Source organism: Psychrobacter sp. NG27, assembly GCF_016106655.1.
Taxonomy (GTDB): domain Bacteria; phylum Pseudomonadota; class Gammaproteobacteria; order Pseudomonadales; family Moraxellaceae; genus Psychrobacter.
Genome location: NZ_JADGIN010000004.1, coordinates 16,829 through 132,171 on the forward strand (window position 1 = coordinate 16,829; position 115,343 = coordinate 132,171).

Annotated in this window: 99 protein-coding genes and 5 tRNA genes (1 of these 104 cut by a window edge); 48 read left to right on the top strand and 56 right to left on the bottom strand. The window is 43.9% G+C overall.

The window, feature by feature from the left end; translation table 11 throughout:
• Together IP485_RS07720 and IP485_RS13980 are read right to left on the bottom strand one after the other, a co-directional pair.
• A partial coding sequence (locus IP485_RS07720; protein WP_198326752.1) for an Ig-like domain-containing protein occupies positions 1 to 1,692 on the bottom strand: 1,692 nt, incomplete at its 3' end.
• Positions 1,693 to 1,958: 266 nt separating this feature from the next.
• Entirely contained in the window at positions 1,959 to 2,150 is a 192-nt protein-coding gene (locus tag IP485_RS13980) for an OmpA family protein (RefSeq protein WP_198326954.1), read from the bottom strand.
• Positions 2,151 to 2,637: 487 nt separating this feature from the next.
• Between IP485_RS13980 and IP485_RS07730 the strand changes: the two genes are divergently transcribed.
• Entirely contained in the window at positions 2,638 to 3,087 is a 450-nt protein-coding gene (locus tag IP485_RS07730; protein ID WP_198326753.1) for an IS3 family transposase, read from the top strand.
• A 505-nt stretch (positions 3,088 to 3,592) separates the two neighbouring features.
• Here the strand turns inward: IP485_RS07730 and IP485_RS07735 are convergent.
• Together IP485_RS07735 and IP485_RS07740 are read right to left on the bottom strand one after the other, a co-directional pair.
• Positions 3,593 to 3,814: a hypothetical protein gene (locus IP485_RS07735; protein ID WP_198326754.1), complete on the bottom strand. Its 222-nt coding sequence runs from the start codon at positions 3,812 to 3,814 to the stop codon at positions 3,593 to 3,595.
• 171 nt (positions 3,815 to 3,985) lie between these two features.
• Complete coding sequence (locus IP485_RS07740) at positions 3,986 to 5,125, bottom strand: alkene reductase (RefSeq protein ID WP_198326755.1); 1,140 nt, start codon at positions 5,123 to 5,125, stop codon at positions 3,986 to 3,988.
• 182 nt (positions 5,126 to 5,307) lie between these two features.
• Here IP485_RS07740 and IP485_RS07745 point away from each other — a divergent pair, with 182 nt between their 5' ends.
• Complete coding sequence (locus IP485_RS07745) at positions 5,308 to 6,183, top strand: LysR family transcriptional regulator (RefSeq protein ID WP_265090938.1); 876 nt, start codon at positions 5,308 to 5,310, stop codon at positions 6,181 to 6,183.
• A 126-nt stretch (positions 6,184 to 6,309) separates the two neighbouring features.
• Here IP485_RS07745 and IP485_RS07750 read toward each other — a convergent pair whose 3' ends face one another.
• The gene (locus tag IP485_RS07750) at positions 6,310 to 7,227 is read right to left on the bottom strand and encodes a DMT family transporter (protein ID WP_227686473.1); all 918 of its coding nucleotides are present in this window, start codon (positions 7,225 to 7,227) and stop codon (positions 6,310 to 6,312) included.
• A gap of 148 nt (positions 7,228 to 7,375) precedes the next feature.
• On the opposite strand from IP485_RS07750, the gene IP485_RS07755 reads away from it, so the two are divergent.
• From IP485_RS07755 to rluF, 3 genes are all read left to right on the top strand, one after another.
• The gene (locus tag IP485_RS07755) at positions 7,376 to 7,831 is read left to right on the top strand and encodes an Lrp/AsnC family transcriptional regulator (RefSeq protein ID WP_194363790.1); all 456 of its coding nucleotides are present in this window, start codon (positions 7,376 to 7,378) and stop codon (positions 7,829 to 7,831) included.
• Positions 7,832 to 7,978: 147 nt separating this feature from the next.
• Entirely contained in the window at positions 7,979 to 8,257 is a 279-nt protein-coding gene (locus tag IP485_RS07760) for a peptidylprolyl isomerase (protein ID WP_198326757.1), read from the top strand.
• 272 nt (positions 8,258 to 8,529) lie between these two features.
• Positions 8,530 to 9,537 carry a 23S rRNA pseudouridine(2604) synthase RluF gene (gene rluF, locus IP485_RS07765; protein ID WP_198326758.1) on the top strand — a complete coding sequence of 336 codons (1,008 nt, stop codon included), beginning with the start codon at positions 8,530 to 8,532 and terminating at the stop codon, positions 9,535 to 9,537.
• 56 nt (positions 9,538 to 9,593) lie between these two features.
• Here rluF and IP485_RS07770 read toward each other — a convergent pair whose 3' ends face one another.
• A complete protein-coding gene (locus IP485_RS07770) occupies positions 9,594 to 10,319 on the bottom strand; it encodes a GntR family transcriptional regulator (protein WP_198326759.1) in 726 nt (241 codons plus the stop codon).
• Between the two features lie 319 nt (positions 10,320 to 10,638).
• On the opposite strand from IP485_RS07770, the gene IP485_RS07775 reads away from it, so the two are divergent.
• From IP485_RS07775 to IP485_RS07800, 6 genes are all read left to right on the top strand, one after another.
• Entirely contained in the window at positions 10,639 to 11,946 is a 1,308-nt protein-coding gene (locus tag IP485_RS07775; protein ID WP_413787023.1) for an SLC13 family permease, read from the top strand.
• Between the two features lie 587 nt (positions 11,947 to 12,533).
• Positions 12,534 to 13,547 carry a Bug family tripartite tricarboxylate transporter substrate binding protein gene (locus IP485_RS07780; protein WP_194363785.1) on the top strand — a complete coding sequence of 338 codons (1,014 nt, stop codon included), beginning with the start codon at positions 12,534 to 12,536 and terminating at the stop codon, positions 13,545 to 13,547.
• A gap of 111 nt (positions 13,548 to 13,658) precedes the next feature.
• Positions 13,659 to 14,114 (top strand): tripartite tricarboxylate transporter TctB family protein, encoded by a 456-nt coding sequence (locus IP485_RS07785; RefSeq protein ID WP_194363784.1) that lies wholly within the window; start codon positions 13,659 to 13,661, stop codon positions 14,112 to 14,114.
• A 5-nt stretch (positions 14,115 to 14,119) separates the two neighbouring features.
• Complete coding sequence (locus IP485_RS07790) at positions 14,120 to 15,625, top strand: tripartite tricarboxylate transporter permease (RefSeq protein WP_198326761.1); 1,506 nt, start codon at positions 14,120 to 14,122, stop codon at positions 15,623 to 15,625.
• 193 nt (positions 15,626 to 15,818) lie between these two features.
• Positions 15,819 to 16,592, top strand: coding sequence for a sulfite exporter TauE/SafE family protein (locus tag IP485_RS07795; RefSeq protein WP_320159127.1), 774 nt, complete (start codon positions 15,819 to 15,821; stop codon positions 16,590 to 16,592).
• Between the two features lie 189 nt (positions 16,593 to 16,781).
• Positions 16,782 to 17,738 (top strand): EamA family transporter, encoded by a 957-nt coding sequence (locus IP485_RS07800; protein WP_198326762.1) that lies wholly within the window; start codon positions 16,782 to 16,784, stop codon positions 17,736 to 17,738.
• A 492-nt stretch (positions 17,739 to 18,230) separates the two neighbouring features.
• On the opposite strand, the gene IP485_RS07805 is transcribed toward IP485_RS07800, so the two are convergent.
• Complete coding sequence (locus tag IP485_RS07805) at positions 18,231 to 19,109, bottom strand: alpha/beta fold hydrolase (protein ID WP_198326763.1); 879 nt, start codon at positions 19,107 to 19,109, stop codon at positions 18,231 to 18,233.
• Positions 19,110 to 19,116: 7 nt separating this feature from the next.
• A complete protein-coding gene (locus IP485_RS07810; protein WP_265090939.1) occupies positions 19,117 to 19,911 on the bottom strand; it encodes a class II aldolase/adducin family protein in 795 nt (264 codons plus the stop codon).
• A gap of 85 nt (positions 19,912 to 19,996) precedes the next feature.
• On the opposite strand from IP485_RS07810, the gene IP485_RS07815 reads away from it, so the two are divergent.
• The 10 genes from IP485_RS07815 to IP485_RS07860 all read left to right on the top strand — a co-directional run bounded on the left by IP485_RS07815 (position 19,997) and on the right by IP485_RS07860 (position 31,247).
• Positions 19,997 to 20,689 carry a Crp/Fnr family transcriptional regulator gene (locus IP485_RS07815; protein WP_198326764.1) on the top strand — a complete coding sequence of 231 codons (693 nt, stop codon included), beginning with the start codon at positions 19,997 to 19,999 and terminating at the stop codon, positions 20,687 to 20,689.
• 176 nt (positions 20,690 to 20,865) lie between these two features.
• Complete coding sequence (locus tag IP485_RS07820; RefSeq protein WP_198326765.1) at positions 20,866 to 22,578, top strand: phosphoethanolamine transferase; 1,713 nt, start codon at positions 20,866 to 20,868, stop codon at positions 22,576 to 22,578.
• 60 nt (positions 22,579 to 22,638) lie between these two features.
• Entirely contained in the window at positions 22,639 to 23,340 is a 702-nt protein-coding gene (locus tag IP485_RS07825; protein ID WP_198326766.1) for a response regulator transcription factor, read from the top strand.
• A gap of 77 nt (positions 23,341 to 23,417) precedes the next feature.
• Positions 23,418 to 24,764: a sensor histidine kinase gene (locus tag IP485_RS07830; RefSeq protein ID WP_198326767.1), complete on the top strand. Its 1,347-nt coding sequence runs from the start codon at positions 23,418 to 23,420 to the stop codon at positions 24,762 to 24,764.
• A gap of 298 nt (positions 24,765 to 25,062) precedes the next feature.
• Positions 25,063 to 25,494 (top strand): diacylglycerol kinase, encoded by a 432-nt coding sequence (locus tag IP485_RS07835; protein ID WP_320159129.1) that lies wholly within the window; start codon positions 25,063 to 25,065, stop codon positions 25,492 to 25,494.
• A gap of 96 nt (positions 25,495 to 25,590) precedes the next feature.
• Positions 25,591 to 26,385 (top strand): PAP2 family lipid A phosphatase, encoded by a 795-nt coding sequence (locus tag IP485_RS07840; protein ID WP_198326768.1) that lies wholly within the window; start codon positions 25,591 to 25,593, stop codon positions 26,383 to 26,385.
• A 133-nt stretch (positions 26,386 to 26,518) separates the two neighbouring features.
• The gene (locus IP485_RS07845) at positions 26,519 to 27,178 is read left to right on the top strand and encodes a YceI family protein (protein ID WP_320159128.1); all 660 of its coding nucleotides are present in this window, start codon (positions 26,519 to 26,521) and stop codon (positions 27,176 to 27,178) included.
• Positions 27,179 to 27,328: 150 nt separating this feature from the next.
• On the top strand, positions 27,329 to 28,684 hold the full coding sequence (locus IP485_RS07850) for a c-type cytochrome (RefSeq protein ID WP_413787025.1): 1,356 nt from the start codon (positions 27,329 to 27,331) through the stop codon (positions 28,682 to 28,684).
• Positions 28,685 to 28,859: 175 nt separating this feature from the next.
• Entirely contained in the window at positions 28,860 to 30,461 is a 1,602-nt protein-coding gene (locus IP485_RS07855) for a flavin monoamine oxidase family protein (protein WP_198326769.1), read from the top strand.
• A gap of 159 nt (positions 30,462 to 30,620) precedes the next feature.
• A complete protein-coding gene (locus IP485_RS07860) occupies positions 30,621 to 31,247 on the top strand; it encodes a c-type cytochrome (protein ID WP_198326961.1) in 627 nt (208 codons plus the stop codon).
• Positions 31,248 to 31,265: 18 nt separating this feature from the next.
• Here IP485_RS07860 and IP485_RS07865 read toward each other — a convergent pair whose 3' ends face one another.
• The 13 genes from IP485_RS07865 to IP485_RS07925 all read right to left on the bottom strand — a co-directional run bounded on the left by IP485_RS07865 (position 31,266) and on the right by IP485_RS07925 (position 45,866).
• Positions 31,266 to 31,673: a PaaI family thioesterase gene (locus tag IP485_RS07865; RefSeq protein ID WP_198326770.1), complete on the bottom strand. Its 408-nt coding sequence runs from the start codon at positions 31,671 to 31,673 to the stop codon at positions 31,266 to 31,268.
• 244 nt (positions 31,674 to 31,917) lie between these two features.
• Complete coding sequence (locus tag IP485_RS07870; RefSeq protein ID WP_197176016.1) at positions 31,918 to 32,460, bottom strand: DUF3124 domain-containing protein; 543 nt, start codon at positions 32,458 to 32,460, stop codon at positions 31,918 to 31,920.
• A 43-nt stretch (positions 32,461 to 32,503) separates the two neighbouring features.
• Positions 32,504 to 33,205, bottom strand: a complete 702-nt coding sequence (locus tag IP485_RS07875; protein ID WP_198326771.1) for a potassium channel family protein — start codon at positions 33,203 to 33,205, stop codon at positions 32,504 to 32,506.
• 127 nt (positions 33,206 to 33,332) lie between these two features.
• Positions 33,333 to 35,093: a TrkH family potassium uptake protein gene (locus IP485_RS07880; protein WP_198326772.1), complete on the bottom strand. Its 1,761-nt coding sequence runs from the start codon at positions 35,091 to 35,093 to the stop codon at positions 33,333 to 33,335.
• Positions 35,094 to 35,293: 200 nt separating this feature from the next.
• Positions 35,294 to 36,238, bottom strand: a complete 945-nt coding sequence (locus IP485_RS07885) for a DMT family transporter (protein WP_198326773.1) — start codon at positions 36,236 to 36,238, stop codon at positions 35,294 to 35,296.
• Positions 36,239 to 36,306: 68 nt separating this feature from the next.
• Positions 36,307 to 37,461, bottom strand: coding sequence for a flavin monoamine oxidase family protein (locus IP485_RS07890; RefSeq protein ID WP_198326774.1), 1,155 nt, complete (start codon positions 37,459 to 37,461; stop codon positions 36,307 to 36,309).
• A gap of 68 nt (positions 37,462 to 37,529) precedes the next feature.
• On the bottom strand, positions 37,530 to 37,952 hold the full coding sequence (locus tag IP485_RS07895) for a tetratricopeptide repeat protein (protein WP_198326775.1): 423 nt from the start codon (positions 37,950 to 37,952) through the stop codon (positions 37,530 to 37,532).
• A 417-nt stretch (positions 37,953 to 38,369) separates the two neighbouring features.
• A complete protein-coding gene (locus IP485_RS07900) occupies positions 38,370 to 38,858 on the bottom strand; it encodes a M48 family metallopeptidase (RefSeq protein ID WP_198326776.1) in 489 nt (162 codons plus the stop codon).
• 195 nt (positions 38,859 to 39,053) lie between these two features.
• Positions 39,054 to 41,099, bottom strand: coding sequence for a choline BCCT transporter BetT (gene betT / locus IP485_RS07905; protein ID WP_198326777.1), 2,046 nt, complete (start codon positions 41,097 to 41,099; stop codon positions 39,054 to 39,056).
• A gap of 367 nt (positions 41,100 to 41,466) precedes the next feature.
• Positions 41,467 to 43,164 (bottom strand): choline dehydrogenase, encoded by a 1,698-nt coding sequence (betA, locus tag IP485_RS07910; RefSeq protein ID WP_198326778.1) that lies wholly within the window; start codon positions 43,162 to 43,164, stop codon positions 41,467 to 41,469.
• Positions 43,165 to 43,283: 119 nt separating this feature from the next.
• The gene (gene betB / locus IP485_RS07915; protein ID WP_198326779.1) at positions 43,284 to 44,786 is read right to left on the bottom strand and encodes a betaine-aldehyde dehydrogenase; all 1,503 of its coding nucleotides are present in this window, start codon (positions 44,784 to 44,786) and stop codon (positions 43,284 to 43,286) included.
• A gap of 131 nt (positions 44,787 to 44,917) precedes the next feature.
• Positions 44,918 to 45,490 carry a TetR/AcrR family transcriptional regulator gene (locus tag IP485_RS07920; RefSeq protein ID WP_198326962.1) on the bottom strand — a complete coding sequence of 191 codons (573 nt, stop codon included), beginning with the start codon at positions 45,488 to 45,490 and terminating at the stop codon, positions 44,918 to 44,920.
• Positions 45,491 to 45,521: 31 nt separating this feature from the next.
• Positions 45,522 to 45,866: a DMT family transporter gene (locus tag IP485_RS07925; protein ID WP_198326780.1), complete on the bottom strand. Its 345-nt coding sequence runs from the start codon at positions 45,864 to 45,866 to the stop codon at positions 45,522 to 45,524.
• Positions 45,867 to 46,415: 549 nt separating this feature from the next.
• On the opposite strand from IP485_RS07925, the gene IP485_RS07930 reads away from it, so the two are divergent.
• The 3 genes from IP485_RS07930 to IP485_RS07940 all read left to right on the top strand — a co-directional run bounded on the left by IP485_RS07930 (position 46,416) and on the right by IP485_RS07940 (position 48,032).
• Positions 46,416 to 46,491: transfer RNA gene (locus IP485_RS07930), tRNA-Asn, on the top strand.
• Between the two features lie 190 nt (positions 46,492 to 46,681).
• On the top strand, positions 46,682 to 47,011 hold the full coding sequence (locus IP485_RS07935; RefSeq protein ID WP_194364911.1) for a CopG family transcriptional regulator: 330 nt from the start codon (positions 46,682 to 46,684) through the stop codon (positions 47,009 to 47,011).
• A gap of 295 nt (positions 47,012 to 47,306) precedes the next feature.
• Positions 47,307 to 48,032, top strand: a complete 726-nt coding sequence (locus tag IP485_RS07940) for a hypothetical protein (protein WP_198326781.1) — start codon at positions 47,307 to 47,309, stop codon at positions 48,030 to 48,032.
• Between the two features lie 91 nt (positions 48,033 to 48,123).
• On the opposite strand, the gene IP485_RS07945 is transcribed toward IP485_RS07940, so the two are convergent.
• From IP485_RS07945 to IP485_RS07965, 5 genes are all read right to left on the bottom strand, one after another.
• Positions 48,124 to 48,214: transfer RNA gene (locus IP485_RS07945), tRNA-Ser, on the bottom strand.
• 83 nt (positions 48,215 to 48,297) lie between these two features.
• Positions 48,298 to 48,388 (bottom strand) — tRNA-Ser (locus IP485_RS07950).
• A gap of 83 nt (positions 48,389 to 48,471) precedes the next feature.
• Positions 48,472 to 48,562: transfer RNA gene (locus IP485_RS07955), tRNA-Ser, on the bottom strand.
• Positions 48,563 to 48,724: 162 nt separating this feature from the next.
• On the bottom strand, positions 48,725 to 49,891 hold the full coding sequence (locus IP485_RS07960) for a type I glyceraldehyde-3-phosphate dehydrogenase (RefSeq protein WP_227686476.1): 1,167 nt from the start codon (positions 49,889 to 49,891) through the stop codon (positions 48,725 to 48,727).
• Between the two features lie 101 nt (positions 49,892 to 49,992).
• The gene (locus tag IP485_RS07965; protein ID WP_198326782.1) at positions 49,993 to 51,936 is read right to left on the bottom strand and encodes an AAA family ATPase; all 1,944 of its coding nucleotides are present in this window, start codon (positions 51,934 to 51,936) and stop codon (positions 49,993 to 49,995) included.
• Between the two features lie 305 nt (positions 51,937 to 52,241).
• Between IP485_RS07965 and IP485_RS07970 the strand changes: the two genes are divergently transcribed.
• The 9 genes from IP485_RS07970 (at position 52,242) to IP485_RS08010 (ending at position 63,671) form a co-directional block, all read left to right on the top strand.
• Entirely contained in the window at positions 52,242 to 53,768 is a 1,527-nt protein-coding gene (locus tag IP485_RS07970) for an aldehyde dehydrogenase family protein (protein WP_198326783.1), read from the top strand.
• Between the two features lie 90 nt (positions 53,769 to 53,858).
• Positions 53,859 to 54,887 (top strand): alcohol dehydrogenase AdhP, encoded by a 1,029-nt coding sequence (adhP, locus tag IP485_RS07975; RefSeq protein WP_198326784.1) that lies wholly within the window; start codon positions 53,859 to 53,861, stop codon positions 54,885 to 54,887.
• Positions 54,888 to 55,068: 181 nt separating this feature from the next.
• The gene (locus IP485_RS07980) at positions 55,069 to 55,395 is read left to right on the top strand and encodes a DUF779 domain-containing protein (protein ID WP_198326785.1); all 327 of its coding nucleotides are present in this window, start codon (positions 55,069 to 55,071) and stop codon (positions 55,393 to 55,395) included.
• A gap of 224 nt (positions 55,396 to 55,619) precedes the next feature.
• A complete protein-coding gene (locus IP485_RS07985; protein ID WP_198326786.1) occupies positions 55,620 to 57,263 on the top strand; it encodes a GMC family oxidoreductase in 1,644 nt (547 codons plus the stop codon).
• A 472-nt stretch (positions 57,264 to 57,735) separates the two neighbouring features.
• Positions 57,736 to 59,376 (top strand): ABC transporter substrate-binding protein, encoded by a 1,641-nt coding sequence (locus tag IP485_RS07990; RefSeq protein ID WP_198326787.1) that lies wholly within the window; start codon positions 57,736 to 57,738, stop codon positions 59,374 to 59,376.
• Between the two features lie 164 nt (positions 59,377 to 59,540).
• Positions 59,541 to 60,557, top strand: coding sequence for an ABC transporter permease (locus tag IP485_RS07995; protein WP_197134655.1), 1,017 nt, complete (start codon positions 59,541 to 59,543; stop codon positions 60,555 to 60,557).
• Positions 60,558 to 60,713: 156 nt separating this feature from the next.
• Positions 60,714 to 61,628 carry an ABC transporter permease gene (locus IP485_RS08000; RefSeq protein WP_194197835.1) on the top strand — a complete coding sequence of 305 codons (915 nt, stop codon included), beginning with the start codon at positions 60,714 to 60,716 and terminating at the stop codon, positions 61,626 to 61,628.
• Position 61,629: 1 nt separating this feature from the next.
• The gene (locus IP485_RS08005; protein ID WP_198326788.1) at positions 61,630 to 62,703 is read left to right on the top strand and encodes an ABC transporter ATP-binding protein; all 1,074 of its coding nucleotides are present in this window, start codon (positions 61,630 to 61,632) and stop codon (positions 62,701 to 62,703) included.
• The gene (locus IP485_RS08010) at positions 62,700 to 63,671 is read left to right on the top strand and encodes a peptide ABC transporter ATP-binding protein (RefSeq protein WP_194364900.1); all 972 of its coding nucleotides are present in this window, start codon (positions 62,700 to 62,702) and stop codon (positions 63,669 to 63,671) included. Before IP485_RS08005 ends, IP485_RS08010 begins: the two co-directional genes overlap by 4 nt.
• Before the next feature lie 12 nt (positions 63,672 to 63,683).
• Here the strand turns inward: IP485_RS08010 and IP485_RS08015 are convergent, their stop codons facing one another.
• From IP485_RS08015 to serS, 4 genes are all read right to left on the bottom strand, one after another.
• Positions 63,684 to 64,748: an NERD domain-containing protein gene (locus IP485_RS08015; protein ID WP_198326789.1), complete on the bottom strand. Its 1,065-nt coding sequence runs from the start codon at positions 64,746 to 64,748 to the stop codon at positions 63,684 to 63,686.
• A gap of 38 nt (positions 64,749 to 64,786) precedes the next feature.
• Positions 64,787 to 65,809: a hypothetical protein gene (locus tag IP485_RS08020; RefSeq protein ID WP_198326790.1), complete on the bottom strand. Its 1,023-nt coding sequence runs from the start codon at positions 65,807 to 65,809 to the stop codon at positions 64,787 to 64,789.
• Between the two features lie 82 nt (positions 65,810 to 65,891).
• Positions 65,892 to 67,889, bottom strand: coding sequence for a transketolase (gene tkt, locus IP485_RS08025; protein ID WP_198326791.1), 1,998 nt, complete (start codon positions 67,887 to 67,889; stop codon positions 65,892 to 65,894).
• Positions 67,890 to 68,140: 251 nt separating this feature from the next.
• Entirely contained in the window at positions 68,141 to 69,427 is a 1,287-nt protein-coding gene (gene serS / locus IP485_RS08030) for a serine--tRNA ligase (RefSeq protein ID WP_198326792.1), read from the bottom strand.
• A 434-nt stretch (positions 69,428 to 69,861) separates the two neighbouring features.
• Here serS and IP485_RS08035 point away from each other — a divergent pair, with 434 nt between their 5' ends.
• Both IP485_RS08035 and IP485_RS08040 read left to right on the top strand, forming a co-directional pair.
• Complete coding sequence (locus tag IP485_RS08035; protein ID WP_197176067.1) at positions 69,862 to 70,521, top strand: YcxB family protein; 660 nt, start codon at positions 69,862 to 69,864, stop codon at positions 70,519 to 70,521.
• Between the two features lie 262 nt (positions 70,522 to 70,783).
• Positions 70,784 to 71,269: a Dps family protein gene (locus IP485_RS08040; RefSeq protein ID WP_198326793.1), complete on the top strand. Its 486-nt coding sequence runs from the start codon at positions 70,784 to 70,786 to the stop codon at positions 71,267 to 71,269.
• A 137-nt stretch (positions 71,270 to 71,406) separates the two neighbouring features.
• Here IP485_RS08040 and IP485_RS08045 read toward each other — a convergent pair whose 3' ends face one another.
• From IP485_RS08045 to IP485_RS08055, 3 genes are all read right to left on the bottom strand, one after another.
• Entirely contained in the window at positions 71,407 to 72,114 is a 708-nt protein-coding gene (locus IP485_RS08045; RefSeq protein ID WP_198326794.1) for a DUF2057 family protein, read from the bottom strand.
• A gap of 111 nt (positions 72,115 to 72,225) precedes the next feature.
• Complete coding sequence (gene hda, locus IP485_RS08050; protein ID WP_194364891.1) at positions 72,226 to 73,029, bottom strand: DnaA regulatory inactivator Hda; 804 nt, start codon at positions 73,027 to 73,029, stop codon at positions 72,226 to 72,228.
• 380 nt (positions 73,030 to 73,409) lie between these two features.
• Complete coding sequence (locus IP485_RS08055; RefSeq protein ID WP_194364890.1) at positions 73,410 to 74,516, bottom strand: AI-2E family transporter; 1,107 nt, start codon at positions 74,514 to 74,516, stop codon at positions 73,410 to 73,412.
• 461 nt (positions 74,517 to 74,977) lie between these two features.
• On the opposite strand from IP485_RS08055, the gene purM reads away from it, so the two are divergent.
• Both purM and purN read left to right on the top strand, forming a co-directional pair.
• Positions 74,978 to 76,027 (top strand): phosphoribosylformylglycinamidine cyclo-ligase, encoded by a 1,050-nt coding sequence (gene purM / locus IP485_RS08060; RefSeq protein WP_198326795.1) that lies wholly within the window; start codon positions 74,978 to 74,980, stop codon positions 76,025 to 76,027.
• Positions 76,027 to 76,737, top strand: coding sequence for a phosphoribosylglycinamide formyltransferase (gene purN, locus IP485_RS08065; protein ID WP_198326796.1), 711 nt, complete (start codon positions 76,027 to 76,029; stop codon positions 76,735 to 76,737). Before purM ends, purN begins: the two co-directional genes overlap by 1 nt.
• Positions 76,738 to 76,899: 162 nt before the next feature.
• Here the strand turns inward: purN and IP485_RS08070 are convergent, their stop codons facing one another.
• Together IP485_RS08070 and IP485_RS08075 are read right to left on the bottom strand one after the other, a co-directional pair.
• A complete protein-coding gene (locus IP485_RS08070; RefSeq protein ID WP_198326797.1) occupies positions 76,900 to 78,273 on the bottom strand; it encodes an NAD-dependent succinate-semialdehyde dehydrogenase in 1,374 nt (457 codons plus the stop codon).
• 452 nt (positions 78,274 to 78,725) lie between these two features.
• Positions 78,726 to 79,715, bottom strand: a complete 990-nt coding sequence (locus IP485_RS08075; protein WP_194364886.1) for a LysR family transcriptional regulator — start codon at positions 79,713 to 79,715, stop codon at positions 78,726 to 78,728.
• Positions 79,716 to 80,409: 694 nt separating this feature from the next.
• Here IP485_RS08075 and IP485_RS08080 point away from each other — a divergent pair.
• Both IP485_RS08080 and IP485_RS08085 read left to right on the top strand, forming a co-directional pair.
• Positions 80,410 to 81,999, top strand: a complete 1,590-nt coding sequence (locus IP485_RS08080; protein WP_198326798.1) for an isocitrate lyase — start codon at positions 80,410 to 80,412, stop codon at positions 81,997 to 81,999.
• A 176-nt stretch (positions 82,000 to 82,175) separates the two neighbouring features.
• On the top strand, positions 82,176 to 83,747 hold the full coding sequence (locus IP485_RS08085; protein ID WP_198326799.1) for a CYTH and CHAD domain-containing protein: 1,572 nt from the start codon (positions 82,176 to 82,178) through the stop codon (positions 83,745 to 83,747).
• 31 nt (positions 83,748 to 83,778) lie between these two features.
• Here IP485_RS08085 and IP485_RS08090 read toward each other — a convergent pair whose 3' ends face one another.
• Entirely contained in the window at positions 83,779 to 84,294 is a 516-nt protein-coding gene (locus IP485_RS08090) for a L,D-transpeptidase (protein WP_198326800.1), read from the bottom strand.
• A gap of 152 nt (positions 84,295 to 84,446) precedes the next feature.
• Here IP485_RS08090 and IP485_RS08095 point away from each other — a divergent pair, with 152 nt between their 5' ends.
• Entirely contained in the window at positions 84,447 to 85,730 is a 1,284-nt protein-coding gene (locus IP485_RS08095) for a hypothetical protein (RefSeq protein ID WP_198326801.1), read from the top strand.
• Positions 85,731 to 85,889: 159 nt separating this feature from the next.
• Here IP485_RS08095 and IP485_RS08100 read toward each other — a convergent pair whose 3' ends face one another.
• Positions 85,890 to 87,128 (bottom strand): argininosuccinate synthase, encoded by a 1,239-nt coding sequence (locus tag IP485_RS08100; protein WP_198326802.1) that lies wholly within the window; start codon positions 87,126 to 87,128, stop codon positions 85,890 to 85,892.
• A gap of 378 nt (positions 87,129 to 87,506) precedes the next feature.
• Between IP485_RS08100 and pyrC the strand changes: the two genes are divergently transcribed.
• The 3 genes from pyrC (at position 87,507) to IP485_RS08115 (ending at position 90,102) form a co-directional block, all read left to right on the top strand.
• Complete coding sequence (gene pyrC / locus IP485_RS08105) at positions 87,507 to 88,577, top strand: dihydroorotase (protein ID WP_198326803.1); 1,071 nt, start codon at positions 87,507 to 87,509, stop codon at positions 88,575 to 88,577.
• Positions 88,578 to 88,832: 255 nt separating this feature from the next.
• Positions 88,833 to 89,495, top strand: a complete 663-nt coding sequence (gene rnt, locus IP485_RS08110; RefSeq protein WP_198326964.1) for a ribonuclease T — start codon at positions 88,833 to 88,835, stop codon at positions 89,493 to 89,495.
• Positions 89,496 to 90,026: 531 nt separating this feature from the next.
• Positions 90,027 to 90,102: transfer RNA gene (locus tag IP485_RS08115), tRNA-Glu, on the top strand.
• Positions 90,103 to 90,359: 257 nt separating this feature from the next.
• Here the strand turns inward: IP485_RS08115 and IP485_RS08120 are convergent.
• From IP485_RS08120 to IP485_RS08170, 11 genes are all read right to left on the bottom strand, one after another.
• A complete protein-coding gene (locus IP485_RS08120) occupies positions 90,360 to 90,926 on the bottom strand; it encodes a BLUF domain-containing protein (RefSeq protein ID WP_194364879.1) in 567 nt (188 codons plus the stop codon).
• A 498-nt stretch (positions 90,927 to 91,424) separates the two neighbouring features.
• Complete coding sequence (gene ispD / locus IP485_RS08125) at positions 91,425 to 92,147, bottom strand: 2-C-methyl-D-erythritol 4-phosphate cytidylyltransferase (RefSeq protein WP_198326804.1); 723 nt, start codon at positions 92,145 to 92,147, stop codon at positions 91,425 to 91,427.
• 121 nt (positions 92,148 to 92,268) lie between these two features.
• Positions 92,269 to 92,577, bottom strand: coding sequence for an FtsB family cell division protein (locus IP485_RS08130; protein ID WP_197176093.1), 309 nt, complete (start codon positions 92,575 to 92,577; stop codon positions 92,269 to 92,271).
• Between the two features lie 156 nt (positions 92,578 to 92,733).
• Positions 92,734 to 94,050, bottom strand: a complete 1,317-nt coding sequence (gene eno, locus IP485_RS08135) for a phosphopyruvate hydratase (protein WP_194364876.1) — start codon at positions 94,048 to 94,050, stop codon at positions 92,734 to 92,736.
• Between the two features lie 336 nt (positions 94,051 to 94,386).
• Positions 94,387 to 96,747 (bottom strand): heavy metal translocating P-type ATPase, encoded by a 2,361-nt coding sequence (locus IP485_RS08140; protein ID WP_198326805.1) that lies wholly within the window; start codon positions 96,745 to 96,747, stop codon positions 94,387 to 94,389.
• A 103-nt stretch (positions 96,748 to 96,850) separates the two neighbouring features.
• The gene (locus IP485_RS08145) at positions 96,851 to 97,075 is read right to left on the bottom strand and encodes a heavy-metal-associated domain-containing protein (protein WP_198326806.1); all 225 of its coding nucleotides are present in this window, start codon (positions 97,073 to 97,075) and stop codon (positions 96,851 to 96,853) included.
• A gap of 57 nt (positions 97,076 to 97,132) precedes the next feature.
• Positions 97,133 to 97,387, bottom strand: coding sequence for a heavy-metal-associated domain-containing protein (locus IP485_RS08150; protein ID WP_198326807.1), 255 nt, complete (start codon positions 97,385 to 97,387; stop codon positions 97,133 to 97,135).
• Between the two features lie 27 nt (positions 97,388 to 97,414).
• A complete protein-coding gene (gene kdsA, locus IP485_RS08155) occupies positions 97,415 to 98,290 on the bottom strand; it encodes a 3-deoxy-8-phosphooctulonate synthase (RefSeq protein ID WP_198326808.1) in 876 nt (291 codons plus the stop codon).
• Between the two features lie 223 nt (positions 98,291 to 98,513).
• A complete protein-coding gene (locus tag IP485_RS08160; protein ID WP_198326809.1) occupies positions 98,514 to 100,148 on the bottom strand; it encodes a CTP synthase in 1,635 nt (544 codons plus the stop codon).
• A gap of 192 nt (positions 100,149 to 100,340) precedes the next feature.
• Positions 100,341 to 101,369 carry a porin gene (locus tag IP485_RS08165; protein WP_198326810.1) on the bottom strand — a complete coding sequence of 343 codons (1,029 nt, stop codon included), beginning with the start codon at positions 101,367 to 101,369 and terminating at the stop codon, positions 100,341 to 100,343.
• 615 nt (positions 101,370 to 101,984) lie between these two features.
• Positions 101,985 to 104,183: a malate synthase G gene (locus IP485_RS08170; protein ID WP_198326811.1), complete on the bottom strand. Its 2,199-nt coding sequence runs from the start codon at positions 104,181 to 104,183 to the stop codon at positions 101,985 to 101,987.
• 617 nt (positions 104,184 to 104,800) lie between these two features.
• Here IP485_RS08170 and IP485_RS08175 point away from each other — a divergent pair.
• Entirely contained in the window at positions 104,801 to 105,487 is a 687-nt protein-coding gene (locus IP485_RS08175) for a tRNA-(ms[2]io[6]A)-hydroxylase (RefSeq protein ID WP_198326812.1), read from the top strand.
• Positions 105,488 to 105,668: 181 nt separating this feature from the next.
• On the opposite strand, the gene IP485_RS08180 is transcribed toward IP485_RS08175, so the two are convergent.
• The 6 genes from IP485_RS08180 to mtgA all read right to left on the bottom strand — a co-directional run bounded on the left by IP485_RS08180 (position 105,669) and on the right by mtgA (position 110,416).
• Positions 105,669 to 105,869, bottom strand: coding sequence for a hypothetical protein (locus IP485_RS08180; RefSeq protein WP_198326813.1), 201 nt, complete (start codon positions 105,867 to 105,869; stop codon positions 105,669 to 105,671).
• A gap of 143 nt (positions 105,870 to 106,012) precedes the next feature.
• Entirely contained in the window at positions 106,013 to 106,306 is a 294-nt protein-coding gene (locus IP485_RS08185) for a hypothetical protein (RefSeq protein ID WP_198326814.1), read from the bottom strand.
• Between the two features lie 305 nt (positions 106,307 to 106,611).
• A complete protein-coding gene (locus IP485_RS08190; RefSeq protein WP_198326815.1) occupies positions 106,612 to 106,860 on the bottom strand; it encodes a hypothetical protein in 249 nt (82 codons plus the stop codon).
• Positions 106,861 to 106,942: 82 nt separating this feature from the next.
• The gene (locus tag IP485_RS08195; RefSeq protein ID WP_198326816.1) at positions 106,943 to 107,113 is read right to left on the bottom strand and encodes a hypothetical protein; all 171 of its coding nucleotides are present in this window, start codon (positions 107,111 to 107,113) and stop codon (positions 106,943 to 106,945) included.
• Between the two features lie 273 nt (positions 107,114 to 107,386).
• The gene (ppk1, locus tag IP485_RS08200; protein WP_227686477.1) at positions 107,387 to 109,636 is read right to left on the bottom strand and encodes a polyphosphate kinase 1; all 2,250 of its coding nucleotides are present in this window, start codon (positions 109,634 to 109,636) and stop codon (positions 107,387 to 107,389) included.
• 93 nt (positions 109,637 to 109,729) lie between these two features.
• Complete coding sequence (mtgA, locus tag IP485_RS08205) at positions 109,730 to 110,416, bottom strand: monofunctional biosynthetic peptidoglycan transglycosylase (protein WP_197176114.1); 687 nt, start codon at positions 110,414 to 110,416, stop codon at positions 109,730 to 109,732.
• Positions 110,417 to 110,733: 317 nt separating this feature from the next.
• Between mtgA and IP485_RS08210 the strand changes: the two genes are divergently transcribed.
• The 4 genes from IP485_RS08210 to IP485_RS08225 all read left to right on the top strand — a co-directional run bounded on the left by IP485_RS08210 (position 110,734) and on the right by IP485_RS08225 (position 114,585).
• Positions 110,734 to 111,048, top strand: a complete 315-nt coding sequence (locus IP485_RS08210; RefSeq protein WP_198326818.1) for a glutaredoxin family protein — start codon at positions 110,734 to 110,736, stop codon at positions 111,046 to 111,048.
• A 158-nt stretch (positions 111,049 to 111,206) separates the two neighbouring features.
• Positions 111,207 to 112,406 (top strand): alpha-hydroxy acid oxidase, encoded by a 1,200-nt coding sequence (locus IP485_RS08215; protein WP_198326819.1) that lies wholly within the window; start codon positions 111,207 to 111,209, stop codon positions 112,404 to 112,406.
• A 146-nt stretch (positions 112,407 to 112,552) separates the two neighbouring features.
• Complete coding sequence (locus tag IP485_RS08220) at positions 112,553 to 113,638, top strand: rhomboid family intramembrane serine protease (protein WP_198326820.1); 1,086 nt, start codon at positions 112,553 to 112,555, stop codon at positions 113,636 to 113,638.
• Between the two features lie 134 nt (positions 113,639 to 113,772).
• On the top strand, positions 113,773 to 114,585 hold the full coding sequence (locus IP485_RS08225; RefSeq protein WP_198326821.1) for a MipA/OmpV family protein: 813 nt from the start codon (positions 113,773 to 113,775) through the stop codon (positions 114,583 to 114,585).
• A 131-nt stretch (positions 114,586 to 114,716) separates the two neighbouring features.
• Here the strand turns inward: IP485_RS08225 and IP485_RS08230 are convergent, their stop codons facing one another.
• Both IP485_RS08230 and IP485_RS08235 read right to left on the bottom strand, forming a co-directional pair.
• On the bottom strand, positions 114,717 to 115,073 hold the full coding sequence (locus tag IP485_RS08230; RefSeq protein WP_198326822.1) for a hypothetical protein: 357 nt from the start codon (positions 115,071 to 115,073) through the stop codon (positions 114,717 to 114,719).
• Positions 115,074 to 115,141: 68 nt separating this feature from the next.
• Positions 115,142 to 115,343: the 3' end of a hypothetical protein gene (locus IP485_RS08235; protein WP_198326823.1), read on the bottom strand. The gene runs 398 nt beyond the window's last position; the window shows 202 of its 600 coding nt (coding positions 399-600); the start codon falls outside the window, past its right edge; it ends in the stop codon at positions 115,142 to 115,144.

Sequence of the window (115,343 nt, forward strand, 5' to 3'; positions counted from 1 at the left end):
GACAGGCTGACCGTCAGCATCCACAAGTGATAAGGTATGAGTCAGTACAGCATCGTCTGCTTCTATTTGGCTGTCATCGCCGGTTAGTTTGACATACACACTATCATTGCTATCAAGTCCACCTTCATTCGCGCTGTCGCCTGCATTGTTGCTGTCGATGGTGGTGGTGACGGTATTGGTCGCCTCGTCACTAAAGTCAACCGCTTCAAATTCGTTGGCGCCAACACTGGTGATGGTGAGGCTGTAGTTTTCGCCATCGTCGGCAAGATAGTCATCTATGGTGTCAACGTTAAGCGCGGCGCTCGATTGTCCCGCGGGTATGGTGACCGTGATGGTTTGGGCATTGTTATATTCGGTGTCTGCGTCTTGGGTGCTGCCATTGTTAAAGGTGACGGTGACATCGGTGTCTTGAGTGACGATGACGGGGTTACCGCTTTCATCCAAAAACTTGACTGTGTATCCAGCTTCTTCACCTTCAATAATATTCTCGTCTCCCATGATAACAACATGAGTGATGTCAACAATAGGAGTTACCGTAATCTTAACTGTGGCTGGCGCTGATATGGCGCCATCGTCGTCAGTGGTGGTGAATTGGATGTTGCTGACTCGTCCGTTGAAGTTTAGCGCAGGAGTGAACATAACACTGGTGATTTGGTCAGCGGTTAATACGGTACCTGGCGTGAGTTCAACCGTTTGTCCATTATCTTCATAGGTAAGTACCCCTTGATTGGCAGGCGGTACTTGCAATACGGTGACACTCACAACCGTGCCATCGATGTCAGCGCCTATGAGCGGCACAGACACCGCGGTATCTTCATCGGTCGTCAGACTTTGATCGTCAGCCGTTGGCGGGGTGTTCACGTCAGTGACGTTGACCGTCACGGTGGCAGGCGCTGAGTCTAGGCCATCATCATCGGTGGCGAAGAATTCGATATCGTCCACCGCACCATTGAAGTTCTCAGTTGGGGTAAAGAGGACGGTGGCCGCTTCAGCAGCACTCAGCGGGGTACCCGCGACGACAGGCACACTGTCCCCTGCCGCATTGGTGTAACTTAGGACGCCTTGGGCAGCATCTGGCAAGGTGGTGAGGGTGATGCCCTCAACCACGCCATCGATGTCACTGGCAATCAGCGGTACAGCGATAACCGTACCTTCTGGGGTGCTGATAGCGCCATCGGTTGCCACAGGGGCATTTTTCACAGGCGCTATGACATTGTCATCCCCTCTTCCACTTAACGCCGCAGCTATACCCGCTAAGCCTAATGCAGCTGCGGCAGGAATCCACCATGGTATAGCAGCGACAGCGACATAATCCTCACCACCTAAAGCCTGTCCCTCAACATCGCCAACTTCTAACTGTGTGACATAATCATAAGTCTCACCAGTATCAGGAATATAATAATAATATTCACCATCTTCAGCGATTCCGATCAAGGCACTATCTGGTTCCTCATAGAATCCTTCTATGATCAAATCACTCTCTTGACCGTCTTTTTCAAACGAGACATGCAAGTCATTTTTTATACGCTTAGTAATGATATGGTTAGGTGCACGACCAATAGCAGTATCATGGAACTCGTAGTTCACTCTATCCATAGCGGTAATAATAGTAGGCGTTCCATCCTTGGTTGCTACTTGTACTTGGCTGATAGTCTGAGTCGCATCGTTAGTTTTTACTATAATCGTATTCATGTTTTCACCTTTTAATTCAATTTAATTCAATATTTAAATATGTTGTCTAAGTTAGCTTATTATCAGGTGGCCTAATTAATCGAAGAAAAACACAATTATCGATTACGTTTTTCTATCGCAGTCACGACTCGACGGTTCAACTGTCACCTTTCTACCGTATCACTACCATTTCTTTGTTTAAACTCTCCATAACCAATGCCGGCAAGACACTCAGTACTGCCTCCAAACTGCGAGATCAAAACTCCTTTGATTGTATCTACTCGACGTTATGACAATACTTGGTTATAGTTCTTGTTACCGCTGCTATCGGCATGTCTCTCGATAATTATTAACGTGTTAGGATATTGCTTCATAAATGCTGCCAATTCAGCTATTTTGGCATGGTATTCTGGACGTAAAATAGATTTATCCGTCTCAAATAATACTTCGAGATCGATGATAACTTTATAACACCTTATATACGACGATTATCACTATCGTTATCTATACCATCAGCAATAGCGTAAGAAGACATTCTAAATAAAGTTATTGGCAAGATGATGGCAATAGTATTTTTCAGTAATATCCTCATAATCTTATCTTATCTTATCTTATCTTATCTTATCTTATCTTATCATTTTATTATTGGTGCTTCATCAGTGGTTAAACCCTCTATAAATCAAAGCTTTAATACTGACACCATTCGTCTTTGCAAACTCATGATTAAGTAAAAATTAATTATATGTTTACTATACTATAGTAAAAGAGTAGGTCTACTCTAGCTGCTCATAACTTGTTTTCGACCTCTCATCAGGTTTAACTGCCACCGACTACATCGGAGATGTAACTTACCTGAGTCAGGTAGCAATGGCAAACAGGTTAGTACTATTACAATACTGCTCTTCGAACTCAACATCTAACATATAATTAATTTCACTATGCAAACGAACTCTATTCACTTTTCTAATGCTTATGGCTTTTGCACGTTTTCCTGCCCCATCAACTTATTATCGCGCTAAAGACTTAAGTGACAACTCAAACAAGCGCTCTTTACGCCAGCAGCATGACGAGTCTTATCTCAGTGAGATTAAACATATTTGGCAGGACAGCAAATATTGTTATGGTGCTCGTAAGGTTTGGCAGCAGATGAAAGCGGATGGCATTCATGTGGCTCGTTGTACGGTAGAGCGGTTAATGACTCAGTATGAGCTGCAAGGGGTTTGGCGTGGTAAAGGGAAAATAACAACTCACAGTCGTGATGACCAAAAGCGCGCATATGACCTATTCAATCGTAACTTTAATGCTCATCGTCCTAATCAGCTGTGGGTTGCGGACTTCACTTATATCAAGACAACGAGTGGCTGGGTGTATACCGCTTTTATTGTTGATGTGTTTGCTCGCGCTATCGTCGGATGAAAAGTATTTAATCGTATGAACACCAATATGGTGATGGCAGCATTAAATCAATGTATAGCAGACAGAAATAAGCCCAAATATGTGATTCATCATAGCGAATGACATCTTTGGGGTTATCATTTTTATGGGCACTACTGGTGATTTATATAATATTGTATTAGTTGAAACGGTCAAGAGACTGTATAAGTCTGAGGTGATTAAATACCTAAAGCAGAGCTGGAATAGTGTAAATGATGTTGAACTAGCAACCTTTGAATGGGCGGTACTTCGAGCACAGCTTTCGTCTTGCAAAGCTAAATCGATAATTAATCAATTTTTAATGTTTTTCAGGTTCCACAAAACTCATCTACATAGCACGATTGATTATGTATCAACTTTTGAACTTGAAAAGCGATATTATGATAATTCAACTCTGTCAGGCATCTCTGCCTGACCTAAGTAAATCAACTTACGATAAAGTCGGGGCTGTTCAGATATCAAAACCTAAAAAAGACGTAAACAACCATTATTTATTTTTTCTCAGCATATCAATCAGCTTGCCTGCTAGCGGGAATGACACCAGCTGTGTCAAGGGCACAAGTATGATGGTTTCGATTAATACCACCACTGGCAGGCTTAAGCCTTGAGTCACAGGTTTCAATAATGTCAATACGATCAGGAGCGTTGGATAAAGTCCGACATACCCTACCAATATACGTATAAGTCTGTCTTTAGTATTCTGATTCATTGCCTACTACCTATTGATAAAATGATAAAAGAAAAATTTTTAAGCGACAAAAACGATAATTGTCGCTTGATGATTGACTGCTTATGAATGTCCAACAAGTCCCAAATTTATAAACAAAAATAAGGCCATTAGTATTAATGGCCTTATCTTGTTCACTGTTTATATGCTTTGCTATTCTTGATAGTAAGGATAATCACTATAGCCCACATCAGTACCACCATACATAGTGGCAGGGTCTGCCTCATTCAATGGCCAGTTATTGGCGATACGCTCTGGCAAATCTGGATTGGCAATAAAAGGGCGACCAAACGCGAATAAATCACCGTAGCCTTTTTCTAAAATATTCACGGCTTTTTGTACCGTATACTTGCCGGCATAAATAATACGACCTGAAAATTCTTCTCTGACCGCTTGATAAAAAGTGTCTGGCAAATCAGGCGCATTGTCCCAATCAGCTTCAGCAATAGACAAGTAAGCAATGCCCGCTTGTTCCAGTACTTTGACCGCTTCGACATACGTATGATGAGGGTCCGACTCTACCAAGCCCAAATACACACGTGTCTCAGTGGTACTGGCAAATAATGGCGCAAAGCGTACGCCCAAACGATCAGCGCCAACCACCTCACTGACAGCAGCGACGATTTCTTTTAAGAAGCGCAAACGATTGATCAACGAACCGCCGTATTGGTCATCACGTGTGTTGCTATGCTCAGAAATAAACTGATTGACCAAATAACCATTGGCACAATGCAACTCTACCCCATCAAAACCCGCCTCTAATGCATTGCGTGCAGCCTGAGCATACATCGTTACCAGCTCACCCACTTCATCGGTACTGAGGGCGCGTGGCTCACTTGGATCGGCCAATGCGCCTGTACCCGGACCTGTTTCAATAAATACTTTTACGTTATCAGCGGTAATATCAGAAGGCCCTACAGGCTGAGCACCATTAGGTTGTAAGCTAATGTGAGACACACGGCCCACGTGCCAAAGCTGAGCAAAAATAATACCGCCTTTGTCATGTACTGCTTGCGTAACTTTTTTCCAGCCTTCCACTTGGGCTGGTGAATGGATACCTGGCGTCCAAGCATAGCCTTGGCCTCTTGGTTCAATCTGCGTACCTTCAGTCACCATAAATCCAGCGGACGCGCGCTGTACATAGTATTCTGCCATTAAGTCATTAGGGATATTGTCAGGTTGCGTACTGCGAGAGCGTGTCAACGGTGGCATCACGATGCGGTTTTTGAGTGTATAAGGCCCAAGTGTTACAGAGGAAAAAAGTGTATTTGTGTTTAGAATGGTTTGTGTCATAAGTGTCTCTTTTAAAGCAGCTGTTGGCTTATTATTAAAGGTATTTGGCCTGTTTTGATGCTTGATAGCTCATTTAGTGGCTACTTAAGCAATGTTAGTCAGCATAACGTTTTGAGGGTACAATTAGAAACAACCACTTATTGTTTAAGATACAACTATTAATGGTATGCATGATGAATGGTATGAATCGGCTCGATATTAAGCAGCTTAGAGTATTACAGGCGCTGCTTGATCTAAAAAACTTGTCGCAAGTCGCACGCAAAATGGGGCTGACCCAACAAGCCATCAGTGAGCAACTGCGTAAGTTACGTGAGGTGTTTGATGATCGCCTGTTTATTCGTCAAGGCAATAGCATGGTAGCAACGCCAAAGGCGCTATCAATGCAGCAGCCCCTTGACCATATATTAAAAGAGTTAGAAGATTTGTTAGAGCCAGAGGTTTTTATGCCGCACACATATAAGGGCATCTTTACGATTAGTGCGACTGACTATGCCACGCAGGCATTATTACCGCAATTGTTTAATATTACACGGCGCGCCGCACCAGATTTGAAATTGATTGTACGTGATTTTGCCTCAGACAATATTAATCAACTGATTGCGGCAGGCGAGCTTGATTTGCTGATTACCTTTCCCGAATTCATCCCTGATAACTTATCGTATGTCACTCTGTTTGAAGAGCAGCATTTATGCGTGACGGGCTGTGAAAATAAACTTCCAACAGAAACATTAACACTGGCACAAGTGGCCGCACACGCGCAGCTAGTCGTGTCACCCTCGCGTGCTAATTTGCGCGGATCTCATGATCAATGGTTTGCAGAAAAAGGTCTAAAAAGAAATATTGTGATGTCAGTTCCTAGCTTTTCAGCCGTACCAGATATTTTGCATACGACCGATATGATTGCATTTTATCCTTCACGGTTATTACCGAACAGTAAGGTTAAAGAACTTGAGGTTGAAGCATTGCCACCTACTTTTAAAGTCATCGCGGCATGGCATCCACGTACTAGCGACAGTGGTATACATCGTTGGTTGATTGAGCAGTTGAGAAACCTATGATAAGTGATGCTAGCTGTCACCCATTTTGACGTTACCTTTAACCTTCCTTAGTTTGATATAAATATATAGCGTTGGCAATCTTACCGCGTTTTTATCTTCATGTTTACAATGAGGATAGATCCTAGTTTATTGCGCTCGATTGGATAAAATGACACCAACTGTGCTTAACACGATGCCGCACATCATTGCGATTGATAAGGACTCATTGAGTATCAACGCTGCGAGTAAAGCGGTTAATCCAGGAGACAGGGAGCCAAGCAGCAAGGTGCGAATGGAACCGAGTTTGTTGACCGCATAAGAAAACCCAATGGTTGAGACGATACCAACGCCAACGCCTTGTATTAAGATGAAAGGTAGCGCATCGTCAAAAGAGACAGCTCCGAGGTTGGTCTCTAAAAGACCCGATAAAATCAGCACTAATGTCATAAAAAACGCGGTGTAAGACAGGACGATAGCAACCGCAACTGGACTCAAACTCGTACTTTTTAGGCCTAAGGTGTAACCTGCCCACACCAAACTTGCAATCAGTAAAAAAGCCATACCCTGTAGCAGACTACTAGGTGTTGGCCCTGCGTTCCCCACCATCATCGTGGCTATGCCAAAGAAAATAATCATGAATGCCAAAAATTTCTTTAGCGAGATTCGCTGACGATAAAAAATAAAGGATAAGAGTGCGGCAAAGAATACGGGCGTCCCTGTCAAAATAGTACCCACGTAAGCTGCTGGAGCAGTGCTCGCGCCAAAAGTGGCGAGCAAGAGAAAGGGAGCACCGCCAAATAAAATAAAAATGACATCAGCCCCTCTCATATTTTTGATTTCCTTCAAACTAGAGAATACCCAAGGCGTTAATAACAGTAATGGCACGCTAAATCGAATAAGCATGACATCTGCCATGCTTAACGACGATGCCCCAACTGCCCTCACAGTCAATGCAAAGCCTGACCAAATCAATATCACAACCATCATCGCCGCATAGCCTTTCATCAGCGGAGACAAGGTAAACAAGGGATTTTTGCGTGATGAGGGCTGAGAGATGGTATTCATATGGATGGCTTATGCTTGTATATAAAGCCTAATTATCAATCAAAAATTGCGCTTTTATCTCTATTTTTTTATTGCAAATTTATGATTATTTGGTGGATAATGCCAAATAAAGAAAGATATTCAGCTGAAAACACCACAAAGGTAATGTATGGATAAAATCGACCGTCATATTTTGGAAGTGCTTCAACAAGAAGGACGCTTATCAACGGCTGAATTGTCCGAGCGTGTGGGGTTGTCACCCTCGCCGTGTGCCAGACGCTTGAAACGTTTAGAAGATGAAGGTTATATAGAGGGCTACCAAGCGAACGTAAACAAAACCAAAGCTGGCATTGCGATGAGTTTTTTTGTGGAAGTCAGTCTGAGCAACCATCAAGAAGGATCGATTACCGCCTTTGAACAAGCGTTATCCGAGATGGATGAGGTAATCAATGGGCATGTAGTTTCGGGCCCTTACGATTATTTATTAGAAGTGGTAAGCCCAGACCTCAATGGTTATGAAGAGTTCACTCGTAAATTACATAAGCTGACCAGCGTTAAAGACATACATACCCATTTATCCGTACGAAAAGTCATACAGAAAACGACGCTGCCCATTTTTATCTGATATTTTTGACGCTTGTCAGCTGTCCTAAATGAGTGAGTCATTACAATAATGGCTGTTGGTAAAGCAATGCCTACAAGTGAGGTGAGCAACCAAGGCAAGTAATGATATAATGCCCCGATAATCAATATTTTATGACAGGTTTACATCATGGCTCGTACCGCTAACGCATTACATATTTTAGTAAAACACAAAGAAGTGGCTGAAGACCTTATCGTCAAGCTTAAAAAAGGTGCTAAGTTCGATGTGCTGGCCAAAAAATATTCAAACTGCCCATCAGGTAAGAAAGGTGGCAGTTTAGGCGAGTTTCAAAAAGGCGACATGGTACCGGCATTTGATAAAGTCTGCTTCAACAGTGAACTCTACACCCCGCATTTAGTGAAAACCAAATTCGGCTGGCATGTGGTCAAAGTGCTTTACAGAACCTAAGCACGCGCGTCGGCGCTATGATTGTAGACCAACGGCAGTACGCCTTCTATGTTTTAAAATACGCCCTAAGCTTTTTGACCCTTTGACATCATAAAGAAGTGATTTCGACGCCATTCTGGTTAATACAACGCTGGATATGTTTGTAGGTTTTCGCGGATCTCTCATCAAAGAATTCCTGAACTTCCTATATAATGTGAGCCATTTCGTTGTTGATAATCCATTCAATTTAGGCTTTTTAAAAAAAAGCTTTTTATCAGGTAAAACGGTGCTTTATGTTTAACGCTTCCACGACTCGTTTAAATAAATACATCAGCGAAAGTGGTATCTGCTCCAGACGAGACGCGGATCGCTTTATTGAACAAGGTAATGTATACATCAATGGCAAGCGTGCTCAAGTAGGCGCGCAAGTGGTCGCTGGAGATGCAGTAAAAGTCAATGGGCAGCTGATTGAGCCACGAGAGGCCGATGATTTTGTTTTTATTGTCTTGAATAAGCCGGTGGGCATTGTGAGCACCACAGAAAGCTCAGAGAAAAACAACATTGTCGATTTTGTGAGGCATTCGGTACGTATTTTCCCGATTGGTCGTTTGGATAAAGACTCTCAAGGGTTAATCTTTTTGACCAATAATGGCGATTTGGTCAATAAGGTGTTACGTGCTGGTAATAACCACGAAAAAGAGTATTTGGTCACGGTCAATAAGCCAATAACAGACAGCTTTATCGAGGGTTTGGCAGGCGGTGTGCCGATGCTTGGCAAGATGACGAAAAAATGCCCCGTGACTAAGGTCGCGCCCAACGTGTTTAATATCACACTAATCCAAGGTTTAAACCGCCAAATTCGCCGTATGTGTGAGCATTTCGGCTATGAAGTCGTCAAGCTTGAGCGTACACGGATTATGAATGTGAGTCTCAAGGGTACGCCCGTTGGAGACTGGCGAGACCTAACCCCAAAAGAGCTGTCCATTTTACTTAAGTCTGTAGAAGACTCTTCCTCGCAAGACAGTCATTCAGGTAAAAAGTCTCGTAATGCACCACGAAAAAAACCTCATAGCAATACCTCAGCAAAAGAGAAATCATCGTCAAAATCAGCGGGTGCAGCCAAAGGCCGTAACCATTACGCCAAGGATGATGCTAGAAAACCCGCTGGTTCTAAAGGTAGAGATGGACGTCCTGCTGGTCGTGGTAAGCCGTCAGGGAGTAGTGGCAAATCTGGAGGCAATGGTAAACCCGCCACCAACGGCAAGCGCCCTGCAAAAGGTCGAGGGTCTAAGCGGTCTTAGCAGCCAGCCAATAACGAGGCTGCTACCATTCGACCAAATCGTTACGGAGCCGTTCACTAAACAATATGAGCCTCATAGCTGAACTTCTCTGCTAACCCATAGGACTCCCGATATTCGATAGGGTCACCTGATAGATTCTTAGCGACGCGGCATACTTTTACGAGGTTTTCTCGCGTAGTATTGCCCAAATAAGGATCGACGTGGTCAGCGATAAAGAATAGCGTCTCTACGGCAGACGAGACAAACTGACCACACTTGGTGTAGTAAAACGGATACAGCAGATTCTCAAAATCTTCAGGCTCTAGATCAATAAAAGCTTGATAGCGACTCTTAGGTAGCCAAATCTTTTCACTGAGTGATACTTTTCCTTCAATGAGGCGCACACGCTCTATATAAATGAGCGGTTTATTCTTACTTATATCTAGTTTTTCGTTAATCTCTTCAATACCCTCTATCACCATCAGCTTTTTCACCACGCCTGTCGGTGTCGCATAGCAAGCGCCTTTGTCACGAAATTTGAAAAATCTTAATAATGAGCTCTCAAAGTTTGGACGCTTTAAAAAAGTACCGCGGCCTTGGTACTTAGTCAACACCCCATCATCGACCAGCTTTTCGACCGCTTTACGAACGGTTCCTACCGATACTTGATACTTATCTGCAAACTCCTGCTCAGTTGGTAAAGGTGTTTTTTCATCCCACTTACTTTCCGTAAGTAGCGTTAGGATATGCCATCGTACTTGCTCGTAACGTGGCAATTTAAAACTTTGTAAATCTTTCAACATTTTTTCACCACTACAGAAAGGTTTTTGTTAATTGTATCCATCTTGCCAAATATTGCTATTGACGTAAAACCACATTATCCCTGATCAACCTGTCTGACTTTTTAAGTAACTTCAATGTATATCAAATTAATATTAAATCATTAGACATTTATGAACAATCTTGTCTAATTGACGTAGCCTTTTTTGCTATCATTCTATTGAGCCAGACGGGCTTGTAGGACAAGCTACAAGCATCTCGTTTACGAAATTACTCGTCACTATTAGCGTAATACGCTTTACTCTGTAAAAACTGCTATGGTTTTTTATAGAATTCATACAGTTGAGATCAGGGGCAGTCATGACTCTTTATATTCTAGCCGCTATAGTCATATGTATCATATTGGGCTATACCACCAAAATCAATATTGGTCTGTTTGCCATTGCCTTCTCATACCTTATCGGTTGTTTTGGTATGGGGCTGAAAACTCATGAGATTATTGAGCTATGGCCTCTCAAAATCTTCTTTGTTATCTTTGCTGTGACGCTCTTTTACAACTTTCCTCTGGCGAACGGTGCTTTAGAAAAGCTATCGAATCATTTAATCTATAGATGTCGTCACTTTCCCGAATTATTGCCGTTGGTTATTTTCTTCGCCGCTACCATCGTTGCAGGCTTAGGGGCTGGGTATTACACGGTCTTAGCCACGATGGCCCCGATGATCCTGCTGTTGTCTAAACGCACTAACTTAAATCTGGTCGTTGCTACTTTATCTGTGAACTATGGTGCATTAGCTGGTGCTAACTTTATCACCTCACAGAGCGGTGTCATCTTTAGAGAGCTGATGCGCGGGGCAGGCGTCGCAAATGATAATACCTTTACTTATGTTTTAGGCGTCTTCGCTGCGACCTTTTTAATACCAGTGATCGTCTTGAGTATCTATTGCTTTTTCAATGCGAAAAATAGCAAAATTGCGATTCAAACGATAGTACCAGAGCCTTTCGATGATAAGCAGAAACAGTCTATTATCCTAATTTTCATAATGATGGCCATTGTGCTCATTATACCTATCTCAAACTTACTCATGCCTAACGTAGAAGCGATTCAGTTTTTGAACGCTCGAGTTGACATTGGTTTTATTGCCATTTTTTTCGCCTTAATTAGTTTATTGTTAAAATTGGGTGACGAAAAAAAGGTGATCGCTTTAATACCTTGGAATACGCTCATTATGATTTGTGGGGTCGGTATGTTGATTGGCCTTGGGGTTGAAATCGGTGTTATCTACGAGCTAACAGAGTGGCTCAGTACCAACGTTCCTATCTGGCTGATACCGATTTTAATCTTCGTTATCAGTGCAATCATGTCTCTCTTTGCTAGTACACTCGGCGTGGTCGCTCCTACTTTGTTCCCTATGGTGCTGCCCCTAGCCGTCGCCTCTGGATTAAGCCCTTTGTTATTATTTACCTGTATTGTGGTAGGAGCGCAAAGCTCATCACTCTCCCCTTTCTCATCAGGAGGTAGCCTCATGTTAGGGGCATCTCAAGTGGTTATCGAAAAAAATAAGCTGTTCAATGCGCTATTATTCAAGGCAGTGCCCTTAGATATTGGTATCGGCATACTAGCCATTTTACTTATCCAGCTGCTATTTTAGCTAGCGTGTGTGCTTATGTTGAGCATGGAAACATACCCTACCCTTCAGAAAACCCCTTCCAAAAGACAGTTTTGGCACCGCTGTCTTTTACCTGACAGATACGACCAAATGTCTTAAATATCTATTGAATCACCCTTTGTATCGTTTTATAGCGCTTAGTCTCATCTTACTAACTGCATCTACTACGTTAGCGCTTTTCCTTATCCGCAATAAATCACCCTAGCATGTTTTTAACATATCCCTCATGGTGAATTATAACCATAAACCATTGTATCTATTAATTTTTATTACCATTACCGCTCTGTATTCGGAAGATTTCTCTGTGTCATTTCTTACTTAAAATTGGGGCAATAAATAGTTTGTCATCAGTCATTGTGATATTACCTTAAAATAAAATTCATGTATACATACATATGTTTCTTGTTATTTTTATAATATTCTGTTACTTTTGCAAAACGCTAAAAACTCTACTTTTATGAAGTTGAGCAACCTCTATTACGATTGCCTGAACTTTGTATCTCATAATTCTAGTCTGACTCATAATTCTATTGAATTTTTTAATCAGCAATACACACAAGGAGTGTCGTGTGAAAAAATTATCCTATCTAGCTCTTGGCCTTTCTGTACTGACCCTTGCCGCATGTAACAAAACCGAAACGACTGCATCTGAAGCCAGTTATGATGCCCCTTCGCGTCCAGAATGTATTGCCCCAGCAAAACCAGGTGGCGGCTTTGATTTGACTTGTAAGCTTGCTCAAGCTGGCCTAAAAGATACTGGCCTTTTGACAGAGCCTATGCGTGTCACTTATATGCCAGGCGGTGTTGGCGCGGTTGCTTACAACAAAATCGTTGCCAATGATCGTGACAATAATGATGCGATTATCGCGTTCTCAACGGGTTCTATCCTCAATTTATCGCAAGGTAAATTCGGTAAATTCACTGAGAAAGACGTGAAATGGTTGGCGGGTGTCGGTACTGACTATGGCGCTATTGCGATCAACGCAGAGTCACCTATCAAAGATTTGGCGGGATTGGTCGCTGCATTAAAATCAGATCCAAAATCTATTAGCTTTGGTGCTGGTGGTAGTGTCGGCGGTCAAGATTGGATGCAAACCGCTATCTTAGCCAAAGCCGTTGGTGTCAATCCGAACGACATGACCTATGTTGCGATGGAAGGTGGCGGTGAAGCAATTACAGCGGTCATGGGTAACCATATTACCGTTGTTAGTGCTGGTATCGCTGAGATTATGCCACAAGCCAATGCGGGTAAATTACGCGTCCTAGCTGTGTTTGCAGATGAGAGACTGGGCGGCACGATGACCGATATCCCAACTGCCAAAGAGCAAGGCTATGATGTCACTTGGCCAGTGGTTCGCGGCTACTATATGGGTCCAGATGTGAGTCCTGCAGCCTATGACTGGTGGAAAGGAACATTTGACAAAATGCTTGCTGATCCAAAATTTGCTGAAATACGTGAGCAGCAAGAATTACTGCCATTCTCTATGACTGGTGAAGAGCTACAAGCGTACGTCTATAAGCGTACTGGTGAGCTACGTGAGTTATCTGCTGAATACGGTCTTGTTGACACTACAGCCAAATAGTCACATTGAAACTTAACAATCTTAATAATTGAATGCTAAATTTTCATTGTATTTTTTAAAGGCTGGCCATTACCTGCCAGCCTTTTAACTTCAGTTTTTAGGAATCATACTATGACAATGGAACGTCTATTTTCTGGGCTCATGGCACTGGTTAGTTTGTTCTTAATATACTTAGCCATTGGCTACGTTGCCCCTATTGCTTATGACCCGATTGGCCCTCGTCCTTATCCTATTTTAATCTTTTCATTGCTGGCATTTGGTGCTCTAGTGGTCGCTTTTCGTCCAGCAAGTTTTACTAAGCCTATTGATTTGGCGCTGACTAAACCTATCATTAGAAACTTGATACTTTGTGCGCTAGCCTTATTGGTCTATGGTCTTATTTTTGAAGTGTTGGGCTTTATTCTTGCCACTATTCTGATGTCTTTTGCGGTAGGTTTACTGTTTGCAGGTAATCCTCTAAAAAGCTTTATCTTTTCAGTGTTAATCAGTATTGGCTTATACGTTTTATTTGACACACTTTTAGACGTCAAATTACCACTTGGATTGTTATCAGGGATAATGGGATAGCCAATATGGATACTTTTGATTTTTTGATGCATGGCTTTGCTATCGCATCTACCCCGCAAAACTTATTGATTGCACTTATCGGTGCTTTTTTGGGCACGATTGTAGGCATGTTGCCCGGTCTAGGTCCGATCAACGGTGTGGCAATTTTACTGCCATTCGCCTTTGCACTTGGACTACCACCAGAGAGCGCGCTCATTTTGTTAGCAGCCGTTTATCTCGGGTGTGAGTATGGTGGTCGTATTTCCGCCATCCTCATCAATGTACCCGGTGATGCTGGTGCTATTATGACCACGTTGGATGGTTATCCACTGGCAAAGCAAGGAAAGGCGGGTATTGCTCTGTCTTTGTCGGCTGTCAGCTCATTCGTTGGTGCGACTATCGCTACTATCGGCGTGGTGCTGTTTGCCCCTTTACTTGCCAAATGGGCAATCTCATTTGGACCCGCTGAATACTTTGTATTGATGGTTTTTGCGATCACCTGTTTAAGTGGATTAGTCGGTGACCAACCTGTTAAAACTGGTATTGCGGCATTAATTGGTCTTGGTCTTGCAACCGTGGGCGTTGATGCGGTTACGGGTATTTATCGATTTACCTTTGATTCCGTGAACCTATCTGACGGTATCCAGTTTACAACTATCGTTATTGGTTTTTTCAGTGTGAGTGAGATTTTAATCTTACTAGAAAAAACAACGACTGGGCATAAGATTATTGCTCAAGGCAAGCGTAGTTTACTAAATTTTAAAGAGTTTACCTTTGCCTTTGGCGCTATGCTCCGTAGTGGTCTGATGGGTTTCGTTGTTGGTATTCTGCCTGGCGCAGGCGCGACTATTGCCAGTGCCATGACTTATGCCAGTGAACGCAAAATCGCTGGTGATACTGGCACCTTTGGTGACGGCGATCTTCGCGGTGTTGCTTCACCAGAGGCAGCAAACAATGCCTCAGCTTGTGGTTCATTTGTACCGATGTTGACTTTGGGTGTACCAGGTTCTGGTACGACAGCGGTCATGATGGGCGCATTGACCTTATATAACATCACACCAGGTCCGCAGTTGTTTACTGAGCAGCCTGATATCGTTTGGGGTCTGATTGCCTCATTATTCATCTGTAACGTTATTTTGTTGGTCATGAATATTCCGTTGGTTGGCCTATTTGCCAAGCTGCTTGATGTGCCAAACTATATATTGATACCAGCCATTGCTGCCGTCAGCTTTGTAGGGGTTTATTCAATCCATAGCACCACATTTGACTTAGTATTTATGGTTGCACTGGGTGTCTTTGGTTATTTCTTACGTAAATTAAACTTCCCGTTATCCGCACTTATCTTAGGTTATGTACTGGGTGAATTAATGGAGTCTAATTTGAGACGCGCTCTGTCCATCTCTCAGGGAGACTTGGGGATCTTATGGAGCAGCCCTATTACTGTCGTTCTATGGTTATTGGCTATCTTAATGGTATTCATGCCCATCATACGTAGCGTATATCGTAAGCGTTATAAAAAGACGGCTATCTAGTTTTAGCCAGTCTGTGCTCTATATGCTGTTTCTACGGTGGTCATACTCTATGTGTGACCACCGTTTTTTTGGATAATGACATCTTCTATTTTCAGCCAATAAAGAGAAACGTTACGCTAGTAAAGCTTTTATTAGTCATCCAAAATGTGTGAAGCCTCCCTACTTGATATCACTCGTAAAATAGGATTTTATAGTGTCCCTCGTTTTAGAGTTATTGCAATCCATTCCGAATTGGCATTTAGCAGGCTTGTTTTTCGCTGGCATGGTCGCTTTTATTATCTCCACCATCTCTGGCGGCGGCGGTGCGATGCTACTGATACCCGTCACCTCTTCGATGATAGGGACAGCGATTGCACCGCCCGTGATCAACGTGGCTACCTTTATGAGTAATGCCTCACGGCTCTATCTATTCTGGCATGATATTGATTGGTCGTTGACCAAATACTATGTACCAAGCGCAATCTTAGGGGCGTGGCTCGCCGCATTGGTGTTTAGCCGTTTGGACGCAGACTGGATTCAGTTATTGGTTGGTGCATTTTTAGTTTCTACTATTTTCCAATACAAGTTTGGCAAAGTAAGTAAAACGTTTGATATGCCAAAAGCAGGCTTTATACCTGTGGGCTTTGCCATCGCTTTTATGAGCACCTTAGTGGGCGGTCTTGGGCCGATACTCAACCCTTTTTATATGAATGCAGGACTAGAAAAAGAGAACCTTATTGCGACCAAAACGGCCAATTCTTTTTTTGTAGGTATTGTACAAATCGTCAGCTACACCTTTTTTGGGATACTCACGCTCAAGATATGGGTGTATGGTCTTGTATTGGGACTGGGCGCCGTGATTGGCAATATCATTGGCAAACGCTTTTTGGCAGGTATCAGTATCAGTCAGTTTAGAATAATGCTGCTCATACTCATGGTTATCAGTGGTCTTATCATGATAATAAGAAACCTACATGTACTGTTCTGATCCATATATCATCAGAGCATCTCATCCATTGGTATATTTAGTGGTCTTAGCATCGCTAAATTTTTAACCTACAAATGTATGTTCTATTAGGGATAAAGCTTATACTATCGTATCATTCTATACAGTGCTCACATCCTCTCAACCAAGTGAGAGTGTTCATCAAAAGTCATCACTTCTCAGGCCAACTATATGACTCCTCTATACACCGTATTGGCTGTACTGGTCACCTTTATTTGGGGCGTGAATTTTACGTTCATTGCATGGGGGTTAGAGAGCTTTCCACCACTGATGCTCACCGCTCTACGTTTTTTCTTTACGGCAGTGCCACTGGTTTTTTTGCTTAAACCGCCCAAGTTTAATCGCACGTTGTTTATCTATGCCATTGGCACTTTTGTCATGCAATATTCTTTTGTATTCACGGCCATGCATTTGGGTGCATCGGCAGGATTAACCGCGCTATTGTTACAAGTTCAGATTTTCATCACGGTATTGCTGGCATTTGTGATGTTGGGTGAATCTGTGAATCGCATGCAACTCATCGGTATGCTGATCGGTGTGCTAGGGCTCGGCGTGATAGCACTGAATCTAGGCGGTGACATGCCATTATCTGGGTTTATTTGTATTTTGATTGCGGCCATCGGTTGGAGCTTTGGCAACATCGCCTCAAAGCAGGCATCCACGCAAGCCGCTGAGAAGATAACGCTGAAAGGCGCAGATGTCTCTACTGTCTCGCCGACTACAGGGAACAATAAGGCCTCTGCACTATCTGCTCTGACACTGGTCGTCTGGGGTGGTCTCATTGCCTGTGTGATTTTGACGTTATCGTCTTTTATATTTGAGACTGATGCATGGCAGATGGCGACATTCACACAGGCCTCTCTCAAGTCTTGGCTATCGCTTGGGTTTATCGCGTACATCTCAACACTGGTTGGCTTTGGACTGTGGGCACATCTATTGAGTCAAAACACGGCTTCCAAAATTATGCCGTTTGCACTGCTAGTGCCAGTATTTGGTATGACAACATCGGTGTTGCTCACAGGAGAAGTGGTGACATGGTGGAAGATGCTAGCAATGATGTTGATACTGTCAGGATTACTACTGGCAAACATAAAAATTAAGCTGAGGAAAAAGCCTTTAGCCGTATGACATCAGCTAATTTTATCCTAAATAAAATGAGGTTTAAAAGCTTTGACAGTTCTGATAGCTCTGTGAAGTAGTCGAACTAAAAATACTCATGTCCGAAACTTGGATGAATAGCTTTTAGTAAATAATCAAGGCTAATCTACTGAAAGGTCATGCGCTTTTTCTGATCAATACTGATAAGTATAAATAGAGAAATACAAAGCTGACAAATTGAAAATGTCGCTAAATGGGTGCTCAATAAAAAGCAGGATATCCATAGATACCCTGCTTTTTTATTAAAATACTTGATAGTTTATAGTCAAAGAAGCCTAAAACAGCTACAAGGCAGCCGACCGCAGATTGTACATATAGTACCTCTAGGAAGGGTAACACCGTAGCGGTTTAGTAGTTCGCTGACTATAGCTGCTACAGTCGGTTCAATATCAGGTGGATACAAGAAAACCGAGTGAAATCACTATAAGTAGTAAACTAAACGAGGCTGACACCATATCCACTCTATAGCGGACTGACTGTGTCTCTAAACTGCAAGTATGCAGCGGTCATCGCATCCGCATCTTCTATTTGCGGATAGTGTCCCAACATTGGCATTTCAGTGACATTAGCATTGGGAATCAGCTTACGATAATGATCCATCATATGCTGACCTGAGATTGGGTCTTTTGCGCCAGCGATCAGCTTGATGGGTATCGTACTATTGATAATAGCCCCTACCCAACGCTCGCGGTATTGCTGACGTTGGGGAATATAATTGATCAGCCGATGCATCACAGCCAGACCATTATTATAGGTCAGTAGCTCCCATAACGCATCGATCACTTCAGGAGTTGGCTGAGTGTTAGGGCCAAATATGCGTTGTAGACTACCCGCAAATTTTCGCTTATTGATGAGTTTTGATACCAAGGGCCCAAGCGGCGACAGTAGCAGTTTTTGTATCAATATCGGTTTGTGGGTTTCAGGGAATAAACCGCCATTTAAGAAACACACGCTGGCAATATTCATATAATTATTACCGTCCACTTGCCTTGCTAATAGCTCTTGCGCCACGGTATCGCCATAATCATGCGCTAGTATGTGATATTCATGAACATCCAACTGATGCAACAGCGCCTCATAAATATCGGCCTGCTCGCGGATTAAGTAGCACGCCTCTTCGGGTTTGTCTGAAAACCCAAACCCTAGCATATCGAGCGTGACCACATAATAGCGCTCAGTGAGCGCCTGCCACATGCCCTCCCAGTCCCAACTGGCACTGGGATAACCATGAATCAATAGCAACACGGGTGCGCTTGGATCTCCACCACGACGCGTAAATATTTGATGGCCATGAATTGATTCGTATTGCCCCTGCTGCTCCCATTCACTCAAGGTAATCATTGTGGACTTACTCCTCAAATGATGGGTCGGTGCGGCGCAATTTCCTAAGTAATGCAGGCCATGCGATATCGCCGTTCGCGCCTCTGGTCACTTCCTCTGAGGCAGCTTGAATGCCTGCCAGTATTTGTGGGTGTATTGGCGTCAGTGCACTGCCACCGCTTTGCGCCTTGATTTGAATCTCGCAAGCTCTTTGCATGATATACATATATAAGAACGCATTGGCAACGGTGTCAGCACAAGTTAGCAGACCATGGTTGCGCAAAATCATAAAGTGCGCATCGCCCAAATCATCAACCAAACGAACTTTTTCTTCTGGGTTTAAGGCGACACCTTCATAGTTATGATAGGCCAAATTAGAGAGCGGAAATAATGACTGCTGCGAGATAGGCAGTAGGCCTTGCTCTTGGGTCGCAACCGCAACACCATCGTTTGTGTGCAAATGGATAACACAATGGGCGTCATGGCGGGCTTCGTGCACAGCACTATGAATGATAAATCCGGCTGGATTGACGTTGTATTCTGAGGGTGCTACTTTTTCGCCCGCTTTATTGACTTTGACCAGACTAGAGGCGGTAATCTCTTCGAATAACATGCCATAAGGATTGATTAAAAACTCATCTTCAGTGCCAGGTACACGGGCAGAGATGTGCGTGAATACCAAGTCATCCCAACCATAAGAGGCAATGATTCGATAGCAAGCAGCAAGATCTACACGCATTTGCCACTCTTGTTCGCTCATATTATGGTGTACACTCGATGTTGAATCTGTTTGTATTGTGGTGTGTTGCATAGCTGTTTGCATAGTGTCATCCTTTACGTTTTTAGATATCCTGAATGAATACTCTACACCATTTTTTACACCCAAATCTGTCAAGAACCTTACACTTATGAATATCAATCATCATTTACATGCAGACCCATGGTTTACTCAGTTACCAGCTGATATACAGTCGCTACTGGCACATGCGGCGATGCTGAAAACATACCAAAAAGGTCAAATGATTCATGCGATTGGCGATAGTAAAGATGCCGCGCTGCACTTTATTTTGGCAGGTACGATTAGAGTATGTAATGTCAGCGCGAGCGGACACGCCATGACATTGACGCACTTATCTGATGGCGAATGGTTTGGCGAGATATCTATTATCGATGACAATCCGCGTACTCACGATGCGTGGACCATCAACGAAGTCACTCTGATCTCTATTCCTAGACATGTGGTTATTCAAACCGCACAGCTACACCCTATCTTGTATAAGCACCTTGCACTCATCACCTGTGCACGCATTCGCAGGGCATTTGAATGGATCGATGATGCGACCTCACTAAATACCTCAGCACGATTGGCCGGTATGCTCATTGGTCTTATTGAGACTTATGGCAAACAGATAGGCGATGACATCAAAATAGATCTGCGTTTATCACAAGAGGAGCTTGGGTTTATGCTTGGCACGACCAGACAAACCATCAATAAAATTATTAAATCGTGGCAACAGCAATCACTCATCGACATGCACTATGGCTTTATTACGATAAAAGACAAATCTCAATTAATGGCGATGATGAATCCTGCATCATAAAAATAACGATAAAATCTGTCATTGCTCGCTCAGCAAAAAATAGCTAAGAAAAACATCCAACACTTCGCACTTCGCACTATTATCAACATCAGCACAGCTACCTTAACATCTTCTTAACAGCCCCCTTGTTATGGTAAGGAATGGCCCCTCCTACCATTCTGTTGAGAAGTATGTGTATGTCAATATCTCAAGTCATCAAGACCAATGTGCTAAAAATCAGAGTGCCCAATGCCAATAAAAAAAGCAGCTATCTGAGCAAGCTCTACGATCGCGAGGTGAATCTCAGTTATCTGCTGATCATCGTTGCCTTATATTTGGTGGCGACTGCCAATATCGGTTTTTTTGAGCAGGTACTCACTGTCTATCCATTTAGTCAAAACACCGGCTTTATATTATCGATTACAGGCTTATTATTTGGAATGATGTGGCTGGTATTACAGATTCTTTGCTATCGCCCGATTGCCAAGCCAGTCTTAATTGTGCTGCTGATCACTGCCGCCATCTGCGGTTATTTTACCGATGCTTATGGGACGGTATTCGATACCAATATGCTGATCAATAGTATGGAGACCGATCAAGCAGAGGCCATGGGGTTATTCGCACCCAGTATGGTCATTCGACTGCTGTTATTGGGCGTATTACCGGCGTTTATTATTAGTAAAATTCATCTAAAGTGCTTTACTTGGCAACGCAGTATCTTACAAAAAACAGCCACGTTGATACTGTCTGTTGCACTGATCGCAGCTTGTCTTTTACCATTTGGTGATCAGTACGCCAGCTTCTTTCGTCAGCATAAAGAGGTACGTTCTTATGCCAACCCGATCACGCCTATTTATTCTATGATTAAGCTTGGTCAAAATTATGTCGATGAGCTGCGTCGTCCTGATACCTTTACGCTGCATGCGACAGATGCAAAGCGAGTCGCCCCTGCTAACAGCATTAATAACAGCGTCAAACCCAAACTCATGGTGTTTGTGGTTGGTGAAACGGCTCGAGCGGATCACTTTGGTTTGAACGGCTATACACGTAACACCACACCGCTACTCGCAAAGCAATCAGACCTCTATAGCTTTAAGGATGCGGTCTCTTGCGGTACCTCTACCGCCTACTCTGTGCCTTGCATGTTCAGTTATGCAAATCGAGAAAGTTATGATATCGATACCGCCGAATACAATGAAAACGTACTCGACACCCTACATAAGCAAGGGGTCAATGTCGTTTGGCGAGACAACAACTCTAGCGCTAAAGGCGTAGCTGACCGTGTCACTTTTGAGGATTACAAATCATCAGACACCAACCCCAACTGTGATGTGGAGTGCCGAGATATCGGTATGCTCGATGGTTTTGACAAACTTGTGACATCAGGCAACTCACAGAAAGAGACACCCAAAGATACGCTTATTTTGTTGCATCAGATGGGCAATCATGGGCCTGCCTACTATCAGCGCTACCCTAAAGCATTTGAAGAATATACACCGGTCTGTATGACTAATGAACTCTCTAAATGTGATGCGCAGTCAGTGATAAATGGCTATGATAATGCCATTCGCTATACCGATTATTTTTTAAATAGCGTGATTGATACTTTAAAACCTTATGAGCAAGATTATGATGTGGTGATGGTATATATTAGTGATCATGGAGAGAGCTTGGGCGAAAACAATATTTACTTGCATGGCCTACCCTATAAGTTTGCCCCAGATACCCAAAAACACGTGCCAGCCGTCATTTGGTCGCCTAAAAGTAATCGTATCGATGCAGATAGCCTCTCTAGTATGGTAAATTCACCCGTGTCGCATGACTTTATCACACCGACATTGCTGACGTTTTTTGGTATCATAACCGATGAAGTTAAAGCAGCACCGACCTTTTTTAAAATGAATAACTAGATCTGTTTTTACATTGCTTTATCGTTTTAGGCAATAGCCATCTTTAAGGTAGTCACCCTCATGTATAAGATACTCGTCATTGAAGACAACCCCGATATCGTGGCCAATATTTATGCTTTTTTTGAGCCCAAGGGTTTTGAGCTGGACAACGCGCACAATGGCTATAGCGGACTCACACTGGCGGCAAGCAATCGTTATGACGTGATATTGCTGGATGTGATGCTACCCGGCATGGATGGCACTAAGCTATGCAAAAAGCTCAGAGAAGAGTTGCATGATAAAACCCCTGTGCTAATGCTCACCGCGCGCGATACGATTTCGGATAAAGTGGCAGGGTTTGATAGTGGCGCTGATGACTATCTGGTCAAACCCTTTTCATTGGTTGAGCTGGAGTGTCGTATTAAGGCGCTGATACGTCGGACCGACGACGAACATTTTATACACAGTATCGCCGTCGGTGCACTGTCGCTAAACAACAGTGAACATACCATTATGCGCGAAGGCACCGCTCTCAAGCTCACACCAACTGGATTTAAAATACTACATGTTTTGATGAGCGCCGCCCCGCGTGTCGTCAGTAAAACTGAAATCGAAGAAAAAGTATGGGGACAGGATATCCCTAGTAGTGATGCGCTACGCACCCATATGCATAGCGTGAGAGCACAGGTCGATAAGCCATTTGAGCAAGCCATGATAATCACTGTGCCGGGTGTTGGTTACCAAGTGATTGATCCAAATAAATCAGAAAGCGCTATAGTATGACTGAAAGGATAGCATCGCATACGACTTGCTATCACTCAACATAACGACCGCCTACTTCTATTAAGTACCTCCATACTATGTTCAATATAGACTCGATAGCCAATAAGTTTCGACTGTCCTACTTCATCTTTGCTTTGTTACTATGCGGCGCTTTTGTCAGCATTTTTTTGTACGCAGAAAGCCGAATAGAGCAGGATTTGGTCAAGGCTCGTCTGTTGCAGCAGCTTGATCTCAGTCAAGAAAAATACGGCGATCAGCCTATTTATACTGCCGATCCAGGCATCAAGATTTACCGCTACGATGCTGCCCCTGCCAATCTACAAGCGCTCGCAACTGATACCGTAAAAGAAACAGCCGTCACTATCCATAAAGGGGACAGTCAAACTCGTACCAACCTTCACCTGTTTGCGTATCAGCAAGGCGATCAAGCATATATTTTGACCTACCTAGAGGACAATGAGATAGTGATGAAAAACTATCCTGTCTTGGCGATATTTGAGCATTTAGAAGACATATTCGCCGATACGCTCAGAGTCGCTGTGGTCTTGAGTTTATTGATTGCGGCGATCTTTTCTCAGTTGTCTGCCAAACAAATCATTAAGCCATTACTGGACTTAAAACAAGCCGTCGAGACCGATCATAAAAACTTAACGGAGCTGACGCACCTGCCTTCTGAGGTTGGTGTGTTGGCGCGAGCCATCGATGAAAAAAACCATAAGCTGGAACAATACCTAAAGCGCGAGCAGCTGTTCACAGGTGATGTCAGTCATGAATTGCGTACACCTTTGACCATCATTATGGGTGCCTCTGAAGTGCTGGCATCACAGTTAGCAGCAGACAGCCATCTAAACGAATTTACCAATCGTATCAGTAATACGGCCAAAGAAACCTCTGAGATTATCACCGCCTTGCTATTGCTATCACGCGCGCCCGAAAAGTTAGACGCACCGCAAACATACATCAATAGCATTGCGGTAGCCGAAGTGCAGCGACTGAATTATTTGCTGCGCTATAAGACCGTCACTTGTCAGGTCATCGCTGAGCAAGAATACAGCGCTTATGTGCGCCCTGAGCTCCTAAAAATGGCATTGGGCAACTTGATAAAAAATGCGTTTCAGTACACCGATGATGGTGAGGTAATCGTGACTATCGATGACCAAAAAATCACAGTAACGGATACAGGACTTGGCATACCTGAGGTGATGATGCCGTTATTGTATGAGCGGTTTGAGCGATTAACGCATGACTATCAAGACGAGGGGACAGGCACAACATTGTCGCCAGAGCATGATATCAATCACAAAGTTGAGGGCTCAGGCCTAGGGCTCAGTATCGTACAGCGCATCATGTCACATATGGGCTGGCAGCTAACGCATCAAGCCAACTCATCAGGTGGCAGCACCTTTAGTATTCATTATAAATAGCCCTTTATTATAAGTAACCACCTCATTTCTATGCATTTGGCGATTATCGTCATTTATCTCACTTGGTTTTGATCTCTTAACGCTTTCTTAATCTCTGTCCTCTTATACTCAAACCATATTGATTTGGTGTGATTGTCGGTTCGATCACCCAAAACCAATGTGGCTTGATATTCACAGACCATTGAGAATGCATATGAATCACATCACTCCTATGACACTGATCAGAAAAAACAAGACAGCTGATCACAGCCCAGAACAGCGCCGTCATATCGAAACTGCTCACGTCGAAACGACTCATATTGAAACTGTTCATGTCAAACAAACAGCTCTTAGTGACGGGCTAGCACCTGATAGTTTTGCCAGTCATGCCAAAGGTAACACTGGTCTTTACCGAATTATAAAAGCTGCCAGTTATTCTTTAGACGGGTTTAGAGCTGCCTACAAATTCGAGGCCGCTTTTAGGCAAGTGGTTTGGCTCAATCTTGTACTGCTGGCTGCGGTCATCGTCATGCCTCTTGCGCTTGGTATAAAGATGATGCTCGTCGTCGCTTCTTTTTTATCCTTGATTGTCGAGCTGCTTAACACCGGTATCGAAGCCTGCGTCGACCATACCTCAACCGCCCAGCACCCTCTCGCAAAGATCGCTAAAGATGTCGGTTCTGCTGCGCAATTTTTGGCATTGGGTCTCTTAACCATCTTATGGTTAATGGCGCTGTCAGTCTTTTTATAATTGCCTGTATTTTTACAGTTATTTGTTTTTTTATAGTAGCGCGCAGCGAATACGTTAGCATTTATCACCACTTAATATACGTTATCAGGTGTCTCAATGACTTTAGAAAAACACTCAGCGACTTGGGACTGGCTAAAATTACTGTGCGTGACTATCATGGCCACATTGGTTTTTGAGCACAGTCAGTTAGACATACGCATCAGCAAGCTTTTTTATACCAATGGTCACTGGCTGTTAGAAAAAGGCGCGCAGCCTTATGCCTTTATTTTTTATGATTTGCCCAAAGCATTGCTGATCTTACTGGCTGTATATTTGATAGTTGTTTTAATCATTAAGTATAGACAACCTTTGCCTGATCTTGCCTCAAAGCAGCGCAAGACAATCGACCCATTTTTGATTCCTTTACTCGTTCGTGAGATTGGCTATCTACTGATTATATTGGCGATTGTCCCAGCAACCATTGCCACGCTCAAAGGTGTTACTCATATCAGCTGCCCAAATGACTTGGTTATGTTCAATGGTGACTTGCCTTATCTCAACCTTTGGCAAAACATAGTGGCAGCAACGCCAGCCAGATGCTTTCCAGCGGCGCATGCCAGCGCAGGGTTCTCGTTATATGGATTGGCGTTTTTACCGACGCTAAGAAAATACCGCTATCAGATATTTACCGCCGTCATGGTCTTAGGATGGACAATGGGACTGTATAAGATGCTGTTTGGTGACCATTTCTTTAGTCATACGTTGGTCTCTATGCTGCTGTCATTAACTATCGCCTGCGCGCTCGCCTCTTTTTTCTTTAGAGACTCGATAATGAAAAAAGCCACAAGCGCCAATACCAACAAAAGACATGCCGACATCAACCTATCTAGCATTGAAACATCCAATACTTAAAACGGGCTTGTTGGTATAGACATAACCGATGACGATGGTTTTACCAAAATAGCACTACTAACTATTTGAAAAATAATGTATAAATAATTAATAATCATTGGGTTATTATTAAGCAAACGCATGGATGGCGCTTGTGAATAAAACGCTCTATATCGGTAGTCTACAAAGGAATGTAGCGATGCGCTTGTTGTCTAATAAGCTCAAAATCTCGTGTGTTTATACCTTGGTGATGATGCCATTACTACTAGTAAGCGTGACCAAGAACAGTCATGCCGCTAGCTACGCCATCAACCCTGCCAGCACTCACATTCGGTTTGCCATCGAACGCCTCAATACCTTTGCCACGACTGGTGGCTTTTATGATATCAAAGGTCAATTGCAATATGACCCGAGCCTAAAGACAGGTGACATCTCACTAATTATACCGATAGACTCGCTCAATACCGGCAATCCTTCTTTTAATAAAAGCCTAACGGGGCCTGATTTTTTTGATGCAAAAACTTTTCCTTTGGCGCAATTTAAATCAACGAAATGGTATTTTAATCAAGACAGAACAAATCCACAGCTAATACGAGTAGATGGTCAGCTGACATTGCATGGTGAGACGCACCCTATTAGCCTGACGGCCACCAAGTTTGACTGCTATCTAAGCGCACGTCTAAAAAAAGACATTTGCGGTGGCAATTTCACCGCGACGATTGATCGTACCAAATGGAATATAAACAAATTTGTCTGGTTTGGATTGACCAAAAACCTGAATTTAAATATTAAAGTCGAAGCCGCCAGACAGTAGCGATTTTAATATCGCAACATTGTTTTTTGATAGTGATCAGTAGCGATTTGTAGAGTGCTCAAAAAGGGAATAGTAATGATTAATCAGCACCATAAGGATATTATGAAGCCACTTTTTGTAGGCATGCCAGCATGGTCATTTTCTTTGGCCATGACATTAACATTGGGGCTTAGCGCAACCTCTACGATAGCAATGGCAGATACGGTCAGTCTTCCAATAAACACTTTGCCCAGTCGAATAAGCCTACCCAATGTCAGTCATGCTAATAGCGCGCTTGCCAACCGCGGCGCGTACGTGGCTCGCAGCGCTGACTGTATGGCTTGTCACCGTGAAGACTACAGCGGCGGTGTGCCGATTGAAACCCCTATTGGCAATATTTACTCGACCAATATCACACCGTCGACACGCTATGGTATTGGCAGCTATACTGAGGCAAGTTTTAAAAAAGCCTTACGCAAAGGCCGCGCCCCAAATCATCAGATATATCCTGCCATGCCCTATCCGTCTTATCATGGCATGACGGATGAAGACATCAGTGCCTTATTCGCCTATTTTCAGACAGTACCTATCGTAGATAAACCACCTGAAAAAACCACGCATCTGCCTTTTCCATTGAATATCAGAAGACTTATGCTGGCATGGAATGTCATCAATGTGCCGTCTACCGAAAACCGCTCAGGCCTGACCCAAACCCAGCAGCGCGGTGAGTATCTGGTCAATAACCTAGAGCACTGTGGCACCTGTCATACTCCGCGTAACTTGACCCAAGGCCTCGATAAAGACCGCTACTTATCAGGTGCGCCTCTCGGCAAATGGTTTGCACCAAATATTACACCTGACAACGACACGGGTATCGGTCTTTGGAGCGAGATGGATATTGTGACCTACCTGCGTACAGGCATGCTTAATAAGCGAGCTTATGCGGGTGGACCGATGGCAGAAGCGGTAGCGCATAGCACGCGCTATCTCACTGATGAAGACTTGAGTGCGATGGCCTCGTATCTAAAAATCGTGCCAGCCATCAAGACTGACGACTATCTAATACCCGTCAATGTGGCTCGCCTACCTCAGCCAGTCAGTAACTCGATTACTTATAATTTGCTAGAGCAAAAAGGCTATTTAGCTAAGGCGAAAGCCAATACGTATCATGTCACTATTAGTCAAAACAGCAGAATGGAAAATAGTCATTCATCAAAATCTTTATATTTAGCTCATTGTGCCAGTTGTCATGGCGTCGATGGTTACGCTCAACCTGATGCCCGCTATGCCTCTATTGTGGGTTTGAGTAGCATCCGCCGCGCAAAACCTGATGCGCTCATTGGTGTAATTGCGTTTGGTGCAAAAGGCGCGTTCAATACCGCCCCAAAAATGCCGGGGTTTTCAAAAGATTTAAGCCATGCGCAAATTGCTAGCATTACCAACTATGTACGAGTAACGTTTGGCGGTCTACCAAGCAGCGACGTCAGCACGGCGGATGTGACACGCGTAACAAAAGAAAAAAGCTAGCTATAGTTGAGTTCAAATAATTTCGATACAAGGAAACCGAGTGCCAGCTATACATTAGTATGGTTAGCTAGGATGACGATGTAGCGGATTTATATGGATTTGACTATACAAGGAATAAGTCATAACCATCGCTTTTTATAATAATGTAAAGACTCAGCACGATAAGGATAATCATATGAATGACCTGCTTGAATCACCCACGCGGCGGCAATTGCTCTCCATGATTGGCAAGACGGCAGGCGCGACCGCGATGTATCAAGCCATGACCACGTTGGGGTTTGCCTCCGAGTCGAGCTTTCAGCAAGAAATGACGCTCAAAGGTGCGCCCTCCGGTGCCAGCATCGTGATTTTGGGTGCAGGATTGAGCGGTCTTACTGCTGCTTACGAGCTACGTAAAGCGGGCTACAAAGTGACTGTACTCGAATATCAAAACCGTGGCGGTGGACGTAGCTGGACACTCAATAGTGGTGACAAATATACAGAACTGGGCGGTGCGACGGTCACTTGCGACTTCAAAGAAGGCAATTACTTTAATGGCGGACCGTGGCGATTGCCCGTGCATCATTACGCGGTCTTTCACTACTGTAAGAAGTTCGATGTGGCATTGCAGCCCTTTATTCAGACCAATGACCGTGCGTATCTGCATCGTACCAACCACTTCGATGGTGCGCCGCAGCGCTTGGGTGAAGTACAGAGCGATATTCGCGGTTATGTGTCAGAGCTACTATCTAAAGCTGTGAACAAAGGCAGTCTCGATAGTACGGTCAATAAAGAAGACAAAGAAAAACTACTCGAAGGTCTCAAAGGCTGGGGCGTCTTGGATACCAACTACCGCTACGTCAAAAGCACTGAAACCGGTAAGCATCGCGGCTATAGCGTATACCCTGGTGGTGGTCTGATGCCGGATGCAAGGCCATCAGCGCCTATACCGATGGACAAGTTATTAGACTCCGGCATATGGTCGGACATCTATACCAACTACACCGTGCACGTGCATCAACCAGCAATGTTTCAGCCGGTTGGCGGTATGGGAAAGATCGGTGATGCTTTCACACGCGTGTGCCGCGATATGATCACATTCAATGCCAAAGTCACCAAAATCAATCAAGACGAGACGGGCGTCACCATTGACTATGTCGATAGCAGCAGCCCTGATAGTGCTGCCAAAACCGTGCGCGCGGACTGGTGCATTTGTACCATTCCTCTGTCGATATTGACGCAAATCGACATCAACGTTTCCGCTCCGATGAAACAAGCGATGGCAGCCGTCCCTTATGAGAGCTCTTATAAAGTGGGTTTGGAATTCAATCGGCGATTTTGGGAAGAAGACGAATGGATATATGGCGGTATCAGCTATACCGACATGCCCATCTCGCAAATCTCCTACCCGTCACAAGATATGTTCACCACAGGCTCAGGCGTGCTACTTGGTGCGTATGGGTTTGGGGAAGCTTCCTATAAATTTAATTCGTTGACACCTAAAGAGCGTATCAGCGCAGCTCTCGCCTACGGCAAACGCATCCATCCGCAATATACCAAAGAGTTCCGCTCTGGCACCTCAGTCGCATGGCACCGTATCCCTTGGTCGCTTGGCTGCTACGGTATCTGGAGCGAGTCCAGTCGTGAGCAGTATTACGACACGCTATGTGAGATTGACCACCGTATCGTACTGGCAGGTGAGCATTGCTCACATATTCCTGCGTGGCAAGAAGGCGCGATACTATCAGGTATGGATGCTGCCAAACGCTTGCATCAAAAGGCCAAGAAACTTGGATAGCCAGCTTTTGAGCAATGAGGTTTGAATAACAACTCTGCCGTTCAAGCAAGGATGATAATAATGAGAGTAAGGGCATTAGGAATATCAGGGAAATCTATAAATATGGTGACATCAAACTCAATCAAACCATTTAGCCCACTCAGATCAGGCAAAGCGATAATGACGCTCATTGTTAGTGGGTCGATAGCGTTAACAACGTTGTCAGGCTGTAGTCAGAATAGAACACAAAATGCAGCTACTATTGCTAGCCAGCAAACAGCGCCAATGGTATTTGACAACCGTTTTGACAATCAAGCCAGTCGCAATCAGGGCGCATGGGGCGGTGTCTATATGTCAAAACAAGCATTGGCGAAACCCGCCATTAATATCGTCGATGTAGACTCAATACCAAAAATGCTCGATGACGCCAGCTTGCAGAAATGGCTTACTAAGTTTGAAGGCAGTACACAAGGCAAAACGGGGTTTTTGACCATCAATGGTAAGAAGCTCTACGACGACTCTTGTGCAGGTTGTCATATGCAAAAAGGCGAAGGTGCACAAGGCGCAGGCCACTATCCACCACTGGCCAACAACAGCAAGATGCAATCAAAGTATTATATTATCAGTGTAGTTATCAATGGCCTGCGCGGTATGCCCTCTTTTCATCGTATGATGAATGACGAACAAATAGCAGCCGTCACGCAATACGTGCATAGCGATTTAAATACCTTCACGGATATAGTGACTGCTGCTAATGTTGCGCAATTACGTCATGAGTTTCCACCCGGATCTGATCCTAGTGAATGAACTAGTTGCGACTCAAATTTATTTAGGCGGGACAGAATACGTGCCGACCACATGAGCCACCATGTCATCACATCCTTCTGAATAGAGAGAGACCTCCCCAACTATCAGCGTACGCCCTACTTTCATTAAGGTGCATTTGGCGATAATACGCGCTTCTGCTGAGGGCTTACGCAAAAAATTGATGGTCAGACTCGTGGTGACAGTCAATGGAACAATGCCAATTTTTCCGAGGATGGCGACGTAGATAGCGACATCAGCAACGGCCATCATGACAGGTCCTGAGACGGTACCACCGGGACGCAGCTCATCTATACCAATATCGTGTGATAAGGTCGCACCTTTTTCACTGACAGTCTCGACGATGCATTTGGTTTGTGGGAACTCGAGTGCCATAAAGGCGTTGATTTCTTCTTTGGTTGCAGACATAACACTTCCTTGTATGAATATTTTGCTTCCATAAATACCTACATAGTCAAATCTATATAAATCCGCTACATCGTCATTCTCGCTAACCATACTACTGTATCGCTTGTACTCGGCTTCCTTGTATCGAAATTATTCAAACTCAACTATAGACAGCTTACCTGACACTAAGCAAAGTGAAAGGACGACGAGTAATAGATTTAGCAATATTAGGGCATGTTTAATTTATGACAGAGGATTGACTATATTAGGGTGCTACTGGTGTCCCTTCTGTACTAAACGCAAAGCCCTTATTGCTAAAATTACCAATCATGATAGCTTCAATCACTGGTTTGACAGTATCATCCACACCCTCGACATCAATAATAAAATTGGCACCAGAGCCGCCACTATCGTCTTCTTTTTCAATGATATAGTTCAATGTCGCCATTGGTGGTAGCTTGATCGGACTATCGATGTATGATTTTACAAAATCGCCATTGGTATTGTAGTAATCAATTTTATTGATATACAGAGGGTTTTTTAGGGTGGTATTGCGTATGCTAAGCGTGGCAGACAACAATACTTTTTGGTTCTCACTATCAGAATAAATATCTGAATAAATAGGCACATAAAAAGTCTGTTGATAGCCCAGTTTACTATGATCTGGTTTGTCTGTCACCGCAAGCTCAGCAATCGGATCTTGGTGCTTTTCTGAAAACATCACATTTGGGTCTTGTGCCGATTTATCGCACCCTGATAGCAATACTGTCATAGCGATTAGTAGAACAGATATGCGGTATTGACTCATAAACTTCCCCTCTATGTTATCTTCTTAGCACCATTGCAGACCGTTATTTGATTTTCACACCCACACTACGTAAGAACTGATTAATGTGTTTGTTATATCCATAAATAACCAATACATCTTTGTCTCGCAATAGTTGCTCAGGCATCGCCAAACCTTGAATACTAGGCTTGCTCTGTGTGCGACCAAAGCTGTCTTCATAATACTCATAGCGCAATGTACTAAGCAATCGGATATTGAACTTTTGCTCTAACTGTAACTCATCAACGGTCCTACCAATCAAAACGTTTGGAATTTTAATCTCTACTATACTGAAGTTGTCACTCAGCTCAAATGAATCAATAAAGTAGCGTAACGACAAGCGTTTGGCCCAGCGAGTGGCAGCTTCTTTTTCAGGATGAATAATGTCATCCACACCGATGGCTTGCAGAACTTTTTCATGCAGCGGATTGATACTGCGGCTGATCAAACGTTTCGCTTTTAGCGTTTTAAATAGCGCGGTTGCCATGACGTTTGCGCCTTGGTCTTCTCCAATCGCCACGATAACAATATCGGTATCAATGATGGGTAAGCCGCTGACGGTATATTCGTCTGTCGCGTCCATACATAGGGTATGAGAAATCACTTCTTTATAGGCTTCGACCCTTTGCATACTGCTGTCAATCGCAATCACTTCATGACCTTGACTGGTCAACGCCGACCCTAGCGATGCCCCAAAATTCCCCAATCCTACGATGATATATCTCATAACCTTAACGACCTTTTTTAGTATTTTTTTGCTAGCATCTGCTTATTAGCGCTTCTGTCTTAGTGCTTCTTTATAGTGCGTCTTTGCTCGCTTTAAGCACGAAACAATCTATTTACTTTGCGACGACTTAGTTAATCGTAATCTCTTCAGTGGGATAACGATAGTTGCGTTGGCGCATGTTTTTGAGCAGCGCGATAAATATCGTGAGCATACTGACACGACCCACAAACATAATGACCGACACCACCACTTTACTAAAATCAGATAAGTCCGCTGTCAAATTCACACTCAATCCCACTGTGCTGTAGGCTGAAAAACACTCGAATACCACCTTAATCAAATCAAGCTCTGGCTGGTCATAACTGATAAGTGTCACGCCCGTACCGATGACGAGTAACGACAACCACATAATAGAGAACGCGCGGCGGACGGAAATCTCAGCAATCTGCCGCTTGAACACTTCTATCTTGGTCTGCCCACGTGCCAGACTTAATGTATTCAATAGCGCAATGGCAAAGGTACTGGTCTTGATACCACCGCCTGTCGAGTTTGGCGACGCACCAATCCACATCAGAAATATCGTCAGCATAATCGTTGGAAACGTGAGCTCTCCCATGTCAACGACATTAAATCCTGCCGTACGCGGCGTCGCTGCAGTAAAGAAGCCCGTCACCAGCTTACCAAAAAAGCTGGTGTGGTCAGCGAGCACATGATTGTATTCAAATATCATCACACCAATCAGACCAATCAGCAACAACGCCCCTGTCGTGATCAAAGTAATACGGCTATTAATATTAAGTAACCAAGGCTGATAGATATAGCGTTGGTCATGGCGATAGATCAGCTGCTGAGCACGGTGGCGCAGATATCGCAGTACATTGACCACGATGGTAAAGCCCATCCCACCGAAGATAAATGTCATGGCAATAATCAACTGAAGCGGATAATTAAAGCGTAACGAATCGTCATACAAGCCTGCTGTAAACGTAGAAAACCCCGCATTACAAAAAGCAGAAATCGCATGGAAAACAGAAAAGAAGAATTGCTCAGACCAATCCATATTAGGCATGTCATAAATACTGATATAGATCAGCGTTGCTGCCACCGCCTCGACTGCAAAGGTAACGTACAAGATAGATTTGAGTGTCAATACTACATCGCTCATACCATGCATATAAGACATCTCACTGATACTTGCTTGCGTCTCGTAACTGACACCGCCCTTAAAAAAGTAGCTGAAATATGTCACAAAAGTCAAAATACCTAGGCCTCCGATTTGTATCAGCCCCATAATGATAACTTGCCCAAAAGTCGTAAAATAGGTCGCCGTATCTACGACGATTAGTCCCGTTACACAGACCGCACTGGTAGCAGTAAAAAGCGCATCAACAAAAGACAGCGGCTGCGTCGTCGCATTGGGCATCATCAGTAGCAAGGCACCAACCAGCACGACGACTAAAAAGCTTAGAATAAAGAATTGGGCAGGATGTAGAAAGGTACGATTGAGGTTGAAATTATGATCGGAGAGTTCGCGGATAAAGGTGACAAATACGGCGATCTTTATCGCGACAAAACCATCAACGGCAGCATCCAAGCCTGAGCGTACTAAATCAGTGAAATGCGCGGTCAATAGAATGACAATCGCAATGCTGGTCAGTGCATCAAAGACGGCCACTTTATTAAAGGTCAGCGGCTTTTTTGTGTAGATGTAGCGACCAACAGTCACCACAAGACCGATAAAAATAATCACCAAATAAAAAATATGAAATACTTGCTGTAACCATGTCGGTAGTGTAAAACCACTATCTAACAAGGCAATCGCTACCCCGATGACACTAATAAGAATCGTAAAATTATTTAATAACCGATAACGCGCGGCTGAATTCATAGCCTGAGTCCATGACAACGATAACCACGATACTTATACTCCTTTTTTGCCGTATCCACAAAAAGTGATTTAAGTTAATCGTAACCAATTATTAGGCCCTAGCAAGTATTTATCATCTAGACACCAACCATTAAAACAGGATAAAAGATACTCGCAAGGATATAGAGATATCAATGGCACGGTACCTGATAATGGCTCTATTAGCGCGGCTCTTTTTTGAATACTGTCATTTTTACACCGCCCCACGTCACTAGTACCACACCAATGGCTATTGAAGATGCTCCCAACAACAAACCTTCAGGTGGATGCTCTCCTTGCAAAAAAATCGCAATAGGCACACCAAAGACTGCTCCGACTGCCCCCAATAGACTGAGTAATACAGGGCCGCCTGTTTTTTGTAAGAGGAACAAGAGTAAAAACTGACCAGCAAATACGCATGACTGTATGGCGATGAGGCTGGTCGATAGCCCATTCTCTAAAGATACGGCAATAGAGAAATCTGACATCATACTGAATAAGCCTAGTAGGATCGCTGCCGCAACAAGCATACCTGGAGCGAGTGCACTAATAGAAGCATTATCAGGCCAGCGCAATGTCCGATATATATTGCCAATGGCTAACAGCACAGGGCCGCAAAGCGCGATTAAAATCCAGAATACACTCGTATCTGGCGCAGAGAACTTATGCACGGCCATCACGCCTGCTCCGATAAGTGCCGCAACCACGCCAAGCGCACGGACAGTATTGAACCGCTCCATACGCAGCATGAGTGCGCCAAGATACGTTAACAGTGGCGGTAAGGAGAGGATTAAAGCGACGAAACTGGCGCCCACATGTGGAATGGCAGAAAACAACAGTAAGTTGGCAGCTGCTACGCTGACTAATGCAGCGACAAAGTAATATTCTAAGCTACGAGCATTAAAGGAAGGGCATTCTTTTCTGATGAGCGCTACCATTAATAGAATAATAGCAGCACCTGCGATCGACCAAAACAAAAACCCCAAAGGAGTGAGGCCAATGTCGCCAGCATATTTTGCCACATTGGTTGAGATACCAGTGAGTGCGCCGCCTGCTAGTAGACAAGCGAAAGGAATCAGCCATGTGTTTCGGTTGCGAGATACTTTCTGCTGCGAAGACTCACTCATTATCTGTCCTATTGAACGACAGTATTTAGTCCGTTAGAGACCTTTCTATGATAGCTGATAGCATCAAATCACTGGCGTAAAATCAAAGTGGACAGGCTTTCTACCGCCACCGTTGCGGCATCAATTGCCCCTGCAACATAGCCCGGAAACTGCGCTGACCACTCACTACCACTACCCGTCAGACTATCTTGCCACATACCTGTTTTTGGTTTGGCAGTAGGTGCTACAGCATGCTGACCTGTGCCAGTGGCATCAGCAGGCATGGCAGTAAATGAATCTTGCGCCCAGTCTTTTAGATACTCAGCTTTTGGTTTGTCTGCTTGCGCGCCTAACAGCCGCACCAACTGCGCGCGGCAATGCGCTTTTAGCACATCTACAGAGACGCTTTGACGCACGTGAGCGGGCACGCCAAAGAAACCAAACACAGCGCCTTCGCCCTTTGCTAACGAGGCATCGTGAATCTCAGTGAGCGGCCCTATCGCACTTCTTGCTGCACCCGAGAGACCGTTATCTCGCCAAAATGGTGAGTCATAAACAGCCACATACTTGGCATGTGGTGCCATCCAAGTGGCTGTTTCTTGCCACTCTATCGCTAAATCTTGCGGTAAAGCAGGTTCAAATACGATATTACTAACCGCCAACCGCGGTGGTAGCGCAAGTAATACATGCTGCGCTTGATAAGTGATGAGTTGACCAACGTTGATATGTTCAGAGCCACACTTGCTGTCTATTTTGATATGCTGACCAGTCTTGGTTAAGCACCTTACTGTCTGTCCCGTTACGATACGCTTGGCATCTAAGCGCGCGTATAAAGCATCAGTTAGCGCCGTCATTCCACCCACGAGGCGCATAGATGTCGGCGAGCTCTGATAACCTTGCGTACGGACAGGCAACTCATTGGCACCACGTTCAACCATCATATCGCCCTCTTCGAACTGAGCGAAACATTGCAAATCTAATGCTTCAATAAGACCGCTCAACTGCGGCTGATACTCTGGCCAAAACCACGAAGGCCCTAAATCAAAGCCGTCGTTTGATTTTTCATGATCGCCACTTTGACTGCTAGCATTCTGACCCACTGATGATTTGGCAACAATGATACGCCCGCCCAATCTATCACGAGCCTCTATCAATATATAATCGATGCCTTTTTGTTCTAATAAAAAGGCGGCATACAATCCGCTTAATCCGCCACCGACGATCACCACTGGTACGTTTTGCATATCAAATACGTCCTATCTCATCAAGTACATTTAATCAGGACTACTCGATCAAAATTATTCGAGCAAAACTACTCAGCTAACAACTTAGTCAGCATCTCATCTATCTCAACCTTAAACTCTTTATCTTCAATCTTATTTGCCGTGATTTTGGCATTTTGTAGACTTTGAATAGCCGCTTCTTTGTTACCTGTCTCAAGCTGTAACACCGCCATAGAAAAAGCAATCGACGACAGATGATCTTTTGAATTGATCGCTGTGGCTTTGGTTAGTGCTTTGTCATAAATGACCAGTGCTTCGTCCAAATCTTCTGTAAAGTCAGCAAGCGTCTCCCACTGCTCCGGATGATCTTTGTCTGTGTTTTCGTTATCAGTACAGATGGCCTTTAGCTCAGCATAAAAGGCATCAAATGCTTCTTGATTACCGATACGGTCAGCCTCTAGTAACTCTTCTGCCAATTTATAAATAGATTTATATATTTTGGTATTAATCATTGCTTGCAACCTTTTGTTGACTTGGGGTATAGATTATTTGGTTAGGATTATAACGTAATTCTAGGGCGTGTCCTCATTTTAAAAATGGTGATAAAAATGAGATAAATTGCAGTCAAACAAGGAAAATAGCGCAGATAATATCGGGATATTAACCAGCGATTTAACGATGTTTGGCAAAATTTAGCCATTTTTAGCCCGTTTAGATATGATCAATTGAATTGAGGACACGCCCTAGCGGCTCAGATGATTGCCATAGAAAAGGACACGATATTTATATGGCTGTTATTAAGGTTACTATTCATACTATAGTCGATTCAATTTAAAAGTAGTACAAGGCAACCAAGTGTAGATGTATATGTGATACTTCAAGCGAGGTTAACGCTGTAATACTTTTATAGTGGAATGACTATATTAAGGTTACAACTCTCGCCAGTGCAACCAAAGCCGCGTATCTAGCTCAAACTGATGGTAATCTGGCTCCATATGGCAGCATAATTGATAAAACGCTTTGTTATGCTCATGCTCTTTAAAGTGCGCCAACTCATGCACGACGATCATGCGCAAAAACTCAGGGGGCGCTTCTTGAAACAAGCTCGCTACCGTTATACTGTTGTGCGATTTCAGCTTACTGCCTTGTATACGAGACTGGGTGGTATGAATACCTAGCGCATGTTTAAGAACTTTTAACTTGCTGCTATAGCTGACATTCGATAGCTGTCCCACTTTGCGCATATACTGGTTTTTTATCTCATTGATATACTGATAAAGAGCCTTATCACTTTTTATTTGGTGCTGAGTGGGATACTTTTTTTCTAGATACGCACCCAAGTTACCATCGCTAATGAGTAATGCCGCTTGTGTTTGAACTTGCTCAGAATAATGAGCAATGTATTTTAATTTGGTCACGAGCCTATCCTTTACTGATGCGTTACCACGTATCGACGCGGTCTAAATGGATTTTACCTTATATTGGTGCGCTTTATTAGAGCGTGTCATCATTTAGGTTGTGAGGCATAAACAAACCCCATAAGCTGAATCCAACTTATGGGGTTGTTTCTTACAATGTTTTACTGAACTATTTAGAGCATATTAATGAGTGAATTAACGCTCTAAATGTAGATACTGTAAATGACGCTCGTACTGATTTAAGATATCGACCAATACTTGCTCTTTGGAATAGCCAACCAAGTCATACTCTTGCGAGCCTTCGCTTAAGAACACTTCTGCACGATAATAGTACTCTGCATTCTTAGTTGAGGTGCTCAATGTAAAGTTAGGACGTTCTGCTTTAATCAAGTTAACTTCATAAATAAAGTCGTCTTCATCGCCATGTCCAACTCGCAATTTGAGACCATCTATTTGACCGCTACTCTCATCCATGCCTTCATCTATATCTTGTCCGATATGTGCAGGGTTACGGATATCCAAAGACGTTTTTAGACCGCCTGCCGCAAACTCTTTTTCAACTTCCGTCATGGCAGGTCTAACCACATTTTGTAAAAACTGCTCTACTTGTGCATGTTTAGGGAAACTGACAATACGTTGCAAGCGTGCTTTCCAGCTCTTACCACTATCTAGCACGTTAGCCGTACCAATCGTACTGGCCTTACGTTTATTGCCTTCTTCTTTTAATGATCTCCACATCGCCACCATATAGAGCACAAGAATGATAGAGAATGGCAAACCTGCAATGACGGATACTGATTGCAATGAGGCAAAACCACCGGCAAACAATAATCCTAAGGTAATAAGACCAGTGGCTGCTGCCCAAAACAAACGCAACCAAATAGGCGCATCGGTGTCATTGGTCATGCCACGTGAGCTCAAGTTCGCTAATACTAACGCGCCTGAGTCAGCAGAAGTCACAAAGAATATCAAACCAATGATAACCCCTGCAAATGACAATACTTCACTATAAGGAAAGTATTCAAACAAGGCAAACATGCCCATTGCAGCATCATTGACCGCGATTTCGCCAAGCTCTGTTGCGCCATTGGCAACCAAATCTATCGCTGAATTACCAAAGATAGAGAACCATGCAAAAATAAACCCAAGCGGAATGAACATCACGCCAAATACAAACTCGCGTAACGTACGGCCACGGCTGATACGTGCGATAAACAGACCGACAAATGGTGCCCAAGCAACCCACCATGCCCAGAAAAATATCGTCCACCAAGATTTCCACTCGGCACCAGCAGCACCGTCATAAGCATAAACGTCAAAAGTTTTATAAATGATGGTTTGGAAATATTGACCGATATTTTGAGTAAAGGTATTTAATAGATATACCGTATTACCCATCACCAATATGGCAAGCAACAACAGTATTGACGACAGCATGTTGAATTCGGACAGACGACGTACGCCTTTTTCAACACCTGTCATCGCAGAAATAGCGGCGGCAGCGACAACACCTACGATGATGAGCGCCTGAACCATTTTGCTAGATTCGATACCGAACACATGGGTCAAGCCAGCATTGGCCTGTAATACCCCAATACCCAAACTGGTAGCGATACCCATGAGTGTACAAACAACACCAAAGGTATCAATACCATCACCAAGCCAGCCTTTGATTAAGCGTTCACCAAAGATAGGCGTCAACGGCGAGCGTAGCGCCAATGGCATGTTTTTACGATACGCGAAGTACGCCAATGCCATACCGATTAGGGCATAGATACCCCAGCCATGTAGCCCCCAATGTAAAAAAGTCTGCGCAAGTGCCTCACGCATAGCCTCCGCACTGGCAGGCTCTAAACCAGTATGCGGTGTCAAATAATGCATCAAAGGCTCAGACGCACCAAAGAACAGTAAATCAATACCGATACCGGCGGAAAACAGCATCGCCGCCCATGCTAGGAAAGGAAACTGTGCTTTTTCGTGATCTTGCCCAAGCTTGATATCACCATACTTAGAAAAACCGACAAACAAAGCAAAGATACTATAAGCGGCAACCACCAGCATGTAGTACCAGCCAAACTTATCTGATACCCAAGTCATGCTTGAGCTTAACAATGTCTCACTATAAGTTGGAAACGCAATCGTCCAAATTATCAATAAAATAGAAATAATAGCTGAGCCTAAAAAAACCGTCTTATTTAGAGTCAGGGGTTTTGTCGCATCCTTTGATGGCGAGCTGTACATAAAAGACCTCAATAGGTAAATTAAACAGGGTCTGATATTGCTTTGTCCGTCATAACTTTATGACTGATAGTCACCCAAAGTATATATAACCACATGACGCACAAAGCAGTACCAATAAATAAAGATTTGCTACTCAAGCAATGACCATTTCAGTAATTGCTACTTCAATAATTGGCACTTAAGCAACAAGGTAAGTCATTAAAAAATCAATCTTAATGGTATTCATTTTCTAAAACATGAGCGGGGATAAAAAAGACCTTTATAAAAAGGCCTTCTTATCAACATCATTTATTAACACTCTTAATAAACGCTATGTCATATAGCTGTTTTATATCGCTGTGTAGACAGTTGTTTATTAGCATTGAATTTAAACAGAGCCATAAGCGCGCATCGGTTCAGCTCTCAATGGTGCACCATTGGCAACATAATAGTCTACCGTAGAGCGCGGTAGCTGTACGCCGCGCATCTTATCAACGATTTTCTCTGCCAACATAATAGTGGTCGCGTTGAGATTGCCACTGATGATGTTGGGCATGATAGAGGCATCAACGACTCGCAAGCCATCAACACCATGTACCAAACCTTCGCCATTGACGACTGAATCATTGTCTTCGCCCATCGCACAAGTACAAGATGGATGATAAGCCGTCTCGCTGTGATTACGGACATATTCGTCCAACTGCGCATCGGTCACTAGATCATCGGTCGGCGCAATCGCACGGCCACGATAAGGGTCAAGCGCTGGCTGATACATAATCTCACGAGTGATACGCATAGCAGCACGGAACTCCTGCCAATCTTGGTCATGAGACATATAGTTAAACAAGATGCTCGGATGAGCACTTGGGTCTTTCGAGGTCAGCTTGACGCGGCCACGACTTGGTGAGCGTAATGAGCCCACGTGTGCTTGGAAGCTATGAGACTTCACCGCACTGCGACCATCGTAGCGTACGGCTAGTGGCAAGAAATGGTACTGAATATTAGGATGCGTGAATTTTTCATCGGTACGGATAAAACCGCCCCCTTCGAACTGATTTGACGCGCCAAGACCTGTGCCATTGAATAACCACTCAGCACCGATAGCTGGCTTGTTCCACCATTTATTGGCAGGCGCAATCGACACTGGTAGCTTACACTCATACTGCATATACAGCTCTAAATGATCTTGCAGATTGTTACCGACACCCGGCAAATCTAGTATTTCTGTCACGCCCGCATCCTTCAGCCATTGACCAGGGCCAATACCAGAGCGCTGCAACAGTTGTGGCGAAGCAATCGCACCTGATGAGACAATCACTTCACGAGAGGCATGAAAATTCTTAGTTTGACCTTGATGCTCGACTTTGACACCGATAGCACGCTTACCATCGAACAAGATTACATCGGTCAATGCACCTGTCAAAATCGTGATATTGCTGCGCGGCTTAGCACGGTCAAGATAACCACGAGCCGTTGAAGCGCGGCGACCATTAGGCGTCACGAAACGATCCATTGGCCCAAAGCCTTCTTGCTGATAACCGTTTAAATCGTCGGTACTTGGATAGCCCGCTTGCACGCCTGCTTCAATCATCGCTTGAAACAGTGGATTGACCCCTGGTTTTGAAGTGGTCATCTCAACAGGGCCACCCACACCATGATAGTCGTTTTCGCCCGCGTCACAGTTTTCTAATTTTTTAAAATACGGCAGGCAGTCAGAATACGTCCAATCTGACAAGCCTTTTAGCTGAGACCAGTCATCAAAATCCAGCGCGTTACCACGGATGTAACACATGCCATTAATCAGTGACGAGCCGCCAAGTCCTTTGCCGCGACCGCAGTCCATGACGCGGTTATTCATATACGGCTCAGGATCGGTCTTGTAGCCCCAGTTATAGGTTGTTCCTTGCAACGGCATAGCAAGCGCAGCTGGCATTTGGGTGCGGAAATCCAAACGATGGTCTGGACGACCTGCTTCTAGTAGCAGCACTTTAATACTGGCGTCTTCGGTCAAACGCGTTGCCAGCACATTGCCTGCTGATCCTGCGCCAACGATGATGTAGTCATACTCAGGTGTGGTTGATGTCATAAAACGCTCCATAATATTGAAAAAACATAAATCATCTAATATCAGTAAGGCCAATTAAAAAGGAAAGATAAGACCTAATGAATAAACCTTACTGGATTGGCTTTTCTCAATAAAAGTGATTAAAAGACTGATTCAAACTTACCCAACTCTACTTGGATAGATTTGGTCTGCGTATAATGCTCAAGGGCTTCAATACCGTTTTCTCGGCCAACACCTGAGTGCTTATAACCGCCGACTGGCATTTGAGCGGCTGACTCGCCCCATGTATTTAACCAGCAGATACCTGCTTCAATTTGAGCGATGACTCGATGTGCTCGGGTCAAGTCAGCAGTCACGACCCCAGCTGCCAATCCATATTCGGTATCATTGGCACGGCGAATAACTTCTTCTTCGGTCTCATAAGTCAATATAGACATCACTGGGCCAAATATTTCTTCACGTACGATGGTCATCTCATCAGTACAGTCAGTGAATACCGTCGGTGCGACGAATGCTCCATTTGCCAATTCGCCTGTTGTCACACGGTCACCGCCTGTTAATAGGCGTGCGCCACTGGCTTTACCTTGCTCGATATAGCCAAGCACTCTTTCCATATGCGGGAAGCTGACTAGTGGGCCCATGTTGATGTTTTCATCCATTGGATCACCCAACTTAATACGATTGGCACGCGTTGAAATCGCTTGCTCAAACTTAGCTTGCATGGCTTTAGGAACAAATACACGCGTACCATTGGTACATACCTGACCACTGCTATAGAAGTTTGCCATCATCGCGATGTCAGCAGCCATGTCGATGTCTGCATCATCAAATATGATTAATGGCGACTTGCCACCAAGCTCTAATGTCACGTCTTTAAGAGACGATGATGCTGCACTCGACATGACTTTTTTACCTGTCGGTACGCCACCGGTAAACGAGACTTTGGCGATATCAGGATGCTGAGTTAATGCTTCACCTACTTTATAATTACCTTGGACGACGTTGAATACGCCATCTGGCAAACCTGCTTCTGTCAAAATTTCTGCCAGTTTTAATGCAGTCAATGGTGTCACTTCTGATGGTTTAAATATCATCGCGTTACCAGCAGCTAGTGCTGGTGCTGCTTTCCACATCGCGATTTGAATCGGATAGTTCCATGCGCCGATACCAGCAACCACACCCAGCGGCTCTTTACGAGTATAAACAAAGCTGGTATCACGCAATGGAATCTGACGACCCTCAATCATTGGTGCAAGCCCCGCATAATACTCAATGACATCAGCACCCGTGACGATATCGACGTATTTTGTCTCAGAGTACGCTTTGCCAGTGTCTTTGGTCTCAAGTATTGCTAGCACATCATTACGCTCGCGTAGTATCTCGACTGCTTTTGATAGGATTCGACCGCGCTCAACCGCTGTCATTGCCGCCCAGATTTTTTGGCCTTTATCTGCCGCTTTTACTGCCTCATCTATCTGCTCATTACTGGTTTGCTGAATAGTTGCTAGCACTTCACCCGTCGCTGGGTTGATGTCTTCAAAAGTAGATAATGAGTCATCAACTGCCAAATAGCGGCCGTTGATATAAGCCGTCTGAATTTGCTCTAAATCGATGATGCTTTTGATGTCGTTTGAACTGGTCATAAATACCCCTTGAGACGATTGGCAAAAGCTTTGTAAAAATTAATACCAAAGAACGTCGTCATTGTTTAAGTTTTAAAAATTTAACTGGTGTCTGTTGTGAAGTGTTTGTTTATTTAGTAAATCATTAAGCTCTATTCGTTCTCACGGTGCGTCATTTTCACTAACCGCTCACGTAAGGATTTTTTGTCCGATATATTAATGCCCGAAAAATCTGAGAGCCAAATGCCATCGGCAACCAAACGCACCATACATAGCGTTTCGGTATTGTCAGTCGCTTCGTGCTTTTGTAATTGCTCATTTGCCCACTTAGCCCATAGCTCTCGCAGCTCACGATCACCTAGCATCAGGACATATAGTGTCGCTTGATTGTCAAACTCTGCCTGCCCTTTTTCGCCTAGGCTGATGGTGGCATCGATATAAGCACGGGTGAACGAGCCGTAACTGACAGGATCTTTCGCCATCGCGTGATGGACTTCTGACTCAAACTTGGCCATCGCATCATGAAACACCTCTAAAACCAATGCATTTTTGGTCGCGAAATGATGCATGACACCGCCCTTGGTCACGCCCACAGCATCGGCAACGGATTGAAAAGTCACCTTAGATAAGCCCTGCTCTAACGTGATGCGTGCTGCCTGATCGAGGAGTGAGCGACGGACAAACTCCGGCTGCTTTTTACGTTTATAGGCGTTTTCTGGTTTCATTTTTGTCTCAACATCCATTTTTATCTCTCTATCAGTGCACCACAGAATTAGAAAGTAAGTTCATTACCATGACGCCGCCGACAATCATAGCGATACCTACCACAGCTGCCGTATCGAGGCTTTGCTTAAAAAACACTAAGCCTACCAGTGATGTCAGCACAATTCCTAACCCGCCCCACAGCGCATAGGCAATCCCAAGCGGTATGGTCTTTAGCGTTTGGGCCAATAAATAAAATGAGATAACATATAGCCCACCCATAATTAAGGTCGGTACTGGTCGCGTAAACTGCTCAGACTTTACCAAAAAAGTCGTCCCTATGACCTCGCAAATGATAGCGATTGCGAGATAACTATAGGCAATGGCGGTAGGACTCATATTTAAAACACCTGTCTTAGATTCAGCATGCTTTTTAGACTCAGTGTCAGTCTTGGTTGAGTATCAGTTTTTACCAAATACTTGATCAAGCACAACCAAGTATCAAATACATAAAAGATACCGTATGGTCGGTATTTTACAGAAATAATTCAGCAATGTGAAGTGCTGTGGCCCAGTTTATTGTTTCAGACTGTGTAGACATGACGTCTGTGCACAAAATAGACATTCTATGTGGTTAGATTATTCTTAGAGAAAGATTGGTCATTAAGTTAACTCTCTGGTTTTCTCTAATAAATGACGTCGTTTGCAAATGCGTTGAGCCATTTATATATAGTAGCGTCTATGGTTCGCCGTTATTTATGTCCAAATAGCTTACCTAATATGGGTTAAACGCTTATTTTTAAGTTATTGCGATAATATTTATGATTAATCGCATAATAAGGTTGACAGCCTATGATGACTTGGCTAAAATGTGCCCCACATAACGCAAACAAGCCAAGTAATTGCTCTTGTATAAAGCGTAAATAACTTGCTGTTATGACCATCTATTCTCCAATAGCTCAGTTGGTAGAGCAACGGACTGTTAATCCGTGTGTCCCTGGTTCGAGCCCAGGTTGGAGAGCCATATACTAAAAACCTTCATCACTCTCTGATGGAGGTTTTTTTATTGTTGTCTCTTTTATATTTACTGTCAATAATATTAATATAGCTGCGGTGTTCTTTTGAGCATTTTTGTTGTATGGTAAGGATAGTCATGACTAGGTTCGTTTGTGTCTGAGTGCTTTGCTCCTACTCACTAAAAGTAATGGTTTATTATGATACCTGTACGTATAAAAAATAGATTTTCTGATCATCCGCAAAAGATCATGCGCCCGATCAGCATCCGTCTGTCTGAAGAAATGATTTCGCTACTAGGGACGACGTCATCAGACTTAGGTTTTAAACGCATTCAGGGTCTGATTCGTCTGTATATTCGTCAGGGTTTGGATCGCGATCATCAGGATTATACGCTCGCACATGATGAAGTCTTTATCGAGACGCTACGCAAACGCGGTGTCAGCCAGCACATTATTGATGAAGCTATTGTAGTGACACACAATAATAATATCACTCATCCGTTATCTGAGTTACAAGACAACGATTAGTAGCATGACAACATATTATGCTCAACAAGAGACCCAGTTTGCTTATGCAAACTTGGTCTCTTTTTATGGCGGTTATAAAGATCAAAACATCATCGATACGCTTTAAAACCTCTCCCTTTGTTCATTGCCCTCGTATATTTCAAAGCACTGATGCTTTTTGGCACGATAGTACGTTCGCTACCGTAATTAGCCATAATTAAACACAACCTATCTTTAAACACGGTATATTAAGTAAGTAGTCGCGACTATTTGCGAGGGTTGATCATAATACGGATTTACAAGGACGGTTACGATAATGGGTGTACATCAATATTTAAACAAAGCGCTGTGGTCAGCGATCATGATAGCGATGCTAACCGCTGCATCTGGCTGCTCCTCACCGCAAGCGGATCCAAATAAACAAACCATACCGACTGATTCCGATCAATGGCAAGAACAGCTGAAACCAACTTTTGAGCAACTGTCCAAATCAGATCAGCAATTGCTCAGTCGATATATGCTCCGAATGAAGCTCAGTGAGGCCTATGAATCAGGAGCAATGCCGCGTACTACCATTGAACAGGCGCTCATACAGCAGCGTGAATATGAACGTTTGCATCCAAACAACCCAACAGGCAAAAAAAGCCCTATAGTCACCAGTCAGGCGGCGGCGACCGCACAGACTTATCCCGTTGCTCTGTTGCCTGTCAAAACCAGTGATAGCGACAGTCTCAATCAGGTCAAAATGCAGTTCATGCTATCCAATCACGGTAACGTTGCGATACAGAGCTTTAAAGGTACGCTGACCATGCAAGACGCCAAACTTGCACAAGGCAAAAACTTCAATATTCCGTTGACGCAATTTGAGCCATTGGTCGAGCCCGAGCAATCTGGAAAAATCATCATCGAGAGTAGCATCGAAGATATCAATGTTATGCGGGCGATTAGAAACACCAAAGACATGACTATCGAGATTAGTAAAGGTACGCTTGTCTTAGCTGATGGGCAGGAAATTGTGTTTGATCAATCGATGGTGAAATAATCAGCCCTATCACTATTGCATGATGGATATCTTAATTTAAGCAGGCTATAAAAAAATCCCCAATCAATTAAGATTGGGGATTTTTCGAATTTGGAGGAGACGGAGAGATTCGAACTCTCGAAGGGCTACAAACCCTTGTCGGTTTTCAAGACCGGTGCATTCAACCACTCTGCCACGTCTCCATTGGTGGACTATTATAGCGATATAAAATAAAAATGCAACAAAAAAAGCCGCAATCATTAATAATGATTGCGGCTTTCGAATTTGGAGGAGACGGAGAGATTCGAACTCTCGAAGGGCTACAAACCCTTGTCGGTTTTCAAGACCGGTGCATTCAACCACTCTGCCACGTCTCCATTGGTGGACTATTATAGCGATATAAAATAAAAATGCAACAAAAAAAGCCGCAATCATTAATAATGATTGCGGCTTTCGAATTTGGAGGAGACGGAGAGATTCGAACTCTCGAAGGGCTACAAACCCTTGTCGGTTTTCAAGACCGGTGCATTCAACCACTCTGCCACGTCTCCATTGGTGGACTATTATAGCGATATAACATGATAATGCAAGCAATTAATGGAACGAATTTAAATTATTTTGATGCTATAGCTGATTCAGCTTAAAAGAGAATCAAGGCAGCTTAGTACAGATGTCTATGTGATACTTCAATCGAGGTTGACGCTATCACGCTTTTATAGAGGATGGACTATAGGCTTTCTATGAGATGCCAGATGCAGGCACATATCTAGCAATCTATTGGCATAACCCCATTCGTTGTCATACCATGCAAAAACCTTGTACTGGCTACCCACTTGCATGAGCTGCTGACCATCAATGATTAAAGACTCGGTCTGATGAATAAAATCACTGGATACCAGTGGCTCATCGGTATAAGCCATGATGTCACGCAAATGTGCCTGACTGGCAGATTTGAGTACCTCGCGAACTGCCTCGACAGACACATCGGGCGTATCAAAAACAAAGGTCACATCAATAGCTGCTACATCGATAGTAGGTACGCGTATCGAATGGCCGTTTATCCTGCCTACCATGGCAGGTAGCACTCGCTCTGTCGCCGCGATACTGCTGGAGGTGGTTGGGATGATGTTATAGCCAGACGCTCGTGCCCGTCTTGGATCACGGTGCGCTTGATCCAGTACCGTTTGGTCAGCGGTAACCGCATGAATCTCTGTCATCATGGCCGATGCCACACCAAACGCTTTATCAAGTGTGTCAATCAGTGGCACCAATGCCTGCGTGGTACAAGAGACGCTAGAAATAATCGGCAGCTCACGCGTGAGCGCAGCCGTATTCACACCCATCACGATACAAGCATCAACGTCATCAAATGGTGCGGCGCCAATAATCACTTGCTGCGCGCCAGCATCTATATGTAAGGTCGCTTGCTCATATGAGCGAAAGTGACCAGTACACTCTAGTACCACATCGACACCCAGCGACTGCCACGGTAGGTTGTTTGGATCAGGCTCTGACAGCATATTGATACAATACGTCAGATTGTTTTTGGTCAGACACAGCTGAGTCTTGCTGGTATCTTCGGCGCCGCTCTCTACGATCTCAGCATTCACGCCCAACCGACTAAGACGACCATGCGTACTGTCAAACTTTAACAAGTGCAGCAGTATGTCAGCTGGTGCTAAGTCATTAATGGCGACCACATGAATGGCGCGGCCCAATACTTCAAAGCGCTCTAGCAAAGCGCGCAGTACATTGCGCCCAATACGACCAAAGCCATTGATAGCGACTCTCAGTGGTTGCGCGTGCTCACCAGTGGTACGATAGCTCGCTGCTATCGGGTCAGAGGTCAATTGATAAGTGGCGCTAGAAAAATCAGGCATAACAAGTTATCGCTATTTTATAAAGGGCGGTAGGATCGGCGCGCTGTCACCTTGAACGTGCTTTGCTTTGATGGCTGCTGCCTATCAAATCTTAATAGACGTTATGGCGTGATAAAAATCAGTGCTAAGCGAATGGTGTTGTAGTCGATACTTTGTTTAAGATAATCAAATATCGGACGCAGTTTGATACTACCATCATCATTAAAGTCGTTTGGATTATTGGCAACCTTAATGGCGACATAAGCATTACCAACGGCTGTCATCACTTCATCCTCTGGACGCAAGTGATCACAGGCAAGACTCGGATCTTGTGCCTTTAGATCAGCAATGTGACGCATGATGGTCGCTTGTGACAGCTGACGTTCTTGTGAAATCTCTGCAATACTCAAACTCTCTTCTAACAACACTCTGGTCGCGAGCAAGGTGCTGTCTGATTTGTCAGAGACCTGATTGCCGAGCTTTTGTTTTTTATCGATTTTAGCTTGCTGCTGTTCGCGGCGCTTCTTTTGTAAGCTAGCATAAGCGTCAATGACAGACTGACTCAGTGTACCGCCTGACTTTAGGACAAACTTTTCGTGTGCCTGCGTCATACTCTCTTCATCGAGCATGGCATAATTGGCATCGGCCTCTTCGGACAGTACCAAAAACCGCTTATCAGCGCCGCGTGCCAGTGGATCGAGCTGTAGACTCATGTCATTCATGCCAAGCAACTGCAACCCTGCCAATGACTTGAGTCGTGAGAGTGCCACATAGCCCTGCCCGAGCTCAAAAGTACGCGACAAATCAATTTCCGCCGCATCAAGCGTCATGCCTTGTGACTTATGAATGGTAATCGCCCATGCCAGACAAAGCGGCACTTGCTCGTAACTTGCTAGCACGTCACCGGTCTCATCTTCGATAATCCATTCTTCTGGCTCAGCGATGACTTCGCGTCCTGAGTTCAGTCTAACGACAGGCATTTTCTGCGTGGTAGGCTTCTTGGCTTTTGGTTTTTCTTTTTTAGCAGTACTTTTTTTAGCTTTAGTGCTGTCTTTAGCCTCAGCGCCTTTATCATCAGCACCATCATTGACACTGCTATCGTCTTCTATTAATTCATCGCTACTGTCTTTGCTATCATCAATCTTAACCGCTGCAAAACCAATCAGCTCACCCATCGTACCGTTAGAGACGCCAAGCTCGGTGTTATTTTTGATAAACATGACCTTAGCACCCACTTTGAGAATCAGCTCATCTTGGGTTCGTACGGTTTTTTTGAGTGTCTCAACCAGTTTACTGTCACCGACCGAGGTGGCCTCAAATCGCATCATCTCACCGTCTAGCGCCGCCAGCTCTTTGTCGTTGATTTTATTAACGTTGAGATTGTGGGTATAAAGGCGTGTGCGTTTGATATCGACGCTTTGATCATAGGTGGCTTCTAACGCGGCAATCGACTCAAAGGTCACTTCCTGACGGCGGATTTGATTGAGAATATCGTCCAAGTCTAGCCCGCCATTGGCCGTGTCACTCACCTGACGATGCTGTTCCGATAAATAGCAGATGTGAAATTTGGCATCGAGCCATGCCTCAGACATAAAGGCAAATTTTTCACGGTTACTCTCACCCTTACTACCAATGGGCGGCAACTGAAAAAAGTCTCCTGCGACCACTACTTGTATGCCGCCAAATGCTTTGTCATTTTTGCGCACATGTTTGAGCACTTGGCTGACCAAATTAACCTGCTTGGCATGTAGCATCGATATCTCATCAATGACGAGTACTGCGGTATCTTTTAATCTATCGGCCAAAAACTGCTTGCGCGACAACGTGGTCAAATCACGATCTGTCAACTCATCTTTGATACCGATACCCGACCAACTATGAATGGTGGTGCCACTCATATGGGTGGCGGCGATACCTGTACTGGCTGTCACAGCAACTGGTACATGGCGTGCGCGCAGATAATCGATGTACTGATTGAGAGTATAAGTCTTGCCTGACCCTGCGGAGCCTGTCAAAAAGACGTTTTGACCTGTTTTTAAGATATCAAGAGCAGAAGATTGACGCATAAATCCAAACCAACCAATAGTATAAAAAGAAAGCTGCGATGACAGAGTCGATAGTCGAGGCAAGCCAAAATAGAGGGTGACAATTATAACAGCTGCATTCGCTTTGCGGACCATTTTAACCGTTACAGATCATATAACTTAAAGTTATGTGATACAAAGTATATCATTATAAAAAGTCATTATCGTTCTGCACCAAAGCTCAGTACGATAGGATGATTACTTGGTCAGGAAGGCCGACTATTTTAAGGGGCTACATCTATATAGCCTTATTTTAGATAGTCATCATACACAACAAGGAGTGGTTAATGTTATACGCTTATCCCAATACTGAAAACAGTCCCGTCCAATTCCGCGAAAAATACGACAACTTTATCAATGGTGAGTGGACGCCGCCCATCGATGGCGAGTACTTTGACAACTCAAGTCCTATCGATGGTAAAGTTTTCTGTCAGATCGCACGTTCAAAAGAAGCAGATGTAGAAGCGGCACTAGATGCAGCTCACGCGGCAAAAGACGCATGGGGCAAAACGAGCGTCACTGAACGCTCTAATATCTTGCTTAAACTTGCCGATGGTATCGAAGCCAACTTAGAGGCCATCGCGATTGCTGAGTCCTATGAGAATGGCAAACCAGTACGTGAAACACTTGCCGCTGATATTCCAATTGCCATCGACCATTTGCGTTATTTTGCTGGTGTGATTCGCGCGCAAGAAGGCGGTATCAGCCAAATAGATGAAGACACTGTCGCATATCATTTTCATGAGCCACTAGGTGTCGTCGGTCAGATCATTCCTTGGAACTTCCCTATCCTCATGGCGATTTGGAAAATTGCCCCTGCCCTTGCTGCGGGTAACTGTGTGGTATTAAAACCTGCTGAGCAAACCCCTGCCTCTGTTTTGTACATGCTTGAGCTGATAGGCGCGGCTGACATTCTCCCCAAAGGCGTCCTAAACGTCGTTAACGGTTTTGGTGTTGAAGCAGGCAAACCAATCGCGTCCAATCCACGTATCGATAAAGTGTCCTTTACTGGTGAGACCACCACTGGTCGTTTAATCATGCAATACGCCAGTGAAAACATCATTCCAGTCACGCTAGAGCTGGGCGGTAAGAGCCCGAACATCTTCTTTGCGGATGTGATGGATGAAGACGATGACTTCTTAGACAAAGCCGTTGAAGGTTTGGTGATGTTTGCACTCAACCAAGGTGAGGTTTGTACTTGCCCATCGCGTGCCCTCGTACATGAAAGCATCTATGATAAATTTATGAAGCGCTGTATCGCTCGCGTCAAAGCCATTAAAATGGGCAACCCGCTTGATACTGATACCATGATTGGGGCTCAAGCCAGCTCTGATCAGTTAGAGAAAATTCTGTCTTATCTCGATATCGGTAAAAAAGAAGGCGCCAAAGTCTTGGTCGGTGGAGAGCTTGCCAAACATGATGGCGACATGGCAAACGGCTACTATGTACAGCCAACTATTTTTGAGGGCACCAACGACATGCGCGTGTTCCAAGAAGAGATTTTTGGCCCTGTACTTGCTGTCACTACTTTCAAAGACGATGAAGAAGCGATGACTCTCGCCAATGACACTTTATATGGTCTTGGTGCTGGTGTATGGACGCGTAATGGTACTCGTGCTTATCGTTTCGGTCGTGGCATTAAAGCTGGTCGCGTATGGACAAACTGCTATCACCTCTACCCTGCGCATTCAGCCTTTGGTGGTTATAAGCAATCTGGTATTGGCCGCGAAAACCATCTAATGATGCTAGACCATTATCAGCAAACCAAAAACATGCTGGTCTCTTATAGTCCTAAAGCGATGGGCTTCTTCTAAGATTTGATTGAACGCGACGATTTATAGATAACGTCATAGCACAGAGGTATTGTGCTATGCATATAAAATTAATCCATAAGAGAGCGCCATATGAGTCAAAAAATGAAAGCGGCTGTGCTACATAAGTTCGGACAACCCTTAGAAATTGAAGAAGTAGATATACCAACGCCAGGCGCTGGTCAAATCGTCGTTAAGATGCAGGCATCAGGTGTCTGTCACACTGACTTACATGCGGTTGAGGGAGATTGGCCTGTCAAACCCAGTCCACCTTTCATACCGGGACATGAAGGCGTCGGGCTTATAACTGCCGTTGGTGATAATGTACATCATGTTAAAGAAGGTGACCGCGTTGGTGTGCCTTGGCTCTACTCTGCTTGTGGACACTGCACGCACTGCTTGGGTGGCTGGGAAACCTTGTGTGAAAAGCAAGAAAATTCTGGTTACTCCGTGAATGGCAGTTTCGCAGAATATGTACTAGCAGATGCAAACTATGTTGGCATTATCCCTGAGAGTGTCGACTCTATTGAGATTGCCCCTGTTTTATGTGCGGGCGTCACGGTATACAAAGGTCTTAAAATGACCGACACTAAGCCAGGCGACTGGGTTGTCATTTCAGGTATAGGCGGCCTTGGTCACATGGCTGTACAATATGCCATTGCCATGGGACTCAATGTTGCTGCTGTTGATATTGACGACGAGAAGCTCGCATTTGCCAAAAAACTGGGCGCAAAAGTCACTATCAATGCAAAAAACACTGATCCGGGTGAATTCCTACAAGAAGAGATCGGCGGTGCTCATGGTGTACTAGTCACAGCCGTATCTACCAAAGCATTTGATCAAGCATTAAGTATGTTACGACGCGGTGGTACCTTAGTCTGCAATGGTCTACCAACTGGTGATTTCCCTGTATCAATCTTTGATACCGTTTTGAATGGGATCACCATTCGTGGTTCAATCGTTGGTACCCGTCTGGATTTACAAGAGTCACTAGAGATGGCAGCAGCAGGTAAAGTAAAAGCGACTGTTGCCGCTGAGCCACTTGAGAACATTAATGATATTTTTCAGCGTATGCGTGACGGTAAAATCGAGGGACGAATTGTGATTGACTATAGTATGTAGACATGTCTTTTGACATTTTAATACTACTTTAATGATTCGCAGGTTTAATCGTAAACAACAGGTCGTATCGATTTCAATCACATACTATAAATGATGTGAAAGAAAAAGATGCGACTTCTTGCATTCTTACTCAATAAAACTATGGATTATATTAATATTCTCTAAAGATAAGGAAATCATTATGAAAATTACGGCAACAGAAACCTGTAAAGCATTAATTGAGCTATTGAAATCCAAACACGGTGAGCTGATGTTTCATCAATCAGGTGGCTGCTGTGATGGTAGCTCACCTATGTGCTATCCATTAGGAGAGTTCAAAGTGGGTGGTCAGGATGTACTGGTTGGTGAGCTGGCTGGCTGTCCATTTTATATGGGCAAGGCACAGTATAATTTATGGCAACACACCGATCTCACCATTGATGTGGTCAATGGACGCGGCGCAAGCTTCTCACTAGAGATACCAGAGGGCAAACGATTTATCGTGCGCTCAGAAGTCTGCTCAATCTGAATTTTCAGACAAAAAAGCCAGACTGAGCAGACAGGATCAATGCTGAATAATGAGCTTAAGCTTGCGGCTTGATATCACAGTAGTGGCTCATGATATTGCTCATACAAACAGACACCGCAGAGTCATTTTTATTTTATTATTTCGGCAAAATAGTAGATATTGTAAGACGTAAGTTATTTTGAAACGCTCGTTTTTATTAGCATGGATGCTATAAGGAATATAAAATGGAATTTGACAAAGCCTTTGATTATGTCATCGTCGGCGGTGGTTCCGCAGGCTGCGTGCTGGCCAGTCGTCTTACCGAAAATCCAGACATCAGTGTCTGCTTATTAGAATATGGCGGCGATGGTAAAGATTTGGCCGTGCGTGTCCCTGCTGGGCTTATTCTAATGGTTCCTGGCAAACCACTTAAGCTAAACAACTGGTGCTTCCATACTACCCCGCAAAAACACTTAAATGACCGACGCGGCTTTCAACCACGTGGGCAATGCTTGGGCGGCTCATCTGCTATCAATGCCATGATTTATACACGTGGCAGTAAGCTGGATTATGAGCGCTGGGTAGAACAAGGCTGTGCTGGTTGGGGGTTTGACGATGTACTGCCCTACTTCATCAAAGCTGAAAACAACGTCCACGGCAGTAGTGAGCTACATGGCGATAGCGGACCGCTGCATGTCAGTGACTTACTCAGTCCACGTGACATCTCAAAGGCCTTTGTAGAAGCCGCCATTGCCAATGGTTTGAATCACAACACAGACTTTAATAGCGATAAGCAAGACGGTGCAGGGCTATATCAAGTTACCCATTTTCATGGTGAAAAACAAGGCCAGCGTTGTTCTGCTGCTGCCGCCTATCTACATCCTGTCCAAACTCGCTCTAACCTAACTGTCATCACTCATGCGCAAGCCAACCGTGTCATTATTGAAGACAATCAGGCGACGGGCGTGATCTACGAAAAAGACGGCGTTGAGCATACGATCATGGCAAACCATGAAGTCCTCCTATCAGGTGGCGCATTTGGCTCACCTAAAGTACTGATGCTATCAGGAATTGGCCCCGCAGAGCATTTGCAGGCGCATGGCATTGACGTCGTGGTAGACGCACCTGATGTCGGTGGCAACTTGCAGGATCACCTCGATGTGGTGTTCGATTACGAGGTCAATACCACCGATGTCATTGGTATCGGTATGGCCGCGCTGTCTACATTGACCAAAAGCATTCGGCAGTGGCGAAAAGACGGTACAGGATTGCTATCTACCAATTATGCCGAAGCAGGGGCATTCTTTAGTGTCGGTGACGACCCACAAGAGTGGCCGAATACCCAGCTGCATTTTGTTATCTCACGCGTGATCGAGCATGGACGCGATTTGAGACGCGGGTTTGCCGTCTCCTGTCACAGTTGCTATCTGCGTCCTGAAAGTCGCGGCACTGTCAGGCTGGACTCAGCCGACCCTTCCGATTCCGTACTGATTGATCCGAATTATCTATCGCATCCCAAAGATGTCGAGTATATGATAGCCGGTGCTGAGCGTACACGCGCCATCATGCAAGAGTCCGCGCTCGCTAAATACATTACCGAGGACTACCCTGCTCCATATCTCGAAAAAGACGGCATGCTCGGCTACATTCGTAACAAGTCAGATACCATCTATCATCCTGTGGGCACCTGCCGAATGGGCTCAGATGACAGCTCTGTGGTCGACCTAGAATTGAAAGTACGCGGCGTGAATGGACTGCGAGTCATCGATGCCTCAGTCATGCCAACCCTGATCAGTGCCAACACCAATGCACCAACGATTATGATTGCCGAAAAAATAGCCGATCTTATCAAGGCAACTCATGACCATCACAAAAACACTGTCACGTAAAATATTGTCGCATAGACAGACATTCTGAAAGAGTCTTATAACTGGTTACGTCAAAAAAACGTAACCAGATTATTTCTTTTCATTCTTATTTAGTCATAAAACCCTACTTAAATAATTTTATGCTACTCATCCTCCAATCCTAAATGTATATACAAAAGCCAATAGATTTTTGCATATCCTACTGAATTTGTACTGTAAGCAGCGTTTTCATGTACTTTTTATCAAAATAAGTCTATTTATAGCTTGCGTTACTACAGATTAAGAGGGTATATTCGAACGACTTATTTGTAATTTAAGTTTATGACGATAAAACTTAAAGTTATAACAACTTATAATATGTTTCTTTTTGTATATATGAAAATCATATAAATAAACATTTTGAAGGTCACTATACGCCTGCTCATTAAATTCATGGTCGAGTATGAGCATGTGGATACATGAGTAACTACCTGTCACTACATAGGATGTAATAATGCAAAAATCACTTTTTAAACTCACGATGTTAGCGACCGTTGTTTTAGGTATGAGCGCCTGTAGTGGCGACAATAAAACCACTGACGACTCTGCTGCCAGTGCAGATGCGAAAGGAGCCAAGACGCTGCTTTATTGTTCAGAGGGCAGCCCTGCTGGTTTTGATCCAGCACAGTACACATCAGGGACTGATTTTGATGCAAGCGCCTTCCCTATTTACAACGGTTTGGTAGAATTCAAGCGAGCAGAGACTGAAATTCAACCAGGATTGGCCGAAAGCTGGGATGTCAGCGAAGATGGCAAAACCTATACTTTCAATCTACGCAAAGGGGTCAAATTCGGTAAGACCGATTACTTTACCCCGACTCGTGACTTTAATGCAGACGATATTCTCTTTACGCTAGAGCGTATCACCAACCCAGAGTTTGAGTTTAATAAAGCCTACCCTGCTGAATTTCCTTATTCTGTAGGCATGGGATTACCAGATATCATCTCTAATATCGAAAAGGTTGATGACTATACGGTAAAAGTCACGCTAAGCGAGACCAATGCACCGTTCTTACAGAACCTAGCGATGCCTTTTGCTTATATCGATTCTGCTGAATACGCCAACAAATTAATGGCTGATGGCAATGCAGCTGATATCAATACCAAGCCAGTGGGTACCGGACCTTTCGTCTTTACTTCTTATCAAAAAGACGCACAAATTCGCTATACCAAAAACCCAGATTACTGGAACAAAGACGACATTCATATCGATAACTTAGTGTTTGTCATCACTAAAGATTCAGCCGTACGCGCCCAAAAAGTGCAAGCAGGCGAATGTCATGTATCCGCTTATCCAAAGCCTGCTGAGATTGAGGCAGTCAAAAATTCTGGTAAGGCAACGGTACTAGACCAACCCGGTTTCAACGTCGGTTATGTGGGCTATAACGTCGAAAAACCTAAACTGAGCGATCTGAAAGTACGTCAAGCATTAGACATGGCCATCAACAAAGACGCCATTATCAATGCCGTCTATCAAAGCGAAGGATTAAAAGCCACCAATCCGATGCCGCCGACGCAGTGGGGTTACGACAAGTCGCTCAAAGACGCGCCTTATGACGTTGAGAAAGCAAAAGCCCTTATCAAAGAAGCGGGCGCAGACAACCTTTCTATCGACTTATGGTATATGCCAGTTCAACGCCCTTATAACCCTAACGCTAAGCTAATGGCTGAAATGCTACAAGCAGATTGGGCCAAGATTGGCGTCAATACCAAGCTTGTGACTTATGAATGGGGTGAGTACCTAAAACGCGCGGCCAAAGGCGAGCCTGATGTCATTCTAGCGGGTTGGACCGGCGACAATGGCGATCCAGACAACTGGTTGGGTTCATTGTTATCTTGTGACGCAGTCGGTGGTAACAACTACTCGCGCTGGTGTAATAAAGATTTTGACAGCTTAGTCACCAATGCCCGTCAGATTAACAATCAAGATGAGCGCGTGAATGAATATGTACAAGCGCAGCAAATATTCAAAGAGCAGCTACCTTGGACGACGATGGCGCATTCTGTTGTGACCGTATTCACCGCACCAAACGTGGTCGATTATAAAATCAGCCCACTTGGCTCAATACGTTTCGATGGTGTCAAGGTCGAATAGCCCTTACTGATTACGTTCGATACGACATACATAATGGTTTAATTTATATTCGGCTGGGTCAGACTTCCTGCACCAGCCGTATTCATCTGCATTAAACGCCTTGTCGCGGACCCTCTCACCATCGCAAACACTCTTATCATTGAATCACAACTATTGAGCAGCCCATGCTACTTTATATTCTGCGTCGAATCGCTATTCTCATTCCTGTCTATCTTGGCTTAACGCTATCGACCTTCACTCTGATTCGTCTCGTGCCTGGAGATGCGGTCGAGATTATGATGGGCGAACGTATGGTCGATCCAGAGCTACATGCTCGCGCCCTAGAGCGGCTGGGATTAGACAAACCTCTTGTAGCCCAATATTGGGATTATCTGACTGGCATCTTGACGGGTGATTTTGGCGAGTCTTTTCGTACTCGAACCCCAGTCTTACAAGATTTCTTTGCCCATTTCGTTCCAACCTTAGAGCTAGCTCTATGCGCCATTGTTATTGCTAGTGTCATTGGCGTGAGCTTGGGCATCTTTGCCGCGCTGCGACGTGGTACTTGGATTGATTACACCCTCATGTCAGGTGCGCTGGCAGGGTACTCTATGCCTATCTATTTATTAGGGCCAATCCTCACAGGGATATTCGCTCACTATTTAGGCTTGTTACCTGTCGCTGGGGTGATCTCTGTCGCACAGTTTTTAGATGTGCAGCCCTTATACGGCTCATGGTTACTCGGCTCCCTAACATCAGGAGAGCCTGGTGCTTTTTGGAACGTGGTCAAACACTTTATCTTACCCTCTATTGCCTTATCGACTATTCCACTTGCAATGATTGCACGGATGACGCGCTCGGCGATGCTAGAAGTACTGGATGAAGACTATGTACGTACGGCTAGAGCCAAAGGCTTATCACCAAGCCGCGTAATTTTGGTACACGTGATGCGCAATGCCTTAATTACAGTGGTTACGGTCGTTGGCCTACAGATGGCAACATTACTCGCGGGTGCGATTATTACCGAGACCATCTTTAGTTGGCCAGGCGTTGGTAATTGGCTACTTGATGGATTTTTCACTCGTGATTATCCTATCGTACAGAACGGTATTTTACTGGTCGCCACTGCCTTGATTTTGGTTAGTTTATTTATTGATATTTTGTATGGTCTTATCAACCCACGTATTCGACATACTTCTTAATCTAACATTGATAAATACTCATATTATAAGTAGTGACGAATAGTGATTGCATGGTTTTGAGTCGTTTTCAGCACATTCCTGAATGATTGCTAGGAATGGTTGCTAGAAATAGGACTCTACATACTTGTAACGCGTTAGCCACTATAGGAAATGCTCATGAAGCCTTCTGCTGTTCCCTCTGATCTTAAGCTTGCGGCTCTCACGCCGCCCTCGTCTTGGCAGCTGTTTCTATCGACATTTTGTCGTAACAAAGGCGCGGTACTTGGTTTTATTGTACTGGCTTTGATGGTGCTTATTGCCATACTCGCGCCTACCATTGCTCCCCATGACCCTTATGAATTATTCACCGGTCAAGAGCAATTGCCACCTGCCTTTCTAGATGGTGGCAATACGATGTTTTGGCTCGGCACTGATGATGCTGGTCGAGATACGCTGTCCCGGGTGATGTATGGCGCGCGTTACTCATTGTTTATCGGTCTAAGCGCCACGACGCTTGCAATGTTAGTTGGTATCTCACTCGGGTTAAGCGCTGCGTTTTGGCCAAAGGTCTGGGGCAAGGCCGTCATGCTGGTCAATGACATCTTGATGTCCTATCCGAGCTTGCTATTGGCCATCATCATTGCCGCTATCTTAGGGCCTTCTATGACCAATACGATTATTACGATCGCACTGGTCTGTACACCACCTTTTATTCGGCTGACTCGTGCCACTGCGATGGTAGAGCTACAACGTGAGTACTTTATTGCCTCGCAGGTAATGGGTGCGGGCGTACTGCGCTTATTGTTTATCACTATTTTGCCCAACTGTATGGCACCGCTCATCGTACAGGCGACTATGATTTTCTCTTCTGCTATTTTAGAAGCAGGCGCGATTGGTTTCTTAGGCTTTGGCGTACAGCCACCTGATGCTGAATGGGGTGCGATGCTAGGTACGGCACGCCAATATATTCAAAGTAATGTTTGGCTCGCTATTTGGCCGGGTGTCGCTATTTTCTTAGCTGCTCTGTCGATTAACTTGACTGGTGATGGCTTACGAGATGCACTAGATCCCAAATTAAAGCAGGTGACATAACATGACTGAACCATTAATTAAAACGCCTATCAATCATACCTCTATGAATGGCGCATCAAAAAAAGAATCTCCATTGTTATTAGATATCGAAAATCTTTCAGTTACTTTCGGTCAAGGGATACGCGCCTTTCGTGCAGTCGATGATGTGTCGTTAAAGATTACACAAGGTGAAGTCATCGCTGTCGTGGGTGAATCTGGCTCAGGAAAATCCGTCACTATGATGGCGCTAATGGGACTGTTGCCACCCTCTGCGACAGTCCGCGCACAGCGAGTAATGTTTGATAACAAAGACATGCTTAGCATGCCAGCCAAAGAGAAGCGCGGCATCATTGGTAAAGATATCTCTATGATTTTTCAAAATGCGATGTCTTGCCTAAATCCAAGTTTCACCGTTGAAATGCAACTGGGCGAAGTACTACGCAAGCATCTCGGTTTGCGAGGCGCCGCAGTACAGACGCGCATATTAGAACTGCTAGAGTTGGTTGAGATGCCCGATGCCAAGAATCGTCTAAAGGTATATCCGCATCAACTATCAGGTGGTATGAGCCAACGGGTTATGATTGCGATGGCGATTGCTTGTGAGCCAAAACTACTGATAGCCGATGAACCGACTACAGCTCTGGATGTCACCGTACAAGCGCAAATCATGGACTTGCTGAGCCGATTGCAACGCGAAAAGCAAATGGCGATGGTATTGATCACTCATGACTTGGGACTGGTCGCACAGAACTCACGTGATGTCGCGGTCATGTATGCCGGACAAGTGGTTGAAACCAGTACGGTGCCAGAGATTTTTCAACATCCTGCTCACCCTTATACTGAAGCATTACTGCAAGCCATCCCAGAGCTCGCTATCGGTCAAGATAGATTGAATAGCTTACCAGGGGTCGTACCAAGTCAATACGATCGCCCAAGTGGTTGCCTACTGTCCCCGCGCTGCCCATACAAGGAGCCCACTTGTGAAGTACCACCGCCTATTTTAGATACACCTACTGGCAAGGTACGCTGTATTCATGCTGATCCTTCTTCTCGAAACTCTACCTCTCACGCTGCTACTTTGGAGTCCCAAGTATGAGTAACAAAGTGGTCTTAAAAGCAGATAATTTACACAAGCACTACCCAGTATCACAAGGTCTGGGCAAAGCAAAAGCATACGTAAAAGCCCTCAATGGTATCTCGTTCGAGCTCGAAGCTGGCAAGACATTGGCCGTCGTTGGTGAGTCAGGCTGCGGTAAATCAACCCTTGCCCGCCAGCTGACGCTGATCGAAGCGCCTACTCATGGTGAGCTATTTATCAACGATGAAGGCACCACTGGCTATAGTAGAAAGGCGCTAAAAGAGCTGCGTACCGAAATTCAAATGGTATTCCAAAACCCTTATGGTAGCTTAAATCCGCGCCATACTATCGGCTATCAGTTGACGGAACCATTGGATATTCATACGAAACTCTCTAAAGAAGAAAAGCGTGACAAAATCAACGAGATGATGAGAAATGTTGGTCTACGTCCCGAACATGCAGGCCGCTATCCACATATGTTTTCAGGGGGTCAACGCCAACGTATTGCCCTTGCCCGCGCGATGATGCTCAATCCTAAAATTGTCGTCGCTGATGAACCGACTTCTGCACTCGATGTATCAATCCAAGCGCAAGTCTTAAATCTATTTATGGATTTGCAGGATGAGTATCGCACCGCTTACGTCTTTATCTCGCACAATTTATCGGTCGTACGCCACGTCGCTGATGATGTGATGGTGATGTATTTAGGTCAAGCGGTCGAACACGGCCCGAAAGAAGCGATTTATAATGCGCCAAAACACCCCTATACCATCGCCCTATTGGCTGCTGCCCCAACGGTAAATGGTCATAAAAATGATTTGACGCTACAAGGTGAGCTACCAAGTCCGCTTAACCCGCCAAGTGGCTGTGCACTGCATAAACGTTGTCCATATGCCAAGCAGCAATGCAGCGAAATAGAGCCACAACTGCGCGAATGGGATGGTCGATTGGTGGCTTGTTTACGCTTGGAAGAAATCTATGGATAAGAGGACTAATAGCTAAGCTGTATTTACTACGCCTCGGCACTTAGGAAACTGCGCGCACCCATAAAAGGCCTGACCTTGTCGTGCGCCTTTTTTTACAGTGCGTTCAACCATCTCGCCGTTGCATCTCGGACAGGTTGGTATTTGCGCTGCCACAGCAGTATGACTTGTTTGCTCAACAGCTTTAAGATTGGTGCTATTAGACGTGATAATCTCACATTCAGCCGTTTTAAAATCATTGCCCGATAACTCAAGATTTATAACTTCAAACGGTGTAAGAAACACTTTATTAGCCATATCATATGGTATGTTTGTCTGCTGAGTATTCATATTGTCAGTTAGTAACTCGCTAGATTCAATCTCAGTCTGACCCGACCATCGCAGCACTTCTCTACTTTTCAGCGTGGGTCGTTTAGCGGGCTCTTTTGCTATCGGCGCGGGTGTAGGCTTATTAGCCACTTTAGCAAATGGTTTATCATTAGCGTTACCACTAAGCTGTTTGTTTGAGAGGCTATGCTTATCTTTTAGATAGGCTTTATGCTCTCTGTTAGTGCGCCAAGATTTGCTAAATCTATTACTGTTAATCTGCTCAACGATGTACTTAACCTCGTCTTCAGTCAGTATCTTATCTTGCTTCTTCTTCACATAAGACACCATCCCACTCGTCAATACGTGTTCAGGCAACTCATCACGGGTCTTTAACTCACACTCACCGATGAAAGCAATCATCGAATGAAAGTAGCTCAGCTCCAACCCTAATAAATCGGCAAGCGTCTTAATGTGCAGATAATTTTGGCGCAGTGGGTTCTGGAATTTGAATTTACTCCCATTTGGAAAGGCTTGTGTCCACTGCTTTTGCTTTTCGCTACCATATATCCAGCCTTTATAGTTTTTGGTTTCGATGACAAAGATGCCGTATACAGAGACGATAATATGATCGATTTGGGTACTGCCACCATTGTCTCTTGGCAAGGTAATAGCGTTTAAGCGGTGATAAACATCTTTTTCTAGTTTTAACCACATGGCTACATTGATAACGGTTTCACCCAGGAAACCTTTAAAGCTGGATTTTAGGGACATATTATAGTTAGTCCTACTTTATTAGATAATAAACACACTTATAAAAGCGTTTTATACCATTGCACATAATTAAAATTATCTTTAGTAATGTCTATATACCAATCATAAGGAAATAAGTCTGATTGTATTTCTTGTGGAATAATATTTTTGTGTATAAAACACCGATTAACTAATAACTCTTTCGCAGCTGATACAGATACTGGTATCTCATCATTATACTGCTGATAATGCTGTTTGTAGCTTTCAGCACTTGAAAGATCTACTTCTCCATCTACGTTGAATTTCCATTCTTTTTCTGTCTCGTAATTTCTGACAAAGTCTGTTCTCCAGCGCGAATTATGTCCCCAACCATGAGATAAGTCATGACATAATCGGTTATTTCGGCGATTGGTGAAATACATATCGCTTTTTTCAGCCAAGTATTTATCTATGCATGGGTGATTGTAGACACTTACTCCACCCCTCGAAAACTGTAATTCACCAAACATAATAGTCGGATACAACTGATCCTTGATAATTATTTGCTCATACTCACCCATTCTTGTTATTTCATCAACATAATATACTTCATGGTAAAAGGGGTGATAGTAAGATTGGTCTATAGATGAAACTTGCATCCCTATATTTGTAAAAAAAGAACTATATTCAACTACTGTCAATTCGCCTCGATTCAATAAACATAATAGATGATCATTACAGACACTGAGAGCAAACAAATCCCATAGTTTAAAATTTAGTTCTTCAAATCGGTTTGAAGATAGCACCTCATGAGTGCTAAACCCATTACATTCTTCTACGCGCTGTTTTATTGAAGCGAAATTAAGATTATTATTTTTAATGCTCATCTTAGTGAATAATGATTTAAAAAGACTATCTTTTATCTTCCTTGTAGGTTTTTCTACATCTATAGAGATTGCTTTAGTTAAATTTTCACCATATTTTTTTAAAGGCTCGCATTCTCTTACTATGCGTTTAATATCCTCAATATGTGCAACCAGCACTTCTTGATAAACACCTTTCCCTTTATGACTTTCTAAGTCGAGATATAAAGCCACACTCATAATTTTATCCAAAAAAAAGATAGACTGAACGCATTCAGTCTATCTTATATGTGCTGTCTTACAAACGGTTTTTAGTTCAAAATTACACCAAACTATTTACCGCTTCGACCACAGCATCAGTTGTAATACCAAACTCTTTGTACAAATCACTGGCAGGTGCAGATTCACCATAAGTCGTCATACCGATGACTTTGCCATCTAGACCAACGAACTTATACCAGTAATCTACATGCGCCGCTTCTACTGCGACGCGAGCACGAATATTGGCAGGCAATACCGCTTCGCGATAGCTAGCATCTTGCTCGGCGAAAATCTCAGCACATGGCATAGAAACCACACGGACGCCAACACCATTCGCGCTAAGCGTCTCGTATGCTTCCATCGCTAGGCCAACTTCTGAACCAGTTGCGATGATAATAGCTTGTAGCTCGCCCTGCTCTTTCGCAAGTACATAACCACCTTTAGTGATGTTCGCTACTTGCTCGCTATCACGTGCTTGATGTGGCAAGCTCTGACGGCTAAAGATCAACGCTGATGGGTTGTTTTCAGACTTAATTGCTTCTACCCAAGCACTCGCAGATTCAGTCGCATCACACGGACGCCATGTACGTAGGTTTGGCGTAGTACGTAGGCTAGTCAATTGCTCAACTGGCTGATGCGTTGGGCCATCTTCACCCAGACCGATAGAGTCATGCGTATAGACATGGATGACGCGCTGCTTCATCAATGCGCCCATGCGTACCGCGTTACGTGCGTATTCCATAAACATAAGGAACGTCGCTACGTAAGGGATAAAGCCGCCATGGAGTGCGATACCATTAGCAATCGCGGTCATACCGAACTCACGTACGCCGTAATAGATATAGTTGCCGTCAGCATCTTTTTCGATGCCTTTAGCGCCTTTGAATAGTGTCAGGTTTGAGCCAGCTAGATCCGCTGAACCGCCTAGCAATTCTGGCAATAGTGGCTGCAAAGTATTGATAGCATTTTGACTGGCTTTACGACTAGCAACATCGCCGCCCGCTTCTTGCGTTTGCTGAATATAGGCTTGTGCTTGGTTATCAAAGTCAGCAGGCAAATCACCATTTAGACGGCGTAATAGCTCAGATGCTAGTTCTGGATAGGCTTTTTTATAAGCGTCAAAGTCCGCATCCCAGTTCTTTTGTTGTACGTCGCCTTTGGCTTTGGCATCCCACGCTTCATAGATTTCATCATCTAATTCAAATGGAGCATGTTTCCAAGACAATGCATCACGAGTCAAGGCGATTTCTTCATCACCTAACGGGGCACCATGACTGGCTGCTAGACCCTGCTTGTTCGGGCTACCCGCGCCGATCGTCGTTTTGCAAATCAGAAGACTTGGTTTAGTAGTCTCTTTAAGCGCTTGTTCAGTTGCTTGAGTAATCGCATCAGCATCATGACCATCTACTTTGATAACCTGCCAGCCATAAGACTCAAAACGCGCTTGCGTATCATCAGTAAACCAGCCTTCGACATTACCGTCGATAGAGATGCCATTGTCATCATAGAAGAAGACCAGCTTACCAAGACCTAACGTGCCAGCTAGCGAGCAAACTTCATGACTGATACCTTCCATCAAGCAACCATCGCCTAAGAATGCATAGGTGTTGTGGTCAACGATGTTGTGGCCGTCACGATTGAACTGCGCGGCTAAAGTTTTTTCTGCAATTGCAAAACCAACGGCATTAGCAATACCTTGACCTAGTGGGCCAGTAGTCGTCTCGACACCTGGTGTATAGCCAAGCTCAGGATGACCTGGGGTTTTTGAGTGCAACTGACGGAAACCCTTAAGATCATCAACGCTGACGTCATAGCCAGATAAATGCAGCAATGAGTAAATAAGCATTGAGCCATGGCCGTTTGACAGTACAAAGCGATCACGGTTGTGCCACTGTGGATCGGTTGGGTTGTGCTTCAAAAACTTGCGCCACAGAACTTCAGCAATATCAGCCATGCCCATCGGAGCACCTGGATGACCAGAGTTGGCTTTTTGTACCGCGTCAAACGACAGTACACGAATGGCATTGGCTAATTTACGTTCGCTAATTGGAGCTGGCATAGAGTGTCCTAATATTCAAATGAGGGGTATGGCTGATAAGAGGAGAGTTTACTCAAAGGCTAATAAAATAAGGACGCAAAATGCGCCCTTACCGTGTTGGCTATAAAGTTAAAGTGCAATATTAACATATTTGATGCAAGTCACGCCAAAAAATGGCATGGCTTAGCGGTGAGTATTTCACAGTAATTTATATCAATTTTATCAAAATACCCACAGTAATACGTTGTAAATCATTACAGCAAAATAACCATTTAAACTGAAATAGTCTCAGCACCGCCCATAAACGGACGCAATACTTCTGGAATCGTGATGCTACCATCTGCGTTTTGATGGTTTTCCATGACGGCCAATAGCGTACGACCAACTGCCAAACCTGAACCATTCAACGTGTGTACTAGGCTGGTTTGCTTGCCGTCTTTGACACGTGTGCCCATGCGGCGCGCTTGGAAGTCGCCACAGTTAGAGCAGCTAGAGATTTCGCGATAGGTATCTTGGCTCGGTAACCAGACTTCGATGTCATAAGTCTTTTGTGCCGCAAAGCCCATATCACCTGTACATAGCTGCACCGTGCGATATGGTAGGTTTAATTGCTGCAAGATATATTCGGCTTGTCCAGTCATTGCTTCTAGCAACTCATCAGATTGTTCAGCCGTGGCAATATTGACCATCTCAACTTTTTCAAACTGATGCTGACGAATCAGGCCACGAGTGTCACGACCATGAGAGCCCGCCTCACTACGGAAACAAGGCGTGTGCGCGGTAAACTTAAGTGGTAGCTCGCTAATGTCCAATCGCTCGCCACGTACCAAGTTGGTCATTGGCACTTCAGCGGTTGGAATAAGATAAAAGTCCATGTCTTCGTTATTAGTATGGTTTTTTAGCTTAAACAAATCATCTTCAAACTTTGGCAGCTGCCCTGTACCTTTGAGGCTGTCTGAATTCACAATATAAGGCACATAGGTCTCAAGATAGCCGTACTTCATAGTGTGCGTATTGAGCATGAACTGAATCAATGCACGATGCATCTGCGCCAACTGCCCTTTTAGCACATTAAAGCGACTGCCAGTCAGCTTGGTCGCCGCTTCAAAATCAAGCATACCAAGTGTCTCGCCAATATAAGTGTGATCTTGAATCTCAAAATCAAACGTACGAGGCGTACCCCACTTGCGCACTTCTACATTGTCATCTTCTGAGGTACCCACTGGCACATCGGCTGCTGGAATATTAGGGATTTGCATGCCAGCTTTGGTGATGCGTTCCTGCAAAGTGCGCAGTTCATCTTCAGCAGCTTTAATCTCACCGCTGACACTTTGCATCTCAGCCAATAGCTCACTGGCGTCTTCGCCTGATTTTTTTAGCGCACCTACTTGCTTGGCACCCGCATTACGGCGCGACTGCAACTCTTCAGTCTTGATCTGCAAAGATTTACGCTCTGACTCAACTGTTTGCCAAAAATCCATGTCAAGTGCATAACCACGAGTGGCCAGTTGCTGTTGTAAGTCGATTAAATCGCCGCGTAAGAGTTTTGCATCAATCATAATAGTTGCCTGTAACACTAAAGGTGAGTAAAAGGGTTGAAAAATATTATTAATAATTACCTAGCGCATGCACCGCTATGTTTTGCATCAATATGTCTTGTAGCCGCTATAATACCAAGACGCAGCAGATTTGACCATGTTTTGACCTCTGCTGTTTGCATTTTCATTGATGACCTTCATTGTCTGTCGTCCATTATATTAGCCTAAAACACCTATCTTTACGCTTAGCTCGCGCCCATAAGTTTAGCCCCTCTTTATTAAAATCATTAATATCGCCTCTAACAGCGAACAGAACGGCTTATATGTTTCATTTAGGGGTACTTTTCGGTAAGATAAGCGCATACCTTTTTTTACTTTCAGCCAAGTACAGCATTGCCGCTCCGCTTTGGCGATTTAAATCCAACACTTTTAATCTAAGTATTTGAGAAACCTTTATGGCCTTGTACCCTTATACGCTCCAACCTGTCGCCTTAAACATAACTGAGGCTGAATTTCATCAAGCACAGTATGAATTGTTTGCCAGTGCCAGTCCCTCTTTTGGTCTATCAAGCTTTAAGAATAAAGAATGGATCATCATGGCAGTGGTTGTGGTACTTGCTATTGCAGGACTTATCTTTGTGACAGGCTATTCAACCATCATCTTTTGGTTGATGCTCGCTGGTGTGGTGATTTATCTATTAGCTCGTACTTTAGGTTTTAAGTGGTACGTAAAAAGAGAGTTCGAAAAACAAGTGGCCGATCAAGAGATGCCAGATGAGATGCGCCAAATGAAGCTCGGCGTACAAAAACATGGCCTCGTCATGGCGATGCCAAGCAATCAGCCTGATATGATGAAAAACTCGCAAATGCGTGGTATGCAAATGCGAGCTGGTAGCATGCAGCAAGCCGTTATTCCATGGACTGCTATCAAAAGCTGGGATGAGACTGACGACTATATTTTTATGATGTTTGAGCTAAAGGGTCAACAAGGCAGTCAAATCGTTCCTAAACGTCTGAAAGCGCAGAAATTCCCGATCGATACAGTACGTCAGCATTTATTAGAAGTGATTCCTTCTAAAGGTCTGAACCCTGAAAACTTGCAGCCACCAGCATAATAGAGGTAAGCATTTCTCTATCATTTATAGTAATGGTAGAGGAAGCCAATTATAGTTTTATAAAACCAATTATAAAATTGTATTTATTAAATTTAACTTATTAATAATAGTTTGCTATTATTATAGGCATCAAAAGAAGAAAGACAGCTGATGCTAATAGAATCACAATTAAAAAAAATTAATTATGATCTCGACTTAGTACAGCTACGGCGCTTCTTTATTTAATCTCGCATAATAACACTCACACTATAAGGACAATACTATGAGTAATACTAATAACGCTACTAACCAGATCGGTCTAGAAAAAGCAGACATGAGCGAAGTCATCGCACAATTAAACAATCTATTATCAACGTATCACGTGTTTTATTTGAACGTACGTGGCTACCATTGGAACGTAAAAGGTGAGCACTTCTTTACCTTGCATCCAAAATTTGAAGAGCTATATACATCACTACAACTTCAAATCGATGAAATCGCTGAACGTATCCTAACTTTGGGTGGTACGCCACTCCACGCTTATAGTGATTTCACGCAGCATACCAGTATCAGTGAAGATAAGAACGTTAAAGATGGCACAAGCTGTGTCAAAGGCGTGGTCACTGGGTTGCAAGCCTTGATTACAGAGCAGCGTCAGGTATCATCGCTCGCTGCAGAAAGCGAAGATCAAGGATCAGCTGACTTGGTAGATGCTTATGTACAAGAACAAGAAAAACTGGTGTGGATGTACAACGCATTTTTAGGTTAATACCAGTTAAATCTATCTAAGTCAGTAAATCTAAGCGAAGCAACTCTAAACTAAGTGAATACTAAAACAAAATTTAGACAATAAAAAAGCACCCAACTGGGTGCTTTTTTATGATCAGTCTCTTATAGACCTCTGATCTACTTTTGCATCCATTGACGCATTTTTTCACGTTCAGCAGGTGTTGCTTGTAGCCAAATCTGCATAAATGTATCTAACGTATTGGTAGAGGTATTCACACTCGTAGCCTGTTTCATAGGCGCTACTGCTGCCATGCTTACATTACTTGAGGCAGTAGCTGCTGGCTGGCCTATGGCGGCAATCGCACGTTGGTTTTGTAGTTCTGCATCACCTGCACCGCCGAATACGCCGCCCAATGCTTTACCCAATCCTGAAAACAAGCCACTCTGGTTGCCAGCCATACCTTGCTGACTGGCAATGATGGTATTGTTTTGCTGTACGGCGAGCGTTGGCTGTTTAGCATAGTCTCTAGCAGTCTCATAATCTTCTGGCTGATCGGGCATCGTCAAACGATAGGTTTGATTGTCAGCCAATTGTGCCGTCACACTGACATTACCTGAACGCAAATAGTCATGCTCATCACGAGCCAAGTTGTACAAGCGATCATATTTAGCTGTGATAGCGTGTTGACCCGGCTCGAGAGTGAAAGTCTTTGTCAATGGCTGAAAAGCACTCTGTTGAATTTCTTGCCCATTGATAGCGGTTACTTTGATATGATCATCGACCAATAATGTCACTGCGGCTTGTGACAGCATAGAGACCGAAGTAGCACCGACCAACAGTGATCCAATGGTCAATTTTTTTAACAAAGAAGCATTCGATTTCATAAATTATTCCGTTAATAGTAAAAGCATATTGGATGAAAGGATTGGTGTTCTCGCTACTAGATTCCTACTATCGTTGATTCAACTCAACACAGAGACAGCTAGCGCGACAGATTAAAAATCAAGTGGCATCGTATGTTGGTCTTGAATAGCCGAATCGCTATCCACTTGTGTCTCTTGAGCGATGTCAGCAAGCTCTGCTGCCAATGTTTGTTCGTCGATGGTACGTAGCGCATCGCTAATCACTGCTTTAGATATATTGCTACGTCCAAGGTTAGAGAACATCGGCTGGATATAATTGAGCACTTCCATCATCGCACCGATACGGTGAGGGCCTTCTGTCAGCAAATGATTGAGGATTCGATCATCAAACTGCCAACCACGACGCCGCAAGATAGACTGTAATAATGCCTGACGATCTGCTAAATCGTGACCAGTAGGCACTTTAAAAGTAGGTGCTTGTGCCAAACGAGTTAATAAATCCCTCAGCTGAAAAGGCAAATCATCGGCGGGCTTATTGGCGGCAAACAACAGTTGACGCTGCCCTTCACGGCTACGATTGATCAGATGAAACAACGCTTCTTGCCATTGGCTGCTTTGCTCAAGCACCTCTAAATCGTCAATCGCGATGAGATCAAAATTCTCTAAAGACGATAGTACATGCACATCGGTTTGGATCAGCTCATTAAGGGACAAACAAATCGCAGATTTGTCCATCTCAATAAACGACTCACAGATAGCAGACAGCAGATGAGACTTACCCGTCGCAGGACTACCGAACAGGTATAGCTGACCAATCAGGCCGACATGAAGTTGCCGCACTGCATCAATAATCGACATCCAACCGGGACCTGCAAAGTCGCTGAGACTTGCATCATGCTTAATGTCTAGGTTGAGACTTAGCTGTGCTTCTGCCATGAATCATCAACTCGTTTTGCGTATTGCAATAAAAATAAAAAGATAAAAGTAAAATAAATCAATATGAGCTAGCGTCAGTATTACTGGGCATAAAATCTGGTGCAATTTAAGGGCATGTCATCATTTAGATTCTGAAGCTTAAAATGAGGAACATAGCAACCATATATTTTATTTTCAAAACCTGTATAAGTATATATGTCACTAGGGTACGTAAAAATATCACTGTAATAGCGCATACCTTTGATACTGCGCCTATATATAACATATTTACAAAATGACTGACAAGTCTTTTACCTACTAAGCCTTGTCAATCATTACTCCATCGCTGCATTATTCCTATCTGCACTCTGTCTATCTGGGCATGTTAGGAGTTAGCGCATTTATTTATTTTCAAACAGTAACAACTGCTTACGACCTTTATAAAAGTCAGTCGTACGATAGTATGCATATGCATGGCGAAACAATACATTCAGCACAGCGGACACCGGCAGCGCGATCAACATTCCTACGAAACCCAACAAACTGGCCCCTGCCAATACGGCAAATATCACCCATAGCGGTGATAGACCAATCTTATCACCAAGTAGTAATGGCTGCAGAATATAACCTTCTGCGGCTTGTCCTACTAAAAACGCACCAACAATCAAGGACAGGTAAGTCCAATCTAATCCAAACTGAAATAAGCAGGCAATGATCGCCGCGATGAACCCAATACCAAAACCTAAGTAAGGGACGAAGCTGGCAATACCTGCTACCATACCAATGATCAGACCAAGCTCTAATCCAATGAGCTGCAGCTGTATCGCATAGATAGCACCTAGTAACACCATCACCAAAAACTGACCTTTGATAAACGCCATCAAGGCCAAATCACACTCTTTGACTATTTCAATGACTTGTTGGCAGTAAGCAGTGGGTATTGCCATCTTCCATGTCTTCAAACGCTGATCCCAATTAAATAAGAAATAAAAGGTCAGAATAGGCACCAACACAATGAGACCTGCGTTATTGATAAAATTCATACTGGAAGTCAGTATTTGGCTCATCATAGTGCTAGCATCAGCAAACTCATAATTCGTCTGCATATAGTCCACGAGCGTCTCTGAAAAGGCTTTGGATTCTAATTCGGGCAGTCGAATACGGGTATTGTTAACAAGCCAATCACGCACCACTTGGTTATACCAATTAAATATCTTGGGCAAATAGTCCCAAGCGGCTTGTAGCTGATGCCACAATGTTGGTACTAACCACCAGAGTAACAACGCCATTCCCAAGGTAATGGTGGCATAAACAATGATAATCGCCATCCAACGCTTGATATATTTTGACAGTCGCTTTACCAACGGGTTGAATAGATAAGCCAGCATAAACGCTACAACAAATGGCACGATAACAGGCAGCATCAAATACAGTAAAACCAGAGCCACAACTAAGGCAACGACAATAAATAAACGCCGGAAAAAGATATCTATTGGTTGTTTTATCATGACAAGTAGTCCTAGATTAAGCTGATTTAGAAAAATACCGCGTTGAAATTAATACAAGATAAAAAATCTGCCACACAATAAAGCACAATCGTCATCAGTGATTCATTAAATGCATCGCTCTCTAAAAGGTATCCATTGCTCTTATTGGTAGATAATCTGCTTTATTAAATTAAAACTTAGCGAATAAGAATATTTAAACAACTATTTTAGGCAACATTTAACGATAAATTTAGCGTTTCATTATCGCAGAGTACGATAAAAAATCCGTCATTTTTTGTTTCTAAGCAACTTATTTGCTACTTAAGGCAAGTCTGCACTAAATATCAGCCAAATATTCGTAAGTTGCTTTGCGAGTAGGGTCTGTTTTTGGGTATAATGCGCCCACTATGTGCGCAATTAACACAACCGACCAGCTTTTCTACTGATAGACCTTCATTCCCTATAAAATTTGTGAGATGACCATGAGTAACAAGCCTTCTTTAAGCTACAAAGATGCCGGCGTTGATATCGATGCAGGCGATGCTTTGGTTCAGCGAATCAAGTCCGTGGCAAAAGCCACTACTCGTCCTGAAGTCGTGGGTGGACTGGGCGGTTTCGGTGCACTATGCCGTATCCCAACAGGTTATACATCTCCATTATTGGTTTCGGGCACTGATGGCGTGGGCACCAAGCTCAAATTGGCCCTACAGCTCAATCGTCATGACACGATCGGCATCGACTTGGTTGCCATGTGCGTCAACGATTTGTTGGTTTGCGGTGCAGAGCCACTATTTTTCTTAGATTACTATGCAACGGGTAAGCTCGATGTCGATGTAGCAGCGACTGTCGTGACAGGTATTGGCGATGGCTGTAAGCTCGCTAACTGTGCCCTTATTGGCGGCGAAACCGCTGAAATGCCAGGTATGTATCAAGACGATGACTATGACCTAGCTGGATTTTGTGTCGGCGTGGTTGAAGAAGCAGAAGTGGTTACTGGTGAAAATGTCGCAGAAGGTGATGTATTGATCGCACTGGCTTCTAGTGGCGCACACTCTAACGGTTACTCATTGGTACGTAAGGTCATCGAGGTTAGCGGTATTGATGTGACGACTAGCGATGAACAGCTAGACGGTCAGCCTATTCAAGATGCATTGATGGCTCCTACTCGCATCTATGTTAAAGCCATCAAAGTGCTACAAGACACCCTTGGTAGCTCAGCGCTTCATGCCATGTCGCATATCACTGGTGGCGGCTTAACAGATAACTTACCTCGCGTACTACCTGAAACGCTAGCAGCAAGCATTGATACAGCCAGCTGGCAGTTCTCAGAGCTATTCACTTGGCTACAAACCCAAGGTAACATCGAGCAGAGTGAAATGTACCGCACATTCAACTGCGGTGTTGGCTTTGTGATTGTCGTGCCTAAAGACAAAGCTGAAGCGGCTATCAATATATTGAATGACGCTGGCGAAAAAGCATGGCAGTTAGGCGAAATGGTCACACGCGAAGCGGATGCAGTGGTGTACCGTTAATGGTATCTGATACGTCAAATCAACCTATCAAACCATTACGTATTGCCGTTCTGGTATCAGGCAGTGGTAGTAATTTGCAAGTATTGATAGATGCCATGCAAGCAGGCGCTCTACCGATTGAAATAGTAGGTGTCATTAGCAATCGTGATGACGCTTATGCCATCACGCGTGCCAATGAGGCTAATATTCCAGTCGCGGTACTGTCACACGTTGCTAACGGCAAACGTATGGGTATCAAAACTTTTGAAACTCATGCCAGCGAGCAACTAACAGCTTGGCAACCCGATCTGATTGTGTTGGCTGGATTTATGCGTGTATTAAGTGGCGCATTCATCGACAATGCGCCAGCGCCCATGATTAACTTGCACCCTTCTCTATTGCCTGTTTACAAGGGGCTTGATACCCATCAGCGAGCGATACAAGCAGGTGAGCGTCATCATGGTTGTAGTATTCATGTCGTCACTGCTGAGCTCGATGCGGGCGCTGTTTTGACCCAAGCGCTGTTAGAGATCAATCAAACAGAGACGGCTGATAGCCTACAAGCACGTGTGCAGAAGCTTGAGCATCAATTGCTACCATGGACAATTTTGCTATTGGCAAATAAAGTATTGTTACTTGATACTAGTAACGAAGTTAGCAATGAAACCTGCAACGAAATTAAGACAAGTTACTTGCCAGCCTTGCCATTACAGCTTTTTATGAACGCTTAGATTGGCATTAGAGCACGATAAATTAGCTCGAACCCAGTTCCAACACGTATGACACTTTTACATGAAAAAGCCCAGCCAACTCATAACGAGTGACTGGGCTTTTTTATTCAATGGTCATCTAATAACGACCATATTAATATCTATCAGCAATATCAGCTGTCATTAAAAGACATGAACCGCTTTAATGTTGACGAACTCTTTAATACCGAAGCCGCCATGCTCACGGCCATAGCCTGAGTTTTTGACGCCACCGAATGGCAATGCAGGATTGGCCAGACCATAACCATTGATATAGACCATACCAGTGTCAAACTCTTCACGTGCTAAACGTACTGCTTTGTCTGTGTCTTTTGAGAAGATTGCACCGCCCAATCCATAACGACTGTCGTTAGCGATACGTAAAGCATCGTCTTGGTCTTTTGCACGAATGAGCGAAGCTACAGGGCCAAATAACTCATCATCATAAGCAGGTTGACCTTTCTCAACGTTCTCTAAAATAGTGGCTGGATAAAAGCTGCCTTTGCTATCAGGAATTTTACCACCGACTGCGATTGTTGCGCCTTTGGCCACGCTTTGCTCTACTTGCTCGTGTAACTGCTCCTGTAGATCTTTACGAGCCAATGGTCCGATGTCTGAGTTGTCATCCATAGGATCACCAGATTTCGTACCTGCAAACTTCTCAACAATACGCTTGCGGAATTCATCATATACACTATCCACTACGATGAAGCGTTTTGCGGCAACACAGGTTTCGCCATTATTGATTAGGCGTGCTTGTGCACAAGTCTCTACTGCTATATCTAAATCAGCATCCTCTAACACGATGAAAGCATCATTTGAACCAAGCTCTAATACCGCTTTTTTGATGGCTTTTGCTGCTTGTTGACCAACGATGACACCTGCTTTATCGCTACCTGTAAGCGTCACACCACGTACTTTGTCGTTGTTGATTAAGTCTTCTGACTGGTCGTGACCAATGATGATAGTACGGAACAAATCACTTGGCAGTTCAGACTCATGCAAGATTTTTTCGATCAATAGACCAGAGCCTGTCACGTTAGAAGCGTGTTTTAGCAAAACACTGTTACCCGCCATCAAGTTGGCGATGGTGTAGCGGAATACCTGATACGCTGGGAAGTTCCAAGGCTGCATACCATAAATAATACCAATAGGCTGATAGCTAACCAGTCCTTTTCTCATGCCTTCGATATCACGTACATCATCGGCCAGTGCTTCTATACCATTTTCAGCAGTATAGTCGCAGATTGCCTTACACAGATCAATCTCTTGCAAGCTTTGACTATATAGCTTACCACGCTCTTCAGTCATCAGCTTAGCCAGCTCTTCTTTATGCTCGATTAGCTTATCACCGATAGATTTAATCGCTCGGCCACGCTCCTCGTGGCTCACAGTACGCCACGCTAAGAAAGCTTCATGGGAGGCATCAACGATCTTATCGACTTCTTCTACGCTCATGTAATCGTAATTTTTAATCTCTTCACCCGTGGTTGGGTTGATAGTAGTAATATCTGACATGTTATTGTCCTTGTTATTTGATCTTATGTATTTAGTATTGTTGATCGTAAATATCATAATGCTTTTATTGAATTATGAGCTTCCATCGGATGACCATAGGTATGGCTCAATGTTTCGATGGGTCATTGTTTAACTGCGATTATCATAACAAGATATTTTACTTAGAGTTTTACAATATATTGTGAAGTGTGTTGAAGATGTTAAGAGTGTGACTGTTTGATTAAGTATGTCTAAATATTAGGGCATGCCCTTATCCTGAGAATTAAATGTTAGATGGTATGAAAACTGCTAACCATTTACCAAAGTTCACCACATATATGACGTTTTAATGAACCAAAAAAAACCAACGCTTAGGTTGGCTTTTCTGGTTAAGAATTGCTAGAGGTGGCTAATAGTATAGTAGCTTAGTAGCCCATAAATAATCATAGGGGATTTATGATATTTTTATCAGATCAAAACAAATGATTAATGACAGGTATCTCTTGCGGTGGGTTTTCTTCTTCATCAACGATTTGACGAGCCACATGCATGATCAGTTGGCGCAACCAACGATGGGCTGGATGATGTTGCAATAACGGTGACCACGCCATTGTCAGCTCAAACTCAGGAATAAAGAATGGAGGCTCTTCCATCCTAATACTGTCGTTATTGGCCTGCATTCTTGCCACACGGGTTGGCAGCGTTGCTACCAAATCCTTGTTGGCAGCAAGCATGGCTGGCATCTGATAATGACGAGTAAAGACACTGATTTGACGTTTTTGTCCCAAGCGCTGCAATGCCTGATCGATAGATCCTAGCCCGCCAGACTTTTCTGGGTTTACCCCAAAGCCCACACCCATACCGGTTTTTGATACCCAAACATGCTGCGCTTTCAGATAGTTTTTTAAGTTAAAACGATTGGCGTAAGGGCTGTCAGAGGATAGCAAACAAGTAAAGGTATCACGCCATACCAGCACCTGATGAAAGCTCTGTGGTATCTCATTAAAGCGGTTAATTGCCAGATCAACGCGCCCCTGCTCCATATCACGATAGGAGACATCTGATGGCGTCAAAAAGTCCAAAATAACATTGGGTGCCTCAGAACGTAATGCTTTCACCAGTTTAGGCACTAGGGTCGCTTCTGCATAGTCTGAGGTCATGATACGAAATACACGCGAGGTGCTATAGGGTCTAAATTCAGTACGCGGCTCTAGCACTTGCGTCAAGTCAGCCAATATCTCACGAATACGCGGCTGCAACTCAAGCGCACGCTCTGTCGGCGTCATGCCTTCAGACGAGCGAACCAACAGAGGGTCATTAAACAACTTGCGCAGACGGCGCAAAATATTGCTCATAGCAGGTTGGGTGATACCAAGCTGCTCGGCTGCACGAGTGACGTTTTTTTCTCGTAACAACACATCTAAATGGACTAATAGATTTAAATCAACCCGCTGCAAATTCATATGTAATTCTCTTGGACTTTGAGTAAATACCTCGACAAGCTTGGTATTTTCGGTGTTGTTATGACGAGTGACGACCAATAACAGCCTATTTTCACTAATTCCTGTCTAACTTATTCGAACATATACTGAGTATAACTCATCTTAGTCGATGTAAGGTACTGTTATATATAGTTTATAACCTATGGAAATACCAAAGATAACTATCATAAATTAGATAAATCTTGGTAAGGCAGTTATAGTAAATCCCATAAAGAGATTGTAACGCAGACGATAAATATGAGTTTTATAAGCGGATCACATTCAACTTAACAGTAGGATTTGGTCGCAGACTAGGACGTATTATCAGCCATGAAATACCGCTAGCTGGCATCGTCATTGTAACATCTCTTACGGTCAATTATGACACCACTATTTACTAAATGCTAAAGCGCTTTAAAGACACATAAGTGAGATAAGTTAACAGTTATTTATCAACTCCCAAGTTCAGTAATATTGTTGTATTCGTCACCAAGTTTGTTTAGGGTAAAGAAGAGATTGATTGGTTATGTACTCTCACATTTACGCTATATAAGATACCGACAGTGCCAATATCAAATATGAACACACGATTTTTAGTCTAATAAAATGCTTTAGCAAAATAAAATTATTATCTCAACATTCAATTTATTTTTACACCCCACCAAGGAGACTATAGATGTCAACTGCATATAAATCAGCGATCGATCTAGTACGTGAATTAAAGCAAAAACACGGCAACTGGCAGAATATCAGTGAAGTCGACGCGGCACGTATGATGTCTCAAAACCGTTTCAAAACTGGTTTAGATATTGCAAAATATACAGCAAAAATCATGCGTCAAGACATGGAAGACTATGATAACGATACGTCTCAGTACACACAGTCTCTAGGTGCTTGGCATGGTTTTGTTGCACAGCAAACTATGTATGCTAAGAAAAAATATTTTGGCACTACTGCTAAAACGTATATCTATCTATCAGGTTGGATGGTTGCAGCATTGCGCTCTGAGTTCGGTCCTCTACCTGACCAATCAATGCATGAAAAAACGTCAGTACCTAAGCTAATCGAAGAAATCTACACGTTCTTGCGTCAAGCAGATGCTAAAGTATTGAACGATTACTTCCGTGAGCTAAACGCTGCTGAAGAAGCGGGTCAAGACACGACTGAAATCCAAGCTAAAATCGAAAACTTTGATTCGCATGTTGTGCCAATCATTGCTGATATCGATGCAGGTTTCGGTAACGAAGAAGCCACTTACCTATTGACTAAGCAAATGATCGAAGCTGGTGCTTGTGCCATTCAGGTTGAAAACCAAGTATCTGATGCTAAGCAATGTGGTCACCAGGCTGGTAAAGTAACAGTACCGCATGAAGACTTCATCTCTAAGATAAACGCTATCCGTTATGCATTCTTAGAGCTTGGTGTTGAAGACGGCATCATCGTTGCTCGTACTGACTCTGAAGGCGCATCACTTACCCAAAAAATCCCAGTATCAAATGAGCCAGGCGATTTAGCTTCTAAATACATCGACTTCATCGAAATGGAAGAAGTTACTTTAGAAAACGCCAAAGAGAACGACAGCTTACTTAAGCACAACGGCAAACTAGTACGTCCAGTTCGTCTGCAAAACGGTCTATATCAATTCCGTGAAGAAACAAACATCGACCGCGTTGTACTTGACTGTGTAACGGCTCTAGAAAACGGCGCAGATCTACTATGGATCGAAACACCAACACCAAACGTTGAACACATCAAAATGATGGTTGACCGTATTAAAGAGCAGCAGCCAAAAGCGAAGCTTGTATATAACAACAGCCCATCATTTAACTGGACGCTAAACTTCCGTAAGCAAGTTATCGCACAGTGGGAAACTGAAGGCAAAGACATCTCTGCATACAATAAAGATGACTTGATGAGTGCTGACTATGATGGTACTGATTTGGACAAAGCAGCTGATGAAGCGGCTAAAAACTTCCAAAAAGATGCCTCACGTGAAGCAGGTGTATTCCATCATCTAATCACGCTACCTACTTATCACACGACGGCGCTTAGCGTACATGAGCTTGCTAAAGGCTACTTCGGCGAAGAAGGCATGCTTGCTTATGCAGCTGGTGTACAACGTAAAGAAATCCGCGAAGGCATCGCTTGTGTTAAGCACCAAGCAATGGCTGGTTCTGACCTTGGCGATGATCACAAAGAGATTTTCTCTGGTGACAACGCACTTAAAGCTGGTGGCGGTAAAAACACCATGGATCAGTTCAAATAGACTCTTATCAAATGATTGATTCGTTATAAATAACGACTTCATTATTACCAAAAGCCGCCCTACATGATGTAGGGCGGCTTTTTTATTGCAGTTTAAATAATCAGAGAATGGTAGACTAATAACGGTTAATCACAATCATTGATCAGAGCCATCAGTCAGAATTGTTAGGAGCTAATATGCAAGAGATAGAGCTGAAGTTTTTGGTACCAGAGTCGCGATTAAAGGGTTTGATGCGTCAAGCAAAAGTCAAATCTTCACAAGTGACCCAACTGGCTGCATACTATTACGATACGCCTGACCAGCAGCTGGCACAGGCAGGTATCGGTCTGCGGATTCGCAAAGAAGGTGACACATGGGTGCAGACGATCAAAGCGGGTGGCGATGGTTTGGCTGCGCGCTTAGAGCATAATGCGGTACTTGATAATGAGCAAGTACAGGACATGCTCGATAATAACGAGTTGATGCCTGATCTTACCCTTTATAAAGACACCTCTATAGCCAATGCCATAGCTGACTTTAAGCTCAAAAAACTGGCCAAGCAGTTGACCCGACTGTATGTGACTGATGTACAGCGTACCACGCGATCACTTATAGAAGATGATAATGACGATATCAATAACTGTCTTGAGGTGGCTTACGATTATGGAGAGATTGTTCATGGTACGGACGATACTCAGCGAGAAGCTATCCAAGAGATAGAGTTTGAGCTGGTCTCAGGAGAATTGGACTTTTTATTTTCAACAGCCAAGACATGGTGCAAACGCTACAAACTTTGCTTATCTACTGTGACCAAGGCCGAGCGTGGCGGCCTACTGATCAATGGACGAGACCACAGTCCAGCCGTCAGTGCTAACCTCAGTCAACTACAAGTGAGTAAAGACAGTAGCATGCCAGCCTTTGTACGAGCAGCGGTACATAACTGCCTACTACAGATACTACCGAATAGCAGCGCTATCGTTGCTGGAAGCACAGATGTCGAGCATGTGTTGCAGTTGCATACTGGTATTAAGCGCTTGCTGGCGGCTTTAAAATCATTCGCAGATTTTTCTGATGAGATTAATCCAGACTGGCTACCGATACTGCAACAGACAGCTGTGTTGCTTGATGACTATCGTCAGCTTGCTCATGTGGTCTCACACGTTGAGCCACTGCTGCAAACCTATGGCGCTCCTGCTGTTGACTGGGCCACAGATATCGATGCTATCAAAGTCACTCCCTTCGATGCCGTGCGGGCCAATGACTTTCAGCTTACTCTGCTAGAGCTGATTGCCTTTGCCATGAGCGATCCTAGTATCGAACCTAAAGCCGATCATCTAGCCCACGATAAGCTAGAGAAAATCCTCTCTAAAGAGTACGAAAAGTGTTTTGAGAGTGATAATGAACCTGATGAAAGCAGTGACGCTGAGCTTGATAGTGACGATATAACCGATGATGACAACCAAGCCGAAGATAGGTTAAGTAATCATCTAACAGATTTACTTTATATCAGTGAGTTCTCAGCATCCTTATTACGTAAGAAAAAAACTAAGAAGAAGACCACACGCTGGCTAAAACGCCTGAAAAAAGCACAAATAGCACTGGAGCAACACAGTGCTGACAGTAGATATCAGCAATGCTATGAGTTAAAGTCAGCGACAGATGCTCATGCGCTATATGGTGCTGGTTGGTTCACAGCCACACTGGACCATGACTACGATCCGACTGCAAAGCACTTGGCCAAATTCAGAGACAGCTCAATATTTTGGTGATGTTTATTAACAGCTGCTTTTAATGGTTTGTTTATTCAGCCACGATAGTCACTGGCATGCCTGCTTTTACTTGCTCGTATAGCGCCACGATATCTTCGTTGCGCATACGTATACAGCCATGTGAGAGCGGCATACCCATCGGTTCTGTATCTGGTGTACCATGAATATAGATATAACGCTGATACGTATCACAGACACCTTGATCATTACATCCTTTATTTGAGCCATCTTCAAGGCCACTCAGCCATAGGATACGGCTCAATATCCAATCACGCTTAGGATGTAACGCGCCAAGATCTGCATCATAAATCTCACCTGTTGGCACACGACCGATGAACACTGCATTCATCGGCTCACTACCGCCTATTTTTTCTGCAATGATATGCATGCCTAGCGGCGTACAGCCACTGTCTTGTAGGCTCCCTATCCCGTTCTTGGCCGTAGATACCGTATATCGACCAACCTCGGTCTGTTGTTGATAGATTGTTAGTGTTTGCTCAGCGATATTAATCACCAGCTCTTTATCATGAGTCTTCTTATTTATCATATAGGTGTCCAGTTATCAGGTATTTATTCAAGTATTTATAAGGTTACTATCAAAGTCATCCATAAAATGATTGGAAATTTCTATTATTAAGGGATTGTGTCAGGGCATTTGGCACCGTAATATAGGGGCACACTTTTTGATGCTAGCAGATTATGACGACTATTTCACCGACACGTGTGTCGATGTATGACTTTCTATATCATGATACTCAGCCTATGCTGTCTCTTTTGGCGGATGCCGCGCAATTATCCTTACCGCAAGCACGCTTAGCAATGGATGCCAGTCTACAGGCGATTGTGAGCGCACTGCTTGCCTACCAGCAGCGCCATCAGGGGCAAGCCATTAGCAAAAAGCTGTTTGGCCGTAGTGCTGTCAAGGAGCTACGACAGTACAACTCCATGAACTTTGCGACCATTAGTGCGACGCTATATCATCGTCATGATGCGGCTGATGCCATATTCAATGACAGTGCCCGTGTTATCAAAGCGAGCGATCATATCGCTGCCCAAATGAGTGCCACGACACAGCAAGCTCAAATATTACTGACCTCTTTATGCGTGATTGTGCTTCGTGAATTGGCTATTTTGGCAGAATATAGCCAATTAGATAGCGATGAGATCAATAAGTGGTTTGCCCTGCAACCACAGTTTTTATCCGCAGCACGTTTTGGTACAGATTCTGCCTTGTCTTCTGAGGCAGAAAAGGAGAACAGCGATGGCATTAACGATACGACTGCCGAACCAGTATCTGAGCATTCGGATATTGATTCAGAAGATACCACAGAGCGCAGACTACTAAACACTGAGCAGCTCTCAAGCACGCCGCCCATTTTTGATATTCACTGGTATGAGCTGACTGGATTTAAACCTGAGAATTATGAACCTACTCAAGACATGCAATTGGCAACGGGCAACTATCTAAAAGCCATTGGACGCTCACCTGATAACTTGCCACAAGGTCGTCATAATGACATGCTAGTCTTCGCAGAGATGCCTGCTATTGCATTGCCACATCAACGCTGGTTGTTACAGCTGGCAAAAATCTCTGATATCTATCTTAGCCGTAACCGTCTACGTCTCAACTCTGAACCTGCCAATCCACCCAAACCACCACTCGTAAGCTTGGGGTTAATCGGCGGTAATAGTGACAATACGCCAGCAACAACCAGTGAAAAACCCATTGAATATGAGGCATCCACGCCCCTTTGGAAAAACCCTGTAATTCTCATCATCATACTGGTCGTTGGGGTGCTCGGAGCGCTCGCTACTTTTAAGTATCAATCACAACAACTGGATAACGCCCTCATTGCAAACCAAGAGAGTTTCGATAAAGGTACCACTGAGGATCATCATCAACAAGATGTCGCTATCGTTAGAGTAGATGACGCTGATACTAGTACTGATGGCGATGCTGATGCATCTAACAAAGCAGAGTAGACAGATCCGCGTGCGATATAGTAATTTTTAGCAAAATAATTTTGACACGTCTCTATCAACCATAAAAAATCAACCCTAAAAAAAAGAGGTGCTATAAATATAGCGCCTCTTTTTTTGTATGCAATCTAATTTTTATTTAGCGATGATTCGCTTAAATGATTACTTAGACAAATCGCGACCACGGCTGGCTTCGATAGCCAAACGTAGGCCATTTAGACGGATAAAGCCTTCAGCGTCTTTTTGATCATAAGCACCTGCATCATCTTCGAAAGTCGCGATTTTTTCATCAAACAATGAATCATCTGACTTACGACCAACAACGCTGACGCTGCCTTTGTACAGTTTTAGACGTACAGTACCATTGACGTATTCTTGTGATTTGTCAATCAAGGCTTGTAGCATCATACGCTCAGGGCTGAACCAATAACCGTTATAAATGATTTTTGCGTAGCGTGGCATCAGCTCATCTTTTAGATGTGCTGCTTCACGGTCAAGTGTTAACGACTCAATGCCGCGATGCGCTTTTAGCATAATCGTACCCGCTGGTGTCTCGTAGCAGCCACGTGACTTCATACCGACGTAACGGTTTTCAACGATATCCAAACGACCGATGCCGTGCTTACCACCAATCTCATTCAGCTTAATCATAATCTCGAAAGGCTTAAGCGCTTCACCATCGATAGCAACGATGTCGCCTTTTTCGTATTCTAGCTCTAGATACTGTGCTTCATCAGGGGCTTGTTCTGGGCTGACTGACCAGCGCCACATATCGTCTTCGGCTTCAGCATACGGGTCTTCTAAAACGCCACCTTCATAAGAGATATGCAATAAATTGGCATCCATTGAGTATGGAGATTTTTTCTTATTGCCTGCATAATCAATGGCAATGTTATGCTCTTCGGCATATTTCATCAAGCTTTCACGGCTTGACAGATCCCACTCACGCCAAGGCGCAATCGTCACAACATCTGGTGACAACGCAACCGCACCCAGCTCAAAACGAACTTGGTCATTACCTTTACCAGTAGCACCATGGCTGATGGCATCGGCGTTGTGTTCTTTTGCAATCTCAACCAAACGCTTGGCAATCAGTGGACGGGCGATAGACGTACCAAGTAAGTACTCACCTTCATAGATAGCATTGGCACGAAACATAGGGAAGACATAATCACGAGCGAATTCTTCGCGCAAATCTTCGATATGGATATGCTTGATACCCATGGCCTGTGCTTTGGCTCGTGCTGGCTCAACTTCTTCGCCTTGACCGATGTCAGCAGTAAAGGTAATCACTTCAGCATCATAAGTCTCTTTGAGCCATTTAGCGATGATTGAGGTATCAAGACCACCTGAATATGCCAATACGATTTTATTGATGTTTTTTGGATCAAGTTGAGCCATGAATAACTCCTATTATGAGAATGTAGTATAAAAAAAAGCGCTAAAATCAAATCGAAAGCCAGTTACTTGCTCAGTGTACATCATATTTACTATAGGCAAAAGTCTAACTGCCATAAGGCTTGAGGTTTTGCTATAAATTCTGAACGAAATTATTTTATGTCACCGCCATTTAGCCTGTAACTTATAACCCTGTAACATCGGCATTGATAACAATGTAGGCCGTGATACCTATGGTCATGATGAGAGATATCGTATGTCATCAATTATGTACAGATACTTAGCGACATATTTAGTCAGATGGGCAAATCTGTTATGATGGTCGCATAACACTATCCCCTTTTGTTTCCTTTATTTGACGATATAGAGCGCTTTGACACTATGACTGATTCGACTAGAGAATTGATTATCCTTCAGCCAGATGACTGGCACATTCACCTGCGCGATGATCAAGCTTTGAGTACAACCGTACCGCATGCAGCAAGCAGTTTTAACCGTGTTATTTGTATGCCAAACCTTGTTCCACCAGTCAAGAACGTTGATGACGCTCTTGCCTATCGTACCCGTATTTTGGCGCATTTATCAAACAGCGATTTGAGCCTTGAGCGCAAGTCAGCCTTTGATCCACGTATGACATTGTATTTGACTGACAATACCACTGCCAAAGATATCGAAATGGCGGCGAAGTCCGGTCTTGTGCAAGCCGTCAAGCTATACCCTGCTGGCGCGACCACCAACTCGGCCGATGGCGTCACCAATATCAACGCCTGTGTCGATGTATTTGAAGCACTAGAAAAGTATAATCTACCACTGCTGATACATGGTGAAGTGACGCAAGACCACGTAGATATATTTGATCGAGAAAAACGTTTTTTAGATGAAGTATTGGCACAAATTATCGTAAAATTCCCTACCTTAAAAATAGTTGTAGAACATATCACCACCAGTGACGCTGCGGACTTTGTATTGGCTCAGGGCAACCATGTGGCCGCCACCATCACGCCGCAGCATTTAATGTTTAACCGCAATCATCTGCTGGTTGGTGGTATCAAACCACATTTTTATTGCTTACCTATCTTAAAGCGTGAAAGCCATCAAAAAGTCTTATTAGACGTAGCCACCAGTGGCAATCCAAAGTTTTTCTTAGGTACGGATTCAGCACCGCATGCGACGGATAAGAAAGAAGCGGCGTGTGGCTGTGCTGGCTGCTATAGTGCGGCGACCGCCTTGCCGTTATATGCAACAGCCTTTGATAGTGTGGGCAAGATAGACAAGCTAGAGGGTTTTGCCAGCCGTTTTGGTGCCCAGTTCTACGGCTTACCAGTCAATGGAAGTACCATCACCCTCATCAATACCCCTATGCAAGTGCCGACTGATTATTCTTATTTCGATGGTGCATCACTGACGCCACTAATGGCAGGTGAGATGTTACCTTGGTCCATTAAAGCGTAGCACTCATTCCGCAACCCTTTACCTCATCCTGTGATGGCAGCCTGTCCTTTTTAACAAGTGGCATGGCTGTCAGCATAGGATGCTTATTTGCCATTTAATATGCCAGCACGACTGATAAAAGCGATTGAACTTGATATGACCCATCAAAACACAGCAACATTGCCTGAAAAAGACGCATTGAACCACACAGAGACAGCCCACGACGTTGTGCCGAATAGTGCTACTGAGAGCGATGCGGCAGATGAACAGGCACCTATGCGCTTAAAAGAGCGTTTTCGTAAATTTTTGCCAGTCGTCGTTGATGTCGAGACAGCAGGGTTTAACGCACAGACAGATGCGCTACTAGAGATTGCTTGTATTCCTGTACTACTTGATGAGCATGGTGTGTTTTATCCCGGTGAGGCATTCAACGCTCATGTTGAACCTTTTGAAGGCGCAAACCTAGAACCAAGTGCGCTAGCCTTTACAGGCATCGACCCCAATAATCCGATGCGAAAAGCTATTGCCGAAGACGAAAAGACCGCATTGCGCCGTATTTTTAAGGGGTTAAAAGAAGTACGCCGTGAGGAGGACTGCCGTCAATGCGTCCTAATTGGGCATAACGCCCATTTTGACTTGGCATTTTTGAATGCTGCAGTAGTACGAACCAATAGTAAGAGCCACAATCCTTTTCACAATTTTTCGGTGTTTGATACCGTGACCCTCTCGGCGCTAGCATTTGGCCAGACGGTGCTCGCACGCGCTTGTAAAGCCGCAGGACTGGATTTTGATGGTAAAAATGCTCACTCAGCACTGTATGACACCCAAAAGACGGCTGAGCTGTTCTGTTATATTCTCAATCACTATCCTATGCTGGCCAATGCCATGCACGCTGAAGACGATAAAGAAGCATTGGATGATGATAGTGATCGCAAATAAATCACATATCCTATGTTGCCAATGATACGTAATAGTGCTATTTGTAATACTTGATGACTTTGACATCTTGATCTAACAATCAATAAGGATATGATTGGTATTATGACTAGTAAATGGCATTATTTTATCAGACTCTAGGTGTTATGCATTCAGCTGACTTGAGCAAACACCCTAATGGTAGAGTATCCTTTTGGTCCACGCAGTTATATTCTACAGATGATTTAAGTTGCTCACCCTGCCTTGGTAGCCAACACTATCAAGACGTCATAGGAGGGACTTTATATGGATCCACAACTTAAGTTATGGGGAACCATCATCGGCTATATGCTGCTTGCTTTGACCATTAGCGCGTGTACTTCTCTGTGGATTCGGTATCATTTAAAGCGAAATGACTTGCATCCGCGCCGTGCTATCAAAAAAAGATATTTAATTTTAAAAAGACGTAGAAAAAGGCTTGACAGAAAGCGTAGAGGCTATTAGAATACGCACCACTTCAGCATAAAGGTGAAAGCAGCTGAAGCGTTATTACTAGTCCCCATCGTCTAGAGGCCTAGGACACTGCCCTTTCACGGCGGTAACGGGGGTTCGAATCCCCCTGGGGACGCCACTATTTGGCGTCACTTATTAGCACTCTTGCTTAGCATGAGATTAGACTGATAATTGCACCACCTAAAACCCAATCATAATATGTTATGATTGGGTTTTTTTATGTTTGTTCTGAAATCATAATGATAGCGTGTGTTTGCGCTATTTATATCATCTACTCCACAAAAAAAGCCAGCAATAAATGCTGACTTTTTAATATGCTATCTGTACTTTTAGCGGCTTATCATTGTATTTATTTTTGTGGATACCATTGATTGGTTACAGCATCAACCATAATAACGTTGCCGCTATCATCAACCCTAGTACGGTTTGAATCAAAAAGAACGCTTGATGCTGACCCACCACTTTACTTAAAGTGACGCCTAGCGTGCTATATTCGACAGGTGGTGTATTAGTATGTCCTGCTTTATTTTGCGCTTCATAGTAGTTTTGCAAAATATCTAAAAACTGTTGCCATTCATTGGCTTCCCATGTATATGGCTTAAATGGCATTAGCTTTTTGAGTTCAGAATCTTTGTTCATCCAGCGCTCAAGCGTAATAGAACGTAACGACCAACTGGCAAAACGGCGCTCCGTAATTTCTGAAAAATCTAGAATCTTTAACTCTTTGTGTCGCTCATCGACCAGCAATCTATTTTTAAGATTGGTTAACGCTTGTTCTGATCCTTCCACACACTGCAAAAAGTATCCATTGCCGTAACAAAGAATACCTGTAATATCATCGGCTCGGTTACGCTCGAGTGCACCTTCTGAGATATCATTCAGGGTACTAGGGCTTGACAGACCAGTTGAAGTAATTCGGCTTATATATACAAGCTGATACATACTTGTTGTCACTGGATTTGTTGAACCATTGATTGTTGACAATTAGTCTCTCCCATTGTCGATAAATATTGCTAAAACAATCATACTCACTTCAGAAAAAACATAAAGACGAGGCAACTTTAGATAACTAGCTGGCCTGATATATTATTGATTTTTATATTAATTGTATTAAATTAGTTACATCATAGGTTAGTTTCGTCATCAAAGCAACCTATTCTTGGTCAGTGGCTTTATGCACTGATGAAAGGCTTTTATTTGTCAATTTACTGACAATGAACGTGTTTACGCTTTCATAAACAGGCACTGATGATCATTTAACTATTTGTAGCTAAGATATACATAGATGGCAATGCTCATGCATCAGTAATGCATTGCAATGTCTTGCTCGCAAATGCTTGAGAGCACACGTTAGTATCGGTATGACAGGACAAGTATGTACGATATCGATTATAGGATGAACCGAGTATAAGAGAGAACATTACAAGTTGTGAAAAGGACTCAGGATTGAATAGTGAGGATAGCGGCTAATAAATCAGCATCATCAGGATAAGTAAGCTTAATATTTTGGCGGCTACCAGTCACCAGTTTTATTGGTAACTTTAAGTGTTCAAACGCACTGGCTTCATCTGTAATAGTGAGTTGATGTTTGGACACATACTCTAACACTTTTTTTAGCTGACCTAAGCGAAATACTTGCGGGGTCTGTGCTTGCCATAGCATGCTACGATCAATCGTAGTCTCAGCATAATAGTGGACACTGCCCTCATCTATAGACTGCATGTATGCTGTTTTCAGCGTGTCGGCCACTGGCGTTGCTAGGATAGCACCATAAGGCTCCAACATCGCTCCTCTAATGACTGTATCGATATCATGGCTAGGTACAACAGGGCGTGCTGCATCGTGAATCAGCACTAGATCTGAATCATCTGCACCTGCCTGGATAATTGCCTCGACACCTGCCTGTACTGATTGCCAACGCTCTGCTCCGCCAATGGCATAACGGATAGGCATTGAAAAATTCAGCGTTTGCACAGTCTCGTCATCTGCTGCCACCACCAATAGACATTTATCAATATAGGCGCTAGTGCCCAGTCTTGCCACGCTATGCTGTAGTAGCGTTTGGCCTTGTAACATCGTGTACTGCTTGGCAATAGAGGCACCAAAACGGCTGCCGCGACCAGCTGCCACAATCATTGCATGTAAAGTAGGGGTTGTATTCATAATGTCGTATTCATGGCTGAACCCATGATGGTGTTGTTAAGTATGGGGATGGGAGTGATAGAAAATAGGTATGATGGATAGCTTTAAGATAGCTAATAGCAATTGATATATGTCATCAAAATTACTGACTACTGTGTGTCGTTGGGGCAGTAGATACTTGGACGAAAGTTTCGTTTGGCTTGATCAGACCTAAATCTAGACGGGCATGCTCTTCTACCGCTTCTAGACCATTTTTCAAGTCTTGGACATCTGTACGTAATAAGTTGTTTGCAGCCACTTGATTGTCATTCAAATGTTGTTGCTCTTCAATTTGAGTCGTCAATTTATGATGCTCAAACCGTCCATTTTCACCCAACCAGTACTGATATTGCAACCCTAAGAGCACGGCAACGGCTAAAGCAAGTAGTATAAATTGGCTAAAATATTTCATAAGAGGACAACGCCAAACAACATAGAAAATGAGATAAGAGTCTAAGCCAGTCAGGCACTAGATAAACGTTTATCTAGTGCCTGGCTTTGATTATGATTGTGATTGTGACTTGAGGATTTTCAACGTACTTTGTACATTAAAAATCCTACGGGCCTATTAGCCACGTAAGCCAATAAACTCTTGACGGCCACGGTAGCTTGCACGTACTTGTTGCTCGATACGTAGCAATTGGTTGTACTTGGCAACACGGTCTGAGCGGCATAATGAGCCTGTTTTAATCTGGCCTGCTGCTGTGCCCACTGCCAAATCTGCAATGGTGCTGTCTTCCGTTTCACCTGAACGATGCGAGATGATGGTTGCATAACCATTTTTCTTCGCCATATAGATCGCATCTAAGGTTTCTGACAAGGTACCAATTTGGTTAAACTTAATCAAAATCGCATTGGCAATATGCTTATCAATGCCTTCTTGCAAGATAGCAGGGTTGGTCACAAACAGATCATCACCAACCAATTGGACGGTATCACCAATCTGCTCGGTCAGATACTTCCAGCCATCCCAATCTGACTCATCAAGACCATCTTCGATAGAGATAATAGGATATTGACGTGCTAGTCCAACTAAGTAGTCTGAAAATCCTTGGCTATCGAAAGATTTATTGCCTTCGCCTGCCAAGATGTATTGGCCATCTTTATAAAACTCACTAGCCGCACAATCGAGCGCAAGATGAATGTCTTCACCAGCTTTATAGCCGACTTGTTCAATCGCTTGCATGATAACCGTTATGGCTTCTTCGTTGCTGCGTAGGTTTGGTGCAAAGCCACCTTCATCACCAACGGCTGTGTTTAGACCTTGTGATTTCAATACAGATTTTAAGCTGTGGAAAATCTCGGTACCGGCACGTAGTGCTTCTGAGAAGCTAGTGAAACCCACAGGCTCAATCATGAACTCTTGGATATCAACGGTATTGTCCGCATGCTCGCCGCCGTTCAAGATATTCATCATCGGTACAGGCATGGTCAATGACGTTTGATTACGCAAGTTAGCAATATACTGATGCAATGGTAGATTCTGTGATTTAGCAGCCGCTTTAGCGGTAGCCAGTGACACGGCTAGCATCGCATTAGCACCAAGGCTTCCTTTGTTTTCTGTACCATCTAGCGCAATCATCGCGTCATCAATGCCTTGCTGCTCAGTCACGTCTCTATCCATCAAGGCGCTACGAATCTGACTGTTGACATTAGAGACGGCTTTTTTGACGCCTTTACCCATATAGCGAGCTTTGTCGCCATCACGTAGCTCAAGCGCTTCACGTGAGCCTGTTGATGCGCCACTTGGCGCAGCAGCACGTCCGATAGTGCCATCAGCTAAGATAACGTCGGCTTCGATGGTTGGATTGCCGCGCGAGTCTAAAATTTCACGAGCGCGAATGTCTTTAATTGCGGTGACGTTGTTGGTTTCTTCAGCGTACATAATGTCTGTTAATTCCTTTGGTCATGCCAAGTTTGTGAGATGGATAACGGCAGCTAGAATACAAAAAAGATAGAGCAAAATATCATATAGCGCCTGACCTTAAAACCCCTGTGAGCCTTTCTATCATATGACGATGCTTACATAGTGATTAAAGGTTTATTAGGCTGGTCAATGACTGGCTATAGTGTGTGGCATCATAGCATATATTTTATCAAACTTCCCTTATCTTACACTGACTTGCAGTCATAAAGACAATCATAGCTAGGGATATAAACAAGGGATATACACGACAGATGCCTCATTTAGGTTTATCGAATCATATGGCAAACAAGATATCTACACTTTGACCAAAGGCTCGCTATCAATAGGCGAGGTCGAGACTGTATTTTTCAGCTCAACCTTTGTCTTAAACCGTGTTAATCGTAGGGCATTCATTAAGACTGAAATAGAACTGAGTGCCATAGCAGCAGCGGCAATCATAGGATTCAAAAATCCAAACGCAGCAAGTGGAATACCAATACAGTTGTAGATAAAAGCAAAAAATAGGTTTTGCTTGATATTGCGTAGCGTTGCTTGAGCAATTTTTTGCGCAGCATCGATGTGCATAAGCGATTCGCCCATTAAACGAGCTGACGCACTATGCTGTGCGACGTCTGTCGCTTCAAACATGGCAAAGCTCGCATCCGCAGTGGCCATCGCTGGCGCATCGTTCACGCCATCTCCTGCCATCGCTACTTTGTGACCAGCCGTTTGCAATAAGGCTATTTGACTCGCCTTATCACGGGGGCTCATCTTGCCATAGGCTTTGTCTATCCCTAGCTGCCCTGCCACATGGTTGACCACTGACTGCTTATCACCACTCATCAAGATCACATTAATTCCAGCATCTTGTAACGCTGTAATAGCCTGAGGGGTATCGGGCTTTAGATCGTCCGCTAAAGCAAAAGCCCCTAGTGGTTCATCATTGATACTAATCGCGACGGTACTGGCAATTTGCCATGCTTTTGGCATAAATTTTGGTAATACTAGGTTTGCAAATTCTGCCGTACCCACTTTAATCAGTCCGAGCCCTTCTATTTTTGCTTGTATACCTGCACCTTTGATAACACTGATATCGCTCACGTCAAATAGAGACAACTGGCGATCTTGGGCAGTGTTGACCAAAGCGGTAGCTAGTGGGTGACTGGCATGTGCCTCGACACTGGCAGCAATCTGCAGCACATCATCAACGGCAAGCGACTTATCCACCATGACGTGATCGACGATGGTCGGCTTACCGATGGTCAGTGTACCTGTCTTATCGAGTACCACCGTATCAATATTACCTGCCGCCTCTAAACTTTGTGCATCCTTAAACCAAACACCATGACGCGCAGCGACACCCATGCCAGCCATAATAGCTGCAGGCGTGGCCAGTCCAAGGGCGCAAGGACAGGCAATGACCAATACCGATACCGCATGCATTAAGGCAGTATCAACCATGCCAGTGAGCCACCATGTCAGACCAAAAGTAACCAAAGCAATGACAACCACAATCGGGACAAAGACTGCGGTAACCCGATCAGCAAGACGCGCCAGATTGGCTTTTGATCCTTGCGCATCGCTTAGCGCTTGTACCATATCACCAAGCTTTGTATCACTGCCTTTTGCACTGACACGGTAGAGTAGACTGCCGTTCTCTACCAATGCCCCTGCTAGTAGCTCATCACCCTGCTCTTTTTTGAGTGGGACTGACTCCCCCGTCAAATGACTCTCTACACACCAACCACTGCCACCGATAACCATACCGTCAGTGGCTACTCGGCTACCTTGCTTAGCACGCAAAATATCACCGATTTGCACATCTTGGAGTGCAATATTATGAAAGTCGCCATTTGACTGCTGCTGCTCGACTTGATCAGGCGTCAATGACAGCAATAAATCAATACTGTTTAGGCTATGTTTCTTGGTACGCTCTTCAAGATATTTACCCGTACGCACAAAAGCAATAACCATCACCCCTGCTTCAAAATACACGGCTGGGCTATTACTCACACCATGTCCGCCTACGTGACCGCTTTGCAGCAGACTGTTTAACGTTCCATCACCATGCGTGAGCCACAGATAGGTCGAGTATGCCCATATCGTCAGGGTGCCAATGACGACCAGTACGTCCATATTGGCAAGCCCACCTTTGATAGAGGCCCACGCGCTTTTATAGAAGGGTAGCGCCAATCCAAACTGTACAATCGTCGCTAAAACAAACTGAATCCAGATGGGTGGCATCCACGCCATACCAAAACCTGTCAGCATACCTGCCATACCAACCAAGAAAGGTACCAAACATAGCCATAGGCCAATCAAGCGCCATGGGTATTGGGTAGCCGTGTCTTCATTTGCCTGTGCGAATAAGCGATCCGCTGCCTGTAGATTAGCGACAAACCCCGTTTTGTTTACCCATTCCATGACTTGCTCTGGTGTCGTCTGCGCTGGATCATAATCCACATTGGCGGTCTCACCAGCAAAGTTTACGCTCACCTCATATACTGCAGGTTTTTTATTAAGCACCTTCTCGATTCGTGAGGCGCAAGCCTGACAGGTCATACCTTTTATGGCGAGTTGCAGGTGTGCACGCTGCGGCGTAAGCGGTGTATTAGATTCAATACCTGTGTCAACAAGGTAAGAATCGTCATTTTTGGTATGGGTAGCATTGTTCATAAATAAAACTCGGTATGGCAGGGTTTGGTTAAGGTCTGTTGAAAACGTCAATCATGAAAAAGACCAGCCTAGATAGCTGGTCTTTTTCAGTGAAAAACCATACTTATGATTGGGCAACAGTCGCATCAAAACCAGCATCCTCGATAGCAGAGACAATTGCCTGAATATCGGTTTTGCTATCATCAAAAGTTACCGTTGCCTGATTGTCTATCAGCTCAATACTAATATCATCTAAGCCGTCGATATCGGCCGTTGCGCTATACACGCTGGCAATGCAGCCACCGCAAGTCATACCATCGATTTTAATAAGCTGTGTTTGATTGGCCATATTAGGCTCCTTATATTTATGTGTTAACTATTTGGCTCATCCAAATGAGCCTACGATCTAATCATCATGGTGCAGGTTTTGCGGTGAATCAATCGGAAATGGCTGAGTCACATAATCCACCATGCTAATCGCTGCGGTTAAAGCATGGATACTAGTATCTGTATCCTCATAACTCACCGTGGCGATATCATGAATAGGATCGAGATCTATCGCCGTCACGCCTGAGATATTCTTCAGAGCGGTCATGACGCTATCTAGACCTTCCTCGTCATCGATATTTTCGATACTGACTTGAGCGGTTTGAATAGCCATGGTTAAAACCTCCAATCAATTTTAGTCTCAATGAGTGTCTAACACCTCAAAGCCTTTGACCAAGTCATCAAGCTGCTTAAGCTGATGCAAGAATGGCTCTAGCTGGCTCATACGCAGCGCACAAGGCCCATCACACTTGGCGGTTTCTGGACTTGGATGCGCCTCTAAAAACAGCCCTGCTATCCCTGTTGCCATGCCAGCACGTGCCAGCGTGGTAATCTGCTCACGGCGTCCGCCAGCACTATCACTACGGCCACCTGGCTGTTGTAAGCTATGCGTCACATCGAAAAACACAGGGATATCCATCTGCTTCATGGTGTCAAAACCCAGCATATCAACGACCAAATTATTATAACCAAAGGCACTACCACGCTCACACAGTATCAGCTTGTCATTGCCGCCCTCCAAGCACTTATTAACGATATGACGCATTTCATGAGGGGCCAAGAACTGTGCTTTTTTAATATTAATAATCGCGTCCGTCTTGGCCATTGCATGCACCAAGTCAGTCTGACGTGACAAAAACGCAGGCAATTGAATAATATCGGCCACTTCAGCAACTGGGGCTGCCTGATGCGGCTCATGTACATCCGTAATAATCGGTACTTGGAATTTTTCTTTGATTTGACCCAACCAATCAATGCCTTTCTCTAGTCCTGGACCACGATAAGAGTGCAAGCTTGAACGATTGGCTTTATCAAAACTGGCTTTAAACACATAGTCGATACCCAAACGTTGGCAGATATCTACGTATTGCTCAGCAATCTCAAACGCTAACTCTTTTGACTCTAAAACATTCATCCCACCAAATAATACAAACGGTTGGTCATTGCCGATATTGATGGTTTTATTGTCTGGTGTCTTAAGCGCGATGTGTGATTGTGCGGTCAGTAAATTTTCCATTAAACCATTACCTCTTATTTTGTTATGAATATCTTTGTCCCATATTGTAACCGATAGACCGATTAAAAAAAGTGTGCAAGCGTAATTAGATATCAATCACAAAGCTCAGCACGAGATGATACTGTCTACTATCACTCAAGACAAAGCAAAAAAAAGACCGATCCGAAGATCAGTCTTTTTTGGTGAAAACAAAACTTTCACATTGCAACTTATACTTTAGCGATTACTTTGTTTCGCTATGGTTTTTCGCTGCTTTGACAAAGCTGTTAAACAGTGGGTGACCACCGCGTGGCGAGCTAGTGAACTCTGGATGGAACTGCACTGCCACAAACCATGGATGCTCAGAAATTTCAACCGACTCTACCAAATGCTGCTTGGCAGAATAACCAGAGATAGTCATACCTGCTTGCTCTAATGGCTCGATATAACGATTATTCATCTCATAGCGATGGCGATGACGCTCAGTGATATTATTTGCGCCATAGATCTGGCTAAGCTTGCTGCCAGACACCAGCTCAGCTTGCTGTGCGCCTAAACGCATGGTGCCGCCAAGATCTGAATCATCACTGCGAATCTGTAGCTCACCGCGCTCATCTAGCCATTCTGTGATAAGACCTATGATAGGCTCGGCCGTTTTACGATCGAATTCAGAAGAGTTGGCATTAATGTTCAATACATTACGTGCATACTCAATCACAGCCAACTGCATACCGAGACAAATGCCCAAATATGGCACATTGTTTTCACGAGCATAAGTAATGGCTTTGATCTTACCCATCGTGCCGCGTTCGCCAAAACCACCTGGCACTAATACCGCATTGGCATTGTTTAACTGTGCCAATAAGCTATCATCACTCTCTAGACGCTCCGCATCAATATAATCAATCTTGACGTCTACCTTGTGAGTGATACCAGCATGCAGCAATGCTTCATTGATTGACTTATAAGCATCTGGCAGCTCAACGTATTTGCCGACCATCGCAACAGTAACTGTTCCTTCCGGATTCAACTGTGCTTCAACCACTTTGTCCCAATCGCTCAAATCCGCTTCTGGCACATCAAGACCGAAACGCTCACAGACTAAGTCATCAAGATCTTGCTCGTGTAGCGTACGCGGTATTTGGTAGATACTTTGTGCGTCTTCACACATGATGACCGCGCGCTCTTCTACATTGGTGAATAGCGCAATCTTACGACGGTTGTCTTGTGAGATATGATGATCAGAGCGACAGATTAAGATATCAGGCTGCAAACCAATAGAGCGCAGCTCTTTTACCGAATGCTGTGTTGGCTTGGTTTTGGTCTCACCAGCACTGGCAATATAAGGCACTAAAGTAAGATGCATGAGCATGGCTCTATTGCGGCCAAGCTCTACTTGCATCTGACGCACGGCTTCCATGAATGGCAGTGACTCGATGTCACCTACCGTACCACCAATTTCGATAATGGCAATATCATAGCCCTCGCCACTGGCGAGAATCTTGCTTTTGATCTCATCCGTAATATGCGGAATAACCTGTACCGTACCGCCCAGATACTCACCGCGGCGTTCTTTATTAAGAACGTTCTGATAGATACGACCACTGGTAAAGTTATTACTTTTACTCATCTTTGAGTGGCGTAAAAAGCGCTCGTAATAACCCAAATCCAAATCGGTCTCTGCGCCATCTTCGGTGACGAACACTTCACCGTGCTGAAACGGGCTCATCGTACCTGGATCAACGTTGATATACGGATCCATTTTGGTCATCGTGACGGTCACGCCACGTGCTTCTAAGACCGCTGCAAGAGACGCTGCGGTGATACCTTTTCCTAGTGAGGACACTACCCCACCGGTCACGAATATAAACTTGGTCATAGTACTCTGTCGGTAATTGGTAAAGAAGGATTTTACTAAAAATACGCCATAAAATATAGGGCAAAAATGCAAACTAGCTGAAACTCTTATTTTTTCGTGCCAGTGATAAACATTTTTTTAGTATTAAAATGCTACATAACAAAAAACTCACCCCGAAGGGTGAGTTTTTTTAGAATCAGATGCTAGTTGTTACTAGAATAAGTATTCTAGACCAGTACCAACTACCACTACATCAGCATCGCCTCTGGTACCCATGTATGGAACATTATCAGCACTGTTTACGCCAGCATAGGCATGAGCAATGATGTTGTCTTTATACATGTATTTACCGCCAACAACGATTTGGTCTGAATCAGCGTTATCAAGACCATCTAGATTGGTAGTGTTGTTGTACTGTGCATAGACAGCAGCTGGATAAGCAAAGTTGTTTAGACCCATTTGAGCACTAACTACTAGACCTTTCTCTTTTTCAGAGCCGTAGTCGTAATCACCTACTTGATATAGCGCGCCTAGAGTAACAGGAGCTGCCATGTACTTGCCTAAATCAACAGTCGCTGTACCACGGATGATATCACCATTGATGTTTTGGTCTTTGTCATATGCAACACCAGCAGTGAAGCCAGTACCTTGATCAAACAACATGGCTACACCGAAGCCTGCATTGTCATTGTTATTTGCATCGTCAGAGCTATACATTGCAGACAGTTGTAATGGTAGACCGTCGTACTTTGGAGCAGTCCAAATGACTGAACTTGAAATACGGTTACTATCTGCCATGTTTAAAGCACTAACAACTTCACTTTCATTTTGAGTTTGGCCTAGGTTATCCCAATAACCTTGGTTAACAACAACGTTGTCAATACGAGCTAGGCTTGATTGGTTTTTACCAACGCGGAACTCACCGAACTGCTTGTTTGCCAAACCAAGATACGTATCACGGTTAGTGAAAGTAGCGTTATCACCATCAAGGCTAGTGCCATACTCTAAACGATAGATAACATCAGTATTAGCAGTCATCGCCTCAGAACCTTTGAAGCCGATACGTGAAGCATGAGAGTTAATCTCTACTGTATCTTCATCATACATGTTACCAGCAGGGCCATCAAACTCAGCATTAACATAGTCAGCTGCTAAAAAAGCTTTACCATAGATAGTTGGTGCTGCATTGGCTGCAGATACAGATAGGGCTGCGATTGCTGTAACTAAAAGTAGTTTTTTCATGGGGTATCTCCACTTTACAATTGTAGTAATGAGCAAGCTATTATTAGCTGGCGCCCATAATGGTATCGTCACAAATCCTCAAAGATATAATGTGTAACTGGCTACCGAGATTAGTCAGAAACAAGTGTGGCGAATATTTATTACAGTAAGATGAAAAACAATAATTTACATAACTGGGATTAATATCGTAACTGCCATGTAATCTGTCGTCTTTACCAATCCATTGCGTAACATCCGTTACCAAACTCATACTTCGAGTACAAGCATAACAACTTTGACATAATTTGCAACATGTTTTTTTGCTTTTTCGATACATCCATTATCGAATAACTAATGTTCAATTATATTTGAGCAATCACTAAAAAAACTTCTATGGACTCAATAAGATACAGAAAACATTGATTAATATCGTTACTGACAATCTTAAATAGCAGTAACGAATATCAAGTAATTAACCAAAAAAAGCGCTATTTATATAGAAATAAATAGCGCTCATAAAATATTGATGGTCTTATTTTTATCACATATGACAGTCACAAACGAGCAAGATAGGATAATATATCATCTTGCTCACTTGCTTATGTCTGCCTAAAAGATGATACTTAATCTATCATTTTAAGCGTTTTTCTTTAGATCTAAGCGCGCTTGATGTAACAATGGCTCAGTGTAACCGCTAGGCTGTTCGCGACCTTTAAAGACCAAATCGCAGGCTGCTTTAAACGCATAAGAGCTGTCCAAGTCATCTGACATCGGTTGATACTCATCATCGCCTGCATTTTGCTCATCAACGACCTTTGCCATACGTTTCATCGTATCCATCACTTGCTGCTCGCTCACCACGCTGTGGTGCAACCAGTTAGCGATATGCTGGCTAGAGATGCGTAGCGTTGCACGATCCTCCATGAGACCAACGTCATCGATATCAGGCACTTTAGAGCAACCAACACCTTGGTTCACCCAGCGCACGACATAACCCAAGATACCCTGTGCATTATTGTCAAGCTCTTGCTGTTTTTCCTCTTCTGTCCAGTTGGTATTTTTTGCCAATGGAATGGTCAAAATATCGTCTAGGCTTGCGCGCTGGCGTGATTTTAAATTGTCTTGAACATCTGTCACATTCACTTGATGGTAGTGCATGCTATGCAGCGTTGCACCTGTTGGTGAAGGTACCCATGCGGTACTGGCACCAGACTTCGGATGCGCCGCTTTGGTGTCCATCATCTCTTTCATCTCGTCAGGCTTTGCCCACATGCCTTTGCCGATTTGGGCGCGGCCTTGTAGACCTGTCTCTAAACCGATATCAACGTTCCACTGCTCGTAAGCAGGCTGCCATGCTTGCGATTTCATCTCACCCTTTGGCACGAACGGGCCTGCATTCATGCTGGTATGCATCTCATCGCCCGTACGATCCAAAAAGCCGGTATTAATAAAGATAACACGCTCTTTTGCTTGGCGAATCGCTTCTTTTAGGTTGACCGTCATGCGGCGCTCTTCGTCCATGATGCCTATTTTGAGTGCATTGCGTTCTAGACCTAGCAGATTTTCTGAGGCATTAAACAAATCATTGGCCATTTTGACTTCTTCAGGGCCATGCATTTTTGGCTTCACGATATACATTGAGCCTTTACGTGAGTTCGATAGCTCGTTTTTACCTTTGAGATCATTAAGCGTCAATAGCGGCGTAATCAAACCATCCATTAAGCCTTCAAATATTGGCTCTTGACCATTACCCAAATCCACCAAAATTGCTGGGTTTTGCATCAAGTGACCAACGTTACGAATGAGTAGTAACGAGCGGCCAGGTAAAATCAGCTTGCCGCCATCTGGCGTGGTGTATTCGCGGTCTGGATTTTGTTTACGAGTACGCGTTTTGCCACCTTTTTCAAAAGTTTCTTGTAGATCGCTGTTCATTAGGCCAAGCCAGTTACGATAGACTTCAACTTTTTCTTCTGCATCTACGGCGGCGACTGAGTCTTCACAATCTTGAATCGCTGTCATGGCTGATTCAAGCAAGACGTCTTTGATATGGGCTGGATCGTCTTTGCCTACCGGATGGTCGCTATCGATTTGAATCTCAGCATGTAAGCCATTATTCTTTAGTAGTACGCCAGTAGGATGCTCAGCGTCTCCAACGAAACCGACAAACTTACTAGTGTCTTTTAGCGCAGTGCTGCCATCGCCTTGTACGACCTCAAGTTTTCCATCGACCACTTTAAAGCCAGTCACATCATTGTATGAACCTGATGCTAGTGCAAAATGCTCATCCAAAAACGCTTTGGCATATGCCACAACCGCAGCACCGCGAGTCGGATTATAGCCACCTGTCGCCTCTTGACCATTGTCATTACTGATGACATCGGTGCCATATAAGGCATCGTATAAGCTACCCCAACGGGCATTAGTCGCGTTCAGCGCATAACGAGCATTACGTACCGGTACAACTAACTGCGGTCCTGCAATCAGAGCCACCTCGTCATCTACGTTTTCGGTAGTGACCGTAAAGTCCTCGCCTTCTGGTAACAGATAGCCAATTTCTTGCAAAAATGCCTTATAAGCTGGGTAATCGATAGTGCCTTCTTTTGCAGGGTTATCCAAATGCCACTGATCAATTTGTGCTTGAATGGTGTCACGAGTCGCAAGCAGTGCTTTATTACGCGGCGTAAATTCTTTAATGACCTTCTCAAAACCTGACCAATATTTGTCTGAATCAAAACCGACCTTTGGTAGCACTTCATTTTCAATAAAGTCATATAACTGCTGGTCGATGGCAAGGATGCCTTTTTGAATGCGATTGGCGTTAGAAGACTGGCCCATGTTGTGATCCTTATCTATTCGTGAAGTGTCGTAGTGTTCAACTGCTACCATAGCGAGGTTATAATAGTAACGTATACACTATTTGACGGCTATTTTTATGGTACCTGTTCAATTTTATAGTGTCTAATCAGCATAGTAGCAATAACTTTAACAGCCTTTATATAAGGCATTTTTATACATCTTATATTTTAATAGCCTATTGGCAATTGATATACTCTCTACTACTTGATAATGCCTGCTCATAAGACGGATGCCCTAGAGCGTAAAATATTATCCTACTATCAAATAATAAAATAAACAAGGAATCGCCATTTAGTAAGTAAATGTTGGGGTTGTATAATAATGATACTGTATAGCTCGTAAGCGCTAGGCGCTATAACCACCATTTGGCATATGATCGAGCAGCATTCACGCTTATGCATTAGTCCGATACAGACATTTAAAAACAAAAGCCATTTGTTGAACGCATATGTTAATGACGCGCATACCCAAGCCATATCGACTGCCTTTGTCATATGATTATATAAGTAATATAATCCTCCAAACGATGATAAAACCTTCATTCATAAACAAAGCCCCTGTAAACTATGACTATAAATCAGCAAGATTCTTCACTCATGCAATCATCAATAGACACTATCGATTCTGACGATACGACAGAAGACAGCATCGATATCACGCATCTACGCACGCCTATCAAAGTCGATTTATCCCCTGTTTATAATTTCTTGGGTGCTAGAACCACACAAGCATGGGTAGATGCTGCGATGAAAAACCTGCCGATGATTATTCAAGACCATGCCAACTGCGAAAAAAAAGCGGCTGGTACTGCCATGAACTTGATGTTTCGTTATGAGTTTTCTTATGATTTGCAGCGAAAGTTGGCGCAGCTCGTACGTGAGGAGATGCTGCACTATGAGCAAGTGCTAGGTATCATGAATGAGCGCGGGCAAGACTGGGCATATCTGGGTGCTGGGCGCTACGCTAAGGGCATGCTAAAACACAAGCGTACTTATGAGCCTGCAGCGATGGTCGACGTATTGATTATTGGGGCATTTATTGAAGCACGTTCTTGCGAGCGGTTTGCTGCATTGGCCGAGGTCATCAATGATGAGCGTCTGGCAAAATACTACCGCTATCTGCTCAAATCAGAGAGCCGTCATTTCGAGGATTATCTCGCGCTGGCTCAATCGTTGTCGGACGAGAATATTGATGAACGAGTCGCGTTTTTCAAAGATGTAGAAGCTGATTTGATAAGCAGTTCCGACTCTGAGCTACGCTTTCATAGCGGCACACCTATCTAAAAAATCTTTCTATATCCTATACATAACTACTTCTTGTAGCTATTTTAATGAGAAGTAGAGACAAAAAAATAGTATAGATAGCAAAAAGGCACAGCGATTGATAGGGGTTCTATACTCCTATCAATCGCTGTGCCTTTTTATCAATGCCTATATGTTGCTATCTATCAATGTAATCAAAACCCTACTTATCATCTTCCATCAAAGAACTGTCATACTGCTTGTGGTCTTTTGCAATATTATGTGGATCATGGTCATCAGTGGCTGTTTCTGCCGCTGCTGGATTAACTTTTTGCAAGGCATCATCAGGTACGATGCCATGATTGTCGTTCGAGTCTTTTAGTTTGTAATCAGTGCTATCATCTTTGTCTTGTTGCGTATTCATTGGCATTCCTTGCTGTCTGGTCGAACTCTATGTTCATTGTCGTTAATAGCTGTCACAGTTGATAATCACTATTATTCAGCTCATAATTGATTATCAATGAGTTACTCTACTATCCTAACTACTGTCTACCTTTAAGGATTTTCTTAGTCTTTTAGGTCGGTATTCAGCGTACGACTTTGTGCATTATCAACAGTAGCATAACGATTTATATCATTAATTTCATTACTTTTAGGCGATACGTTGCCAACTGTCTCTTCATTGATATTATCATCAAAACCGTTACCTGGCTGGTCACGGCGGTCAGGCTGGCGAGCAGGGTCATCATTCTTATTCACATGCTCTGAACCTACGATGCCAGCTTCAAGTGTCTCTGTGCCTTTATTGGTAGTGGTATATTTTTCTGCGCTCTCATTATCTATATTTTCATGCGGCTTCATAACAATATCCTTATAATTTTTTTGTTGATTAGGGCGTGTTGAACATTCAAATGTGGTGCTGGCAGTGACTATTTTTTAGACAATATGCAGTGAAATTTTTGATGCCTAGTCATTCTAGGTGAAACAATTTCGCCATATATTGGCAAAAAAGAGTACTGCCCTGAAAGGCTGATGCTAAAATCATCCCAAATGTTGTTACAAACCTAGCTAAGGTCTCGACATTATCGTCGGTTTGCGCCTAGTTTGGTGCAATTTTAACAATCAGCAGCCCTAATATTTGAATGTTCAACACGCCCTAACATCTGTTAGTTATCTTTTTGACTTAGATCGTAAGCGTTCAATTCACTGACATTTTTACCGCCAGCAGGGAGGTTCTCTTGTTTACGTGGATCGGCATAGACTTCATCAGTCTCTTGTGACTCCTGTTCAGGGCCATCTATTTCCGGCTCATGCTTACGCCCCGCGTAGCTGCCTTCCGGATTTTCTGTCACAACAGCTGCTGGATCGTCCACCACCACTTTTTCTTCAGTGTCTGTCTGTTCGTTAATAGTCATAGCGTCTCCTTCGCATTATTATTAGTTGTGCGCGTTTGGTGGGGTATGTTAACTCTACGTTTCTGTTATGTCGTTAGAGTGCTTACTTATCAGTGCGCAGCTCATCGTTAATAAAAGAGGTCTGCTCAGCATCACTAAGCTGCTCAGGGGCATCAACGTCTTTATTCTCTTTCAGATTTTTTTCAACTTCTTGGCCGTTTACTCGTTCAGCGGCTTTCTTGATATCTGACGTATCGTTATTAGTCGTACTCATAATGCATTTCCTAGTTTTATAATTGGTTTTGTCAGTCTTGCTGCGTTAGCTGATTCGTATTGACCAACGCTAGCAGTGACATCAATTATAAGTAGGATATTGCGTCATGTACCAGTGTGCTGCCGTATCAATGTGTGAATATATGTGAGGTTACAAGACAGTTTGTAACTTTTGCACTTTGTTAGCACAAAAAAACCAAGCACCAGTATTTACCAGTGCTTGGTTAGATAGTCAGTCAAATGGTCAATCGTTCGCTAAAAGCACTGATGCAGGTTAGCTAGACTCTTCAACACGATTGATTGTTTTTAATAAATACTCTTGTGCAACATGTGGCTCCTCGCCTGCTGTTGGCTGTAACTGCTGCCAAACGCCCGTACCATCGAGTGCCCATGCTTGTGTATTGTCCTGCAGGTAATTGAGCAACCCATCTTGGTAAATTTGTTTAAACAGTTTTTTGTTTTCAATTGGGAAGGCCACCTCTACTCGGTGGAATAAGTTACGATCCATCCAGTCAGCACTACCACAATACAGACGCTCATCGCCGCCATTGTAGAAATAATAGATGCGTGTGTGCTCTAAGAAGCGCCCGATGACAGAACGTACCGTGATGTTTTCCGACAGGCCTTTTACTTGCGGACGTAGGCAACACATAGAGCGTAGTATCAGCTCAATGGTGACGCCTGCTTGTGAGGCATCATATAACTTATCAATCAGGCGACGCTCAGTGAGTGCGTTGGCTTTAATAATGATATGAGCACGCTTGCCTGCCTTGGCATGAGCGATTTCATCATCAATAAAGCTCATCAACTTCTCGTGTAAGGTAAACGGCGCATGTAGCAGTTTTTTGAGGTTGGCAGGCTTACCCATGCCGGTCAGCTCTTGGAAAATCTTATGAACGTCTTCTGAGATGTCAGGATCTGCGCTAAACAAACCATAATCAGTATAGACCTTGGCATTGGCCGCATGATAGTTACCTGTGCCCAGATGCACGTAACGATGGATTCGGTCGTCCTCGCGGCGTACGATTAGCATGAGCTTGGCATGGGTTTTATAACCCACGATACCATAAACCACCACCGCACCAGCCTCTTGTAAATAGTTGGCAACAGCGATATTGGACGCTTCATCAAATCGCGCACGCAGCTCGATAACTGCCGTGACTTCTTTACCATTGCGGGCAGCAGCAGCCAGTGCCTTGACGATTTCTGAATTGGTACCTGACCGATACAACGTCTGTTTGATTGCCAAAACTTTCGGATCGCTGGCAGCTTGCCACAGCAAATTAATAATGGGCGAAAACGAATGAAAAGGATGATGAACCAGCACGTCGCTTTTGCGCATAGCAGCAAACATGCTGGTCGACTTGTCTGATTTGTCCATTTCTCGGCGAAATGCTTTTGGCAAGATGTGGGTAAATGGCTGATAGCGTAGCTTAGGAATATTAAAGTCAAACAACAAGCGCGTCAGATTGACAGGACCATTGACACGGTACAACTGATTGGCATGCAGCTCAAACTCATTGAGCAAGTAATCACTGATGTGTGCAGGGCAATTGGTGGTGACTTCTAGACGTACTTTGTCACCGAAGCGGCGGTTTTCAAGCTCGCCCTCTAGTGCCTTGGCAATGTCCTCAACATCATCTGCCAAATCCAAATCGGCATTACGCGTCAGCCTAAATTGGTGACAACCCGTCACACTCATGCCAGGAAACAACTCACCGATGTGCTCATGAATGATCGCAGATAGCATGACATGATGCTCTTTGCCACCCGTCAGCTCATCTGGCATGCGAATCACGCGCGGCAGACTACGAGGCGCAGGGACAATCGCCAAATTGATATCACGTCCAAAGGCATCTTTGCCCTCCAACGTGGCGATGAAGTTTAGGCTCTTATTGACCAGTCTAGGAAATGGGTGCGCCGGATCGATACTGATCGGTGTCAATACTGGCAATACTTGCTCGGTAAAATAACGCTTCATCCATGCCGACTGCTTCGCGTTGAGCTCTTCGCGTTTTAGGTAGCGAATATCTTCGAGTGCAAGGGCCGGCAGAATATCTTCATTCAAAATACGATACTGCTCACTGATCGCCTCATGAGTGATGGCAGATATCTCGTTCAATACTTCGCTAGGGCGCATACCATGGGCACTAGTGGAGACATCAGCGATATTGAGCTTTTGCATGATACCCGCAACACGAATCTCAAAGAACTCATCGAGGTTGGATGAAAAAATAATCAGGAAAAACAAACGCTCTAACAGTGGATGGCGAGGACTGGCTGCTTGCGCCAAAACACGAAGGTGAAACTGTAATAAAGACAAATCGCGATTGATATAACTATTAGCCGAGTAATTGCCATCTTCTGAACGTTGCCAGTCTATTTCGGCCAAATTAACCTGATGACTATCGATTGGGCTATCTTTATGACTGTCATCATCTATGAAGATATTAGCCCTGTCATCAACACTATTCATATCAATCATCTCATTAGTATCGTCATTATTGCTCTGATTGTTAGTCATCTCTACCACCTCACTACTCCTTTTGCGTTATCGATACACCATCATCTTATATTTCATCATCTGTCTAAACGGGTATGGCACCACACAAACGCCCTAAGACGCTTGCGGCAATACCGCGTTTTTCATGCGTTTTTTGATAATGCGCTGCTTGTTACGTAGGGCTTTGTCGCCTTGATTGTCTTGGTAATATTTTGGATTGGTCAGCATCGCAATCAGTAGTGCTGACTCATCTCGATTCAGATTGGCCGCAGACTTATCAAAATAGTGGTGCGCCGCTGCATCGATCCCATAGATACCATTACCAAACTCGGCCACATTGAGATAAGCGGTCATGATGCGCTGCTTGTCCCACAGCGTCTCAATCATCACGGTAATCACTGCCTCTTCCGCTTTACGAACATAAGAGCGATGCGAGGTCAAAAATAAGTTTTTTGCCAATTGCTGGGTAATCGTTGAGCCACCAGCAGACTTTTTCCCTGATTCCTCATTTTTCTTTTGTGCCGCCTGAATACCTTTAAAATCAAAGCCATTATGTTGGCTGAACGTCGAATCCTCACTCACAATCGCTGCTTGCTTGGCAGACTTGGCGATAGCATCATACTCAGCCCACGTCTGCGTGACCGTGCCGCCTGTGAGGCGATGGGTCAACATAAACATGCTGTTATTAATCGGCTGAGTCTTCCAAATCAATAGCAGTCCAACGACCAATATATGGAAGGCGACGACCAACAACATAAGTGCCAATAACAGTCGTTTGATGAATGTGCCAAAACTTGTCATGCGCGATATCCGATTGGTTAAAAGGTAATAAGGTAAAATAGGTGACCTGTTGGCAAGCGTGAATCCGTAACCTTAAGCCAGTTATCAGTAATCCCCAACAGCAGGTCATCTTACCTAATCTCACAATCGCTGTCATTATTTACCCCACTTCTTTATGATGTAATAAGCCGAAAGCGCACTAAGATGCGTTGAGAGGCAAATCTTCATTCAGTGGTGAATCAATACCTATTGACACCAAGCTCTTTGCGACGGATATTAAGTAGATATCGGAATAAGAGAATATTGACATAAAAGAGTATTGAGATGAGAGAATAGTCATGCACGATGATAATAATATAGACGCGCTACGGGCGCGGATTATTGCAGCCAATGCCAGCCTTGACACTACTGAAAACCACCATCAATGGTGGCTACTGGGCACATCAGGCTGTCATTTATGTGACATCGCTGAGCAAATAATTAGCCAGTTTCAGGCGGTGCAACCGATCAGCTATCAAAAAGTCGATATTGCAGACTTTGATGAGACGCTGATGATGGCGTTTGCCACGACCATTCCTGTGATTTTGACACCCTCAAAGCGCTTAAACTATCCGTTTTCGGTGATGGACTTACAGCAGCTGCTCATTCAATAATATCAACCTTATAGTCAATCAATGTTAAAAATGGTACAAGGCAGACGAGCGCAAGTACTACAGTCGTAGGCTAAGCGAGTCTAACGCCCTAACACTTTAAGAGTAGTTCGACTATATAATAAAGATGCCCTATTACAATGACGAGGTGGTGACAAATCATGGAAGCATTAAAACCTGTCTTAAAAAAGATCACAGAAATCGAAGACTTACGCCGTGTCGCTGAGCGTAAAGTGCCGCGTATGTTTTATGACTATGTCGATTCAGGCTCATGGACTGAGACCACCTATCGCAGTAACGAAACTGACTTTGACCGTATTAAACTGCGACAGCGGGTATTGGTCGATATGGACAATCGCAGTCTGACGACACAAATGATTGGTGAATCTGTCAAGATGCCAGTCGCCATCGCGCCTACTGGGTTTACTGGCATGATGTGGGCAGATGGCGAGATTCATGCAGCGCGAGCGGCTGAAAAATTCGGCGTGCCCTTCTCGCTCTCAACCATGAGTATCTGCTCTATCGAAGATGTCGCCACCCATACCAGTGCGCCGTTTTGGTTTCAGCTGTATGTCATGCGCGATCAAGACTATATGGCCAATCTGATTCAACGGGCAAAAGACGCCAATTGCTCGGCACTGATATTAACTGCCGACTTGCAAGTCATGGGTCAGCGTCATAAAGACATCAAAAATGGCTTATCTGCACCGCCTAAGCCGACTCTGACCAATATCATCAATCTAATGACCAAGCCGCAATGGTGCATGAATATGCTCGGCACCAAACGCCGTAGCTTTGGTAATATCGTCGGTCATGCCAAAGGCGTTAAGGATTTGTCCTCATTGAGCTCATGGACAGAGGAGCAATTTGATCCACGCTTGAGCTGGGATGATGTCGCACGTATCAAAGACATGTGGGGCGGTAAGCTCATTGTCAAAGGTATTATGGATCCTGAAGATGCCATCATGGCTGCCCGTAGCGGTGCCGATGCCTTGGTGGTCTCTAATCATGGCGGTCGTCAATTAGATGGCGCACCTTCCTCTATCTCTGCGCTGTCGAACATTGTACAAGCCGTGCAGGCTGAGGATAGCGATATCGAGGTGTGGTTAGACAGTGGCATTCGCTCTGGTCAAGATGTGCTAAAAGCCATGGCACTGGGGGCAAAAGGTACCATGATTGGTCGCGCTTTTCTTTACGGTCTGGGCGCTTATGGTGAAGATGGGGTACGACGTGCGCTTGAGATCCTCTATAAAGAGTGTGATCTGTCGATGGCATTCTGTGGACATACCGATATCAATAAGGTCAAAAAGGACATCTTGATAAAAGGCACTTACGAGAACCTCAACGTTGCTCATCGTTAAGACTGTCGTCAAAACACATTATCCACTATCCATTATTCACTATAAAATGCACTACTTCTTAACTCATGATGTCATACAGATGTATGACATTATTTGACCATACCCTTTATACTGTATTGATAACATTCTAATGATATCTCGCCTTTATGACCATTCAACAATTATTAAAAACAGCCCCTATCACTACCCTGCTATTAGCCAGTTTTATTGGGTTATTCATCATGCAGATACTGACAGGCGTCGATGCCAATAATCCCTCAACGGAGGCGCTGCTAAACTGGGGCGCAAATGCATTGCCTTACACCATGCAAGATCAACCATGGCGATTGGTCAGCAGTGCGTTTTTGCACATTGGTCTCATGCATTTATTGTTTAATGGCTTTGCGATGTATTTTTTTGGGCAGATTGCCGAGCCGATGTTTGGCTCAGCCAAGTTCTTAGCGTTATTTTTGCTAGCGGCAATCGGTGGCAATCTACTCAACAACTATGTCACATGGCAAGATATCATCGCAGGTACCGGACAGCCTGGCATATCAGCTGGCGCGTCAGGCGGTATCATGGGTATTGGCGCGGCATTATTAATCGCAGCACTATTTAAGATATCGGTCAATGGCATGGTGCTGAATCTCAAAAGCCTGATATTCATCATGGGTATCAACCTTGTCTATGGCTTTGCCGTACCGGGTATAGATAACGCGGGTCATATCGGCGGTGCTATTACCGGACTAATCATTGCATTGGCTTTCGCGATTGGTTACCGTCAGCGACTAGCCGTCGCGCTACAAAACGCCGCTATTCAGCAGCAGCGCCATATCAACCCTTATCAAACCAACTATTCATACAGTACTCACGACAATACACCATATAATCATCAGTATAGTGACCCGTATAATGATCAACATGATAATCAAGCCCACTACAATGCCAACTCTATAGACCAGTCGCCTCACCTTGGTGCTAATTCAACCGAGCAAGATACTGCGTTTAATGACCATGATATGAATACTTCAGATATGCATCCTGATACTGCCAACAGTGTGACTGATATCCATTCATCGTTAGATAATAGCGCGGCTCATAATAGTAGTATTGAACCCAAAGCACTGAAGAAAGCCTCTTTTATTTGGCAGCTACTGCCTTGGATTGTGATGCTGCTTATCAGCATTGGCTTTGTCTGGTGGTGGCAAGATATTCATCAACAAATCCTACAAGTACTAAAAGCCATTGAGTAAATGCTCATACTTATCTATCATTGCTATATAGCTGCCGAAAACCGCATACTGATTCGTTTTATTGCTTCCCATTTTGAACACGTTGTGCCCAATCGCATCACTCAGTTATCTATACTCACTCACGAGACCCAATTATGTTAAATCTTGCCGCGCTCCCTAATATCACTACACGTACTATGTTTAGTGCGTTAACCGCTACTGCTCTATTTAGTGTCGCTAGCTTGTCTAACGCCGCACTTTTTAATGAAAACTTACCGACTGACAAGGATGCTGAGTTCAGCGTTGGGGTCAATGTCATGGCAGTCAACTCAGCCTACGATCTTGAAGACAACACTGAAGTGCGGGTGCTGCCAGGTGCATTTTATGACAACAATAGAGTTTATTTGCGCGGTGCTCAAGCCGGTGTCTATGCAATCAATGATGGCGTCAATCAGTTGTCTGCCTATGCCAAGCTTGCTGGTAGCGAGTTCGATCCTGATGATGCCAACGGCGCGCTTCAAGGGCTTGATGAGCGTAAGGCATCAGCAGAAGCTGGTCTGAGCTATCAACGCCGCACCCCTATTGGCGGCTTTCGCGCGCAGATAGGTACAGACGTGCTCGATCGTAGCGGCGGTAACACAGCTCGCTTAACGTATCTTGCTCGAATCACCAAAGACAAGCTCACCGTCTATCCAAGCATTGGTTTTGAGTATCATGATGCTGACTACAACGAATATTATTATGGCGTCAGTGAAAAAGAGTCAGCCGAGACAGGTGTTGCCGCTTATAAATCAAATTCAAGCTTGAATCCTTATGTGAACATCAGTGCCAACTATGATTTCAATAAGCGCTGGGCAGGGTTTGCCAATCAAAGCCTAAGCTATGTACCAAATGAGCAGTACGATAGCCCAATGGTTGATTCACGTACTGAGTCAACGACGACGCTTGGTTTGCTTTATAAGTTCTAATTGAGCTTTAATTTTGGATAATAAAAAGACCTTATCGCATAATGTGGTAAGGTCTTTTTATTATCAAAAGTATTAAATACGCTAGATGATAGTTCAATCTTAACTTAGCAACTAGTTGTATGTAATTACCTTTACGACTTTTGAATATTGTCATCAATCCAACGATACTGCCTGATACGACCCTCTTCCTTGGTTTCAAATACTCTTTTATCTTCTTTAATGACCGCTTTTAATAACCACCCAGCATCTTTACCGGCTAATTTGGTAGCGTCTTCTTTATCTTGATGCTTATCATATAACCTCATTAAAGGCGTTCCTTGCCAATGAAAATTATCGCCACCCATCAAATCTCTTAGCGAAAACCACTCATCTTTTCTATTTTTACACCAGCAATACACACCACCTTGTAAAAAAGATTTTATATTCTGCTTCTCTTCTGACGTTATTTTATACACGTCATACACTGTCTGCCCATCGTCCAAAAACATAACGCATCCTTGTCTTATATATAAAAAAATATCGCTCACCAAATAGAAATACATGCGGTACTTAATGCTTAACCCGTTATGGTATCTACTATTTTTTGACCATCAGGCATGCTAGACATTACCCGAAGAAAAACCACATTACGATCAAGAGTTTTTTTAATTTTTGCAGCTGATAAAGGGGTTTCTAATACCACAAAATCTATTAAATTTTGATAATGACATTCTTCTGCTTCGCCATAATGATCCTTTTTAAGAGTATCACCAGAACCT

Bases quoted from the DNA above. Each gene is read 5' to 3' on its own strand.
- IP485_RS07745 (WP_265090938.1), top strand. From the start codon at position 5,308: ATGAATCGGCTCGATATTAAGCAGCTTAGAGTATTACAGGCGCTGCTT.
- IP485_RS08000 (WP_194197835.1), top strand. From the start codon at position 60,714: ATGAAGCCTTCTGCTGTTCCCTCTGATCTTAAGCTTGCGGCTCTCACG.
- IP485_RS07880 (WP_198326772.1), bottom strand. From the start codon at position 35,093: ATGAATTCAGCCGCGCGTTATCGGTTATTAAATAATTTTACGATTCTT.
- IP485_RS07935 (WP_194364911.1), top strand. From the start codon at position 46,682: ATGATACCTGTACGTATAAAAAATAGATTTTCTGATCATCCGCAAAAG.
- IP485_RS07860 (WP_198326961.1), top strand. From the start codon at position 30,621: ATGACGCTCATTGTTAGTGGGTCGATAGCGTTAACAACGTTGTCAGGC.
- IP485_RS07830 (WP_198326767.1), top strand. From the start codon at position 23,418: ATGTTCAATATAGACTCGATAGCCAATAAGTTTCGACTGTCCTACTTC.
- IP485_RS07990 (WP_198326787.1), top strand. From the start codon at position 57,736: ATGCAAAAATCACTTTTTAAACTCACGATGTTAGCGACCGTTGTTTTA.
- IP485_RS07855 (WP_198326769.1), top strand. From the start codon at position 28,860: ATGAATGACCTGCTTGAATCACCCACGCGGCGGCAATTGCTCTCCATG.
- IP485_RS07735 (WP_198326754.1), bottom strand. From the start codon at position 3,814: ATGAATCAGAATACTAAAGACAGACTTATACGTATATTGGTAGGGTAT.
- IP485_RS07965 (WP_198326782.1), bottom strand. From the start codon at position 51,936: ATGCGTCAATCTTCTGCTCTTGATATCTTAAAAACAGGTCAAAACGTC.
- purM (WP_198326795.1), top strand. From the start codon at position 74,978: ATGAGTAACAAGCCTTCTTTAAGCTACAAAGATGCCGGCGTTGATATC.
- IP485_RS07755 (WP_194363790.1), top strand. From the start codon at position 7,376: ATGGATAAAATCGACCGTCATATTTTGGAAGTGCTTCAACAAGAAGGA.
- IP485_RS07875 (WP_198326771.1), bottom strand. From the start codon at position 33,205: ATGAGATATATCATCGTAGGATTGGGGAATTTTGGGGCATCGCTAGGG.
- hda (WP_194364891.1), bottom strand. From the start codon at position 73,029: ATGGCAGAAGCACAGCTAAGTCTCAACCTAGACATTAAGCATGATGCA.
- IP485_RS08100 (WP_198326802.1), bottom strand. From the start codon at position 87,128: ATGGCTCAACTTGATCCAAAAAACATCAATAAAATCGTATTGGCATAT.
- IP485_RS08220 (WP_198326820.1), top strand. From the start codon at position 112,553: ATGACCATTCAACAATTATTAAAAACAGCCCCTATCACTACCCTGCTA.
- IP485_RS07760 (WP_198326757.1), top strand. From the start codon at position 7,979: ATGGCTCGTACCGCTAACGCATTACATATTTTAGTAAAACACAAAGAA.
- betA (WP_198326778.1), bottom strand. From the start codon at position 43,164: ATGACATCAACCACACCTGAGTATGACTACATCATCGTTGGCGCAGGA.
- IP485_RS07865 (WP_198326770.1), bottom strand. From the start codon at position 31,673: ATGTCTGCAACCAAAGAAGAAATCAACGCCTTTATGGCACTCGAGTTC.
- IP485_RS08145 (WP_198326806.1), bottom strand. From the start codon at position 97,075: ATGGCCAATCAAACACAGCTTATTAAAATCGATGGTATGACTTGCGGT.
- IP485_RS07890 (WP_198326774.1), bottom strand. From the start codon at position 37,461: ATGCAAAACGTACCAGTGGTGATCGTCGGTGGCGGATTAAGCGGATTG.
- IP485_RS07995 (WP_197134655.1), top strand. From the start codon at position 59,541: ATGCTACTTTATATTCTGCGTCGAATCGCTATTCTCATTCCTGTCTAT.
- IP485_RS07750 (WP_227686473.1), bottom strand. From the start codon at position 7,227: ATGAATACCATCTCTCAGCCCTCATCACGCAAAAATCCCTTGTTTACC.
- IP485_RS08215 (WP_198326819.1), top strand. From the start codon at position 111,207: ATGGAAGCATTAAAACCTGTCTTAAAAAAGATCACAGAAATCGAAGAC.
- IP485_RS07820 (WP_198326765.1), top strand. From the start codon at position 20,866: ATGTCAATATCTCAAGTCATCAAGACCAATGTGCTAAAAATCAGAGTG.
- IP485_RS08045 (WP_198326794.1), bottom strand. From the start codon at position 72,114: ATGAAATCGAATGCTTCTTTGTTAAAAAAATTGACCATTGGATCACTG.
- IP485_RS07925 (WP_198326780.1), bottom strand. From the start codon at position 45,866: ATGAGTCCTACCGCCATTGCCTATAGTTATCTCGCAATCGCTATCATT.
- IP485_RS08015 (WP_198326789.1), bottom strand. From the start codon at position 64,748: ATGTCCCTAAAATCCAGCTTTAAAGGTTTCCTGGGTGAAACCGTTATC.
- IP485_RS07970 (WP_198326783.1), top strand. From the start codon at position 52,242: ATGTTATACGCTTATCCCAATACTGAAAACAGTCCCGTCCAATTCCGC.
- IP485_RS07785 (WP_194363784.1), top strand. From the start codon at position 13,659: ATGACAATGGAACGTCTATTTTCTGGGCTCATGGCACTGGTTAGTTTG.
- IP485_RS08195 (WP_198326816.1), bottom strand. From the start codon at position 107,113: ATGAGTACGACTAATAACGATACGTCAGATATCAAGAAAGCCGCTGAA.
- IP485_RS07840 (WP_198326768.1), top strand. From the start codon at position 25,591: ATGACTTTAGAAAAACACTCAGCGACTTGGGACTGGCTAAAATTACTG.
- IP485_RS07885 (WP_198326773.1), bottom strand. From the start codon at position 36,238: ATGAGTGAGTCTTCGCAGCAGAAAGTATCTCGCAACCGAAACACATGG.
- betT (WP_198326777.1), bottom strand. From the start codon at position 41,099: ATGTACAGCTCGCCATCAAAGGATGCGACAAAACCCCTGACTCTAAAT.
- IP485_RS08040 (WP_198326793.1), top strand. From the start codon at position 70,784: ATGAGTAATACTAATAACGCTACTAACCAGATCGGTCTAGAAAAAGCA.
- IP485_RS07805 (WP_198326763.1), bottom strand. From the start codon at position 19,109: ATGATTACCTTGAGTGAATGGGAGCAGCAGGGGCAATACGAATCAATT.
- IP485_RS07985 (WP_198326786.1), top strand. From the start codon at position 55,620: ATGGAATTTGACAAAGCCTTTGATTATGTCATCGTCGGCGGTGGTTCC.
- IP485_RS07960 (WP_227686476.1), bottom strand. From the start codon at position 49,891: ATGCCTGATTTTTCTAGCGCCACTTATCAATTGACCTCTGACCCGATA.
- purN (WP_198326796.1), top strand. From the start codon at position 76,027: ATGGTATCTGATACGTCAAATCAACCTATCAAACCATTACGTATTGCC.
- rnt (WP_198326964.1), top strand. From the start codon at position 88,833: ATGCGCTTAAAAGAGCGTTTTCGTAAATTTTTGCCAGTCGTCGTTGAT.
- IP485_RS08020 (WP_198326790.1), bottom strand. From the start codon at position 65,809: ATGAGTGTGGCTTTATATCTCGACTTAGAAAGTCATAAAGGGAAAGGT.
- IP485_RS08160 (WP_198326809.1), bottom strand. From the start codon at position 100,148: ATGACCAAGTTTATATTCGTGACCGGTGGGGTAGTGTCCTCACTAGGA.
- serS (WP_198326792.1), bottom strand. From the start codon at position 69,427: ATGATTGATGCAAAACTCTTACGCGGCGATTTAATCGACTTACAACAG.
- kdsA (WP_198326808.1), bottom strand. From the start codon at position 98,290: ATGGAAAATTTACTGACCGCACAATCACACATCGCGCTTAAGACACCA.
- betB (WP_198326779.1), bottom strand. From the start codon at position 44,786: ATGACCAGTTCAAACGACATCAAAAGCATCATCGATTTAGAGCAAATT.
- rluF (WP_198326758.1), top strand. From the start codon at position 8,530: ATGTTTAACGCTTCCACGACTCGTTTAAATAAATACATCAGCGAAAGT.
- mtgA (WP_197176114.1), bottom strand. From the start codon at position 110,416: ATGACAAGTTTTGGCACATTCATCAAACGACTGTTATTGGCACTTATG.
- IP485_RS08140 (WP_198326805.1), bottom strand. From the start codon at position 96,747: ATGAACAATGCTACCCATACCAAAAATGACGATTCTTACCTTGTTGAC.
- IP485_RS08085 (WP_198326799.1), top strand. From the start codon at position 82,176: ATGCAAGAGATAGAGCTGAAGTTTTTGGTACCAGAGTCGCGATTAAAG.
- IP485_RS08120 (WP_194364879.1), bottom strand. From the start codon at position 90,926: ATGTATCAGCTTGTATATATAAGCCGAATTACTTCAACTGGTCTGTCA.
- tkt (WP_198326791.1), bottom strand. From the start codon at position 67,889: ATGCCAGCTCCAATTAGCGAACGTAAATTAGCCAATGCCATTCGTGTA.
- pyrC (WP_198326803.1), top strand. From the start codon at position 87,507: ATGACTGATTCGACTAGAGAATTGATTATCCTTCAGCCAGATGACTGG.
- IP485_RS07825 (WP_198326766.1), top strand. From the start codon at position 22,639: ATGTATAAGATACTCGTCATTGAAGACAACCCCGATATCGTGGCCAAT.
- IP485_RS08170 (WP_198326811.1), bottom strand. From the start codon at position 104,183: ATGGGCCAGTCTTCTAACGCCAATCGCATTCAAAAAGGCATCCTTGCC.
- IP485_RS07790 (WP_198326761.1), top strand. From the start codon at position 14,120: ATGGATACTTTTGATTTTTTGATGCATGGCTTTGCTATCGCATCTACC.
- IP485_RS07815 (WP_198326764.1), top strand. From the start codon at position 19,997: ATGAATATCAATCATCATTTACATGCAGACCCATGGTTTACTCAGTTA.
- IP485_RS08210 (WP_198326818.1), top strand. From the start codon at position 110,734: ATGCACGATGATAATAATATAGACGCGCTACGGGCGCGGATTATTGCA.
- IP485_RS08095 (WP_198326801.1), top strand. From the start codon at position 84,447: ATGACGACTATTTCACCGACACGTGTGTCGATGTATGACTTTCTATAT.
- eno (WP_194364876.1), bottom strand. From the start codon at position 94,050: ATGTACGCTGAAGAAACCAACAACGTCACCGCAATTAAAGACATTCGC.
- IP485_RS08190 (WP_198326815.1), bottom strand. From the start codon at position 106,860: ATGACTATTAACGAACAGACAGACACTGAAGAAAAAGTGGTGGTGGAC.
- IP485_RS08010 (WP_194364900.1), top strand. From the start codon at position 62,700: ATGAGTAACAAAGTGGTCTTAAAAGCAGATAATTTACACAAGCACTAC.
- IP485_RS07920 (WP_198326962.1), bottom strand. From the start codon at position 45,490: ATGAAACCAGAAAACGCCTATAAACGTAAAAAGCAGCCGGAGTTTGTC.
- IP485_RS07730 (WP_198326753.1), top strand. From the start codon at position 2,638: ATGCTTATGGCTTTTGCACGTTTTCCTGCCCCATCAACTTATTATCGC.
- IP485_RS07850 (WP_413787025.1), top strand. From the start codon at position 27,329: ATGACATTAACATTGGGGCTTAGCGCAACCTCTACGATAGCAATGGCA.
- IP485_RS07895 (WP_198326775.1), bottom strand. From the start codon at position 37,952: ATGATTAATACCAAAATATATAAATCTATTTATAAATTGGCAGAAGAG.
- IP485_RS08175 (WP_198326812.1), top strand. From the start codon at position 104,801: ATGCAATCATCAATAGACACTATCGATTCTGACGATACGACAGAAGAC.
- IP485_RS08005 (WP_198326788.1), top strand. From the start codon at position 61,630: ATGACTGAACCATTAATTAAAACGCCTATCAATCATACCTCTATGAAT.
- adhP (WP_198326784.1), top strand. From the start codon at position 53,859: ATGAGTCAAAAAATGAAAGCGGCTGTGCTACATAAGTTCGGACAACCC.
- IP485_RS08150 (WP_198326807.1), bottom strand. From the start codon at position 97,387: ATGGCTATTCAAACCGCTCAAGTCAGTATCGAAAATATCGATGACGAG.
- IP485_RS08070 (WP_198326797.1), bottom strand. From the start codon at position 78,273: ATGTCAGATATTACTACTATCAACCCAACCACGGGTGAAGAGATTAAA.
- IP485_RS07940 (WP_198326781.1), top strand. From the start codon at position 47,307: ATGGGTGTACATCAATATTTAAACAAAGCGCTGTGGTCAGCGATCATG.
- IP485_RS07980 (WP_198326785.1), top strand. From the start codon at position 55,069: ATGAAAATTACGGCAACAGAAACCTGTAAAGCATTAATTGAGCTATTG.
- IP485_RS08035 (WP_197176067.1), top strand. From the start codon at position 69,862: ATGGCCTTGTACCCTTATACGCTCCAACCTGTCGCCTTAAACATAACT.
- IP485_RS08090 (WP_198326800.1), bottom strand. From the start codon at position 84,294: ATGATAAATAAGAAGACTCATGATAAAGAGCTGGTGATTAATATCGCT.
- IP485_RS07810 (WP_265090939.1), bottom strand. From the start codon at position 19,911: ATGCAAACAGCTATGCAACACACCACAATACAAACAGATTCAACATCG.
- IP485_RS07870 (WP_197176016.1), bottom strand. From the start codon at position 32,460: ATGAGTCAATACCGCATATCTGTTCTACTAATCGCTATGACAGTATTG.
- IP485_RS08180 (WP_198326813.1), bottom strand. From the start codon at position 105,869: ATGAATACGCAACAAGACAAAGATGATAGCACTGATTACAAACTAAAA.
- IP485_RS08230 (WP_198326822.1), bottom strand. From the start codon at position 115,073: ATGTTTTTGGACGATGGGCAGACAGTGTATGACGTGTATAAAATAACG.
- ppk1 (WP_227686477.1), bottom strand. From the start codon at position 109,636: ATGACTAACAATCAGAGCAATAATGACGATACTAATGAGATGATTGAT.
- IP485_RS07740 (WP_198326755.1), bottom strand. From the start codon at position 5,125: ATGACACAAACCATTCTAAACACAAATACACTTTTTTCCTCTGTAACA.
- IP485_RS07770 (WP_198326759.1), bottom strand. From the start codon at position 10,319: ATGTTGAAAGATTTACAAAGTTTTAAATTGCCACGTTACGAGCAAGTA.
- IP485_RS08165 (WP_198326810.1), bottom strand. From the start codon at position 101,369: ATGAAAAAACTACTTTTAGTTACAGCAATCGCAGCCCTATCTGTATCT.
- IP485_RS08130 (WP_197176093.1), bottom strand. From the start codon at position 92,577: ATGAAATATTTTAGCCAATTTATACTACTTGCTTTAGCCGTTGCCGTG.
- IP485_RS07800 (WP_198326762.1), top strand. From the start codon at position 16,782: ATGACTCCTCTATACACCGTATTGGCTGTACTGGTCACCTTTATTTGG.
- IP485_RS08185 (WP_198326814.1), bottom strand. From the start codon at position 106,306: ATGAAGCCGCATGAAAATATAGATAATGAGAGCGCAGAAAAATATACC.
- IP485_RS08225 (WP_198326821.1), top strand. From the start codon at position 113,773: ATGTTAAATCTTGCCGCGCTCCCTAATATCACTACACGTACTATGTTT.
- IP485_RS08055 (WP_194364890.1), bottom strand. From the start codon at position 74,516: ATGATAAAACAACCAATAGATATCTTTTTCCGGCGTTTATTTATTGTC.
- ispD (WP_198326804.1), bottom strand. From the start codon at position 92,147: ATGAATACAACCCCTACTTTACATGCAATGATTGTGGCAGCTGGTCGC.
- IP485_RS08075 (WP_194364886.1), bottom strand. From the start codon at position 79,715: ATGAATTTGCAGCGGGTTGATTTAAATCTATTAGTCCATTTAGATGTG.
- IP485_RS08080 (WP_198326798.1), top strand. From the start codon at position 80,410: ATGTCAACTGCATATAAATCAGCGATCGATCTAGTACGTGAATTAAAG.